General features: G+C 72.8%; 112 protein-coding genes and 1 riboswitch (1 of these 113 only partly in view). Of the genes, 78 read left to right on the forward strand and 34 right to left on the reverse strand.

What is annotated here, in order from left to right:
* The first annotated feature begins 9 nt into the window (after positions 1–9).
* The 22 genes from rplN to truA all read left to right on the forward strand — a co-directional run bounded on the left by rplN (position 10) and on the right by truA (position 12,905).
* Positions 10–378 carry a 50S ribosomal protein L14 gene (gene rplN, locus AB0B20_RS18330; protein ID WP_007073026.1) on the forward strand — a complete coding sequence of 123 codons (369 nt, stop codon included), beginning with the start codon at positions 10–12 and terminating at the stop codon, positions 376–378.
* Positions 375–695 (forward strand): 50S ribosomal protein L24, encoded by a 321-nt coding sequence (rplX, locus tag AB0B20_RS18335; RefSeq protein WP_013288626.1) that lies wholly within the window; start codon positions 375–377, stop codon positions 693–695. Before rplN ends, rplX begins: the two co-directional genes overlap by 4 nt.
* The gene (gene rplE / locus AB0B20_RS18340) at positions 695–1,264 is read left to right on the forward strand and encodes a 50S ribosomal protein L5 (RefSeq protein ID WP_013288625.1); all 570 of its coding nucleotides are present in this window, start codon (positions 695–697) and stop codon (positions 1,262–1,264) included. Before rplX ends, rplE begins: the two co-directional genes overlap by 1 nt.
* A gap of 1 nt (position 1,265) precedes the next feature.
* Positions 1,266–1,451 (forward strand): type Z 30S ribosomal protein S14, encoded by a 186-nt coding sequence (locus AB0B20_RS18345; protein ID WP_007073023.1) that lies wholly within the window; start codon positions 1,266–1,268, stop codon positions 1,449–1,451.
* A gap of 98 nt (positions 1,452–1,549) precedes the next feature.
* Entirely contained in the window at positions 1,550–1,957 is a 408-nt protein-coding gene (rpsH, locus tag AB0B20_RS18350; RefSeq protein ID WP_013288624.1) for a 30S ribosomal protein S8, read from the forward strand.
* Positions 1,958–1,973: 16 nt separating this feature from the next.
* Positions 1,974–2,516, forward strand: a complete 543-nt coding sequence (gene rplF, locus AB0B20_RS18355; protein WP_018784558.1) for a 50S ribosomal protein L6 — start codon at positions 1,974–1,976, stop codon at positions 2,514–2,516.
* The gene (rplR, locus tag AB0B20_RS18360) at positions 2,513–2,902 is read left to right on the forward strand and encodes a 50S ribosomal protein L18 (protein WP_357383547.1); all 390 of its coding nucleotides are present in this window, start codon (positions 2,513–2,515) and stop codon (positions 2,900–2,902) included. The genes rplF and rplR overlap by 4 nt, the downstream gene beginning before the upstream one ends.
* Before the next feature lie 33 nt (positions 2,903–2,935).
* Positions 2,936–3,550 (forward strand): 30S ribosomal protein S5, encoded by a 615-nt coding sequence (gene rpsE, locus AB0B20_RS18365; protein ID WP_013288621.1) that lies wholly within the window; start codon positions 2,936–2,938, stop codon positions 3,548–3,550.
* Positions 3,550–3,732, forward strand: a complete 183-nt coding sequence (gene rpmD / locus AB0B20_RS18370; RefSeq protein WP_013473693.1) for a 50S ribosomal protein L30 — start codon at positions 3,550–3,552, stop codon at positions 3,730–3,732. Before rpsE ends, rpmD begins: the two co-directional genes overlap by 1 nt.
* A complete protein-coding gene (gene rplO / locus AB0B20_RS18375) occupies positions 3,732–4,175 on the forward strand; it encodes a 50S ribosomal protein L15 (RefSeq protein ID WP_018784561.1) in 444 nt (147 codons plus the stop codon). Before rpmD ends, rplO begins: the two co-directional genes overlap by 1 nt.
* 236 nt (positions 4,176–4,411) lie before the next feature.
* Complete coding sequence (gene secY / locus AB0B20_RS18380) at positions 4,412–5,740, forward strand: preprotein translocase subunit SecY (protein ID WP_357383550.1); 1,329 nt, start codon at positions 4,412–4,414, stop codon at positions 5,738–5,740.
* The gene (locus AB0B20_RS18385) at positions 5,741–6,394 is read left to right on the forward strand and encodes an adenylate kinase (protein WP_030501603.1); all 654 of its coding nucleotides are present in this window, start codon (positions 5,741–5,743) and stop codon (positions 6,392–6,394) included.
* A gap of 97 nt (positions 6,395–6,491) precedes the next feature.
* Positions 6,492–7,346, forward strand: a complete 855-nt coding sequence (gene map / locus AB0B20_RS18390) for a type I methionyl aminopeptidase (RefSeq protein WP_357383552.1) — start codon at positions 6,492–6,494, stop codon at positions 7,344–7,346.
* A gap of 91 nt (positions 7,347–7,437) precedes the next feature.
* Positions 7,438–7,971: a DUF1707 domain-containing protein gene (locus AB0B20_RS18395; protein WP_357472040.1), complete on the forward strand. Its 534-nt coding sequence runs from the start codon at positions 7,438–7,440 to the stop codon at positions 7,969–7,971.
* 232 nt (positions 7,972–8,203) lie between these two features.
* Positions 8,204–8,425, forward strand: coding sequence for a translation initiation factor IF-1 (gene infA, locus AB0B20_RS18400; RefSeq protein ID WP_007073013.1), 222 nt, complete (start codon positions 8,204–8,206; stop codon positions 8,423–8,425).
* A gap of 92 nt (positions 8,426–8,517) precedes the next feature.
* Positions 8,518–8,631 carry a 50S ribosomal protein L36 gene (gene rpmJ, locus AB0B20_RS18405; RefSeq protein ID WP_012184307.1) on the forward strand — a complete coding sequence of 38 codons (114 nt, stop codon included), beginning with the start codon at positions 8,518–8,520 and terminating at the stop codon, positions 8,629–8,631.
* Between the two features lie 209 nt (positions 8,632–8,840).
* Positions 8,841–9,221, forward strand: a complete 381-nt coding sequence (gene rpsM, locus AB0B20_RS18410; protein WP_013288614.1) for a 30S ribosomal protein S13 — start codon at positions 8,841–8,843, stop codon at positions 9,219–9,221.
* Between the two features lie 18 nt (positions 9,222–9,239).
* Entirely contained in the window at positions 9,240–9,647 is a 408-nt protein-coding gene (rpsK, locus tag AB0B20_RS18415) for a 30S ribosomal protein S11 (protein ID WP_013288613.1), read from the forward strand.
* Positions 9,648–9,661: 14 nt separating this feature from the next.
* Positions 9,662–10,288, forward strand: coding sequence for a 30S ribosomal protein S4 (gene rpsD, locus AB0B20_RS18420; RefSeq protein ID WP_073828936.1), 627 nt, complete (start codon positions 9,662–9,664; stop codon positions 10,286–10,288).
* Between the two features lie 95 nt (positions 10,289–10,383).
* Positions 10,384–11,406, forward strand: a complete 1,023-nt coding sequence (locus AB0B20_RS18425) for a DNA-directed RNA polymerase subunit alpha (protein WP_007073009.1) — start codon at positions 10,384–10,386, stop codon at positions 11,404–11,406.
* A gap of 34 nt (positions 11,407–11,440) precedes the next feature.
* Positions 11,441–12,001 (forward strand): 50S ribosomal protein L17, encoded by a 561-nt coding sequence (rplQ, locus tag AB0B20_RS18430; RefSeq protein WP_013288611.1) that lies wholly within the window; start codon positions 11,441–11,443, stop codon positions 11,999–12,001.
* Positions 12,002–12,071: 70 nt separating this feature from the next.
* Complete coding sequence (gene truA / locus AB0B20_RS18435) at positions 12,072–12,905, forward strand: tRNA pseudouridine(38-40) synthase TruA (protein WP_357471888.1); 834 nt, start codon at positions 12,072–12,074, stop codon at positions 12,903–12,905.
* Positions 12,906–12,912: 7 nt separating this feature from the next.
* Here truA and AB0B20_RS18440 read toward each other — a convergent pair whose 3' ends face one another.
* Complete coding sequence (locus AB0B20_RS18440) at positions 12,913–14,118, reverse strand: hypothetical protein (protein ID WP_357471891.1); 1,206 nt, start codon at positions 14,116–14,118, stop codon at positions 12,913–12,915.
* A 125-nt stretch (positions 14,119–14,243) separates the two neighbouring features.
* Here AB0B20_RS18440 and AB0B20_RS18445 point away from each other — a divergent pair, with 125 nt between their 5' ends.
* The 10 genes from AB0B20_RS18445 to thiC all read left to right on the forward strand — a co-directional run bounded on the left by AB0B20_RS18445 (position 14,244) and on the right by thiC (position 23,757).
* Positions 14,244–14,849: a methyltransferase gene (locus AB0B20_RS18445; RefSeq protein ID WP_357471894.1), complete on the forward strand. Its 606-nt coding sequence runs from the start codon at positions 14,244–14,246 to the stop codon at positions 14,847–14,849.
* A 41-nt stretch (positions 14,850–14,890) separates the two neighbouring features.
* The gene (locus AB0B20_RS18450; RefSeq protein ID WP_357471897.1) at positions 14,891–16,570 is read left to right on the forward strand and encodes an ATP-binding cassette domain-containing protein; all 1,680 of its coding nucleotides are present in this window, start codon (positions 14,891–14,893) and stop codon (positions 16,568–16,570) included.
* 39 nt (positions 16,571–16,609) lie between these two features.
* Positions 16,610–17,572, forward strand: a complete 963-nt coding sequence (locus tag AB0B20_RS18455) for an aldo/keto reductase (RefSeq protein WP_357471900.1) — start codon at positions 16,610–16,612, stop codon at positions 17,570–17,572.
* Between the two features lie 162 nt (positions 17,573–17,734).
* Positions 17,735–17,846, forward strand: a riboswitch (TPP riboswitch).
* The gene (gene thiE / locus AB0B20_RS18460; RefSeq protein WP_357388983.1) at positions 17,841–18,467 is read left to right on the forward strand and encodes a thiamine phosphate synthase; all 627 of its coding nucleotides are present in this window, start codon (positions 17,841–17,843) and stop codon (positions 18,465–18,467) included. (Overlaps the previous riboswitch by 6 nt.)
* Positions 18,461–19,591: a glycine oxidase ThiO gene (gene thiO, locus AB0B20_RS18465; RefSeq protein WP_357388985.1), complete on the forward strand. Its 1,131-nt coding sequence runs from the start codon at positions 18,461–18,463 to the stop codon at positions 19,589–19,591. Before thiE ends, thiO begins: the two co-directional genes overlap by 7 nt.
* Positions 19,582–19,782 (forward strand): sulfur carrier protein ThiS, encoded by a 201-nt coding sequence (thiS, locus tag AB0B20_RS18470; RefSeq protein ID WP_354870441.1) that lies wholly within the window; start codon positions 19,582–19,584, stop codon positions 19,780–19,782. The genes thiO and thiS overlap by 10 nt, the downstream gene beginning before the upstream one ends.
* Before the next feature lie 4 nt (positions 19,783–19,786).
* The gene (locus tag AB0B20_RS18475; protein WP_357388988.1) at positions 19,787–20,560 is read left to right on the forward strand and encodes a thiazole synthase; all 774 of its coding nucleotides are present in this window, start codon (positions 19,787–19,789) and stop codon (positions 20,558–20,560) included.
* 86 nt (positions 20,561–20,646) lie between these two features.
* A complete protein-coding gene (locus AB0B20_RS18480; protein WP_357472044.1) occupies positions 20,647–21,288 on the forward strand; it encodes a thiamine phosphate synthase in 642 nt (213 codons plus the stop codon).
* Between the two features lie 79 nt (positions 21,289–21,367).
* Positions 21,368–22,156: a bifunctional hydroxymethylpyrimidine kinase/phosphomethylpyrimidine kinase gene (gene thiD, locus AB0B20_RS18485; RefSeq protein ID WP_357388990.1), complete on the forward strand. Its 789-nt coding sequence runs from the start codon at positions 21,368–21,370 to the stop codon at positions 22,154–22,156.
* A gap of 17 nt (positions 22,157–22,173) precedes the next feature.
* Positions 22,174–23,757, forward strand: coding sequence for a phosphomethylpyrimidine synthase ThiC (gene thiC / locus AB0B20_RS18490; RefSeq protein WP_357471903.1), 1,584 nt, complete (start codon positions 22,174–22,176; stop codon positions 23,755–23,757).
* A gap of 47 nt (positions 23,758–23,804) precedes the next feature.
* On the opposite strand, the gene AB0B20_RS18495 is transcribed toward thiC, so the two are convergent.
* The 4 genes from AB0B20_RS18495 to AB0B20_RS18510 form a co-directional block, all read right to left on the reverse strand.
* The gene (locus AB0B20_RS18495; RefSeq protein ID WP_357471906.1) at positions 23,805–26,438 is read right to left on the reverse strand and encodes a hypothetical protein; all 2,634 of its coding nucleotides are present in this window, start codon (positions 26,436–26,438) and stop codon (positions 23,805–23,807) included.
* 74 nt (positions 26,439–26,512) lie between these two features.
* Positions 26,513–26,821 (reverse strand): cupin, encoded by a 309-nt coding sequence (locus tag AB0B20_RS18500; RefSeq protein WP_073828925.1) that lies wholly within the window; start codon positions 26,819–26,821, stop codon positions 26,513–26,515.
* Positions 26,818–27,768, reverse strand: coding sequence for an LLM class F420-dependent oxidoreductase (locus AB0B20_RS18505; protein ID WP_357389075.1), 951 nt, complete (start codon positions 27,766–27,768; stop codon positions 26,818–26,820). The genes AB0B20_RS18500 and AB0B20_RS18505 overlap by 4 nt, the downstream gene beginning before the upstream one ends.
* Before the next feature lie 2 nt (positions 27,769–27,770).
* On the reverse strand, positions 27,771–28,553 hold the full coding sequence (locus AB0B20_RS18510; RefSeq protein ID WP_357471909.1) for an ABC transporter ATP-binding protein: 783 nt from the start codon (positions 28,551–28,553) through the stop codon (positions 27,771–27,773).
* A gap of 301 nt (positions 28,554–28,854) precedes the next feature.
* On the opposite strand from AB0B20_RS18510, the gene AB0B20_RS18515 reads away from it, so the two are divergent.
* Both AB0B20_RS18515 and AB0B20_RS18520 read left to right on the forward strand, forming a co-directional pair.
* On the forward strand, positions 28,855–29,883 hold the full coding sequence (locus AB0B20_RS18515; protein ID WP_135242057.1) for an ABC transporter substrate-binding protein: 1,029 nt from the start codon (positions 28,855–28,857) through the stop codon (positions 29,881–29,883).
* Between the two features lie 103 nt (positions 29,884–29,986).
* A complete protein-coding gene (locus tag AB0B20_RS18520; RefSeq protein ID WP_357388998.1) occupies positions 29,987–30,820 on the forward strand; it encodes an ABC transporter permease in 834 nt (277 codons plus the stop codon).
* Between the two features lie 161 nt (positions 30,821–30,981).
* Here AB0B20_RS18520 and AB0B20_RS18525 read toward each other — a convergent pair whose 3' ends face one another.
* Complete coding sequence (locus AB0B20_RS18525) at positions 30,982–32,163, reverse strand: ABC transporter substrate-binding protein (protein WP_357471912.1); 1,182 nt, start codon at positions 32,161–32,163, stop codon at positions 30,982–30,984.
* Positions 32,164–32,610: 447 nt separating this feature from the next.
* Between AB0B20_RS18525 and AB0B20_RS18530 the strand changes: the two genes are divergently transcribed.
* The 4 genes from AB0B20_RS18530 (at position 32,611) to AB0B20_RS18545 (ending at position 37,085) form a co-directional block, all read left to right on the forward strand.
* The gene (locus AB0B20_RS18530; RefSeq protein ID WP_357389002.1) at positions 32,611–35,658 is read left to right on the forward strand and encodes a sensor histidine kinase; all 3,048 of its coding nucleotides are present in this window, start codon (positions 32,611–32,613) and stop codon (positions 35,656–35,658) included.
* Positions 35,655–36,062, forward strand: coding sequence for a roadblock/LC7 domain-containing protein (locus tag AB0B20_RS18535; protein WP_013288588.1), 408 nt, complete (start codon positions 35,655–35,657; stop codon positions 36,060–36,062). Before AB0B20_RS18530 ends, AB0B20_RS18535 begins: the two co-directional genes overlap by 4 nt.
* Positions 36,063–36,124: 62 nt before the next feature.
* On the forward strand, positions 36,125–36,487 hold the full coding sequence (locus tag AB0B20_RS18540) for a DUF742 domain-containing protein (protein WP_030501578.1): 363 nt from the start codon (positions 36,125–36,127) through the stop codon (positions 36,485–36,487).
* Positions 36,468–37,085: an ATP/GTP-binding protein gene (locus tag AB0B20_RS18545; RefSeq protein WP_354870472.1), complete on the forward strand. Its 618-nt coding sequence runs from the start codon at positions 36,468–36,470 to the stop codon at positions 37,083–37,085. Before AB0B20_RS18540 ends, AB0B20_RS18545 begins: the two co-directional genes overlap by 20 nt.
* Positions 37,086–37,096: 11 nt before the next feature.
* Here AB0B20_RS18545 and AB0B20_RS18550 read toward each other — a convergent pair whose 3' ends face one another.
* Genes AB0B20_RS18550 through AB0B20_RS18570 form a run of 5 tightly spaced genes read right to left on the reverse strand, consistent with a single transcriptional unit; the run spans position 37,097 to position 44,637 of the window.
* Positions 37,097–38,185, reverse strand: coding sequence for a uroporphyrinogen-III synthase (locus AB0B20_RS18550; protein WP_357389005.1), 1,089 nt, complete (start codon positions 38,183–38,185; stop codon positions 37,097–37,099).
* Positions 38,185–38,532 carry a nitrite reductase small subunit NirD gene (nirD, locus tag AB0B20_RS18555; protein ID WP_013288584.1) on the reverse strand — a complete coding sequence of 116 codons (348 nt, stop codon included), beginning with the start codon at positions 38,530–38,532 and terminating at the stop codon, positions 38,185–38,187. The genes AB0B20_RS18550 and nirD overlap by 1 nt, the downstream gene beginning before the upstream one ends.
* Complete coding sequence (nirB, locus tag AB0B20_RS18560) at positions 38,529–41,060, reverse strand: nitrite reductase large subunit NirB (protein WP_357471915.1); 2,532 nt, start codon at positions 41,058–41,060, stop codon at positions 38,529–38,531. Before nirB ends, nirD begins: the two co-directional genes overlap by 4 nt.
* Positions 41,057–42,529, reverse strand: coding sequence for an FAD-dependent oxidoreductase (locus tag AB0B20_RS18565; protein ID WP_357471918.1), 1,473 nt, complete (start codon positions 42,527–42,529; stop codon positions 41,057–41,059). Before AB0B20_RS18565 ends, nirB begins: the two co-directional genes overlap by 4 nt.
* Complete coding sequence (locus AB0B20_RS18570; RefSeq protein ID WP_357471921.1) at positions 42,526–44,637, reverse strand: molybdopterin oxidoreductase family protein; 2,112 nt, start codon at positions 44,635–44,637, stop codon at positions 42,526–42,528. The genes AB0B20_RS18565 and AB0B20_RS18570 overlap by 4 nt, the downstream gene beginning before the upstream one ends.
* A 146-nt stretch (positions 44,638–44,783) precedes the next feature.
* On the opposite strand from AB0B20_RS18570, the gene AB0B20_RS18575 reads away from it, so the two are divergent.
* A complete protein-coding gene (locus tag AB0B20_RS18575; protein ID WP_357471924.1) occupies positions 44,784–45,494 on the forward strand; it encodes a class I SAM-dependent methyltransferase in 711 nt (236 codons plus the stop codon).
* Here the strand turns inward: AB0B20_RS18575 and AB0B20_RS18580 are convergent.
* The 3 genes from AB0B20_RS18580 to AB0B20_RS18590 are packed head-to-tail and all read right to left on the reverse strand — an operon-like array spanning position 45,467 to position 46,580.
* On the reverse strand, positions 45,467–45,922 hold the full coding sequence (locus tag AB0B20_RS18580) for a hypothetical protein (RefSeq protein ID WP_357471927.1): 456 nt from the start codon (positions 45,920–45,922) through the stop codon (positions 45,467–45,469). The genes AB0B20_RS18575 and AB0B20_RS18580 overlap by 28 nt on opposite strands.
* Complete coding sequence (locus tag AB0B20_RS18585; protein WP_357471930.1) at positions 45,923–46,066, reverse strand: hypothetical protein; 144 nt, start codon at positions 46,064–46,066, stop codon at positions 45,923–45,925.
* Positions 46,067–46,106: 40 nt separating this feature from the next.
* Positions 46,107–46,580 carry a helix-turn-helix domain-containing protein gene (locus AB0B20_RS18590; protein ID WP_357471933.1) on the reverse strand — a complete coding sequence of 158 codons (474 nt, stop codon included), beginning with the start codon at positions 46,578–46,580 and terminating at the stop codon, positions 46,107–46,109.
* A gap of 178 nt (positions 46,581–46,758) precedes the next feature.
* On the opposite strand from AB0B20_RS18590, the gene AB0B20_RS18595 reads away from it, so the two are divergent.
* The 6 genes from AB0B20_RS18595 to glmM all read left to right on the forward strand — a co-directional run bounded on the left by AB0B20_RS18595 (position 46,759) and on the right by glmM (position 51,396).
* Positions 46,759–47,016, forward strand: a complete 258-nt coding sequence (locus tag AB0B20_RS18595) for a DUF6364 family protein (protein ID WP_357389019.1) — start codon at positions 46,759–46,761, stop codon at positions 47,014–47,016.
* Positions 47,006–47,299: a type II toxin-antitoxin system PemK/MazF family toxin gene (locus tag AB0B20_RS18600; RefSeq protein ID WP_357389021.1), complete on the forward strand. Its 294-nt coding sequence runs from the start codon at positions 47,006–47,008 to the stop codon at positions 47,297–47,299. Before AB0B20_RS18595 ends, AB0B20_RS18600 begins: the two co-directional genes overlap by 11 nt.
* 122 nt (positions 47,300–47,421) lie before the next feature.
* Complete coding sequence (locus tag AB0B20_RS18605) at positions 47,422–48,789, forward strand: nitrate/nitrite transporter (protein WP_357471936.1); 1,368 nt, start codon at positions 47,422–47,424, stop codon at positions 48,787–48,789.
* Positions 48,790–48,998: 209 nt separating this feature from the next.
* On the forward strand, positions 48,999–49,442 hold the full coding sequence (rplM, locus tag AB0B20_RS18610; protein WP_354870501.1) for a 50S ribosomal protein L13: 444 nt from the start codon (positions 48,999–49,001) through the stop codon (positions 49,440–49,442).
* Positions 49,443–49,462: 20 nt separating this feature from the next.
* The gene (gene rpsI / locus AB0B20_RS18615; RefSeq protein WP_088991922.1) at positions 49,463–49,927 is read left to right on the forward strand and encodes a 30S ribosomal protein S9; all 465 of its coding nucleotides are present in this window, start codon (positions 49,463–49,465) and stop codon (positions 49,925–49,927) included.
* A 113-nt stretch (positions 49,928–50,040) separates the two neighbouring features.
* Positions 50,041–51,396: a phosphoglucosamine mutase gene (gene glmM, locus AB0B20_RS18620; protein ID WP_357471940.1), complete on the forward strand. Its 1,356-nt coding sequence runs from the start codon at positions 50,041–50,043 to the stop codon at positions 51,394–51,396.
* A gap of 36 nt (positions 51,397–51,432) precedes the next feature.
* Here glmM and AB0B20_RS18625 read toward each other — a convergent pair whose 3' ends face one another.
* Both AB0B20_RS18625 and AB0B20_RS18630 read right to left on the reverse strand, forming a co-directional pair.
* The gene (locus tag AB0B20_RS18625) at positions 51,433–52,617 is read right to left on the reverse strand and encodes a pyridoxal phosphate-dependent aminotransferase (RefSeq protein WP_357471943.1); all 1,185 of its coding nucleotides are present in this window, start codon (positions 52,615–52,617) and stop codon (positions 51,433–51,435) included.
* Between the two features lie 31 nt (positions 52,618–52,648).
* Positions 52,649–53,617, reverse strand: coding sequence for an MmpS family transport accessory protein (locus AB0B20_RS18630; protein ID WP_357389029.1), 969 nt, complete (start codon positions 53,615–53,617; stop codon positions 52,649–52,651).
* Between the two features lie 272 nt (positions 53,618–53,889).
* Here AB0B20_RS18630 and glmS point away from each other — a divergent pair, with 272 nt between their 5' ends.
* Complete coding sequence (gene glmS / locus AB0B20_RS18635) at positions 53,890–55,803, forward strand: glutamine--fructose-6-phosphate transaminase (isomerizing) (RefSeq protein WP_357389031.1); 1,914 nt, start codon at positions 53,890–53,892, stop codon at positions 55,801–55,803.
* A gap of 115 nt (positions 55,804–55,918) precedes the next feature.
* On the opposite strand, the gene AB0B20_RS18640 is transcribed toward glmS, so the two are convergent.
* Complete coding sequence (locus AB0B20_RS18640) at positions 55,919–57,532, reverse strand: alpha/beta hydrolase (RefSeq protein ID WP_357471946.1); 1,614 nt, start codon at positions 57,530–57,532, stop codon at positions 55,919–55,921.
* A complete protein-coding gene (locus AB0B20_RS18645) occupies positions 57,529–57,831 on the reverse strand; it encodes a hypothetical protein (protein WP_357389035.1) in 303 nt (100 codons plus the stop codon). The genes AB0B20_RS18640 and AB0B20_RS18645 overlap by 4 nt, the downstream gene beginning before the upstream one ends.
* A gap of 217 nt (positions 57,832–58,048) precedes the next feature.
* On the opposite strand from AB0B20_RS18645, the gene AB0B20_RS18650 reads away from it, so the two are divergent.
* The 4 genes from AB0B20_RS18650 (at position 58,049) to tsaE (ending at position 62,270) form a co-directional block, all read left to right on the forward strand.
* On the forward strand, positions 58,049–59,518 hold the full coding sequence (locus tag AB0B20_RS18650; RefSeq protein ID WP_357389037.1) for an NAD(P)H-hydrate dehydratase: 1,470 nt from the start codon (positions 58,049–58,051) through the stop codon (positions 59,516–59,518).
* A gap of 84 nt (positions 59,519–59,602) precedes the next feature.
* Entirely contained in the window at positions 59,603–60,721 is a 1,119-nt protein-coding gene (gene alr, locus AB0B20_RS18655; protein WP_357389039.1) for an alanine racemase, read from the forward strand.
* Positions 60,718–61,791 carry an alpha/beta hydrolase gene (locus tag AB0B20_RS18660; RefSeq protein ID WP_357389041.1) on the forward strand — a complete coding sequence of 358 codons (1,074 nt, stop codon included), beginning with the start codon at positions 60,718–60,720 and terminating at the stop codon, positions 61,789–61,791. The genes alr and AB0B20_RS18660 overlap by 4 nt, the downstream gene beginning before the upstream one ends.
* The gene (gene tsaE / locus AB0B20_RS18665; RefSeq protein WP_357471950.1) at positions 61,788–62,270 is read left to right on the forward strand and encodes a tRNA (adenosine(37)-N6)-threonylcarbamoyltransferase complex ATPase subunit type 1 TsaE; all 483 of its coding nucleotides are present in this window, start codon (positions 61,788–61,790) and stop codon (positions 62,268–62,270) included. The genes AB0B20_RS18660 and tsaE overlap by 4 nt, the downstream gene beginning before the upstream one ends.
* Here tsaE and AB0B20_RS18670 read toward each other — a convergent pair.
* The gene (locus AB0B20_RS18670) at positions 62,267–63,649 is read right to left on the reverse strand and encodes a lipase family protein (protein WP_357389044.1); all 1,383 of its coding nucleotides are present in this window, start codon (positions 63,647–63,649) and stop codon (positions 62,267–62,269) included. The two genes, tsaE and AB0B20_RS18670, sit on opposite strands and share 4 nt — an antisense overlap.
* A 180-nt stretch (positions 63,650–63,829) precedes the next feature.
* On the opposite strand from AB0B20_RS18670, the gene ung reads away from it, so the two are divergent.
* The 7 genes from ung to AB0B20_RS18705 all read left to right on the forward strand — a co-directional run bounded on the left by ung (position 63,830) and on the right by AB0B20_RS18705 (position 70,623).
* Positions 63,830–64,522, forward strand: a complete 693-nt coding sequence (gene ung / locus AB0B20_RS18675) for a uracil-DNA glycosylase (protein WP_357389045.1) — start codon at positions 63,830–63,832, stop codon at positions 64,520–64,522.
* Positions 64,523–64,638: 116 nt separating this feature from the next.
* The gene (tsaB, locus tag AB0B20_RS18680; protein ID WP_357389047.1) at positions 64,639–65,316 is read left to right on the forward strand and encodes a tRNA (adenosine(37)-N6)-threonylcarbamoyltransferase complex dimerization subunit type 1 TsaB; all 678 of its coding nucleotides are present in this window, start codon (positions 64,639–64,641) and stop codon (positions 65,314–65,316) included.
* On the forward strand, positions 65,313–65,756 hold the full coding sequence (gene rimI / locus AB0B20_RS18685; protein WP_357471953.1) for a ribosomal protein S18-alanine N-acetyltransferase: 444 nt from the start codon (positions 65,313–65,315) through the stop codon (positions 65,754–65,756). The genes tsaB and rimI overlap by 4 nt, the downstream gene beginning before the upstream one ends.
* A gap of 5 nt (positions 65,757–65,761) precedes the next feature.
* On the forward strand, positions 65,762–66,808 hold the full coding sequence (tsaD, locus tag AB0B20_RS18690) for a tRNA (adenosine(37)-N6)-threonylcarbamoyltransferase complex transferase subunit TsaD (RefSeq protein WP_357471956.1): 1,047 nt from the start codon (positions 65,762–65,764) through the stop codon (positions 66,806–66,808).
* Positions 66,809–66,825: 17 nt separating this feature from the next.
* Positions 66,826–67,080 carry a hypothetical protein gene (locus AB0B20_RS18695; protein WP_357389053.1) on the forward strand — a complete coding sequence of 85 codons (255 nt, stop codon included), beginning with the start codon at positions 66,826–66,828 and terminating at the stop codon, positions 67,078–67,080.
* 70 nt (positions 67,081–67,150) lie between these two features.
* Positions 67,151–68,857, forward strand: coding sequence for an ABC transporter ATP-binding protein (locus tag AB0B20_RS18700; RefSeq protein ID WP_357389055.1), 1,707 nt, complete (start codon positions 67,151–67,153; stop codon positions 68,855–68,857).
* Complete coding sequence (locus tag AB0B20_RS18705; protein WP_357389057.1) at positions 68,854–70,623, forward strand: ABC transporter ATP-binding protein; 1,770 nt, start codon at positions 68,854–68,856, stop codon at positions 70,621–70,623. Before AB0B20_RS18700 ends, AB0B20_RS18705 begins: the two co-directional genes overlap by 4 nt.
* Positions 70,624–70,674: 51 nt before the next feature.
* Here the strand turns inward: AB0B20_RS18705 and AB0B20_RS18710 are convergent, their stop codons facing one another.
* From AB0B20_RS18710 to AB0B20_RS18740, 7 genes are all read right to left on the reverse strand, one after another.
* A complete protein-coding gene (locus AB0B20_RS18710) occupies positions 70,675–71,412 on the reverse strand; it encodes a DUF4142 domain-containing protein (protein ID WP_357471960.1) in 738 nt (245 codons plus the stop codon).
* Positions 71,413–71,512: 100 nt separating this feature from the next.
* On the reverse strand, positions 71,513–72,688 hold the full coding sequence (locus AB0B20_RS18715) for an ROK family protein (RefSeq protein ID WP_357471963.1): 1,176 nt from the start codon (positions 72,686–72,688) through the stop codon (positions 71,513–71,515).
* Between the two features lie 28 nt (positions 72,689–72,716).
* A complete protein-coding gene (locus AB0B20_RS18720; RefSeq protein ID WP_357471966.1) occupies positions 72,717–73,976 on the reverse strand; it encodes an ABC transporter permease in 1,260 nt (419 codons plus the stop codon).
* The gene (locus AB0B20_RS18725; RefSeq protein WP_357389065.1) at positions 73,973–74,782 is read right to left on the reverse strand and encodes an ATP-binding cassette domain-containing protein; all 810 of its coding nucleotides are present in this window, start codon (positions 74,780–74,782) and stop codon (positions 73,973–73,975) included. The genes AB0B20_RS18720 and AB0B20_RS18725 overlap by 4 nt, the downstream gene beginning before the upstream one ends.
* A gap of 109 nt (positions 74,783–74,891) precedes the next feature.
* The gene (locus tag AB0B20_RS18730; RefSeq protein ID WP_357389067.1) at positions 74,892–75,995 is read right to left on the reverse strand and encodes a substrate-binding domain-containing protein; all 1,104 of its coding nucleotides are present in this window, start codon (positions 75,993–75,995) and stop codon (positions 74,892–74,894) included.
* 203 nt (positions 75,996–76,198) lie between these two features.
* Entirely contained in the window at positions 76,199–76,678 is a 480-nt protein-coding gene (gene ybaK / locus AB0B20_RS18735; protein ID WP_357389069.1) for a Cys-tRNA(Pro) deacylase, read from the reverse strand.
* Positions 76,679–76,732: 54 nt separating this feature from the next.
* A complete protein-coding gene (locus AB0B20_RS18740) occupies positions 76,733–77,965 on the reverse strand; it encodes a class I SAM-dependent methyltransferase (RefSeq protein ID WP_357471969.1) in 1,233 nt (410 codons plus the stop codon).
* A 254-nt stretch (positions 77,966–78,219) separates the two neighbouring features.
* Here AB0B20_RS18740 and groES point away from each other — a divergent pair, with 254 nt between their 5' ends.
* From groES to AB0B20_RS18755, 3 genes are all read left to right on the forward strand, one after another.
* Positions 78,220–78,534 carry a co-chaperone GroES gene (groES, locus tag AB0B20_RS18745; protein ID WP_357471972.1) on the forward strand — a complete coding sequence of 105 codons (315 nt, stop codon included), beginning with the start codon at positions 78,220–78,222 and terminating at the stop codon, positions 78,532–78,534.
* 70 nt (positions 78,535–78,604) lie between these two features.
* Positions 78,605–80,248 (forward strand): chaperonin GroEL, encoded by a 1,644-nt coding sequence (groL, locus tag AB0B20_RS18750; protein ID WP_318335674.1) that lies wholly within the window; start codon positions 78,605–78,607, stop codon positions 80,246–80,248.
* Between the two features lie 123 nt (positions 80,249–80,371).
* Positions 80,372–82,099 (forward strand): molybdopterin-dependent oxidoreductase, encoded by a 1,728-nt coding sequence (locus AB0B20_RS18755; RefSeq protein WP_357471975.1) that lies wholly within the window; start codon positions 80,372–80,374, stop codon positions 82,097–82,099.
* A 170-nt stretch (positions 82,100–82,269) separates the two neighbouring features.
* On the opposite strand, the gene AB0B20_RS18760 is transcribed toward AB0B20_RS18755, so the two are convergent.
* Complete coding sequence (locus AB0B20_RS18760) at positions 82,270–82,653, reverse strand: WhiB family transcriptional regulator (protein WP_357388882.1); 384 nt, start codon at positions 82,651–82,653, stop codon at positions 82,270–82,272.
* 252 nt (positions 82,654–82,905) lie between these two features.
* Between AB0B20_RS18760 and AB0B20_RS18765 the strand changes: the two genes are divergently transcribed.
* On the forward strand, positions 82,906–83,724 hold the full coding sequence (locus AB0B20_RS18765) for a response regulator transcription factor (RefSeq protein WP_357388880.1): 819 nt from the start codon (positions 82,906–82,908) through the stop codon (positions 83,722–83,724).
* An 18-nt stretch (positions 83,725–83,742) separates the two neighbouring features.
* On the opposite strand, the gene AB0B20_RS18770 is transcribed toward AB0B20_RS18765, so the two are convergent.
* A complete protein-coding gene (locus AB0B20_RS18770) occupies positions 83,743–84,147 on the reverse strand; it encodes a DUF5319 domain-containing protein (protein ID WP_357471978.1) in 405 nt (134 codons plus the stop codon).
* 196 nt (positions 84,148–84,343) lie between these two features.
* Between AB0B20_RS18770 and guaB the strand changes: the two genes are divergently transcribed.
* The 4 genes from guaB (at position 84,344) to AB0B20_RS18790 (ending at position 90,096) form a co-directional block, all read left to right on the forward strand.
* A complete protein-coding gene (guaB, locus tag AB0B20_RS18775) occupies positions 84,344–85,906 on the forward strand; it encodes an IMP dehydrogenase (protein WP_357388876.1) in 1,563 nt (520 codons plus the stop codon).
* Positions 85,907–85,937: 31 nt separating this feature from the next.
* Complete coding sequence (locus AB0B20_RS18780) at positions 85,938–87,056, forward strand: GuaB3 family IMP dehydrogenase-related protein (RefSeq protein ID WP_357388874.1); 1,119 nt, start codon at positions 85,938–85,940, stop codon at positions 87,054–87,056.
* 97 nt (positions 87,057–87,153) lie between these two features.
* On the forward strand, positions 87,154–88,548 hold the full coding sequence (locus tag AB0B20_RS18785) for a M1 family metallopeptidase (protein WP_357471981.1): 1,395 nt from the start codon (positions 87,154–87,156) through the stop codon (positions 88,546–88,548).
* Positions 88,549–88,638: 90 nt separating this feature from the next.
* Positions 88,639–90,096 carry a M1 family metallopeptidase gene (locus AB0B20_RS18790; RefSeq protein ID WP_357388870.1) on the forward strand — a complete coding sequence of 486 codons (1,458 nt, stop codon included), beginning with the start codon at positions 88,639–88,641 and terminating at the stop codon, positions 90,094–90,096.
* Positions 90,097–90,100: 4 nt separating this feature from the next.
* Here the strand turns inward: AB0B20_RS18790 and AB0B20_RS18795 are convergent, their stop codons facing one another.
* Positions 90,101–91,207, reverse strand: a complete 1,107-nt coding sequence (locus tag AB0B20_RS18795) for an LCP family protein (protein ID WP_357471984.1) — start codon at positions 91,205–91,207, stop codon at positions 90,101–90,103.
* A gap of 139 nt (positions 91,208–91,346) precedes the next feature.
* Between AB0B20_RS18795 and AB0B20_RS18800 the strand changes: the two genes are divergently transcribed.
* Both AB0B20_RS18800 and guaA read left to right on the forward strand, forming a co-directional pair.
* Positions 91,347–93,029, forward strand: coding sequence for a GMC family oxidoreductase (locus AB0B20_RS18800; protein WP_357388866.1), 1,683 nt, complete (start codon positions 91,347–91,349; stop codon positions 93,027–93,029).
* 119 nt (positions 93,030–93,148) lie between these two features.
* Entirely contained in the window at positions 93,149–94,705 is a 1,557-nt protein-coding gene (gene guaA, locus AB0B20_RS18805) for a glutamine-hydrolyzing GMP synthase (protein ID WP_357388864.1), read from the forward strand.
* A gap of 6 nt (positions 94,706–94,711) precedes the next feature.
* Here the strand turns inward: guaA and AB0B20_RS18810 are convergent, their stop codons facing one another.
* Positions 94,712–95,083: a PspC domain-containing protein gene (locus AB0B20_RS18810; RefSeq protein ID WP_357388862.1), complete on the reverse strand. Its 372-nt coding sequence runs from the start codon at positions 95,081–95,083 to the stop codon at positions 94,712–94,714.
* A gap of 144 nt (positions 95,084–95,227) precedes the next feature.
* Between AB0B20_RS18810 and AB0B20_RS18815 the strand changes: the two genes are divergently transcribed.
* The 3 genes from AB0B20_RS18815 (at position 95,228) to AB0B20_RS18825 (ending at position 98,463) form a co-directional block, all read left to right on the forward strand.
* Positions 95,228–96,175 carry an NUDIX domain-containing protein gene (locus AB0B20_RS18815; RefSeq protein ID WP_013288532.1) on the forward strand — a complete coding sequence of 316 codons (948 nt, stop codon included), beginning with the start codon at positions 95,228–95,230 and terminating at the stop codon, positions 96,173–96,175.
* A gap of 116 nt (positions 96,176–96,291) precedes the next feature.
* Positions 96,292–97,203 carry an NUDIX domain-containing protein gene (locus tag AB0B20_RS18820; protein WP_357388860.1) on the forward strand — a complete coding sequence of 304 codons (912 nt, stop codon included), beginning with the start codon at positions 96,292–96,294 and terminating at the stop codon, positions 97,201–97,203.
* A 345-nt stretch (positions 97,204–97,548) separates the two neighbouring features.
* On the forward strand, positions 97,549–98,463 hold the full coding sequence (locus AB0B20_RS18825; protein WP_357388858.1) for a CDP-alcohol phosphatidyltransferase family protein: 915 nt from the start codon (positions 97,549–97,551) through the stop codon (positions 98,461–98,463).
* A 57-nt stretch (positions 98,464–98,520) separates the two neighbouring features.
* On the opposite strand, the gene AB0B20_RS18830 is transcribed toward AB0B20_RS18825, so the two are convergent.
* The 3 genes from AB0B20_RS18830 to AB0B20_RS18840 all read right to left on the reverse strand — a co-directional run bounded on the left by AB0B20_RS18830 (position 98,521) and on the right by AB0B20_RS18840 (position 102,264).
* Positions 98,521–99,768 (reverse strand): phosphatidylserine decarboxylase, encoded by a 1,248-nt coding sequence (locus AB0B20_RS18830; protein ID WP_357388856.1) that lies wholly within the window; start codon positions 99,766–99,768, stop codon positions 98,521–98,523.
* Between the two features lie 154 nt (positions 99,769–99,922).
* Positions 99,923–100,342 (reverse strand): hypothetical protein, encoded by a 420-nt coding sequence (locus tag AB0B20_RS18835; protein WP_357388891.1) that lies wholly within the window; start codon positions 100,340–100,342, stop codon positions 99,923–99,925.
* A complete protein-coding gene (locus AB0B20_RS18840) occupies positions 100,339–102,264 on the reverse strand; it encodes a PspC domain-containing protein (protein WP_357388854.1) in 1,926 nt (641 codons plus the stop codon). The genes AB0B20_RS18835 and AB0B20_RS18840 overlap by 4 nt, the downstream gene beginning before the upstream one ends.
* A 176-nt stretch (positions 102,265–102,440) precedes the next feature.
* Between AB0B20_RS18840 and AB0B20_RS18845 the strand changes: the two genes are divergently transcribed.
* The 7 genes from AB0B20_RS18845 to AB0B20_RS18875 all read left to right on the forward strand — a co-directional run bounded on the left by AB0B20_RS18845 (position 102,441) and on the right by AB0B20_RS18875 (position 110,790).
* Positions 102,441–103,691, forward strand: coding sequence for a PspC domain-containing protein (locus AB0B20_RS18845; protein ID WP_357388889.1), 1,251 nt, complete (start codon positions 102,441–102,443; stop codon positions 103,689–103,691).
* Between the two features lies 1 nt (position 103,692).
* A complete protein-coding gene (locus AB0B20_RS18850) occupies positions 103,693–104,370 on the forward strand; it encodes a response regulator transcription factor (protein ID WP_357388852.1) in 678 nt (225 codons plus the stop codon).
* A 583-nt stretch (positions 104,371–104,953) separates the two neighbouring features.
* Entirely contained in the window at positions 104,954–106,597 is a 1,644-nt protein-coding gene (locus tag AB0B20_RS18855) for an ABC transporter substrate-binding protein (protein ID WP_357388850.1), read from the forward strand.
* Positions 106,598–106,741: 144 nt separating this feature from the next.
* Positions 106,742–107,668, forward strand: a complete 927-nt coding sequence (locus AB0B20_RS18860; RefSeq protein WP_357388848.1) for an ABC transporter permease — start codon at positions 106,742–106,744, stop codon at positions 107,666–107,668.
* A 75-nt stretch (positions 107,669–107,743) separates the two neighbouring features.
* Entirely contained in the window at positions 107,744–108,727 is a 984-nt protein-coding gene (locus AB0B20_RS18865) for an ABC transporter permease (RefSeq protein WP_357388846.1), read from the forward strand.
* 25 nt (positions 108,728–108,752) lie between these two features.
* Positions 108,753–109,781, forward strand: a complete 1,029-nt coding sequence (locus AB0B20_RS18870) for an ABC transporter ATP-binding protein (protein ID WP_357388887.1) — start codon at positions 108,753–108,755, stop codon at positions 109,779–109,781.
* Positions 109,774–110,790: a dipeptide ABC transporter ATP-binding protein gene (locus AB0B20_RS18875; RefSeq protein ID WP_357388844.1), complete on the forward strand. Its 1,017-nt coding sequence runs from the start codon at positions 109,774–109,776 to the stop codon at positions 110,788–110,790. Before AB0B20_RS18870 ends, AB0B20_RS18875 begins: the two co-directional genes overlap by 8 nt.
* An 85-nt stretch (positions 110,791–110,875) precedes the next feature.
* Here AB0B20_RS18875 and AB0B20_RS18880 read toward each other — a convergent pair whose 3' ends face one another.
* Positions 110,876–111,229: a chorismate mutase gene (locus tag AB0B20_RS18880; protein ID WP_357388842.1), complete on the reverse strand. Its 354-nt coding sequence runs from the start codon at positions 111,227–111,229 to the stop codon at positions 110,876–110,878.
* Between the two features lie 289 nt (positions 111,230–111,518).
* Here AB0B20_RS18880 and pcrA point away from each other — a divergent pair, with 289 nt between their 5' ends.
* A protein-coding gene (gene pcrA, locus AB0B20_RS18885; protein ID WP_357388840.1) for a DNA helicase PcrA crosses the window boundary here: on the forward strand, positions 111,519–112,863 show its 5' portion. Its footprint extends 1,049 nt past the window's final position; 1,345 of the gene's 2,394 nt are visible here — the first part of the coding sequence; its start codon is at positions 111,519–111,521; the stop codon falls past the right edge of the window.

Consider the following 112,863-nt stretch of genomic DNA (forward strand, 5'->3'; position numbering starts at 1 on the left):
GAGATAGACGTGATTCAGCAGGAGTCGCGACTGCGCGTCGCCGACAACACGGGTGCCCGGGAGATCCTGTGCATCCGGGTGCTCGGCGGCTCCGGTCGGCGCTACGCGAGCATCGGCGACGTCATCGTGGCCACCGTCAAGGACGCGATCCCCGGTGCCGGTGTGAAGAAGGGCGACGTCGTCAAGGCCGTCGTCGTTCGGACCGCCAAGGAGAAGCGGCGGCCGGACGGGTCGTACATCCGCTTCGACGAGAACGCCGCCGTCATCATCAAGGACGGTGGGGACCCGCGCGGTACCCGCATCTTCGGCCCGGTGGGCCGGGAGCTGCGGGACAAGCGGTTCATGAAGATCATCTCTCTCGCGCCGGAGGTGTTGTGACCGTGAAGGTCAAGAAGGGCGACACGGTCGTCGTCATCGCCGGCAAGGACAAGGGTGCCAAGGGCAAGGTCATCGCGGCCTACCCGCGGCAGGACAAGGTCCTGGTCGAGGGCGTGAACCGGGTCAAGAAGCACACCCGCATCAGCACCACCCAGCGTGGCGCCAAGACCGGTGGCATCGTCACCCAGGAGGCCCCGATCCACGTCTCGAACGTGATGGTCCTGGACTCCGACGGCAAGCCGACCCGCGTCGGCTACCGGATCGACGACAACGGCCAGAAGGTCCGCATCGCGCGTAGCACCGGTAAGGACCTCTGATGACCACGGCTACCGAAACCAAGACCCTGCCGCGCCTCAAGGAGCGGTACCGCAACGAGATCGTGGGCGAGCTGCAGAAGCAGTTCGAGTTCGCCAACCCGATGCAGGTGCCGCGGCTGGTCAAGATCGTCGTCAACATGGGTGTCGGCGAGGCCGCTCGCGACGCCAAGCTGATCGACGGGGCCGTCCGCGACCTGGCCACCATCACCGGCCAGAAGCCGCAGGTCCGGCGGGCCACCAAGTCCATCGCGCAGTTCAAGCTCCGCGAGGGCATGCCGATCGGCGCGAAGGTCACCCTCCGCGGCGACCGGATGTGGGAGTTCCTGGACCGGCTGCTCTCGATCGCGCTGCCGCGTATCCGTGACTTCCGCGGCCTGGACGGGCGCAAGCTCGACGGGCACGGCAACTACACGTTCGGTCTGACCGAGCAGTCGGTGTTCCACGAGATCGACCAGGACAAGATCGATCGCCAGCGGGGCATGGACATCACGGTGGTCACGACCGCCACGACCGACGACGAGGGCCGGGCGCTGCTCAAGCTCCTGGGCTTCCCGTTCAAGGAGAACTGAGATGGCCAAGAAGGCGCTGATCCTCAAGGCGGCCGCGAAGCCGAAGTTCTCGGTTCGCGCGTACACCCGCTGCCAGCGGTGCGGGCGTCCGAAGGCGGTCTACCGCAAGTTCGGTCTCTGCCGGGTGTGCATCCGGGAGATGGCCCACCGCGGTGAGCTGCCCGGCGTGTCCAAGGCTTCCTGGTAATAGCCCGGCGCGCTCCGGCGCGTCAGCTGAACTGTCTCTTCGCCGTAGGCCCCGGGCCTGGCCCGGGGAACCCCGGCGAGAAAGGTTGACGAGTTTTCATGACGATGACCGACCCGATCGCAGACATGCTCACGCGTCTGCGTAACGCCAACCAGGCGTACCACGACCGGGTGACGATGCCGTACTCGAAGATCAAGGCGAACATCGCCGAGGTCCTCAAGGCCGAGGGCTACATCGCCACCTGGTCGGTCGAGGAGCCCGAGGAGGGCGCCGTCGGCAAGCGACTGGTCGTCGAGCTGAAGTACGGCCAGAACCGCGAGCGGAGCCTGGCCGGCATCAAGCGCGTGTCCAAGCCCGGCCTCCGGGTGTACGCCAAGTCGGACGGGCTCCCGCGGGTGCTCGGTGGACTGGGCGTGGCGATCATTTCGACGTCCCAGGGGCTGCTCACCGACCGGCAGGCCCGCAAGCGGAGCGTTGGCGGGGAAGTCCTCGCCTTCGTCTGGTAACGGGAGACAGGTAGAAATGTCGCGTATTGGACGTAAGTCGATCCCGGTACCTGCCGGCGTCGACATCACGATCGACGGCCGGACCGTCAAGGTCAAGGGCCCCAAGGGCGAGCTGAGCCACGTGCTGGCCGAGCCGATCACGGCGGAGCGGGGCGAGGACGGCGAGCTGCACGTCAACCGGCCCAACGACGAGCGCAAGGCCAAGGAGCTGCACGGCCTGAGCCGTACGCTGGTGGCCAACATGATCGTCGGGGTCACCGAGGGCTACCGCAAGAGCCTGGAGATCGCCGGCACCGGTTACCGCGTGACCGCCAAGGGCAAGGACCTGGAGTTCGCGCTCGGGTTCTCGCACCCGGTCCTCGTGCCGGCGCCGGACGGCATCACCTTCACCGTCGAGAAGCCGACGCTGTTCCACGTCGCCGGCATCGACAAGCAGCAGGTCGGTGAGGTCGCCGCCAACATCCGGAAGATCCGTCCGCCGGAGCCCTACAAGGGCAAGGGCGTGAAGTACCAGGGCGAGGTCATCCGCCGCAAGGCTGGAAAGGCAGGTAAGAAGTGAGCGCCACGCTGCTCAAGCGCCGCCGCGGCGTCGCCGCCAAGCGTGCCGTCGGGCGTGCGCGTCGGCACTTCCGGGTCCGCAAGAACGTCAGCGGCACCGCCGACCGTCCCCGCCTCGTCGTCACCCGCTCCCTGCGGCACATGGTGGCCCAGGTCGTGGACGACACCAAGGGTCACACCCTGGCGTCGGCCTCGACCATGGACGCCTCGCTGCGCGGCGCCGAGGGCGACAAGAGCGCCCTGGCCGGCAAGGTCGGCGCCCTGCTCGCCGAGCGTGCCAAGGCCGCCGGCGTCTCGAAGGTCGTCTTCGACCGCGGTGGCAACCGGTACGCGGGGCGTGTCGCCGCGCTCGCCGACGCCGCCCGCGAAGCCGGGCTCGAGTTCTAGAAACCCCGTCACGAGAGAGAAGGAAGGCTGCTGATGCCAGGTCAACAGCGCCGTGGCGGCGGGTCCGGTGGCAACGAGGGTGGTCGCCGCGACAACCGCCGTGAGGGCGGCCGCGGAAACGCGCCCGTCGAGAAGACCCCGCACCTCGAGCGGGTCGTCGCGATCAACCGCGTCGCCAAGGTCGTGAAGGGTGGTCGTCGCTTCAGCTTCACCGCCCTCGTGATCGTGGGCGACGGCGACGGCACCGTCGGTGTGGGCTACGGAAAGGCCAAGGAGGTGCCCGCGGCGATCGCCAAGGGTGTCGAGGAGGCCAAGAAGCACTTCTTCAAGGTGCCGCGGATCGGCCAGTCGATCCCGCACCCGGTCACGGGCGAGGACGCCGCCGGTGTGGTGCTGCTCAAGCCGGCCTCCGCCGGTACGGGTGTCATCGCCGGTGGCCCGGTGCGTGCCGTGCTGGAGTGCGCGGGCATCCACGACGTGCTCTCCAAGAGCCTCGGCTCGTCCAACCCGATCAACATCGTGCACGCCACGGTGGCGGCCCTGAAGGGGCTCGAGTCCCCGGAGCAGGTCGCGGCCCGTCGTGGTCTGCCGGTCGAGGACGTCGCGCCGGCCGCCATGCTGGCGTCGCGGGCGGGGGTGGCGTCCTGATGGCACGCCTGAAGGTCACCCAGGTCCGGTCCGAGATCGGGACCAAGAAGAACCAGCGTGACTCGCTGCGTTCGCTCGGTCTCAAGCGGATCAACGACGTGGTGGTCAAGGAGGACCGGCCGGAGATCCGCGGCATGATCTTCACGGTCAACCACCTCGTGAAGGTCGAGGAGGTCGAGTAATGACGATCAAGGTGCACCACCTGCGTCCGGCTCCGGGTGCCAAGACCGACAAGACCCGTGTGGGTCGCGGTGAGGGCTCGAAGGGCAAGACCGCCGGTCGCGGTACCAAGGGTTCCAAGGCCCGGAAGAACATCTCGCCGGCGTTCGAGGGTGGGCAGATGCCCATCCACATGCGCCTGCCGAAGATGAAGGGCTTCAAGAACAAGTTCAAGGTCGTGTTCCAGGTGGTCAACCTGGACCGGCTGGCCGAGCTGTTCCCGAACGGCGGCCAGGTCGGCCCGGTCGAGCTGGTCGAGGCCGGCGCGGTCCGCAAGGGTCACCCGGTCAAGGTGCTCGGCACGGGCGACCTCGGTGGCGTGTCTCTCCAGGTCTCGGCGCACGCGTTCAGCGCGTCGGCCAAGGAGAAGATCACCGCCGCCGGTGGCTCGGTCACGGAGCTGTAAGGCGATGTCCACGGCGCCCGCTCAGTTGTTCGCAACTGGGCGGGCGCCATGGTCTACCGGCCACGTGTGCGCCGGGTAACATCGGATTCGGTTTATGTAGCCGGGCACATCTGCCCGGACCGGGGCCGGGCTGTTAGAGTCCGTTCCCAGCCATGGATACCGGACACTCCGTCCGGCACCACCCCGCCCCGCCAGGGATTCGTCACCGGCGGCCCGCGTCGCGCAGGAGGAAGAAGTTGCTGTCCGCCTTTCTCAGTGCGTTCCGTACGCCTGACCTGCGCAAGAAGCTGCTGTTCACAGTAGGCATCATCGCGGTCTACCGGCTGGGCGCCACGCTGCCCAGCCCGGGCGTCTCGTACGGAAACGTGCAGAAGTGCCTCGACACGATCCAGGGCGGCAGCACTGGCGTGCTGAACCTGCTGGATCTCTTCTCCGGTGGCGCTCTGCTCCAGCTCTCGGTCTTCGCGCTGGGCATCATGCCCTACATCACCGCGTCGATCATCCTGCAGCTGCTGACGGTGGTGATCCCGCGCCTGGAGCAGCTCCGCAAGGAGGGCCAGGCCGGGCAGGCCAAGATCACGCAGTACACCCGCTACCTGACGCTGGGCCTGGGCATCCTCCAGTCCTCGGCGTTCGTGGCGCTGGCCCGCTCCGGGCAGCTGTTCAACAACCAGTGCGACCAGTTCCCGATCGTGCCCAAGGGCACCGGCATCCCGGACTGGCTGACGCTGACCATCCTGGTCATGACCATGACCGCCGGCACCGGCGTGGTGATGTGGCTGGGTGAGCTGATCACCGACCGGGGCGTCGGCAACGGCATGTCCGTGCTGATCTTCACCTCGATCGCGGCCCGGCTCCCCAGCGAGGGCTGGAAGATCAAGACCACGAAGGGCTGGGGGATGTTCCTCCTGGTCATCGCCCTGGTCCTGCTGGTCATCACCGCTGTCACCTTCATCGAGCAGGCACAGCGCCGGATCCCGGTGCAGTACGCCAAGCGCATGATCGGCCGGCGGATGTACGGCGGCACGTCCACCTACATCCCGCTCAAGGTGAACCAGGCCGGCGTCATCCCGGTCATCTTCGCCTCGTCGCTGCTCTACCTGCCTCAGCTCGCGCTGCAGTTCTTCGATCAGAACGACCCGGGCAAGGTCCAGGCGTGGATCCAGAACCACATCGTGAAGGCGAGCGCGCCGGAGCACATCGCGATCTACTTCCTGCTGATCATCTTCTTCACGTACTTCTACGTGTCGATCACGTTCAACCCGACCGAGGTCGCGGACAACATGAAGAAGTACGGCGGCTTCGTGCCGGGCATCCGCCCCGGCAAGCCGACCGCCGAGTACCTCGACTTCATCCTCAGCCGGATCACCCTGCCGGGTGCGCTCTACCTGGGCATCGTCGCTATCCTGCCGAACTTCTTCTTCATCTGGCTGGACAACCAGCAGTTCCAGAACTTCCCGTTCGGCGGCACCGCTGTGCTCATCATGGTCGGCGTCGGTCTGGAGACCGTGAAGCAGATCGAGAGCCAACTCATGCAGCGGAACTACGAAGGGTTCCTGCGGTAGATGCGACTCGTTCTGGTTGGCCCGCCGGGCGCGGGCAAAGGCACACAGGCGGAGTTCATCGCCGCGCACCTCTCGGTGCCGAAGATCTCGACCGGTGACATATTCCGGGCGAACGTCTCCCAGGGCACGCCGCTGGGCGTCGAGGCCAAGCGCTACATGGACGCGGGCAAGCTGGTCCCGGACGAGGTCACCATCAACATGGTGCGGGACCGGCTCGCCGAGCCGGACGCGAGCGAGGGCTTCCTGCTCGACGGCTTCCCGCGGACCACGCCGCAGGCCGCCGCGCTGGACAAGCTCCTCGCCGACCTCGGCACCGCGCTGGACCTGGTGCTGGAGCTCGTCGTCGACGACGACGAGGTGATCCGGCGGCTGTCCGGCCGGCGTACCTGCCGGGGCTGCGGCAAGATCTGGCACGTCGAGTTTGACGCGACCAGCCGGGAGGGCATCTGCGACCGCTGCGGCGCGGAGCTGTTCCAGCGGGACGACGACAAGCCGGAGACCATCGCGGCCCGGCTGCGGGAGTACGCCGAGAAGACCGCGCCGCTGGTCGACTACTACGGCGCCCAGGGCAAGCTGGTCGGCATCGACGCGACCGGCCCGGTGGAGGACGTCACCGTCCGCGCCATCGACGCGCTGCGTTCGTACGGCGGCTGAGGTCCCACCCACCACCCGACGGATAGAGTGCGAGCAGCGGGGTACGTGCGACGTGCCCCGCTGCTCCGCGTACGCGCGACGAAAGGTAATCACCACCATGCGCCGTCCCCAGCTGGACATCCAGCTGAAGACCCCCGAGCAGATCGAGCTGATGCGGGCCGCCGGTCTGGTCGTCGCCCGTGCCCTGCGCCGGATGCGGGAGGCGGTGGCGCCGGGCGTGTCGACGGCTGACCTGGACGCGATCGCCGAGTCGACCATCCGCGAGGCGGGTGCCGTGCCCTCGTTCAAGGGCTACCACGGCTTCCCGGCGTCGATCTGCTCCTCGGTCAACCAGCAGGTGGTGCACGCCATCCCGTCGCCCCAGCAGGTGCTGCGCGAGGGCGACCTGATCTCGATCGACTGCGGGGCGGTGCTGGACGGCTGGCACGGCGACGCGGCGGTCACGGTGCCGGTCGGCGAGGTCGACCCGGCCCTGCTGCGGATGACGGCGGTGGCCGAGGACGCCATGTGGGCCGGGATCGCCGCCGCGGCGCGTGGTGCGGCCTCCGGCAAGGGGCGGCTCACCGACATCTCCCACGCGGTCGAGAGCGCGGTCCGCAAGGGCGGCCGGTACGGCATCGTCGACGGCTACGGCGGCCACGGCATCGGCACCGAGATGCACCAGGACCCGCACGTGCTCAACCACGGGCGTCCCGGCAAGGGCCCGCGCCTCGTGCCGGGCATGGCGCTCGCGATCGAGCCGATGATCACGATGGGTTCGCCGCGTACCGTCGAACTGTCCGACGGCTGGACCGTGGTGACCCGGGACGGGTCGATGGCGGTGCACGTCGAGCACTCGATGGCGTTGCTTGACGACGGCGTGTGGGTGCTGACCGCCGAGGACGGCGGCCGGGCCCGCCTGGGCGACCTGGTGACCGCGCGGCAGACCTCCGTCGACTCCCCGGCCGCCTGACCGGCGGGTTTCGCCCGCCCGCGTGGCGGGGCACGCCGTGCCTGGCTGGCGGTCGGATGCCATGCTTGCTCCCATGGAGGAGCGCAACCGGATGCGAGCGGCCGACGTGGATCGGGAGGCCACCGCGGAGCAACTCCGGGCGGCGCTTAACGAGGGCCGGCTCGACCTGCACGAGTACGACGAGCGGCTGCGCCGGACGTACGCGTCGAAGACCTACGGCGAGCTGGACGAGCTGCTGACCGATCTGCCCGGCACCGGGCCGGCGGGGCGTCCCCTGCCGGTGCCCCGCGCGGCCGGGGAGAGCGCCGTGACGCCCCCGCGGGCCGCCCCGGCCCCGGTGGACCCGGGCGGTGCGCGCGGCGCCTGGCTGCTGGGGCTCTGGGGGCCCTGGCTGAAGGTGGGCCTGATCCTCACCGCGATCTGGTTCGTGTCCCAGCTCGGTGAGGGTGAGTTCGACGACTACTGGCCGCTCTGGGTGCTCGGCCCGTGGGGCGCCGTGGTGCTCTACCAGACCGCGCAGGGGCTCGCCACCGGGGTGCCGGAGCGGGACGCCGAGCGCAGGCGGCGCAAGCGGGTCGAACGGGATGCCCGGCGAGCGGCGAAGCGGGAGCTGCCCGACGCGTGACCTGCGTCATATCTGAGTCGTCCGGGTGACCGTCGCGCCGGTCGGTTTGGCGAGCGCGTGCGGGTCGGCGTACACTTTCAGATCGGCGCACAGCGTCCACTCCGCCATGCCCACCCTGCGCTTCGGTGGGAGTCGGAGCCGCGGCTGGCGCGGGTTTTCTGATCTTGGTCAGTTCACCCGTGTAAGACGTTGTGGGCCGTCCGGAGCAACCGACGTCAGGACAGCGGAGTACATGCCGAAAAAAGACGGAGCCATCGAGATCGAGGGTCGGGTCATCGAGCCCCTGCCGAACGCCATGTTCCGGGTGGAGCTCGCGAACGGCCACAAGGTGCTGGCTCACATCAGCGGCAAGATGCGGCAGCACTACATCCGCATCCTGCCGGAGGACCGGGTCGTCGTCGAACTCTCGCCGTACGACCTGACCCGCGGGCGCATCGTCTACCGCTACAAGTAAGCCTGACGGCGGCCGGGACGTTCCCGTGTCCGTCTTCGACGTCCGGGTCGCGCTGCGTCGCGTCTCCGGGCCAGATGGGAAGTAAGGCAACCGTGAAGGTCAAGCCGAGCGTCAAGAGGATCTGCAACAAGTGCCGGGTGATCCGCCGGCACGGCCGGGTCATGGTCATCTGCACCGACCCGCGCCACAAGCAGCGCCAGGGCTGACGCCCCACACATCACCAACTCGCCCCAGCCGCGGTTGGTACGCAGTGCGTACCCCTCGTGGTTGACCCCCGGTCGGAGGCCGGGGCCCGCTCGGGCAGCGACCGGTCCCGGTCGCCGGCGTCGTCGACGCCGGAAGGACAGGGACGGTCGGTAGCGGGGTGGGGCGGGTCCACACCTCCGCCACAACATCACGAGGAGTACGCCCGCACATGGCACGTCTAGTCGGCGTGGATCTCCCCCGCGAGAAGCGGATGGAGATCGCGCTCACCTACATCTTCGGGGTCGGTCGCACCCGCGCCCTGGAGACGCTCGCCGCGACCGGCATCTCGCCGGACAAGCGCGTTCGGGACCTCACGGACGAGGAGCTCGTCGAGCTCCGGAACCACATCGAGGGCAACTACAAGGTTGAGGGTGACCTGCGCCGCGAGGTCGCCGCTGACATCCGCCGCAAGGTCGAGATCGGCTGCTACGCCGGTATCCGGCACCGCCGTGGTCTGCCCGTGCGTGGCCAGCGCACCAAGACCAACGCGCGGACCCGGAAGGGCCCGAAGCGGACCGTGGCCGGCAAGAAGAAGCCCGGCAAGAAGTAACTAGGAGCGCACAGACTTATGCCACCGAAGGCTCGTGCCGGAGCCGCCGTCAAGAAGGTCCGGCGCAAGGAACGCAAGAACGTCGCCCACGGGCAGGCGCACATCAAGAGCACCTTCAACAACACCATCGTGTCCATCACGGACCCGACCGGTGCGGTCATCTCCTGGGCCTCGTCCGGCCAGGTGGGCTTCAAGGGCTCCCGCAAGTCGACTCCGTTCGCCGCGCAGCTCGCCGCCGAGGCCGCCGCGCGCCGCGCGATGGAGCACGGCATGCGCAAGGTCGACGTGTTCGTCAAGGGTCCCGGCTCCGGCCGGGAGACCGCCATCCGTTCGCTGCAGGCAGTGGGCCTCGAGGTCGGGCAGATCTCCGACGTCACGCCGCAGCCGCACAACGGTTGCCGTCCGCCGAAGCGTCGCCGGGTCTGAGAGGTTAGAGAGAGATGGCTCGTTACACCGGTGCTGACTGCCGCCGTTGCCGGCGGGAGAAGATGAAGCTGTTCCTCAAGGGCAGCAAGTGCGATGGCCCGAAGTGCCCGTTCGAGTCCCGGCCGTTCCCGCCCGGGCAGCACGGCCGCGGCCGCACGAAGGAGACGGAGTACCTGCTCCAGCTCCGTGAGAAGCAGAAGGCCCGTCGTGTCTACGGCGTGCTGGAGAAGCAGTTCCGCGGCTACTACGAAGAGGCCGTGAGCAAGGAAGCTAAGACCGGTGAGGTCCTGCTGCAGATCCTCGAGTCGCGGCTGGACAACGTGGTCTACCGGGCCGGCTACGCCAAGTCCCGGGACATGGCCCGTCAGCTGGTCAAGCACGGTCACTTCACGGTGAACGGCAAGAAGGTCGACATCCCGTCGTACCGCGTCAAGGAGCACGACATCGTCGAGGTGCGTGCGAAGAGCAAGGAGCTCACCCCGTTCCTCGTGGCGCAGGGTGAGGCCGGCTCGCGGACCGTTCCGGCGTGGCTGGAGGCGATCCCGAGCCAGATGAAGATCCTCGTGCACTCGCTCCCGGCCCGCCAGGTGATCGACACCCAGGTCCAGGAGCAGCTGATCGTCGAGCTCTACTCCAAGTAAGGGCTCGTTGCGGTGGCCCGTCCTCCGGGGCGGGCCACCGGAACAGTTGTGTCGTGGGCGTCAAATAGCGGGCGCCCCGGAAGAGAAGAGAAAAGATGCTCATCAGCCAGCGACCGTCTCTCTCCGAAGAGTCGATCAACGAGACCCGCTCCCGGTTCACCATCGAGCCGCTGGAGCCCGGCTTCGGTTACACCCTGGGCAACTCGCTGCGGCGTACGCTGCTGTCGTCCATCCCGGGTGCGGCTGTCACCTCGATCAAGATCGACGGTGTGCTGCACGAGTTCACCACGATCCCCGGGGTCAAGGAGGACGTGGTCGAGCTCGTCATGAACATCAAGGAGCTGTGCGTCAGCTCCGAGCACGACGAGCCGGTCAGCATGTACCTGCGCAAGCAGGGCCCGGGCGACGTGACCGCCGGTGACATCCAGCCCCCGGCCGGTGTCTCGGTGCACAACCCGGACCTGAAGCTCGCCACCCTCAACGGCAAGGGCCGGCTCGACATGGAGCTGACCGTCGAGCGGGGGCGCGGCTACGTCACGGCGGCGCAGAACAAGCAGGCGGGTGCCGAGATCGGCCGGATCCCGGTCGACTCGATCTACTCGCCGGTGCTCAAGGTGACGTACCGGGTCGAGGCGACCCGTGTCGAGCAGCGGACCGACTTCGACCGGCTGATCATCGACGTCGAGACCAAGCCGTCGATGGGCCCGCGTACCGCGCTGGCCTCGGCCGGCTCGACGCTGGTGGAGCTGTTCGGGCTCGCCCGCGAGCTGGACGAGACGGCCGAGGGCATCGACATCGGGCCGTCCCCGCAGGACGCCCAGCTGGCTGCGGACCTGGCCCTGCCGATCGAGGAGCTGGACCTGACCGTCCGCTCCTACAACTGCCTCAAGCGCGAGGGCATCAACTCCGTTGGTGAGCTCATCGGGCGTACCGAGGCCGACCTCCTCGACATCCGCAACTTCGGTCAGAAGTCGATCGACGAGGTCAAGATGAAGCTCGCCGGGATGGGCCTGGGGCTGAAGGACTCGGCTCCGAACTTCGACCCGGCGCACGTCGTGGACGCCTTCGGCGAGGCCGACTACGACACCGACGACTACCGCGAGACCGAGCAGCTCTAGTCCGCGCTGCCGCCACACCTGAGGAGCACCAAGCATGCCCACGCCCACCAAGGGCCCCCGCCTCGGCGGCAGCCCCGCGCACGAGCGGCTGATGCTGGCCAACCTGGCCACCGCGCTGTTCCAGCACGGCAAGATCCAGACCACCGAGACGAAGGCCCGGCGGCTGCGTCCGCTGGCCGAGCAGCTCATCACCAAGGCCAAGCGCGGCGACCTCGCCTCGCGCCGCCGGGTGCTGGGCGTCGTCAAGGACAAGGACGTGGTCTACGCCCTGTTCGACCAGATCGCGCCCCGGTACGCCAACCGCAACGGTGGCTACACCCGGATCGTGAAGACCGGTCCGCGCAAGGGTGACGCCGCTCCGATGGCGATCATCGAGCTGGTGGAGGAGCTTCAGGTCGCCGAGCCGAAGGCGAACAAGAAGACCGCCGCCCGCAAGGCCGCCCAGCAGGACAAGGTCGAGGCCCTGGCCCCGGCCGAGGAGACCCCGCGCTCCAGCGCCGGTGACCAGGACGCCGAGGCGCCGGTCTCCGCGTCCGGTGACACCGCCGCCGCCCGTGAGGACAGCGACGAGGCCACCGAGAACGACAAGGCCTGAGATCAGGCTCGACCGGGCCCGGCATCCCCTCGGGGGTGCCGGGCCCGTCGCCGTCGACAGGAGGTACGAGGTGGACGAGCGGACCCGGCTGCGGCTGGACGTCTCGTACGACGGCACGGACTTCTCCGGCTGGGCGCCCCAGCCGACCCGGCGCACAGTGGCCGGCGTGCTCATGCAGACGCTGGACCTGGTGCTCGGCGTGGGCACGGCCACCGGGCTGACAGTGGCCGGGCGCACCGATGCCGGGGTGCACGCCACCGGGCAGGTCTGCCACCTCGACCTGCCGACTCCCGTGTGGCGGGAGCACGAGGGGCGGCTGCTGCGCCGGCTGGCCCGGCTGCTGCCGCCGGACGTCCGGGTACGCGCGATGACCGAGGTGCCGGTCGACTTCGACGCCCGGTTCTCGGCCACGTTCCGGCGCTACGAGTACCGGGTCACCGATGCCCCGTGGGGTGCCGAGCCGCTGCGCCGCGGCGACACCCTCGCCTGGCCGAAGCCCCTGGACCTGGCGGCGCTGAACGCCTCCGCCGCCGGGCTGGTGGGCGAGCACGACTTCGCCGCGTACTGCCGACGCAAGGAGAACGCGACCACACTGCGCGAGGTGACCCGGCTGGACTGGCGGCGTGACCCGGACGGCATCCTGGTCGCCACCGTGCAGGCCGACGCGTTCTGCCAGAACATGGTGCGCAGCCTGGTCGGGGCGATGCTGGTGGCCGGCGACGGGCGGCGGCCGGTCCAGTGGCCGGCCGGTCTGCTGACCCGCCGCGAACGCTCCAGCGAGGTGACTGTGGCGCCCGCGCACGGTCTCGCCCTGGTCGCTGTGGGCTACCCGGCCGACCCGGCCGAGTACGCCCGCCGCGCCGAGGAGACCCGCCGGTTGCGGGTGCCGGTGGCCGAGGGCTGAGCGCGGCTCAGTCGGTGCCCCGCTGACCGGCGCTGTCGTCGGCCGCGTCCGCGTCGGGCTGCCCGGCCGTTCCGGCTGCCGCGCGGCGATCCAGCACACCCCGGTTCAGGTGCAGCTCGACCAGGTCGTACATGATCTCGCGGGCGGTCGCGTCGTCACTCGGGATGCGCTCGCCGTCGGCGCGGGTGACCAGGCAGTAGGCGACGTAGTGTCCGCGTACCTGCCAGGCGACCCGGGCCGCGGCCTTCTCCACCGCCTCGGTCCCGTCGCCCGCCGCCATGCCACGGAACCGTCCCTGGCGCGCGTCGAGCAGCGGCCGGATGCGGTCGCGTACCCGCTGGGCGGTGGCCACGTCGGTGAGGTTGAACAGACCGGCGGTGATCAGGTGGTCGCCGTCGGGGGAGCGGAGCGTGCCCCGCACGACCTGGTTGCAGCCGAGCCGGACCAGCAGGTCGGCGATCTCGCCGGTGGCCGCGACCTGACACTTCGTGCTGGCCTGGGTCTTCAGCACCCGGTAGGCCGGCTTCTCGTCGGTGACCACCAGGTCCTTGACCGGGAAGACCTCCTTGGCGGTGAGCGACGCCTGGTCGGTGTCCCGGGAGTCCAGGTCGGTGCCGCCGGACGGCGTGCTCGACTCGGTCGGCTGCGGGGTGGGCTGGGCGGCGGGCGGCTCGGCGGTGCGCTCGTCCAGCAGCGCGGCGACGGCGAGCCCGGTGAGCGAGAGCAGCAGCAGCACGGCGGCGCCCCCGACGAGCGTCTGCCAGAACCGGCCGCCGCCACGGCGCTCGGCGCGCCGGGTCCGGGGCGGCTCGAAGGCGGCGGCGCGGGCGCTCGGGCCGGCCGGGATCGGCACTGTCTGCCGGTTCGCCGCGGCCGGTACGGGCGCCGGCATCGGCGGTGCGGGCTGCGGCACCGGGGAGGGCTCCCGTGGTGGCGCGGGCCGTCCGGGTGTGGGTGCCGGGGCGGGTGGCGCCGGCATCGGGGCACGGTCGTCGGCCGCCTGCTCGTCGGGGCTGCCCTGCTCGGCCGCGCCGGCCGGCGGCAGCTCGGGTTGCGCGGTGGGGCGCGGCGGCGGGGGCAGCGACGGCGTGGGGAAGCGGGAGCGTGACGGACCCGCGGGCGGGGGCGGCACGGCTGATGGCCCGTTCGGGGCCGACCCGGGCTTCGGGTACTCCAGGAAGGCGTCCTCATCGGACTCGTACCGGTACACCATGTGGCATAGAGTAGGACTGATTGTCCCTTTCAGGGGTAATATCGGGAAATTCTGGTGGAGTGGCGTCGAACCCTGCCTGTGACACCGTCGCCGGAACCGCTGCGGCCCGGTGCGAGAATGCCCGCGTGACCGGCGACCACTACTTCACCGCTGAGCCCTCGACCCCGGCCCGCCCGCGCGAGGTCGAGTTCACAGTCGCCGGGCGCGACTACACACTCGGCTCGGCCGGCGGCGTCTTCTCCGCCGACCGGCTCGACCCGGGCACCGCCGTGCTGCTGCGCAAGGCCGACCTGCCGGCCGCCGACGTCACCGGCGCGTTGCTCGACATCGGCTGCGGCCTCGGCCCGATCACCTGCGTCCTGGCCACCGTCGCGCCGAAGGCCACCGTCTGGGCCGTGGACGTCAACGAGCGCGCCCGCGCCCTCACCACAGCCAACGCGGCAAGGGTCGGCGCCGCCGACCGGGTACGCGCCGTCGCGCCGGACGACCTGCCGGACGACGTCACGTTCACCCAGATCTGGTCCAACCCGCCGATCCACATCGGCAAGCCGGAACTGCACGGCCTGCTGCGGCGCTGGCTGCCCCGGCTCGCCCCGGACGGCGTGGCCTGGCTCGTCGTCGCCCGTCACCTCGGCGGCGACTCGCTGCACCGCTGGCTGGTCGAGCAGGGCTGGTCGGTCGAACGGCACGCCAGCCAGAAGGGCTACCGGGTGCTACGGGTCACCCGGTAATCCGGTGTCGCCCACCGGTCCGGCTCGGGCAGGATGCCCGCGTGGGATACGTGGACGTGGCAGGGGCCGGGCACATCCTCCCGGACGGGCGTGAGCTGTTCAGCGACGTGTCGTTCCGGGTCGGTGAGGGCGCCAAGGTGGCACTCGTGGGCCCCAACGGCGCCGGCAAGACCACCCTGCTGCGGATGGTCGCCGGTGACCTGCCGGTGAAGACCGGCGCGATCGCCCGCTCCGGCGGGCTGGGCGTGATGCGCCAGTTCATCGGCATGATCGGGGACGAGTCCACGCTCGCCGACCTGGCGCTCTCCCTCGCCCCGCCGGCGCTGCGCGACGCCGGGCGGCGGCTCGCCGAGACCGAGGCGGCCATGCGGGCGGCCGAGGTTCGCGGCAAGTACAGCTCCGCCGCCGCCAAGACCCAGCTCGCGTACGCCGAGGCGCTCGCCGCCTGGGGTGAGACCGGCGGGTACGACGCGGAGGTCCTCTTCGACACCGTCGCCACCATCGTGCTCGACCTGCCGTGGGACAGCGCCCGGGAACGGCCCGTCCGCACGCTCTCCGGCGGCCAGCAGAAGCGCTTCGCGCTGGAGTTGCTGCTGCGCGGCCCCGACGAGGTGCTGCTGCTCGACGAGCCGGACAACTTCCTCGACGTACCCGGCAAACGCTGGCTGGAGGCGCGGCTGCGCGAGTCGGCCAAGTCCGTGCTCTACGTCTCGCACGACCGGGAACTGCTGGCGCAGACCGCCGACCGGGTCGTCGCGGTGGAGGGCGGCAGCGCCTGGGTGCACCCGGGCGGCTTCGCGAGCTGGCACTCCGCGCGGGTGGCCCGGCACGCCCGCCTCGACGAGCTGCGCAAACGCTGGGACGAGGAACACCAGAAGCTGCGCGAGCTGATGCTGATGTACAAGCAGAAGGCCGCGTACAACGACGGGATGGCGTCGCGCTACCAGGCCGCGCAGACCCGGTTGCGCAAGTTCGAGGAGGCCGGGCCGCCGCCCGTACCCCCGAAGGACCAGGACATCCGGATGCGCCTGACCGGCGGGCGGACCGGCAAGCGCGCGGTGATCGCCGAGCAGCTGGAGTTGGACGGCCTGACATACCCGTTCGACCTGGAACTCTGGTACGGCGACCGGGTGGCGGTGCTCGGTGCGAACGGCACCGGCAAGTCGCACTTCCTGCGGCTGCTGGCGCGCGGCGGCACCGACCCGGAGCCGGGCAACACGCCTGTCGACGGCGCGGGCGCGCTCGCGCCGGTCGCGCACGGCGGCGTGGTCCGGCTCGGCGCGCGGGTCCGGCCCGGGCACTTCTCGCAGACCCACGACCGGCCGGAGCTGATGGGCAAGACCCTCGTCGAGGTGCTGTGGCGCGGCGACGACCACCGGGCCGGCATGGACCGGCACGCCGCGATGGCGGCGCTGTCCCGGTACGAGCTGGCCGGTCAGGGCGACCAGCGGTTCGGCACGCTCTCCGGCGGGCAGCAGGCCCGCTTCCTGGTGCTGCTGCTGGAACTGTCCGGGGCGACGCTGCTGCTGCTCGACGAGCCGACGGACAACCTCGACCTGGCCTCGGCCGAGGCGTTGGAGGCCGGGCTGACCGCGTTCGAGGGAACGGTCGTCGCTGTCACCCACGACAGGTGGTTCACCCGTACCTTCGACCGGTTCGTGCTGTTCCGTGGCGACGGCGACGTGGTGGAGACACCGGAGCCGGTCTGGGACGTGGGCTGAGCTGCTACCCGAGGGTGGGCCCCGGGGAGCGGGCATAGGGTGGATCTCGTGAGTGAGATGACCTTCCGCCGGCTGGGCGACTCCGGGCTCGTGGTGTCCGTTGTCGGTATCGGCTGCAACAACTTCGGCCGCAAGCTCGACCTCGACGGCACCCGGGCGGTGGTGGACGCCGCGCTCGACGCCGGGATCAACTTCTTCGACACCGCCGACATCTACGGTGAGCCGCAGGGTGCCTCCGAGGAACTGCTCGGTCAGGCGCTCAAGGGCCGCCGCGACGACGTGGTGGTGGCCACCAAGTTCGGCATGGACATGAACGGCGCGAACGGGCCGGACCACGGCGCCCGGGGCGCTCGCCGCTACATCGCCCGCGCCGTCGAGGCGTCGCTGCGCCGGCTCGGCACCGACCACATCGACCTGTACCAGATGCACGAGCCCGACCCGGGCACCCCGATCGACGAGACGCTGGCCGCGCTGAACGACCTGGTGACCGCCGGCAAGGTGCGCTACCTGGGCAACTCCAACTTCGCCGGGTGGCAGATCGCCGACGCCGACTGGACCGCGTCGTCGCAGGGCCGTACCCGGTTCATCTCCGCGCAGAACCACTACTCGCTGCTGGAACGCGGCGTCGAGGACGAGGTCATCCCGGCCTGCGAGCGGTTCGGCCTGGGCATGCTGCCGTTCTTCCCGCTCGCAAACGGGCTGCTCACCGGCAAGTACAAGCGGGGCGAGGCGCCCCCGGCCGGTAGCCGGCTGGCCGGTGGCGGCCGGTACGCCGAACGGCTGGCCGCCGCGCGCTGGGACGTCATCGAGGCGATCGAGGCGTACGCGGCCGAGCGCGGCATCAGCATGCTCCAGGTGGCCATCGGCGGCCTGGCCGCCCGTCCCGCCGTAACGTCGGTGATCGCCGGCGCGACGACCCCAGAGCAGGTGAAGTCCAACGCCGAGGCGGGAACCTGGCAGCCCTCAGACGAGGACCTGGAGGCCCTGGACGCCATCCTCTGACGCCCGCCCCACCGTCCGCGCGTCGATCTTGCAGTTTCTGCCCCTCGGGTGCCCGTTTCGCGGCTTCTGCGGGGGCGACAACTGCAAGATCGGCGCGCGTTGGCGTGGGAGGAACGTTACGGAGGGCTTCCGTACGGGCGGGAGGCGTCGTACGGTAGGCCGCAAGTGACCCACGGGAGCCCGGTGCGGACCGGGCTGAGAGGGGGGCTGGGAGCCCCCGACCGTCGAACCTGATCCGGGTAATGCCGGCGCAGGGAGGAGCGTTGCCGTGCTGTCCCTGGGACGACTGCATCTCATCACCGACACCCGGCCGGGGCGTGACCCGCTCGCCGTGCTGCGTGCCGCCCTGCCCGTAGCGGGCGCCGACCTCGTCGTACAGGTGCGTGTGGAGGACGACGCCACCGACCGGGAGGCGTACGAGCTGGCCCGGCTGGTGGTCGACGCCTGCCGGCCGTACGGGGCGCGGTGCCTGGTGAACGACCGGCTGCACGTGGCGCTCGCGGTGGACGCCGCCGGGGGCCACGTCGGCGCGGACGACCTGCCGGTCGCAGCCGCGCGCCGGGTGCTCGGCCCGGACGCCGTGCTCGGCGCGACCGCCCGCGAGCCGGCCGGCGCCCGCGTGGCGGTGGACGCGGGCGCGACCTACCTGGGCGTGGGCCCGTGCCACGTCACCACCACCAAGGCCGGCCTGCCGGATCCGATCGGCCCCGAGGGGATACGCGCGGTCGCCGAGGCGGTGAGCGTGCCGGTGATCGCGATCGGTGGGGTCACCGCCGGGACCGTGCCGACGTTGCGGGCCGCCGGGGCGTACGGGGTGGCGGTGGTCGGCGCGCTCAGCCTGGCCGCCGATCCCGCACACGCCACCGCCGAGCTGATGCGGGCGCTGACGTGTTAAAAGGGGGCCCTTCCTCTACCGGAGGCGTTAAAAGGGGGCCCTTCCTTACCGACGTGGCGGTGGTGGGGGGCGGGCCGATCGGGTGGGCGATCGCGTGGCGGTGCGCGCAGCGCGGACTGCGCGTGGTGGTGCACGACGACCGGCCCGGGTCGGGCGCCTCGTCGGTGGCCGCCGGGATGCTGTCGCCGGTCGCCGAGGCGTACTTCGGTGAGCACGAGCTGACCGCGCTGCTCGTCGAGTCCGCCGCCCGCTGGCCCGGTTTCGCAGCCGAGCTGGCCGGGGCGAGCGGCGTCGACATCGGGTACCGCACCGAGGGCACGCTCGTCGTCGGGCTCACCGCCGACGACCTGGCCGAGGCGGGGCGGCTGTGGTCGTACCAACAGGGTCTGGAACTGCCGATCACGCCGCTGCGGCCGTCGGAGCTGCGCGACCGCGAACCGGCGCTGGCGCCGCGCGTGCGCGGCGGCGCGGTGGCCCCCGGCGACCACCAGGTCGACCCGCGGCGGCTGGTCGCCGCGCTGCGCACTGCCGCCGAACGCGCCGGTGCGGAGCTGCGCCCCGCCCGCGTCGGCGCGCTGTCCGACGTGGACGCCCGCGTCACGGTGGTCGCGGCCGGCTGCGGCGCGGCGGCGCTGACCAGCCTGCCGGTCCGCCCGGTGAAGGGCCAGGTGCTGCGGCTGCGCGCGCCGGGCGGCGGCCCGCCGGGCTTCCGGCACGTGATCCGGGGGTACGCGGACAGCGAGTCGGTCTACCTGGTGCCCCGGGACAGCGGTGAGGTCGTCGTCGGGGCGACAGTCGAGGAGCGCGCCGACACCGCTGTCACCGCCGGTGGGGTGCTGACGCTGCTGCGCGCCGCCGCCGAGCTGGTGCCGGAACTCGTCGAGTACGAGCTGGCGGAGGCCGTGGCCGGGTTGCGTCCCGGTACGCCGGACAACGCGCCGATCATCGGGCCGCTGCCCGGGCGGCCGGGCGTGCTCGCGGCCACCGGGCACCACCGGCACGGCATCGTGCTCACCCCGGTCACCGCCGACCTGGTCACCGAACTGATCGTCACCGGCGAGCCGGATCCCGCGCTCGCCCCCTTCACCCCGGATCGCTTCGGGAAGGAGCGCACGTGGAACTGATCGTCAACGGCACCGGCCGGACGCTGCCCGACGGTGTCACAGTCGCGGAGGTGGTCCGCGCGGTCACCGACCGGGAGCGCGGGCTCGCGGTGGCGGTGAACGGTGAGGTGGTGCCGCGCGGCGGCTGGTCGGCGAGCGTGCTGCGCGACGGCGACCGGGTCGAGGTGCTCAGCGCCACCCAGGGCGGGTGAGCGGATGTCCACGCTTGAGATCGGTGGGGTCACGTTCGGCTCCCGGCTCGTCCTCGGCACCGGCGGCGCGGCCAACCTGCACGTGCTGGAGCAGGCGATCCGGGCCTCCGGCACCGAGCTGGTGACGTTGGCGCTGCGCCGGGTGGACACCACGCCCGGTGGGTCGGGCGGCCTGCTCGACCTGGTGGAGCGGTGCGGCGTACGGCTGCTGCCGAACACGGCCGGCTGCCGTACCGCCGTGGAGGCGGTGAAGACGGCGCACCTGGCGCGGGAGGCGTTCGACACCGACTGGGTGAAGCTTGAGGTGATCGGCGACGAGCGCACGCTCCTGCCCGACGGGGTGGAGCTGCTGCGCGCCGCCGAGGAACTGGTGGCGGACGGGTTCACGGTGCTGCCGTACACGTCGGACGATCCGGTGCTCGCGCGGCGGCTGGCCGACGTGGGCTGCGCGGCGGTGATGCCGGCCGGGTCGCCGATCGGTTCCGGACTGGGCATCGGCAACCCGCACCACATCCGGCTGATCCGGCAGTCGGTCGACGTGCCGGTGGTGCTCGACGCGGGCATCGGCACCGCGTCCGACGCGGCGCTCGCGATGGAGCTGGGCTGCGACGCGGTGCTGCTGGCGAGCGCCGTGACCCGGGCCGCCGACCCGGTGGCGATGGCCACGGCGATGCGGTACGCGGTCGAGGCCGGGCGCCTGGCGTACGGCGCGGGCCGCATCGCCCGCCGCTTCCACGCCCAGGCGTCCACCCCCGACGAGGGACGGCCCGACCTGTGACCGCCCTACGCGTCGCGGATCTTGGTACGGACACGCCCCCGCAGGGGCGGCCGCGTACCAAGAACTACACCGGCTCGACCGGGGTCGTGCTGTTGACCGATCGTCGGGTGGCGCGGAGGCGGCTCGTTGACGTGGTGGCGGGGGCCGTGGGTGGGGGAGTGCGGTGGGTGGTGCTGCGGGAGAAGGACCTGCCCCGCGCCGAACGCCTCGCGCTCGCCGTCGACCTGCGCGCGATCCTCGCCGAGGCGGGCGGCACGCTGATCGTCGCCGGACCCGACCCGCTCGACGGGGACGCGGTGCACCTGCCCGCCGCCGGCCCGTACCCGCCGCCCGCCGTCGGACTCGTCGGCCGCTCCTGCCACGACGCCGCCGAGTTGGCCCGGCTCACCACCGAGCACTACGCGACGCTGTCCCCGGTCTACGAGACAAAGACCAAGCCCGGCTACGGCCCGGCGTTGCGACCGGACGGATTGAGCGAGCTGGTGAAAGCCAGCCCGGTCCCGGTGCTCGCCCTCGGCGGCATCGAAACGGCAGCTCAGGTAGCGGCCTGCGTTGAGGCGGGCGCAACAGGAGTAGCAGTCCTGGGAGCCGTCATGCGCGCCAACGACCCCACCGAAACCGCCACCACGCTGGGCAGAGCCTTCCAGGAGGCGACCACCCGTGTGGCGCACACCCACCCCGCGCGATCCGACGAAGGCCCACACGAGAAGGGCTGCGGCCGACCGTGACCACGGAGGGATCAAGCCTGACCGCCCGGAGTGGGCACGGTCGGCCGCAGCCCTGAACCGCAACCACCGGAGAAGACAAGTGACGCCGAAAACAGTTCTCAGCATCGCCGGATCCGACTCCGGAGCAGGAGCGGGCATCCAGGCCGACCTCAAGACGTTCGCCGCGCTCGGGGCGTACGGCACGAGCGTGCTCACCGCCGTCACCGCGCAGAGCACCAGGGGTGTTGACGCCGTCCTGCCGCTGCCACCGCAGACAGTGCGCGACCAGATGGACAGCGTGCTCGGCGACTTCGACGTGCGGGCCGTGAAGACGGGAATGCTCGGCACCCCGGCGGTCGCCGACGCGGTGGCCGAGGCGGCCCGGGCCGGGCGGCTGCCGCACCTGGTCGTCGACCCGGTACTCGTCGCCACGAGCGGGCACCGGCTCGGCGTGGTGGAGGCGGTCGAGCGGCTGCTGCCGTACGCGGAGGTGGCGACACCCAATTGCGCGGAGGCCGCGGCCCTCACCGGAGGCCCGGTGGGCACCGTGGAGGAGATGGTCGCGGCGGCCGAGGCGCTCGCCGCGCGCGGACCGGCCTTCGTGGTGGTGACCGGCGGCGACGTGGACGCCGACGGCGAGTCGGTGGACGTGCTCGCTGGTGGCGGGACCACCCGGCTGCTGCGCGCGCCCCGGGTGGACACCCGGCACAACCACGGCACCGGCTGTTCGTTCTCGGCCGCCGTCGCGGTCCGGCTCGCCGCGGGCGACGCGGTGCCGGTCGCGGTGGAGGCCGCCAAGGAGTACGTCACCCGCGCGCTGACCGGCGCGCGGACCTGGGAGCTGGGCGCGGGACGCGGCCCGCTGGACCACTTCGGCTGGTCCGCATGAGCGACAGGGAGGCTGTCATGCAGGCACGTCGCAAGGTGTACGTGGAAGGGTCACGCCCGGACATCCGGGTGCCGTTCGCCGAGGTGACGCTGACCGGGGACAACCCACCGGTACGGCTCTACGACACCTCCGGTCCCGGCTCCGACCCGGAGGCGGGGCTGCCCGCGCTGCGTGGGGCGTGGATCGCCGAGCGGGGCGACGTCGCCCCGGTACGCGGCGCCGGCACGCCGCTGGCGGGCACCCGTCCGACTCAGCTCGCCTACGCCCGGGCCGGGATCGTCACGCCGGAGATGGAGTTCGTGGCGATCCGGGAGTCGGTGACGCCGGAGTTCGTCCGGGACGAGATCGCGGCCGGCCGGGCGGTGCTGCCGCTGAACGTCAACCACCCGGAGTGCGAGCCGGCAATCATCGGCAAGGCGTTCCTGGTGAAGGTCAACGCCAACATCGGCACCTCGGCTGTCACCTCGTCGGTGGCCGAGGAGGTGGAGAAGCTGACCTGGGCCACCCGGTGGGGCGCGGACACCGTGATGGACCTGTCCACCGGCAGGCGCATCCACGAGACCCGCGAGGCGATCGTGCGGAACGCGCCGGTGCCGATCGGCACGGTGCCGATCTACCAGGCGCTGGAGAAGGTCGGCGGTGACCCGGTGAAGCTGAGCTGGGAGGTGTTCCGCGAGACGGTCATCGAGCAGGCGGAGCAGGGCGTCGACTACATGACTGTGCACGCGGGTGTGCTGCTGCCGTACGTGCCGCTGGCGGTGGACCGGGTCACCGGGATCGTGTCCCGGGGCGGCTCGATCATGGCGGCCTGGTGCCTGGCGCACCACGAGGAGAACTTCCTCTACACCAACTTCCGGGAGCTGTGTTCGCTGCTCGCGAAGTACGACGTGACGTTCTCCCTGGGCGACGGCCTGCGTCCCGGCTCCATCGCGGACGCCAACGACGAGGCGCAGTTCGCCGAGCTGCGCACGCTCGGTGAGCTGACGAAGATCGCCTGGGAGTACGACGTCCAGGTGATGATCGAGGGCCCCGGGCACGTGCCGATGCACAAGATCAAGGAGAACGTGGACCTCCAGCAGGAGTGGTGCCACGAGGCGCCGTTCTACACGCTCGGGCCGCTGACCACCGACGTCGCACCCGCGTACGACCACATCACCTCGGCGATCGGCGCGGCGATGATCGGCATGTTCGGCACCGCGATGCTCTGCTACGTCACCCCGAAGGAGCACCTCGGGCTGCCCGACCGCGACGACGTGAAGGCGGGCGTGATCGCGTACAAGATCGCCGCGCACGCGGCCGACCTGGCCAAGGGGCACCCGGGCGCGCAGGCGTGGGACGACGCGCTGTCGAAGGCCCGGTTCGAGTTCCGGTGGTCCGATCAGTTCAACCTGGCGCTCGACCCGGAGACCGCGAGGGCGTACCACGACGCGACGCTGCCCGCCGAGCCGGCGAAGACCGCGCACTTCTGCTCGATGTGCGGGCCGAAGTTCTGCTCCATGAAGATCACGCAGGAGCTGAAGGACTATGCCGCGCGGGGTATGCGCGGCAAGTCGGAGGAGTTCGTCGCCTCCGGCTCACGGGTGTACCTGCCGCTGGCGTGAGCGAGGCCGGGGCGGGCGTGTCGATCCGGCCCGCCCCGGGTCGCCGTTCAGTCGCGGTGGTGCCGCCCGGTACGCAGCGAGCGGGCGTCGGCGGCGTTGTCGTCCGAGGCGAGACCGGCGACCCAGTCGACGTACTCGTCGTCGGTAGCGGCGTCCGGCTCGGCCGCACGGTCGGGCGGCTCCGGGTCGGCCTTGGGCCGGTTACGCCGGAACAGGCCGCGCCGGGTCTTCGTCTTCCCGGCGGGCGTGTCGGCGTCCGCCGGGCCGGCGTGCCGCCCGCGCCGGAGGTCCGGCTCGCCCGTCTCCGGCGCGGTGGCCTCGGGCAGCGCGGTGCCGGCACCGGCCTCGGCCGGTACGGCGGTCGTCGGCTCCGGTCGGGCGACAGGCAGTGCGGCCTTCTCCTCCGGCCGGGAAACCGGCCCGGCGGGACGGGCGTTCGTGGTGAGCGCGTCCCAGCCGGCGCTCGCGCCCGGCTCGGGCAGACCCCGACGGCGGGGACGCGGTGCCGGCTCGGCCGGGGTGACCGCCTCCACGCTGTCCCCTGCCGGCGCGTCCGGTTCGGCGGTGGCGCGCTGCGGGCGGCTCGCCGGGGTGATCGGCCAGGCCGGGCGTACCTCGCCGGGCGCGCCGGCGACCTCCTCGAACATCGGGAACCGGGGCCGGGGCGACGGGGCCGGCGCCGGGCCGTCGTCGAAGAAGAAACTACGTCGGGTACGACCGGGCGGTGCGTCCTCGCCGGCCGGGGAGCCCGTGCGGGGAGCCGGGCCGTCGAGGGAACCGCCGGGCGTGCCGGGGTCCACACTGCCGGGCGTCGAGGCCGCGCTCGCGTCGTCCCGGGCCGGGTTCGCGGCCGGTGGGATCGGGTCGGCGTTCGCCGCCGGGCCGCCCTGCCCGACCGGCGTCGTCGGCGTGGCGTCGGCCGGGGCGGAGTCGGGTGCGGCCGGGCCGGTGGCGCGTGGTCCGGCCTTCGGGGTGCGGCCACGCCGCGAGCGGGTGGGGCGGCCGGTCCCGGCAGTGGGCTCGGCCGGTGGCGCGGCGGCGCTGTCCGCGTCGGCCCGGTCCGGTCCGGTCAGGTCGCCGCCGTCCGTCCGGGGGCCGGGGACGTGGTTCTCGGGGGTGCCGCCGGTGAGCGGCGAGGCGTCCTCGGCGGCGGTGCCCGGGGAGGTGGCATCCGCGGCGCGGGGTGCGGTGGGACCGTCGGCGGGTGACCCTGGTCCGCCGGTGGACCGGCCGGCGCGGGTACGGCGGGGCCGGGTGACCCGTGGCGTGGCCGCCGTCGTTTCCTGAGCCGGTGCCGCATCGTCCGACCCGGCGGCCGGGGCAGCGGGGGCGGCGCTCTCGCCGCCGGCGGATGCGGAGGCGGCGGCCGGGGTGACGCTCGACTCTGGAACCGTGCCCGGACCCGTGCCCGGACCCGTGCCCGGACCCGTGCCCGGACCCGTGCCCGGACCCGTGCCCGGGGCCGGGATCGGGTCGGGGCGGCCCGCGGCGAGCACGTCGATGGCCGAGGTCCGGCGCCCCGGGGGCAGCAGGCCCGGCATGGGCTGGCCGTGGGTCGTCGTGTCAACGGTGGCCGGACGGTCGCCCGCCGGCTGATCAGCGGTGGGCAGACCGGGGACGGCAGGCGGGTCGGCGGCGGGAAGGTCGGCACCGGTGGGCGCCGACGTCGTGGTCGAGCCGCCGGGCTCGGGCCAGCTCCAGTGAGCGGGTGCGGCGGCGCCGCTCGTCACCGGAGGCGTGGGCGGGACGGTGGCGGCGGCCGGGGCGGACGAGTGCGGCAGCGGCGCGAGGATGTCGGTGGCCTCGACCGCGTCGGGGTCACCGCTGGCGGTGACCGGCCGGGGCAGCATCGTGGTGGCGGTCGAGCCGAGCGCACCGGCGATCACGGCGATCAGCGCGCCGTAGTAGGGCGCGACCTGGTAGCGGTCGGTGGCCGAGCCGGGACCGGCGGTCAGGTAGGCGAACGCGACGAGCACGGGACCGGCCGCCCCGGCCGCCCCGCCGACCAGCGGCGGCCATTCGGCCCGGCGGGCGAGCACGCCGACCGCCCCGCCGGCCAGCAGGGCGAGCACCGGCAGCAGCAGCATGGACAGGCGTTGCGCCGCCTCCGCATCCAGCCAGGAGGGTTCGAGCACGCCGAGCCGTACGGTGGCCAGCGGGCGGCTGGAGAGGATCGTGGGCGCGACGGAGAGCAGCGCGAACAGCCAGACGATCCCGGCGGTGATCGCCACTCCCCAGCCGAACGGCGGCTTGAGCAGCACGGCGATCGCGGCACCCGCCCCGACCACGGCCCCGAGCGCGGCGCAGATGCCGGCGGCCCAGGCCGCGTCGACGGATCCGCCCAGCTCGGCAGCGCGGGCCGGCTGCATGCACAGCGGGGCGACCACCATCGCGCCGAGCGCGCTGACGCCGGCGACGGAGAGCAGTTCGGTGGTGCCGCCGGGACCGTCGTCGCGGCGGGCGATGCGCTCGGTGAGGACGGCTCCGGCGACCGTGGCGACAGCGGCGAACCAGCCCACCCAGACGAGCTGGGCGGGCCACCGGTTGACCGAGACGTCGACGAACGCGCCGTCGAGGCGTACGACTCCGAAGCCGTACGCGATGCCCAACTGGCCGGCCCCGGCCAGCACGCTCACGCCGAGCGCCGTGAGCAGCAGCCTGCCCCACGTCCGAAAGGCCATGTCCGGCACGTTACGGCCCGGTGACCCCGATCGCCACCTTGCCGCCGCGCGGCGCGGCGAACCTCCCGGCGTGGCTACTTCAGCTCGACCAGGCGCGCGAGGTAGGTGGTGTCGCCGACGTTTGTGAGCATGTGCACCGCGCCCGGATCCCGGTAGACCACGCCGCCGGTCGGCTCGTCGGCGTCGATGGTGGCGCCGTCGATGGTCTGCACCACGTTCTTCGCGCCCTGGATCGCCACCACCAGATAGGGGTGGTCGTGGCGGTGCAGCGGCTGCCGCTCACCCGGCTCGAGCCGGATGTGCCAGACGCGTACGCGGTCGTTCTCGTACACGATCTCCTGGCCCACCGGGCCGAGTTCGAGGTCGGCGGAGAGTTCGGTCATCGTGGTCCGTCCAGTCGGGGGAGCACCTCGGCGGCGATGAGCTCCACGTGGTCGAGGTCGTCGAAGTCGATCAGGCGCAGGTGCACCCGGCTGGCCCCGATCGCGGCGAACTCGCCGATCCGGTCGACCAGCTGGGCGGGGGAGCCGACCACCGGGTCCTCCGGCGGCAGCGCGCTGGTGACGTGCAGCGGCGCGGCCCGGCGCTGCGCCTCGGCGTCGGTGCGCCCGATCGCCACCACGATGCCGGCCGAGAGCGTCAGCGGCGCGCGGCCGGAGTCGGCCCGCCCGGCGCGGTCACACGCCTCCCGCACCCGGTCGTACGCGGCGGCGGTCTCGGCGACGCTCTTGAACGGCATGTTGAACTCGTCCGCGTAGCGGGCGGCCAGCTCGGGTGTGCGCTTCGGTCCCCGGCCGCCGACGATCACCGGCGGGCCGGGCCGCTGCACCGGCTTGGGCAGCGCGGGCGCGTCGACCAGCCGGTAGTGCTCACCGGTGAAGCTGTACGTCTCGTCGGACGGGGTGCGCCACAGCCCGGTGACGATCTCCAGCTGCTCGGCGAGCCGGTCGAAGCGTTCGGCGACGGGCGGGAACGGGATGCCGTACGCGGTGTGCTCGCGCTCGTACCAGCCGGCACCGATGCCCAGCTCGACCCGGCCGCCGCTCATCCGGTCGACCTGGGCGACCATGACGGCGAGCGGCCCGGGGAGCCGGAACGTGGCGGACGTGACGAGCGTGCCGAGCCGGATCCGGGAGGTCTCCCGGGCCAGCGCGGCGAGCGTCAGCCAGGCGTCGGTGGGGCCGGGCGGCGCCGGCTCGTCCCCCATGGCCCGGTAGTGGTCGGCCCGGAAGAAGCCCTCGAAGCCGGTCTCCTCGACCAGCCGGGCGAACCGGAGCTGGTCGTCGTAGTCCGCACCGCGGTGGGGTTCGGTGAACACCGAGACCCGCATGGTCACCGGCCTCCGACGGGTACGCCGGGGGCGTCCCGCTCCATCAGCAGTTCGTGCAGCTCGGCGCTGATCCGCGCGACGTCTTCCAGGTGTTCGTGGCGGCCCAGCGTGCGGGGCCGGGGCACGTTCACCTCGACCACCTCGCGGATGCGCCCGGGGCGCGGGCTGAGCACGACGACCCGGTCGGCGAGCAGCACCGCCTCGTCGATCGAGTGGGTGACGAAGACGATCGTCGCACTGGTCTCCATGTGCACCCGCTGGAGTTCGCCGGAGAGCTCCTCGCGGGTGAGCGCGTCGAGCGCGGAGAACGGCTCGTCCATGAGCATCACCCGGGGCGAGCCGATCAGCGACCGGCACAGTGACACGCGCTGCTGCATGCCGCCGGACAGCTCGTGCGGGAGGCGCTTCTCGAAGCCGCCCAGCCCGGCCATCTCCAGCAACTGGCGGGCCCGGTCGCGGTGCTCGGCCCGGCGCCAGCCGAAGATCTCCACCGGCAGCAGCACGTTGTCCAGCACCGAGCGCCAGGGCAGCAGCGCCGGTCGCTGGAACAGCATGGCCACGTCGCGGCGGGGCTTCGTGATCGGCGTACCGGCCACGGTGATCTCGCCGCCGGTGACCGGCAGCAGGCCGGCGATCATGCGCAGCAGCGTGGACTTGCCGCAGCCGGACCGGCCGAGGACGGCGACGAACTCGCCTTCGGCGACGTCGAGGTCGATGCCGCGCAGCGCCTCCACCCGCCCCGAACGGCCGTCGAAGGTGCGGGACACCCCGGACAGTCGGATCATGTCCTGCCGGCTCCCTTCCACGTCGTCTCGGCCACGTCGTCTCCGACGCGAGCCGGGCTAGCGTAGCGGGGGACTGTGCTTATAGCACCGTCCGGGGTGGACGTCAGTCCGCTTTCCGTCACGCAACTTCGTTTCCGTTCCGCAACCGGGACGGCGGCGGCAGGTCATCTGCCTTCTCGTACGCTGTTGCGCGCGAAGAGTCCCCTCACGACGGTCCAGTCGGCCGAACCACCTGCCGACCCCGTCGGACCCACGACCCGACCGGCGAAGAAGTCCTGGTCGGAAAGGACATGGTGCACTGATGAGAAGGCTGACCCGTACGGTCGCCGCCGCGGCTCTGGCCACCGCCCTCGCCCTGGTGGGCGGCTGCAGCAGCGACTCGGACAAGTCCGAGAGCGGCGGCGGCAACGGCGCGGCGCTGGAGAAGGTGACGTACCTCACCTCGTTCGGCAACTTCGGGCGTGACTCCTACGCCTGGGTGGCGAAGGACAAGGGCTTCTTCAAGGAGGCCGGCTTCGACGTCGACATCAAGCCCGGTCAGGGCACCGGCTCCGTCATCCAGACCATCACCGGCGGTCAGGCCGACTTCGGCCCGATCGACCTGACCGGTGGCATCCTCCAGCTCGGCAACGGCCAGGCCAAGGACTTCGTGGCGGTGGCCGCGATCCAGCAGCGCACCATGGCCGCGATCGTCACGGTCGAGGGCAAGAACATCGCCACCCCGAAGGACCTCGAGGGCAAGAAGCTCGCCGACACCCCGACGTCCGTCGTGCGCAACCTCTTCCCGACGTACGCGCGGCTCGCCGGCATCGACGGCAGCAAGGTGACCTGGGTCAACGGTGAGGCGCAGGGCCTGATCGGCATGCTCGGCTCGGGGTCGGTGGACGGCATCGGCCAGTTCGTCGTCGGCCAGCCGACGGTGGAGACGGTGACCAAGAAGAAGCCGGTCGTCCTGCCGTACAGCAACGTGATGCAGGACCTCTACGGCAACGCGCTGATCACCTCCTCGAAGATTGCCAAGGAGAAGCCGGAGATGGTGAAGAAGTTCACCGCCGCGCTGCTCAAGGGCCTGGAGTACTCGCTGGCGAACCCCGACGAGGCGGCCGAGATCCTGAAGAAGAACGTGCCGGCCGCCGTGCCGGCCGCTGCCTCCGCCGAGCTTCAGCTGATGGCCGCGTACGTCCGGTCGAGCAACTCCGGCACCGCGATCGGCACGCTGGACAGCGGCCGGGTGGCCAAGAGCATCGCGCTGCTCCAGGGCGCAGGTGCGCTCAAGCAGAACCTCACCCCGGACCAGATCATCGACTTCAACCTCGCGCCGAAGGCCTGACCGGTCCGCTCGGGCCAACGGGGGTGCGACCCGCCGGACACCCCGGTGGGGCGCACCCCCTTCGCGTGCCGGTCACGCCGACCGGCGCAGAGAGGAGCACACGTTGACACAGTCGACCGAGGCCCGGCCGGAGACGCCGCCGCGCCCGGCGGTCGTCCGGCGCGGGATCGCCGTACGCCCGGCGGCGGTGGGACTGCCGGCGCTCGGCCTGGTGATCGCGGTGGCGGCCTGGTGGCTCGTCACCTCGGGGCTGAACCTGGTGCACCCGGCCGCGCTGCCCCCGCCGCAGGCGGTGGGGAGGTCCCTCGCCGGCACCACCGAGGTGCTGCTGCCCGCGCTGGGCATCACCACCTGGATGACAGTGCTCGGCTTCCTGCTCTCGTCGGTGGCGGGGGTGCTGATCGGGATGGCGCTGGCCGCCTCCCGCCGGGTGGAGCGGATGTTCGCGCCGCTGCTGGTGGCGGTGAACGCGGTCCCGAAGATCGCGTTCGGGCCGCTGCTGGTGGTGGCCGTGGGCTGGGGGCAGAAGCCCATCCTGACCATGGTGTTCCTGCTCTGCTTCTTCCCGATCGTGCTCTCCACCGCGACCGGGCTGACCACCACCCCGGCGGATCTGGCGGAACTGGGCCGGTCGCTGAACGCGTCGTGGTGGCAGTCGTTCCGCAAGGTGCGCTTCCCGGCGGCGCTGCCGCAGATCTTCGTCGGCCTCAAGGTGGCCATGCCGCTGGCCGCGATCGGCGCCGTGATCGGGGAGTTCTACTCGGACCGTCCGGGCCTGGGCTACCAGATCCTGCAGTACAACGGTGTCGGCGACACCGCGACCGCGTGGGCGGCGATCGTGCTGGTGGCCCTGATGAGCATCGTGCTCTACGCCGCCCTCAGCCTCATCGAGCGCCTGGCCCTGCCCTGGGTCCGCGCCACCACCTCAGCCCGCTAGCCACTGACCCGAGAACCCGACGTCGACCGAGCACCCAGAAGGTAAACCTCAACCCACGGATGGCGGCCGACCACGACAGGCGTGGCCCCACCGCAACCGGCGCAGGGATCAAGCCTGACCGCCCGGAGCCGGTTGCGGTGGGGCCACGCCCCCAACAGTGACTAGCCGGCGAGCCGCCAACGCCCACCACGAGCAACGAGCGTCGTCAACGCCTGCGGCATCAGCCCGGAGTGGTTGTCCGGCGTCATCCGGATCGGCCCGGACAGCCCGTCGAGCTGGGCGGTCTCCAGCACGTCGCGCAGCGCGTCCCGGTCGACCTTGCCGGGCTCGCCGCCGGCCCGCTGCTCGGCGTCGGCGATCAGCTGGACCGCGTCCGCGGCGAACGAGGAGAAGCCGTTGTAGCCGCCGAACCGGGCGGTGTAGTCCTGGAACCACTGCCGCCGCGCGGCCTTGGCCGGGGTGGTGGCGATCACGTCGTCGATCACCATGGTCTGGGTGAAGATCAGCGTCGCCTCCTCGGTGGATCGGGCCGACGGGCCCAGGAAGAGGTCACCGGCGGCCGAGGCGTCGAAGAACAGCGACCCGCGGAACTTGCTCTGCCGGGCGGTGGTGGCGGCGAGCGTCGCCTGCTCCGGCGTGGTCCACAGGACCAGCGCCTGCGGCTTGCCCTCGATCAGCTCGTTGATCTGCGTGGTCACCTCGGTGTCGGTGGACCGCACCGACTCGTTGCCGACCAGTTTCACGCTGGTCTTGCTCAGCTCGCGGCGCAGGGCGGTGAGCCCTTCCTGGCCGTAGCCCTCGGCGCTGTGCAGCAGCGCCACCTTGCGGACGTTGCGCCGGTCCAGTTCGGCGGCGAGCGCGGCGGCGCTGTCCGCGGCGTTCGGGGCGAGCTTGAAGACATATCGCCGCTCGGCCACCGGCTCGGTGACGGCGCTCGACGACGCCAGTGCGATCGTCGGAATGCGCTTCTCGCCGATCGTACGGGCCGCACCGACGGCGCATTCGTTGCAGCCGCCCATGATGACGGCGCTCACCCGCGAGTCACCGCTGAAATCATTGATGTTCCGCAAGGATTCCGCGGCGTCCGAGCGGTTGTCCTTGATCCTCAGATCGATCTTCCGGCCGCCCAGTGCGCCGGAGGCGTTCAACTGCTCGACCTTCAGTTCCAGGGCCCGTTGGTAGACCTTGCCGACGGGCGCCGAGGCGCCGGAGAGCTCCAGATCGGCGGCGATCACGATGGGGCTGGTGTCCTGCGGTTCCCCGCCGATCCCGCAGCCGGTGAGCGTGGTGGCCAGCACGGCCGATGCGAGCGCCGCGATGCTCGCGGAGCGGATGGGGCTCAACTCAGTCCTCCAGGTGCGGCGCGGGCCGACGCCCGATCACCGCCGCTAGTCCGTCCTCAGTGGAGGAACGGGATTGGTGTGCCGTACGGTGTGCGCGAAGCCTGCAAAACCTTGCCAATGCCGGGGCCTGTGGTCAAGCCGGGATCCGGAGTCCTGTTTCGGGACGGCTATCCCACATGCTGGGGACACGGAACATTAACCGACAATTACTGCACAGAAGCGTATGACCACTCTGGAGTGACATCCCCTGTTCAGGGGGTTGGAGAAAAGAAGGTATTAGGTGATCGGATCCCGGGTTGCGCCACCCCCGACCGTTTCCTGCCCCACTGCGGCTTCCCAAACACGATCTCGTCTGATGAAATCGCGGCCGTGCCGCGTGCGGCGCTGGCCGCTGCACCAGGCACGGGTCAGTGGGTCGCGCGTGGAAGAAACGACGGAGGCGATGTCGTGAGCACCGGACCTACGACCCTGCCCGGGAGCCCAAACGCCGAACAGCGGAACCGCCGTCGGCGCCTGCCCAGGCTGCGCGACGCGCGGATCCGCTCCAAGCTCGCCCTCATCCTGGTCGTCCCGGTGGCAGCCGTCATCGCACTGGCAACTATCCGACTCATCTCGGTGGGCCAGGGCGCGTACGAGGCGGACCGGATCCGGTCGCTGAGCGCGGTGTCTGTCGACATCTCGGCGCTCACCCAGGACCTGCACAAGGAGCGAATGGCGGCGGCGGTCTTCCTGGCCGACCCGAACCAGAAGCCGGACGCGTACAACCTGCGCGTGCGTCAGACCGACGAGCGCATCGACGCGTACCAGAAGGGGCGCGCCGACCTCGGTGACCTGCCGGCGGCGATCAGCAACCAGCTCAAGGTGATCGACGCCCACCTGGCCACGTTGAACGGCACCCGGCAGGAGGTGCTGGACCGGCTCCAGATGCCGGTGGCCGAGGCCAGCCTGCGCTACGGGATCGTCCTGGGCGACCTGGTCGCGTACAGCGACGCGCTGGCCCAGCAGCCGGGCGCGGAGAGCCTGGCCGACGCCCGCCGCGCGGTGGCCGCGTTCGCCCACGCCAAGGCCGCGGTGGCCGAGGAACAGGCGGTGGCCTTCACCGCCCTCGGTGGCAGCCGGATCGACGGCGAGCAGTTCTCCTCCTTCGTGGCCACGCTCACCGGCCAGCAGGAGGCGCTGCTGACCTTCTCCCGGACCGCGACGCCGAGCCAGCGGGCCCTGGTGGACCGCACGGTCTCCGGTGACGCCGTCCAGCTCGCCGACCGCGTCGCCGGCGACATCTCCCGCTCCGTCGAACGATCCTCGCTGGTCACCCGCGACGAGGCGTCCGCCGCCATCGGTGCGGTCGACGACCTGATGCGGTGGGCCGAGATCCAGCTGCTGGACGAGATGCTGGCCGACGCCGACGAGGTACGCGCCGACGTGATCCGGCAGGCGATCGTGGAGAGCCTGCTCGTGCTGCTCACGCTCGCCATCGCGGTGACGCTCGCCGTGGTGCTCGCCCGCTCGCTCAACGACTCGCTGCGCCGGCTGCGTGAAGGCGCGCTCGCCGTGGCCAACCACGACCTGCCGGACGCGGTGAGCCGGCTGCAGAACGTCAACGCCATCGGCGACGGCGGCGTGGACGAGATCGTCCAGCAGGTACGGGACCCGATCAAGCTCAGCAACCGCGACGAGGTCGGCCAGGTCGCGGTGGCCTTCAACGTGGTCCACCGCGAGGCGGTCCGGGTCGCGGCCGAGCAGGCCGCGCTGCGGACCAGCGTCTCGGCGATGTTCCTCAACCTGGCCCGCCGTTCGCAGAGCCTGGTCGACCGCATGATCGGCGAACTGGACGCGATCGAGCGTTCCGAGGAGGACCCGAAGCGGCTGGCGCAGCTCTTCGAGCTGGACCACCTGGCCACCCGGATGCGCCGTAACGACGAGAACCTGCTGGTGCTGGCCGGTGCCGACTCGGCCGTGCCGCGTCGCGACGACGCGCTCCTTGTCGACGTGCTGCGCGCCGCCCAGTCCGAGGTGGAGCTCTACAACCGGATCGAGTTCGGCACCGTCGACACCGACATCTCGGTCGCCGCGCACGCCGTCAACGACGTCGTCCGGCTGGTCGCCGAGCTGCTCGACAACGCCACCCGGTTCTCGCCGCCGAACACCTCGGTGGTGGCCGACGGCCGCCGGATCCGCGACTACGTGCTGATCCAGATCGAGGACCGCGGCCTGGGGCTCAGCGACGACCAGCTCGACTCGCTCAACCGGCGCCTGGCCGCGCCGCCGACAGTCGACGTGGCCGCGTTCCGGCTGATGGGTCTGGCCGTGGTGAGCCGGCTCGCCTCCCGCTACGGGATCCGCGTCGAACTGCGCCGCAACGTCGAGGGCGGCACCGTCGCCCAGGTCACGCTGCCGAACTCGACTGTGGTGCTGCCGGCCAACCGGGGTCAGGCCCCGCTGACCCGGCCGCGTCAGCCGCTCGCCGTGGAGCAGTCGCCGCTCAGCCAGGTCGGTGCCGCCGACGCGCTGGCCGGCGCCGGGCGGGGCGCGGCCACCGCCACGCTCGCCGACCAGTGGCGCGGGGCGACCACCGCCCCGCCGTCCCGGTGGCAGACGCCCGCCGAGACCCGCGACACCACACCCGCCGTACAACTGGGTGGAGCGACCGGCGCGCTGCCCACCGTGGCGGCGCCCGCCCCGGTGGCGGCGGCGCCCGCCCCCGCCGCGCCGGCACCGGTCTCCGGCGCGGGCTGGTCGGCCGGCCCGACCGTGGCGTATCCCGCGCTCGACCCGCTGCCCAAGCGGACGCCGGGTGTCGATGCGGCGCAACCCGCTACCCAGGCCGCACCTCCGGCCTACCAGCCGCTCGCCGCGGCGCCGGCGGTGGAGAGCACCCCGGCGACGCCCGTGGTGGCCCGGCCCGAGCAGCGGGCCGAGGCGCCGATATTCCGCGAGATGGAGGCGGTCTGGTTCCGTTCGCACGGAGAGGACGAGACCACCATCTTCACCCGTCCCACGTTCGACGAGCCGCCCGCGCCGGCACAGCCGGCCGTGGCGCCCCCCGCGGCGTCGGCACGTCCGAAGCTGCCCACCCGTACCCCGGGCGCCCAGGCGTCGGGGCTGACCACGCCGCCGGCGTACAGCCCGCCGGAGGTCCCGTCCACGCCTCCGGCAGCCGCGACGCCGCCCCCGGCGCCGCCCGCCGCCGAGCCCGCGTCCGCGCCGTCGATCGACCCGGAGGCCTGGCGTACGGCGGCCGACGAGGGCTGGTCGCGGGCCAGCCGTGCCGCGGAGCCCACCACCGGCGGCACCACCCGTTCCGGCCTGCCCAAGCGGGTGCCGCAGGCCCAGCTCGTGCCCGGCGGCATCGAGCCGAAGAGCGGCCGGGACCGCAGCCGGCGCACGCCGGACGAGGTACGCGGCCTGCTCTCCGCCTACCACCGTGGCGTCCAGCGGGGCCGTACGGCCGGCGCCGACCTGAACAGCACCTCGAACAAGGAGACGAACCGATGAACAGGCCGGCGGCCATGCAGGACATGGGGTGGCTTCTCACCAACTTCGCCGACAGCGTCGCGGGCATCGCGCACGTGGTGGCGGTGTCCGCGGACGGACTTCTGCTCGCCTCCTCGCGGGATCTGCCCGGCGACCGGGCCGACCAGCTCGCCGCCATCACCTCCGGCGTGGTGAGCCTTACCGAGGGCGCGGCGCGGATGTTCAGCGCCGGCGGGGTGCTGCAGACCGTGATCGAGATGGACAGCGGCTACCTGTTCCTGATGTCCATCAGCGACGGCTCGTCGATGGCCGTGCTCGCGGCCCGCAGCTGCGACGTCGGCCAGGTGGGCTACGAGATGGCGCTGCTGGTGGAGCGGGTCGGCCAGGCACTGGTCCCGCTGCCGAGGGACGCGGTCCGGTCCTGATCGGCCCGGGGTGCTGACGACCGGAGCCGGTGCGGCTCCGTACGAGGGGAGGTGATCGCGAATTGGAACCGCGACGTGATCCACGTGGCGCGCTGGTAAGGCCGTACGCGGTCACCCGGGGCCGCACCGAGCCGTTGCAGAACATCGCGCTCGAAGCGGTGCTGTCGAGCACGCCGACGCAGTCGGCCGAGGCGCGCTTCGCCGGGCACGACAAGTACCGCATCTCCTCGGTCTGTGAGGGCCGGGCGCAGTCGCTTGCGGAAATCGCCGCTTACACCCGGATGCCGCTGGGCGTCACCCGGGTGCTGGTCGCCGACATGGTGGCCGAGGGCCTGCTGACGCTACACACTGCCGCTCCCGCGACGGGTTTCGCGGCGCGGATGAACCTGCTTGGAAGGGTGCTAAGTGGACTTCGCGAACTATGACCCCGACGGGGTGAACCGCGGCCGGGAGATCATCTCCGCGAAGATCGTGATCGCGGGTGGCTTCGGCGTGGGAAAGACCACGCTCGTCGGGGCGATCTCCGAGATCCAGCCGCTGACCACCGAGGCGTTGATGACCGCGGCCGGCGTGGGCATCGACGACGCGTCGAAGGTGCCGGGCAAGGAGACCACAACGGTCGCCATGGACTTCGGCCGTATCACAATGGCCGAGGACCTGATCCTCTATCTGTTCGGCACGCCCGGCCAGACGCGCTTCTGGTTCATGTGGGACGAGATCATCAGGGGCGCGGTGGGCGCGGCGGTGCTCGTGGACACCCGCCGGATCACCGACGCGTTCGCGCCGCTGGACTACTTCGAGAACCGCAAGCTGCCGTACGTCGTGGCGTTGAACCGCTTCGAAGACGCGCCGCACTACGAGCTGGAGGAGATCCGGGAGGCGCTCGCCATCTCCCCGGACGTGCCGATGGTGCTGTGCGACGCCCGGCGGCGCGACTCGGTCAAGCAGGTGCTGGTGACTGTGGTCGAGCACGCCATGCTCCGCCTCCAGGCCGAGCACGGCTACCCGGCCTCGGTGGGCTGACCGCCTGCGGGTCAGTCGACCCGCAGGCGGTAGCCCCGCTTGACCACCGTCTGCACCACGCGGGGCGCCTTCAGGCCGGCCCGCAGGCGGGCGACAGCCATCTCCACGGCGTGCTCGTCGGCGCCGCGCGGCAGCGTACGCAGCAGCGCGGTGCGGGAGAGCACCTTCCCGGGCGAGGCGGCGAGCGCCCGCAGCACCGCCATCGGGGCCGGCGCCAGCTGGCGCAGTTCCCCGTCCACCACAGCGGCGTGCCCGCGCAGCGTCAGCACGTGCCCGGCCGCCTTCACCGAGACGGTACGCCGGGGCAGCTCCTCGACGATGGTGCGCACGAGCGCGCCCAGCCGGGCCCGGCTGGGCGCGCTCACCGGCACGCCGCGCCGTACCAGCGGCTCGGCGGTGACAGTGCCGACGCATCCGGCCAGCACGTCGCCGCGCAGCGCCTCCAGCACCGTCTCGGTACGGTCCCCGGCCGCCCGCAGCAGCGCCTCGGCCGCCGGGGCCGAGGTGAACGTGACCGCGTCGACGAGCCGCCCGGCCACCAGGTCGATGAGCCGGTGCAGCGGCGCCGGGTCGGCCGGCGGCGCCCACCGGTAGACCGGCACCTCGATCACCGTGGCCCCGGCCGCCACCAGCGCGTCGGCGCACTCGGGCTGCCGCTCGCCGTGCAGTTGCATCGCCACGACCTGGCCGGCCACACCGCGCCGGACCAGATGCTCGATCACCTCGTCGCAGCTCTCCGACTCCGGGGACCAGTGCTCGCGCAGCCCGGCGGCGCGGATCGCCCCGGTCGCCTTCGGACCCCGGGACACCACGTACGCCCCGGCGAGCGTGGTGCGCAGCGGCTCGGCCAGCCCCCAGCCCTCGGCCGCCTCCAGCCAGCCGCGCATGCCGATGCCGGTGTTCGCCATCAGCACGTCCGGCGGGTGTTCCAGGCAGGCCCGGGTGGCCTCACGCAGGTCGCTGTCGTCGGCCAGCGGGACGATCCGCAGCGCCGGGGCGAGCACCACCCGCGCCCCACGCCGCTGGAACAGCGCGGCGAGTTCGTCGCGCCGCCGGTCGGCGGTGACCCCGATGGTGAAGCCGGCCAGCTCGTCCCGCATCATTCCTCCTGCCGTAACCGCACCTCGACCAGGCCGTCCCGGCAGCGCACCGGATGCCGGCGCAGCGTCACTCCCGGAAGGTCCAGGCACCGCCCCGTGGTGAGGTCGTAGACCTGCTTGTGCAGCGGCGAGGCGAGCGTGGGCACCCCGCCCCGGCTGCCGACCAGCCCCCGGGACATGACGTACGCGCCGCCGACCGGGTCGAGGTTGTCCACCGCGTACAGCCCGTTGGCGGTGCGGAAGACGGCCACCTGGACGCCGTCGACGAGCGCGGCCACACCCCGGTCGGGGTCGAGCCGGTCCAGCGGGCAGACCGGTGTCCAGTCCAGCGTGACCACGGGGCTCATCGGCGTACCTCCGGCAGGCCCAGAACGACGGGCTGGCGGCGGTGTCCGCCGTCCGGGGGCGCGCCCCGGGCCGGCACCGGCTGGCCCCGCTCCTGGGTGAACGTGATGGACGGGTCGGGCACGTCTGGCGCGTTGACGAAGGAGGTGAAGCGGCGCAGCCGGTCCGGGTCCTCCAGGACGTCGCGCCACTCGTCGGAGTAGCTCGTGACGTGCCGGGCCATCGCCGCGTCGAGGTCGGCGCAGAGGCCGAGCGAGTCGTCCACGATCACCGACCGGAGGTGGTCCAGGCCGCCGTCCATCGCCTCGATCCAGGCGGCGGTGCGCTGCAACCGGTCGGCGGTGCGGATGTAGTACATGAGGAACCTGTCGATCAGGGTGACCAGCTCGGCTGTGCTCAGGTCGGTGGCGAACAGGTCGGCGTGCCGGGGCCGGAAACCGCCGTTGCCGCCGACGTACAGGTTCCAGCCGGTCTCGGTGGCGATGATCCCGAAGTCCTTGCTCCGGGCCTCGGCGCACTCCCGGGCGCAGCCCGAGACCGCCGACTTGAGCTTGTGCGGCGCGCGCAGCCCTCGGTAGCGCAGCTCCAGCGCCACCGCGAGCCCGACCGAGTCCTGCACCCCGTAGCGGCACCAGGTGTCGCCCACGCACGACTTCACCGTGCGCAGCGCCTTGCCGTACGCGTGGCCCGACTCGAAGCCCGCGTCGACCAGCCGCCGCCAGATCTGCGGCAGCTGGTCGACCCGCGCGCCGAACAGGTCGATCCGCTGCCCGCCGGTGATCTTCGTGTACAGCCGGAAGTCGCGCGCCACCTCACCGATCGCGATCAGCTTCTCCGGGGTGATCTCGCCGCCGGGTATCCGGGGCACCACCGAGTAGCTGCCGTCGCGTTGCAGGTTGGCCAGGAAGTGGTCGTTCGTGTCCTGAAGCGACGCCCGCTCACCGTCGAGCACGTGCCCGGTGCCCAGCGACGCCAGGATCGAGGCCACCACCGGCTTGCAGATGTCGCATCCGCTTCCGCGCCCGTGCTCGGCGACGAGCCGGGAGAACGTGCCGATGCCGCGTACCCGGATCAGGTCGAACAGCTCCTGCCGGCTGTGGTCGAAGTGCTCGCACAACGCCGTGGACTGGCGCACCCCGGCGGCGTCCAGCAACTGCTTCAGCATCGGCACGCAGGAGCCGCAGCTCGTACCGGCCCGGGTGCACGCCTTCAGCGCCGGCACGTCGGTCGCCCCGCCGGCGATCGCCGCGTCCAGGTCGGCGCGGGTCACCGCGTTGCAGGAGCAGACCTGCGCGGTGGCGGGCAACGCGCCCGCACCGGCGCCCGCGCCGCCGGCCGGCGCCAGCAACGCCAGCGGGGGAGCGGGCAGCGGCCCGCCCACACTGGCGCGCAACGCCGGGTACGCGCTCGCGTCCCCGACCAGCACGCCGCCGAGCAGAGTCCGCGCGTCGTCGGAGAGGACCAGCTTCGCGTACGACCGGGTGGCCGGGTCGGTGAACGTCACGTCGAGACAGCCCGGGGTGACGCCGTGCGCGTCACCGAACGAGGCCACGTCCACGCCGAGCAGCTTGAGTTTCGTCGCGGTGTCCGCGCCGGGGAAGGTGGCCGCGCCGCCGAGCAGCCGGTCCGCGACCACCTCGGCGGTGGCGTACCCGGGCGCGACCAGGCCGTGGCAGACCCCGTCGACAGCCGCGCACTCGCCGACCGCCCAGATCCGTTCGTCGGCGGTCCGGCAGGCCGGGTCCACCAGCACGCCGCCGCGCGGGCCGAGCGGCAGCCCGGCCGCGCGGGCCAGCTCGTCCCGGGGCCGGATCCCGGCGGCCACCACCACCAGGTCCGCGTCGACGGTGCGGCCGTCGGCCAGGTCGAGCGCGGTCACCGTGCCGTCCGGCCCGGAACGCAGGGCCGTGGTGGCCACCCCGAGGTACGGCGTGACGCCCAGCTCCTCCACGTACCGCCGGAGCATCGCCCCGCCCGCCTCGTCCACCTGCACCGGCATGAGCCGGGGCGCGAACTCGACAACGCTCGTGGCGAGCCCGAGCAGCCGCAGCGCGTTCGCCGCCTCCAGCCCGAGCAGCCCGCCGCCGATCACCGCGCCGGTGCGGCGGCCCCGGGCGTGCTCCCGGATCGCGGCCAGGTCGTCAAGCGTCCGATAGACGAAGACGCCGGGCAGATCAGTGCCGTCGACCGGCGGCACGAACGCGTACGAGCCGGTGGCCAGCACCAGCGCGTCGTACGGGTACGCACCGGCCGCGGTGGTCACCACCCGCCGCGCCCGGTCGACGCCGGTGGCCGGCTCACCCAGGCGCAGGTCCACACCGGCGTCGGGGGTGTGCAGGTTCAGCTCGTCGGCGTCCACCCCGTCGAAGACGGCGGAGAGCCGCACCCGGTCGTACGCCGGACGCCGTTCCTCGGCCAGGACCGTGACATGCCACCGCCCGTCGGTGTCCCGGGCCCGCAGCGCCTCGACGAAGCGCTGCCCCACCATGCCGTTCCCGACGACGACCAGCTCCCTGATCGGCTCGCTCATGACGCCACCTCCACCGTCTCGCGTTCCTCGTCGGTCGTCAGCGGGTCGGCCTCGGCGAGCCAGGCGGCGATGCCGGCCACCGCCTCCCGGCAACTGCCGCAGCCGGTGGCGGCCCGGGTCGCCGTGGACAGCGCCGCCGCCGTCCGGGCGCCCGCCCGCCAGCACGCCACCAGCGCGCCCTTGCTCACGTCGTTGCACCGGCACACGGTCGCGGCGTCCGGCATCAGCGCCGGCGACGCGGCCGGCTCGGCCGGTGCGTCACCGAACGTCCGGCCGAGCAGCAGCGAACGCCGGTCCGCCGGCACCGGCGCGCCCCTGTCGAACAGCTGCACCACGGTGCCGACCGCCGGGTTGTCGCCGAGCAGGATCGCGCCGGTCAGCCGCTCGTCCCGGATGCGCAGCCGGGCGTACGTGCCCCGGGCCGGGTCGGCGAAGGTCAGCTCCTCGACCGGGCCGCCCGGGTCGCCGGGCCCGGCCACGTCGCCCATCGCGGCCAGGTCGATGCCGGCTGCCTTGAGCCGGGTCACCGCCGGCCGGGGCCGGTAGCGGGCCAGCGGATCGGCGCCGGTCAGCACGTCGGCCACCACCCGGGCCTGAGCCCAGGCCGGCGCGACGAGCCCGGTCAGCGTCCCGTCGTGCTGGGCGCAGTCGCCGATCGCGGAGATGTGTCTGTCGCTGGTACGCATCCGGTCGTCCACCACCACACCCCGGTCGACGGCGAGCCCGGCCGCCGCGGCGAGCGCGGTGTCGGGGCGTACCCCGCAGCAGAGCACCAGCAGGTCGGCGTCGAGCGGTTCGGCGTCGGCCAGGTGCAGGCGGACGCCGTCGGTGCCGGCGCTCACGGCGGTCGCCGGTGCCCCGAGCCGGGACCGGACGCCCAGGCCGGCGAGCGTGCCCGCGAGGACCGCGCCGGCCAGCGGGTCGAGCTGGCGTTCCATCAGGTGCCCGACCGGGTGGACCACAGTCACGTCGAGCCCCCGGGCGGCCAGCCCACGGGCCGCCTCCAGACCCAGCAGCCCGCCGCCGAGCACGATCACGCGCCGCGCGCCCTCGGCGGCGGCGAGGATCCGCCGGCAGTCGCCGAGCGTGCGGAACGGGACGACCCGCTCGGGCAGCGGGGCGAGGCCCGGCAGCGGTGGCACGACGGCCCGGCTGCCGGTGGCGAGCACCAGGTGGTCGTACCCGTGCCGGTCGCCGTCGGCGGTGACCACCTCGCGGGCGGCCCGGTCCACGGCGGTGACGGCCGCGCCGGTGCGGACCTCGACGCCCGGCCCGACGGCTTCGACAAGCTCCACGTCCGGCTCGCCGATGCGCCCGGCGAGCAGCGTGGAGAGCATGATCCGGTTGTACGCGCGGTGCGGCTCCGCCCCGAGCACGGTGATCCGCCGGTCCCCGCCGCGTGCGTGCAGCTCGGCGGCGAGCCGGGCGCCGGCCATGCCGTAGCCGACGACGACTATGCGCTCGTTCATGCCGGCTCCACCCGGACCGCGCAGACCTTGAACTCGGGCATCCCGGAGACCGGGTCGAGCGCGTCGTTCGTGACCGAGTTGGCGCGTTGCGCGCCGGGCCAGTGGAACGGCGCGAAGACGGTGTCCGGCCGGATCGCCGTGCTGAGCCGGGCCGGTGCGCGCAGCTCGCCCCGGCGGGAGACCACCCGTACCGGCGCCCCCTCGGTCACGCCGATCCGGGCCGCCAGGTCCGGGTGCAGCTCGACGAAGCCGCCGGGCGCGGCGCGGCGCAGCGCGGCCACCCGCCGGGTCTGCGCGCCGGACTGGTACTGAGCCAGCACCCGGCCGGTGGTGAAGTGCAGCGGGTAGTCGGCGCAGACCGGCTCGGCGGCCGGCCGGTGGGTCACCGGATGGAACCGGGCCCGGCCGTCGGGGGTGGGGAAGCGGTGGGCGAACAGCCGGGGCGTGTCCGGGCCGTCCCGGTCCGGGCAGGGCCAGAAGACGCCGGTGTCGGCGTCGATCCGGTCCCAGGTGATCCCGGCGTAGTCGGCCGGCCCGCCGGCCGAGGCCCGACCCAGCTCCGCGAAGACCTCGCGGGGGTCGGCCGGCAGCGGCGTACCGCCCTCGGTCAGCCGTCCGGCGAGCGCGGCGAGGATCGCCAGCTCGGTACGGACTCCGGCGGGTGGTTCGCGCAGCGCCCGGCGGCGCAGTACCCGGCCCTCCAGGTTGGTCATCGTCCCGTTTTCCTCGGCCCACTGGGCGACCGGCAGCACCACGTCGGCCAGCTCGGCCGTCTCGGAGCGGACGAAGTCCGCCACCACCAGCAGGTCCAGGGCGCGCAGCCGGGACTCGACCCGGGCGGCGCGGGGCGCTGACACGACCGGGTTGGACCCGAAGACAAGCAGCGCCCGCGCGCCGGACGGCGTGCCGAGCGCGTCCAGGAGCTGGTACGCCGGCACCCCCGGCCCGGGTAGCGCGTCCGGTTCGACGCCCCACACCCCGGCGACGTGCGCACGGGCCGCCGGGTCGTCGATGCGCCGGTAGCCGGGGAGCTGGTCGGACTTCTGCCCGTGTTCCCGGCCGCCCTGCCCGTTGCCCTGCCCGGTCAGGCAGCCGTAGCCGGAGCCGGGGCGGCCGGGCAGGCCCAGGGCGAGCGCCAGGTTGATGAAGGCGGTCACCGTGTCGACGCCCTTGGCGTGCTGCTCGGCGCCCCGCGCGGTGAGAATGACCGCGCGATCCACTGTGGCCAGCGCGCGGGCTGTCGCGTACAGGTCGGCCACCGGCACGCCGGAGAGCCGTTCCACCTCCGCCGGCCAGTAGCCGGCCACCGTCCGCCGTACCTCGTCGAAGCCGGCGGTCCGCTCCGCCACGTATGCCCGGTCCAGCCAGCCCTCGGTGAGCGCGATGTGCAGCAGCGCGTTCGCCACCGCCAGGTCGGTGCCGGGCAGGGGTTGCAGGTGCAGGTCGGCCTGCCGGGCCGTGGCGGTGGCGCGGGGGTCGACCACGATCACCCGGCCGCCGCGTTCCCGCAGGTCGGCGACGTGCCGCATCAGCGGCGGCATGGTCTCGGCCGGGTTCGCGCCGACGAGCAGCAGCGTGTCCGCGTGCCCCAGGTCGGCGAGCGGGAACGGCAGTCCACGGTCGACCCCGAAGGCCCGGTTGCCGGCCGCGGCGGCCGACGACATGCACCAGCGTCCGTTGTAGTCGATGTGCCGGGTCCGCAGTGTCACCCGGGCGAAGCGGCCCAGCGCGTACGCCTTCTCGTTTGTGAGGCCGCCGCCGCCGAAGACGGCGACCGCGTCCGGCCCGTGGCGGTGCTGCACGTCCCGGATCCCGGCGGCGACGCGGTCGAGTGCCTCGTGCCAGGTCGCCGGGCGCAGCTCGCCGCCGGGCCGGTCGCGCAGCAGCGGGGTGGTGAGCCGGTCCGGGTGGTCGAGCAGGTCGGCAGCGGTCCAGCCCTTCTGGCACAGGCCGCCGCGGTTGGTGGGGAAGTCACGGGCGCCTACCTCGACGCCGTCGCCGGTGGCGCGCAGGATCATGCCGCACTGCAGGGCGCAGTACGGGCAGTGCGTGGCAATCTCGACGGAGCGTTGCTCCGCTCGCGTCGCCGTGCGTGCACCGTCTGTCATGTCGGAAAAGCGTGCCGTCGGGCGGTTTCCGGTCCGGGTCTGCTCTGTTTCGGTCCTGTCACGAGCGCTTCACACCGCACGCACGTGACGGGACGGCCCGCAAGGCCTAGAATGTGGGACAACAATCTCATATTTCGGGAGGCATCATGAGCGTGACGGACGCGTTCGACGCGGTGGCCGGCACCTACGACCAGGCTCGACGTCGCCTGGTGCCCTGCTTCGACGCCTTCTACGGCACCGCCGTCGAGGTGGCCGCGCCGCCGCTGCGCGCCGCGCTCGCCGCCGGGCGTACCCCCGAGGTGCTGGACCTGGGCGCGGGCACCGGCCTGCTGTCCCTGCTGCTGGCCGCGGCCGTCCCCGGCGTCCGCCTGACGCTCGTGGACGGCGCCCCCGGCATGCTCGCCGTGGCCGCCGGGCACCTGGGCGAACGCGGCGTGCCCCATCGCACGGTCCACGCCGACCTGGCCGACCCGCTGCCCGCCGGGCGGTACGACGCGGTGGTGTCCGCGCTGGCCATCCACCACCTCGACGACGAGGGCAAGCGGGCGCTGTACCGGCGGGCCGCCGACGCGCTGGTCCCGGGCGGGGTGTTCGTCAACGCCGAGCAGGTGGCCGGGCCGACCCCGGCGCTGGACCGCCGCTACGACGAGGTGTGGACGGCGCGGATCACCGAGCTGGGCTCCGACGCCGAGGAGATCGCCGGCGCCCGGGAGCGGATGCGGCACGACCGGCCGGCCACGGTGGCAGACCAGTGCCGGTGGCTGGCCGAGGCGGGCCTGGCGGACGTGGACTGCTTCTTCAAGGAGTGGCGTTTCGCGGTCTTCGGCGGTCAGCGGCCGGACGGATCGGCGAGGTGATTCTCAAGCCGCTCGGCGAGCCGGGGTGCGCCGGCCTTCCGTAGGTGGGCGAGCAATTCGATCGCATCCTTGTCCTCGGCGACCAGGCTGCGCCGGTAGTAGTCGATCTGCCGCGCCAACGTCCTCATGACCAGAGGCATCGAACGGTCGGCCGCCCAGTTGAGGAACTCGTCGCCGGTGCGGACCGACAGCGATTCCCGTACGCATTCCGGCGGAAAGGCGCGCCGGTCGTCGGTCATCAGGATGTCGGCGCGGCCGTGGACGGCGGCGGCCAGTACGTGCCGGTCGTCCGGGTCCGGTGGGCACGGGACGTCGTGCGGCGAATAGCCGGTGACGAGGCCGTACGGAAACGCCTGGACGAACCTGCGGCGCTGCCCGCCGATTGCCTGTTCGGAATGCTCGGGTCGCTTCCGGCGCAGGCGATACATTCATTCCGACAGGACGTCCTCGCTGTACCGGAGGTCGAAGACGGTGCAGTCGCCTTCGAGCGCGAGAAGACTGATCCAGTCGCGAAGGGTCCTGGAATAGAGAACGTTCGCATCCAGGAACACCAGTGAGGCACTGGGGATCACAGTGGACACCCTACCCAGCGCCTCCTGGCCGGGGCCGGAACTACACGTCGTCGGTGAAACCCAGCGCGTCGGACTCCCACATCAGCGCCTCGTACGACTTCCGTCGCTCGTCCATCTGCCGTTGCCGGAATGCGAGGACGTCGCGGAGGAAGAGACGCCGGTGGCTGCCGACCCGGTGGGACGCGACCGCCCCGTTCTCCAGGAGGCGGACGAGCGTGGGGCGGGACATGCCGAGCAGCTTCGCCGCCTCGGTCGTCGTCAGTTCGCGGGAGACCGCGCTGATCGCGACGCCGTCGCCGCGGGCGAGCATCGCCGAGATCTGACGGAGAACGTCGAACATCTGCGCGGGAACCTCGACCTCGTCACCGTTCGCGGAGACGAGGCGGGCGGCGCCCGCGTCCGCGCCTGCGGCGAGGGGGTGCCGCACGAGGAACTCCTCCATGGCGGCCGCCTTCTGGCGCTCCACTCCCTCGGTGGGCATGACCGAGGCGGCCATGCCGGTGCTGAGGCTCATGACGGCTCCTTGTGGCAGATGCGGCTTGCGTCGTCCCAACCGTTCGGACCTGGTCCATCGTCGCCCTCAAGTGCAATATCCGCAACTGGCTTCGTTTGTTTCACCTGCTGGTGTCCGATTCAGCGATCGGCGGGCACGAGGATGACTGGCGGTCATACCGCTGGGTAGTCTTCCTGGCATGACCGCCAAGGTGACCCTGTCGTTCTCCGACGAGACGATCGAGGAGGCGCGCCGGTTCGCCAAGCGGGAAGGGCTCTCCCTCTCCGCCTGGATGGACCAGGCTGCCCGGGAGAAGGCGTTGCGCGAGGTCTTCACCGCGCACGCCGACGCGGTCGGCCGTGCCGGCTTCGACCTGGAGGCCGCCGCCCTGGCCGACGCCCAGGAGGCCGCGCTCGTCGACGACGCCCTCTTCGGCGGGCGCCCGCGTGCTGCGTAGGGGTGAGGTCTGGCGCATCTCCGGCGCCCGGGAACGCTTCGGTCTGGTGATCAGCTCGGACGTCTACAACGCCACGGCGGTGCCCATCGTGATCGTGGCCGAGGTGGTCGAGGAGACGCTGCTGCGCGACTCGCCGCTCGCCGTGCGGATGGGCGCGTACGTGGTGATGCCCGATCGGATCTCCTCACCGATGAAGAAGTGGTTCGCCGAGTGCGTGGACGTGGCCGACACCGAGACCATGCAGCGGGTCGGCCGGGCGCTGCGGATCCTCCAGGAGCTGTGACCGTCTCACCGGCGCTGTCCGGCGGACGTGCGGTCTCCGTTGCCGGGCCGACGCGCGCGGGGCACGCCGGGGAAATCAGCGGCTGAGAGCGTCGCCTCGTCGTCGACGAGGAGGAGTCGCCCGTGAGCACGCTCGTTTCCGCACCCACCACGCCGCCGGCCACCGACGCCGGCCGGCTCACCGAATGGCGGCCGGAGGACCGGGCGTTCTGGGCCGCCGGTGGCGCCCGGGTGGCGCGGCGCAACCTGTACGTCTCGATCTTCGCCGAGCACGTCGGCTTCTCGGTGTGGAGCCTCTGGTCGGTCATGGTGCTGTTCCTCGGCCCCGGGTACGGCATCGATCCGGCCGGGAAGTTCCTGCTCACCGCCGTGCCGGCCGCGTTGGGGGCGGTGCTGCGGCTGCCGTACACGCTGGCCGTGGCGCGCTTCGGCGGCCGGAACTGGACCATCGTGAGCGCCCTGCTGCTGCTGGTGCCGGCGGTGCCGATGGCACTGCTGATCGAGCCCGGGGTGTCGTACACCACGCTGATGGTGCTCGCCTGCCTGTCCGGCGTCGGCGGCGGCAACTTCGCCTCGTCGATGGCGAACATCAACCTCTTCTTCCCGGAGCGGCTCAAGGGCCGGGCGCTGGGGCTCAACGCCGGTGGCGGCAACCTGGGCGTACCGGCGGTGCAACTGGTGGGGCTGGCGGTGCTGGCGACCGCCGGCGCCGCGTACCCCCGGCTCGTGCCGGCGGTCTACCTGCCGCTGATCGTGCTCGCCGCGCTGGCCGCGGCCCGGTGGCTGGACAACGTGCCGGGGGCGCGCAACGAGCCGGGCGCGCTGCGCGCGGCGGCCCGCGAGCCGCACACCTGGGTGATGTCGCTGCTCTACGTCGGCACGTTCGGCTCGTTCATCGGCTTCGGGTTCGCCTTCGGCCAGGTGCTCCAGCTCCAGTTCCACGACCGGTTCCCGACGCCGGTGGACGCGGCCTGGCTGACCTTCCTCGGGCCGCTGATCGGCTCGCTGATCCGGCCGGTGGGCGGCCAGCTCGCCGACCGGCTGGGCGGGGCCCGCGTCACGTTCTGGAACTTCGTGGCGATGGCCGCCGGTGCCGGACTGGTGCTGTACGCCGCCCGGGACCGGTCGTTCCCGCTCTACCTGGCCGGGTTCCTGGCGCTGTTCGTGTTCTCCGGGATCGGCAACGGCTCGACGTACAAGATGATCCCGGCGATCTTCCGGGCCCGGGCCGTCGCGGAGGGTGAGCTGACCGGCGACCCGGAGGCGGCGCAGCGGCGGGCCCGGCGGCTGGCCGGCGCGGTGATCGGCATCGCCGGTGCGGTCGGCGCCTCCGGCGGGGTGCTGGTGAACGTGGCGTTCCGGCAGTCGTTCCTGACCTCCGGCACCGCCGACGCCGCCTACCTGGCGTTCATCGGCTGGTACGCGCTCTGCTTCCTGGTGACCTGGGTGGTCTACCTGCGTCCCGGGTCGCGTACGCTGGCCGGCGTGTGACCTGTGCCATGACGGACCCGCAGGCCACGCACGGCGCGACCCCGTTTTGACCTGCCGCCGGGCGGCCGGGTATCGTTGCCTGCTGTTGTACGACATTCTTAGGCGTGCCGCATCAGGTACGCTTGGTCGTTCGTGCGCGCTGGTCCGGCTGGGAACTCCTGGTCACCTCGGCGCGCGACCCCAGACCGACGACGAGACAAGGTAGACCTGTGCGTACGTACAGCCCGAAGCCGGGTGAGATCGAGCGTCAGTGGCACGTCATCGACGCCTCTGATGTCGTGCTGGGCCGCCTGGCGACCCACGCCGCCACGCTCCTGCGTGGCAAGCACAAGCCGACTTTCGCGCCGCACGTCGACACGGGCGACTTCGTCGTCATCGTGAACGCGGGCAAGGTCGCGCTGACCGGCAACAAGCGCCAGACCAAGGTCGCTTACCGCCACTCCGGTTACCCGGGTGGCCTGAAGCGGGTCGGCTACGACGAGCTGCTGACCAAGCGGCCCGAGCGGGCCATCGAGCTGGCCGTGAAGGGCATGCTTCCGCACAACAAGCTGGGCCGTCAGCTCATCAAGAAGCTGAAGGTCTACGCCGGTGCCGAGCACCCGCACACCGCGCAGCAGCCGGTGCCGTTCGAGATCAAGCAGATCGCGCAGTGAGCGCGGGCGAAGGAAGCAGCATGACCGACATCACCGCCACCGAGGTCGCCCCCGAGGCCACCGAGGCGCCGGCGCCCGTCGCGCGCGCGCCCCGTGGTGACCGCCCGATCCAGACCGTGGGTCGGCGCAAGGAAGCCATCGTCCGGGTCCGGATCGTCCCGGGCAGCGGCAAGATCACCTGCAACGGCCGCGACCTCGAGGCCTACTTCCCGAGCAAGGTGCACCAGCAGCTCATCAAGGACCCGCTGGTCACCGCCGAGAAGCCCGAGGCGTTCGACGTGATCGCCAACCTGCGTGGCGGCGGCACCACCGGCCAGGCCGGCGCGCTGCGGCTCGCCATCGCCCGGGCGCTGATCGTCAGCGAGCCCGACGACCGCCCGGCCCTGAAGAAGGCCGGCTTCCTGACCCGTGACGCCCGGGTCAAGGAGAGCAAGAAGTACGGCCTCAAGAAGGCCCGTAAGGCTCCTCAGTACTCGAAGCGCTGATCACAAGCGTCTTGTACTTCTGACGGACGGCCGGTTCGCCTCCCCTTCCCGGGAGGCGGACCGGCCGTTCCGCGTTTCTCCTCTCATCGGCAGTTCCACGGAGGTTGGCGGGTATGGGCCGGTTGTTCGGCACGGACGGCGTACGCGGGCGGGCGAACGCGGATCTCACCCCGGAGTTGGCGCTGGCGGTCGCGGTCGCCGCGGCCCACACGCTGGCCGAGACCGACAAGAGCCATCCGCCACTCGCGGTGGTCGGCCGGGACACCCGGGCCAGCGGCGAGATGCTGGAGGCGGCGGTGGTCGCCGGGCTCACCAGCGCCGGCGCCAACGTGGTCCGGGTCGGCGTGCTGCCCACCCCGGCGGTGGCGTTCCTCACCGCCGAGATCAAGGCCGACCTGGGCGTGATGCTCTCCGCATCGCACAACCCGATGCCGGACAACGGCATCAAGCTCTTCGCCGCCGGCGGCCACAAGCTGCCCGACGAGATCGAGATGCGGATCGAGGAGGCGGTGAAGGCGAACGCCACCACCGCCTGGAAGCGCCCGATCGGCGCCGGCGTGGGCCGGGTCAACGACCTGCTCGACGGCGCCGACCACTACGTGCAGCACCTGGTCGGCACCGTGCCGCACCGCCTCGACGGGATCAAGGTCGTGGTGGACTGCGCCAACGGCGCGGCGGCCGACGTCGCCCCGGTCGCCTACCAGGAGGCCGGCGCCGAGGTGATCGCCATCCACGCCGAGCCGGACGGGCTCAACATCAACGACGAGTGCGGTTCCAACCACATCGACGCGCTGCGCGCCGCCGTGGTCGAGCACGGCGCGCACCTCGGCATCGCCCACGACGGCGACGCCGACCGTTGCGTCGCGGTCACCGCCGACGGGGACGAGGTCGACGGCGACCAGGTCATGGCGATCCTCGCGCTGGCCATGCGGGACGCCGGCGAACTGACCCAGGACACCCTGGTCGCCACCGTGATGAGCAACCTCGGCCTGCGGCTCGCCATGTCCGAGCACGGCATCCGGCTGGTCGAGACGAAGGTCGGCGACCGGTACGTGCTGGAGGAGCTGCGCGCCTCCGGCCTGGCGCTCGGCGGCGAGCAGAGCGGCCACATCGTGCTGCCCGCGTACGCCACCACCGGCGACGGCGTGCTGACCGGCCTGCACCTGATGGCGCGGATGGCCGCCACCGGCACCTCGCTGGCCGAGCTGGCCTCGGTGGTCACCAAGCTGCCCCAGGTGCTGATCAACGTGCCGGTCGGCGACCGTACCGTCGGTGCCGCCGCGCCCGCCGTCCGGGCCGAGGTGGAGCGCGCCGAGGCGGAGCTGGGCGAGACCGGCCGGGTGCTGCTGCGCCCCTCCGGCACCGAACCGCTGGTGCGGGTCATGGTCGAGGCGGCCACCGAGGACACCGCGCGCGAGGTCGCCGAGCGCATCGCCGAGCAGGTCCGCACCGCCAGCCCGGTCGCCTGAACCACGCCGCCCGCCGAGGCTCCCTCGGCGGGCGGTTCAGTCCGTGCGCAGGCGGCGCAGGCGGGTCACCGCCTCGGCCAGCACCTCAGGTCGCTTGCAGAACGCGAACCGGATCAGCCGGCGGCCGGCCTCCACGTCGTCGTAGAACACCTGCGTCGGCACCGCCACCACGCCGCAGCGCTCCGGCAGCGCCCGGCAGAACTCCACCCCGTCCCGGCCGCGCAGCGGCGTGACGTCGGCGGTGACGAAATAGGTGCCCTCCGGCGCGAGCACGCCGAACCCGGCGTCGGCCAGCCCCGCGGCGAGCTGGTCCCGGCGGCGTTGCATGTCGTCCCGGAACCCGGAGAAGTAGGCGTCCGGCAGCCCGAGCGCCACCGCCACCGCGGGTTGCAGCGGCCCGGCGTTGACGAACGTCAGGAACTGCTTCACCCGCAGTACGGCTGCCACCAGCGGCGCGGGCCCGCTGACCCAGCCGACCTTCCAGCCGGTGCAGGAGAACGTCTTGCCGGCCGACGAGATGCGCAGCGTCCGCTCCCGCATGCCCGGCAGCGTGGCCAGCGGTACGTGCGGCGCGGCGGCGTCGGTGAACACCAGGTGTTCGTAGACCTCGTCGGTGACCGCGTACACGTCGTGTTCCCGGCACAGCTCGGCCACAGTGGCCAGCTCGTCGGCGGTGAAGACCTTGCCGGTCGGGTTGTGCGGCGAGTTCAGCAGCACCAGCCGGGTACGCGGCCCGAACGCGGCCCGCAGTTCGTCCGGGTCGAACGCGTACCTGCCGTCGGGGCCGGGCCGCAGCGTCACCGGGCGGCGGACCGCGCCGGCGAGCGCGATCGAGGCGGCGTACGAGTCGTAGTACGGCTCGAAGCAGACCACCTCGTCGCCCGGCTCGCAGAGCGCGAGGATGCTCGCCGCGATCGCCTCGGTCGCCCCGGCGGTCACCACGATCTCGCCGTCCGGGTCGTACTCCAGGCCCCAGAACCGGCGCTGGTGCTCGGCGACGGCGGCGCGCAGCGCGGGGATCCCCGGGCCGGGCGGGTACTGGTTGTGGCCGGTACGCAGCGCCTCGGCGGCGGCGGCGAGCATCTCCGGCGGGCCGTCGGTGTCCGGGAAGCCCTGCCCGAGGTTGACCGCGCCGGTACGCACGGCGAGAGCGGACATCTCGGCGAAGACGGTGGTGCCGAACGGCCGCATCCGGGCCACCAGGGGATCGGTCGTCGTCACGGCGGCCAGCCTACGGCCCGCCGCCGAGTGCTCACCAGCCGAAGCAGGTCGCGCCGTACTCGCCCGAGTCCTTGGAGACGACCTTGCCGTTGACGGTGATCCGGCAGGTCACGTCGCCGGACTCGACCGGGCTGGCGATGATCTGCACCCGCTCGCGGTCGTTCGCCGTGAAGCTCAGCCGCCAGGGCGTGTCCACGGCACCGGGCTGGTGGAAGTTCGCGTCCGCGTCGTAGAACTGCACCTCGGCCTCGCCGTCGGTGGCGGTCACCTCGTACAGCACGGTGAACTTGCCGGGCCCGCCGGACGGGGTGGTGGCCGGCCGGGCCGGGGCGCGGCTGGGCTCGTCGGCCCACCCGGGCGGCCCGTCGGGCTCGCCGTACAGCGGCCCGTCGTACCGCTCGCCGGAGGCTCCCGTGCTGTCCATCCCCCGGCCGAGGAAGGACAGCCCGACACAGCAGCACACGATGAGTGCCAGAACGGTGACGATGCCGACCACCAGACCGGCCACCCAGCCGCCGGCGCTGCGGCGGGGAAGCCCGCCGGGGTGCGCGTACGGCGGCGGGTAGGGCGCGGGCGGATAGGGGCCCGGCGGGTAGGAGCCGGGCGGGTAGGCGCCCGGTGTCCAGCCCGGCTGCGCCGACGAGCCGGGTACGCCCGGCTGGGCCGGCCACCCGGGCCCGCCCGGCACGCCTGACGACTGGGGATCGCCGGGGGCCGGCGGGGCTGCCGGGTCGGCCGGAGCCGCCCACCCCGGTCCGCCCACCGGCCGGCCCGCGCCGCTCGGGGACGTGGCCGGGTCGGTCCCGGACGCGCTCTCCGGGCCGGGGGCCGCCCAGGGGCTGGGTGCCGGGGACGGCGACCAGGGCTCGGGTGGCGTCCACGGCTGCGGGGCGGCCAGCGGGTCCGGTGGCGTCCAGGAGGAGGGCTGCGGCGTGGCCGGCGCGGCGGTCGGGTCGGCCGGTCCGGGGGCCGGTTCGGGGGAGGGGGTCGTCTCGGACATGGGCTCAGCTCACAGGGGTACGGCGCGGACGACCGCGGAACGACGGGGCCGGGGGACGGCGCCCGGCCTCAATGTAGGCGGTGACGGCCAGCCACGCGGTCCCGGCCGGCGGTCCGCGTGCCGCGTCCCGAACCGGTCCGGGCGGTCCGAACGACCCCTATGGTGCTTTGTCCGGCAATGGCCACCTCGGCGTTCGGTTCGCTCAAAGTCAGTGATCGTTAACCGGCTTTCCGAGCACGCGCGATGAGCGAAACTCGGTTAGGCTGCGGACCATGTGTGGAATCGTGGGTTACGCCGGTGCCCGCCCGGCGCTCGGCATCGTGCTCGACGGACTGCGGCGTCTCGAATACCGCGGCTACGACTCGGCCGGTGTCGCAGTGGTCTGCGAGGACGAGCTGCTGACCGAGAAGAAGGCCGGCAAGCTCGCCAACCTGGAGAAGGTCCTCTCCGAGCGGGCGGCGGACAATCCCGAGGACTGCGCCGCCAGCCCGATCGGCATCGGCGACGGCACCACCGGCATCGGCCACACCCGCTGGGCCACGCACGGCGGCCCGACCGACCGCAACGCCCACCCGCACCTCTCCCCGGACGGCCGCGTCGCGGTGATCCACAACGGCATCATCGAGAACTTCGCGAAGCTCCGCGCCGAGCTGGAGGACGAGGGCGTCGAGTTCACCAGCGACACCGACACCGAGTGCGCCGCGCACCTGATCGCCCGTGCGCTGGCCGACCTGCGCTCGGCCGGCGAGCCCGACAGCCCGCAGCTTCTCGCCGCCGCCATGCGCGTGGTCTGCGGGCGCCTGGAGGGCGCGTTCACGCTGCTCGCCGTCGACGCCGGCATCCCCGGCGCGGTGGTCGGCGCCCGGCGCAACTCGCCGCTGGTGGTCGGCCGGGGCGACGGCGAGAACTACCTGGCAAGCGACGTCGCCGCGTTCATCGAGCACACCCGGGACGCGGTCGAGCTGGGGCAGGACCAGATCGTCCTGATCACCCCGGACAGCATCGACATCACCGACTTCCACGGTCAGCCGGCGAGCGGCACTGACTTCCACATCGACTGGGACTCGTCGGCCGCCGAGAAGGGCGGCTACGACTGGTTCATGCTCAAGGAGATCGAGGAGCAGCCGCAGGCCATCGCCGACACGCTGCTGGGCCGGCTCACCGAGACCGGCGAGATCGCCCTCGACGAGGTCCGCCTCAGCGAGCAGGACCTGCGCGACGTCGACAAGATCTTCATCGTCGCCTGCGGCACCTCCTACCATGCCGGCCTGGTCGCCAAGTACGCCATCGAGCACTGGACCCGCATCCCCTGCGAGGTGGAGCTGGCCAGCGAGTTCCGCTACCGCGACCCGGTGCTGGACCGGTCCACCCTGATCGTGGTGATCTCGCAGTCCGGCGAGACCATGGACACGCTGATGGCGCTGCGCCACGCCAAGGAGCAGAAGGCCCGCGTGCTGGCGATCTGCAACACCAACGGCTCGACCATCCCGCGCGAGTCCGACGCCGTGCTCTACACCCACGGCGGGCCGGAGATCGCCGTCGCCTCCACCAAGGCGTTCCTCACCCAGGTCGTCGCCTGCTACCTGATCGGCCTGCACCTGGCCCAGGTGCGCGGCATCAAGTTCGCCGACGAGGTGGGCGCCGTGGTGGCCCAGCTCCAGGAGATGCCGGGCAAGCTGCGGGAGCTGCTGGACCGCATCGAGCCGGTCCGCGAGCTGGGCCGCGAGCTGAAGTCCGAGCCGACGGTGTTGTTCATCGGCCGGCACGTGGGCTACCCGGTGGCGCTGGAGGGCGCGCTGAAGCTCAAGGAGCTGGCGTACATGCACGCCGAGGGCTTCGCCGCCGGCGAGCTGAAGCACGGCCCGATCTCGCTGATCGACAAGGGCACCCCGGTGATCTGCATCGTGCCCTCCCCGGTCGGCCGGGGCATGCTGCACGACAAGGTCGTCTCCAACATCCAGGAGGTACGCGCCCGCGGCGCCCGCACCATCGTGATCGCCGAGGAGGGCGACCAGGCCGTGGTCCGCTACGCCGACCACCTGATCTACGTGCCGCGTACGCCGACGCTGCTGGCGCCGCTGGTGACCACGGTGCCGTTGCAGGTGCTGGCCGCCGAGATCGCCGCCGCCCGCGGGCACGACGTCGACCAGCCCCGGAACCTGGCCAAGTCGGTCACCGTCGAGTAGTTCCGGCTCGTCCACGGTCCCTCCGCCCGTCCACCGGGTGGAGGGACCGCGCCGTTTCCGGCCTGCCTCGCGGGCGGTCGTGGGGCGGTTCCGGGCCGCCGCCGGAGGGCGCTGGTCACCGGCCCAGCACGATCCGGGCCATGCCGTCCAGCGCCGGGTTGTCCGGATCCCAGTAGCCGGTGTGGCCGTGCGGGGCGCTCGGAAAGCGCCGGCCGCCGAAGCCCGGCGCGCTCGGGTCGGCGCCGAACCAGAGGCGTTCGCCGTGCCCGTCCAGCGCGGCGAGCGCCGGACCGAGCGGCGTACCCGCCAGCAGCGCGCGGCGGGCCAGCTCGTCCGGCGGGCGGGTCAGCCGGATCACGTCGTCCGGCGCTGTCGACGACCAGACCTGCCCGGCGGGCATGCGCAGGTCGGCGGCGTGGTCCACGCCGACTCCCGGGGAGCCCACGAAGACCAGCGCGTCGGCGCTCAACCCGTGGTCGCGGGCGGCCGCGCCGACCACCAGCGAGCCGTAACTGTGCCCGAGCACCGTCTGCCGGGCCGGCGGGCCCTCGTGCGCGGCCCGCAACCCCTCCTGAAACCGGTGCAGCGCCGGGCCGGCGTCCTCGGCCTGCCGGGTGCCGGCCGCCTCGGTGAGGAAGTCCGGCGCGTCGTAGTCCAGCCAGAGCACCGCCGCCGTCTCGTCGCCGGGCCCGAGCGCCGCGCACCGCCGCAACACCCGGGCCGCCCGGTCCAGCTCGGCCGGGGCGTCGGCGAGATCCGAGGTCATGCCCGGGACGTAGGTGAGCACCGAGGCGGCGCGGTCCGGGTTGCCGAGCGCCACCACCGCGCGGCCGTCGCCGGCCGGGTCGAGCCCCAGCAGGTACGCCCGCGGCGCCCCGCCCGACGCCAGCCGCTCACCGAGCCCGTCCAGCCCGCGTAACGCCGCCTCGACACCTGCCAGCCGGACCCGCCGGGACACCTCCGACGGGCCGGCCGGAAGCGGGCGCAGCAGGGCGAGCCGCCGGACGAGCAGCTGTTCCCGCCGCCGGCCGAGCAACAGCCGGTTGGCCTGGTCCCGCGCGGCGGCCGGCAGCCCGTCGAGACGGCCGATCCGGCCCGGTTCCCGCCCCACCAGCCAGCGCCGCTCGGCCGGGCTCAGCGCCGCCCACCAGCGGCTCACCTCGGCCGGTCCGGCGCCGGGGCCGGGCCGCCACGCGGGCGGGACACTGACCCAGCCGCGTACCGCCGCGGTGGTCAGCTCCGCCAGCCGGGCGGCGGCCTCCCGGTCGGCGGCTCCGGCGAGCGTGAGCGCACGCCGGATCCCGGCCCGCGCGTCGGCCACCGCCGGCCCCGCCTGCGCCACCGGCCGGGCCGGATCGGGCCGGACCGCTCCGGTGCGGTCCACGAGCAGGCCGCCGGACTCGGCGCGGGCCACCTCGGCGCCGAGCCGGGCCTTCGCCGCGCCCAGCCGCGCGCCGAACTCGGCGAGCACCTGGTCGACCTCGAACAACGCCGGCAGCACGTCGGTGAGCTCGGTGCGCAGGCCCTCGATCCGCCGCTGCGCCGCCGTCGAGGCCGTACCCGACCACCCGGGGCGGAGCGCGCCGATCCGGGCGGTCAGCGCGTCGGCGCGCTGCCGTACCGGCCCGGCGAGACCACGCCACGCCGTCGCGGCGGTGCACCAGGAGCCCGGGTCGGCCCGCCAGAGCTGCGCGTAGCCGGCCGGCACGTCGGTGGTGCCGCCGTTCACCGGAGCACCCCGGCGAGGCGGCGGGCGGCTCGCTCGTCCACCGCCTCGTAGCCGTCCGCCCCGCGACGTATCGCCTCGGCGGTGTCGGCCACCCGGGCACCGAGCGCGCCGGACCAGCGGCAAACCGCCGACTCCAGGTCGGCCAGCGCCGTACCGGTGCGCCAGCCGTCCGGTGCCGCCACCAGCAACGACTCCGGCGCCGCGCCCGGCCCGCGAGCCAGTCGGTAGGCGTCGTCGGCCAGCTCGCGCGCCACAGTGCGCAGCAGCCCCGGGTCGACGTCGAACGGTTTCTCCACCACGTGCCCTCCCTCGCCCGGCGCCACCGGCCGGCTCCGGACACCGGGACGCTAGGCGGCACTCGACAGCGTCCGCCGACCCCTGTGGACAACGTCCGGGGTTATCCACAGGGGCGCTCCGTCAGCCGGTCCGCGCCGCGTACCGCCGGTAGGGTGAGGCCGTGGTCGGGGGAGCCGCGGGCGGAAGCTGAGCCGGCGCGACCGGACGGGGTGGGGTGGCATGAGACGGGTGTGGCGGGTCGCTGACGTTCGCGCGGCGGAAGCGGGCCTGATGGCCGCCCTCCCGCCCGGCACGCTGATGCAGCGGGCCGCGGCCGGGCTGGCCCGCCGCTGCGCGTTGCTGCTCGGCGGCCGGGGCGGCGTCTACGGCGCCCGGGTGCTGCTGCTCGTCGGCTCCGGCGACAACGGTGGTGACGCCCTCTTCGCGGGCGCGCACCTGGCCCGCCGGGGTGCGGCGGTGACAGCGCTGCTCCTCACGCCGGGCCGGGCGCACGCCGAGGGCCTGGCCGCCCTGCGCGCCGCCGGTGGCCGGGTGGCCGACCGGCCGCCCGAGGTGGTCGACCTGGTGCTCGACGGCATCGTCGGCATCGGCGGCACCGGCGGGCTGCGGGAGACGGCCGAGCAGTTGGCCGCGAGCCTGACCGGGCAGCGTGGACGCGACGGCACGCCCGCCACAGTGGTCGCTGTCGACGTGCCGAGCGGCGTCGCTGTCGACACCGGCCACGTCCCGCTCACCGACGCGGGTCGGCCCCGCGCGGTCCGGGCCGACGTGACTGTCGCCTTCGGCGCGCTCAAGCCCGCACTGGTCGTCGGCCCGGCCGCCGAGCTGGCCGGAGAGGTCGAGCTGGTCGACATCGGGCTGACGCCCTGGCTGCGCGGCACTCCGGCGCTCCAGGTGATCGAGCGGGCGGACGTGGCCGACTGGTGGCCGGCGCTCGGCGCGTCGTCGGAGAAATACTCCCGGGGCGTGGTCGGCGTGGCCACGGGCTCGGCCACCTACCCGGGCGCGGCGGTGCTCTCGGTCGCCGGGGCGCTCGCCGGCCCCACCGGCCTGGTCCGCTACGCCGGGGGCGCCAAGGGCGAGGTGCTGCACCAGCACCCGTCGGTGATCGCCACCGGCAGGGTCGCCGACGCGGGCCGGGTGCAGGCGTGGGTCTGCGGCTCCGGGCTCGGCACCGGCGAGGAGTCCGCCGCCGAACTGCGCGCGGTGCTGGCCGCGCCGGTGCCGGTGGTGCTCGACGCGGACGCGCTGACGCTCCTGGTGGACGGCAAGCTGGCTGACCGGCTGCGCGGGCGGGACGCGCCGATAGTGGTGACGCCGCACGACCGGGAGTTCGCCCGGCTCTGCGGCGAGATGCCGGGGGAGGACCGGGTCGCCGCCGCGCTGCGGCTGGCCGCCTGGATGAACGCGGTGGTGCTGCTCAAGGGCGACCGCACGGTCATCGGTACGCCCGACGGTCGCGCGTACGTGAATCCGACCGGCACCCCGGCACTGGCCACCGGCGGCACCGGCGACGTGCTGGCCGGGTTGCTCGGCTCGCTGCTCGCCGCCGGGCTGGCGCCGGAGCGGGCCGCCGCCGCGGCGGCGTACCTGCACGGGCTGGCCGGGCGGGAGGCGGCGCGTGGCGGTCCGGTGACCGCGCCCGACGTGGCCGCCGCGTTGCGTCCGGTACTGGCCCGGCTGGGCTGATCCGGGCGGCGACGCCAGGTAGCGAGGGGCACCGCCCACCCGGCTCACCGCTCTGATGATCACTGACGGAAGTAGGCTGAGGACATGTGGCAGTCGGAGGTGCGCGTCGACCTGGACGCGATCCGGGAGAACGTGACCCGGCTCAAGGCCGGCACCAGCGCCGAGCTGATGGCGGTGGTCAAGGGCGACGGGTACGGCCACGGCATGGTGCCGGCCGCCCGCGCGGCGCTCGACGCGGGCGCGGACCAGCTCGGCGTCTGCACGCTGGACGAGGCGCTGCGCCTGCGCGAGGCGGGCATCACCGCGCCGGTGCTGGCCTGGCTGCTCGACCCGGGCCTGCCGTTGCACGACGGGATCACCGTCGGCGTCGACCTCGGCTGCGCCAGCCTCACCCAGCTCGACGAGATGGTCGAGGCGAGCCGCCGGGCGGGCCGCGCGGCCCGGCTGCACCTCAAGATCGACACTGGGCTGGCCCGGGGCGGCGCCACCGTCGCCGACTGGCCGGCGCTGCTGGAGGCCGCCGCGAAGGCCCAGGCCGAGGGCGTGGTCGAGGTGGTCGGCGTGTGGAGCCACTTCGTGTACGCGGACTCGCCCGGTCACCCCACCACCAACCGTCAGCTCGCCGTCTTCCAGGAAGGGCTGGAGATGGTGGCCCGCGCCGGTCTGCGTCCGCGCTACCGGCACCTGGCCAACTCGGCCGCCACGCTCACCCGGCCCGACACCCATTTCGACCTGGTCCGTCCCGGTATCGCCGTCTACGGCCTGTCGCCGGTGGCGGGCGAGCAGTTCGGTCTGCGTCCCGCCATGACCGCCCGCGCCCGGGTGATGCTCACCAAACGCGTGTCGGCCGGCACCGGTGTCTCCTACGGGCACACCTACCTCACCGAGCAGGAGACCAACCTCGCCGTGGTGCCCCTCGGCTACGCCGACGGGGTGCCCCGGCACGCCTCCAACACCGGCCCGGTGCAGCTCGCCGGCAAGCGCCGGACCATCTCCGGCCGGGTCTGCATGGACCAGTTCGTGATCGACTGCGGCGACGACGAGGTGGCCGCCGGAGACGTGGCGACGCTGTTCGGCAGCGGCGCGGACGGCGAGCCCACCGCCGACGACTGGGCCGAGGCGGTCGGCACCATCAACTACGAGATCGTGACCCGCTTCGGCGGCGTGCGGGTGCCCCGCGTCTACGACGGCGAGCGCGCGTGAACGTCCGGTTGCCGCGTCCGCGTACCGCCGCCGGGAAGGTCGCCGGGCTGGTCGGCGTGGCCGCCGCCGGGCTCGCGGCGGGCGTGGTCGGCGAGCGGGTGCTGGTCCGCCGGCTCAAGAACGACCCGACCGACAGGTACGCCGGCGAGGTCTTCGGCGAGCAGCGCTACGACGAGGCGTACCGGCTGGAGATGCCGGACGGCACCGACATCCACGTGGAGGTGGTCGAGCCGACCCGACCGGTCGCCGGGCACCCGACGGTGGTGCTGGTGCACGGGTTCTGCCTGGACATGGGCACGTTCCACTTCCAGCGCAAGCGGCTCACCGAGCGCGGCGACTACCGGGTGGTCGCGTACGACCAGCCGGGGCACGGCCGCTCCGGCCGGCTGGAGAGCGGCGAGTACGACCTGACCGCGCTGGGTCACACGCTGCGCCGGGTGCTCGACGAGGTGGCCCCGGACGGCCCGCTGGTGCTGGTCGGGCACTCGATGGGCGGCATGACGATCATGGCGCTGGCCGAGCTGTACCCGGAGCTGTTCGGTGACCGCGTGGTCGGCACCGTGCTGATGGCCACCTCGGGCGGCCTGGCGGCGGAGACCAAGCTGGTGGCGCCCGCGCTGCTCGGGCGCGTCGGTTCGCCGGTGCTCTACATGATGAGCAACGCCACCCGGTACGGCGGCACCGTGATCGACCGGGCCCGCCGGTCGACGGCGAACGTGGCCTGGCTGCTCACCCGCAAGTACGGCTTCGGCACCTCGAAGCCGAGCCCGGCCCTGGTGTCGTACGTCGAGATGATGAACTCGCGCACATCGGCCGACACGGTCACCCGCTACCTGCGCACGATCGCCACCCACTCCCGGTTCCCGGCGCTGGCCGCTCTGGCCGGCACGCCGGTGCTGGTGATAGTGGGTGACAAGGACATGATCACGCCGGTGACGCACTCCGAGGAGATCGTCCGCCGGCTGCCGGACGCCGAGTTCGTGAAGATCCACGACAGCGGGCACGTGGTGATGCTGGAGCACGCCGACGAGGTCAACGCGGCGCTGGAGAGGTTCCTGGATTCGCTATGACGGCGCTCGTGGAGCTGAAGACGGTCGACGACACCCACGGGTTCGGGCGGCGGCTTGCAGGAGTGCTGCGCGCCGGCGACCTGCTGCTGCTCAGCGGGCCGCTCGGGGCCGGCAAGACCGCGCTGACCCAGGGCATCGGCGCCGGTCTGGGCGTACGCGGGGACATCACCTCGCCCACCTTCGTCATCGCCCGGGTGCACCGGCCCGACCCGGCCCGGGGCGGCCGGGTGACGCTCGTGCACGCCGACGCGTACCGCCTGGGCGAGGCCGCCGACCCGCGAGCGGAGATCGACGACCTCGACCTGGACGCCTCGGTGGACGAGGCGGTCACCGTGGTGGAGTGGGGCGAGGGCATGGTCGAGCAGTTGACCGACGCGCACCTGCGGGTACGCATCGACCGCCGGGACGACGACACCCGGGCGGTCACGCTGGAGCCGGTCGGCGGCGACTGGGCCGCCCGGGTCGCCGGACTGTCCTAGGGCTGGAGCGGCATCGTCCAGCAGTTGGAGTAGGCCGTGCGACCGGCGAGCCGGTCGGTCAGCCAGGCCACCGCGTCACCCTGGTCGGTGATGAGCGGCGCCAGGTGATTGGTGAGGAGCTTGTCCCCGAGGTTGGGCAGGCTGACGGCCTGGTAGGTCACGTCGGCGCCCTTGCGGCACCAGTCGACAGCCAGTTGGCGGGCCTGCCGGTGCGGCACGATGTCGTCCTGGACGCCGGTGGCCACGCGTACCGGTCCGGCCGGCTTGAGGGTGCCGATGCGCTGGCGGTCGAGCACGGCGCTCGCCTCGGGGGAGGCGGCGATGACGGCGGTGAGGGACCGGCCGCCGGTGATCCATCTGCTGCTCCTGGTGAACGCGTAGCGCAGGATCGCGTCCCCGACGCACATTGTCGAGGTGTCCTTCAGCGCCGCCCGGCCGGCCTCGTTGACGTTCGCCTCGATGACGTCCCGCACCGCCGGGTCGGACTGGGCGAAGCCGTTCAGTGACCAGCCCAGCGCTCCCGCCAGCGCGCTGCCGTCGATGCCGCCGATGACGGCGGTCAGATCGGCCGGCGGCGCACCGACGTAGGTGCCGGCCAGCGGCACGTCGGGTGCGTAGGTGGGCTGGAGTTCGGCGGCCGCGGCGCTGGCGCCGCCGCCCTGGCTGTAGCCGTACAGGCCGACCCGGGACCGGTCGGTGACCGACGCGCCCGGCACGGCCCGGGCGGCGCGGGCCGCGTCGAGCAGGGCGCGTCCCTCGTCGAGCCGGTTGACGTAGGTGTGCAGCCGGTCGGTCGCGCCCAGACCGACGTAGTCGGTGACCACGACGGCGGCGCCGGTGGCGAGCAGGCGGTAGACGGCCAGCGCCTCGTAGCCGACGGACAGGGTGTCGCCGGTGAGCGTGAGCGGGTGTTGCAGGGCGAACGAGGGCGCGCACTGGTCGCCCTGCCCCATGGTGCCGGAGGCGAGGGCCACCAACGGACGCGGCCCGGTGCCCCGCCACTGCGCCCACGGTTCGATGTAGGCGCCGGTCACGCCGACGGCCTGGCCGTTGGAGTCGGTGGACCGGTACATCAGCCGGGTGGCCGTGCCGGGCATCGGGCGGCCGTCGAGCCCGGGGATGCTCAGGCCGAGCGGCAGCGGCTCGGTGCGGATCAGCGTGCCGTTCGTGGTGGGCAGGTCGGCGGGCGGTTGGTAGAAGGCCGGGATCGTCACGCCTCGGGAGACCACCGGCGTGGCGCCGTCGGCCGCCGCGGGGACGCCGGATCCGGCCAGGTAGGTGGCTGCCGCCGCGGCGACGGCCAGCATCCGGAGGCCGACGGTGCGGCGAGGGGAGAGGGCTGCGGAGGGCGTGCGGGGACGGGTGTTTCTGCTGCTCACGGGCACTCCTAGCGAGCATCGATGGTGGTGGATGCAAGCTAGCAGTGGTGGTGTGGCGTAAGTAACTTGCCGGTAGGTTACGCTCCGGTAACTTTTCCCGCCAGTGCCCGGCCCCGCCGCCGCCGGGGAGTGTCGGTCGAGGCTGGTATGAAGAGGGCGACCGACTAGGAGAGGTTGCCGATGCCCGACGCCCCCACCCTGGACCTGCCGGCCCTGCTGCCGGAGGACTGGCGTGCCGTGCTCACCCCCCACCTCGACCCGGCCCGCACCGCGGCGCTGGCCGAGTTCGTCGCCCGGGAGTACGCGACAGCCACGGTCTTCCCGCCGCTGGAGGACCTGTTCTCCGCCTACCGGCTGTGCGGGCCGGCCGACACCCGGGTGCTGATCCTCGGGCAGGACCCGTACCACAAGGCGGGCCAGGCGCACGGGCTGAGCTTCAGCGTGCGCGAGGGGGTGGCGGTGCCGCCGTCGCTGCGCAACGTCTTCAAGGAACTGGGCGAGGACCTGGGCGTACCGAAGCCGCGCAGCGGCAACCTCGACGGCTGGGCCGCGCAGGGCGTCCTGCTTCTCAACTCGGTCCTGACCGTTCGGCAGGCCACGCCCGGCTCGCACGCCAACCGGGGCTGGGAGGAGTTCACCGACGCCACCATCCGGGCGCTCGACGGGCTCGACCAGCGCGTGGTCTTCCTGCTCTGGGGCGGCTACGCCCGCAAGAAGGCGGCGCTGGTGACCAACCCGCGGCACGTGGTGCTGGAGGCCGGGCACCCGAGCCCGATGAACCCGCGCGGCTTCCTCGGCAGCCGCCCGTTCAGCGCGGCGAACAAGGCGCTGGCCGACGCGGGGCTGCCCACCATCGACTGGGAGCGCTCATGACCCAGAGGCATAAGGCTCTCACCTCTCTCTTTGATGCGGGGCGCTACGCACCGTGACCGGGCGCGCGGCGAGGGCGTGCCGGAGGCGGGCGGGGCGGACGGCTAGGCTGGCTTACCGTGCTCGTACTCGTGGTGGACTCCTCGACGCCCGCGGTGACCGCGGCGCTGGCCGAGGTCTCGGCGGACGGCGTCGCGGTCCGCGCGTCCCGGTGCACTGTCGACGCCCGCGCCCACGGCGAGCTGCTCGCGCCGCAGGTCGACGCCGTCCTGGCGGACGTCGGCGCGCGTCCCGCCGACCTGGCCGCGATCGTCGCCGGCCTCGGCCCCGGCCCGTTCACCGGACTGCGGGTCGGGCTGGTCACCGCCGCCACCATGGGCCAGGTGCTCGGCGTACCCACGTACGGTGTCTGCTCGCTGGACGGAATCGGCCACCCTGCGGCCGCCGGCGAACCGGTGCTGGCGGCGAGCGACGCGCGGCGCCGGGAGATCTACTGGGCCGTCTACGACGGCACCGGCCGGCGCCTGGCCGGGCCGGAGGTGGCGGCCCCGGCGGTGGTCGCGGAGCGGGCGCGCGACCTGGCCGTCACCGTCGCGGTCGGCGACGGCGCGCACCGGTACGCCGAGGTGCTCGGACTGCCGGTACGAGACGAGCCGCGCTACCCGGACCCGCTGGCGCTGGCCCGTCTCGCCGCGCCGCGGATCCGCGCGGGCGCGCCCGGCGAGACGCTCACCCCGCTCTACCTGCGCCGGCCGGACGCGGTCGCGGCCACCGGCCACAAGCCGGTCCTGCCATGAGGCTGGGCCGGTTCCGCTGGTGGCACATCGACCAGGTGCTGCCCATCGAGGCGGACCTCTTCGGCGCCGAGCAGTGGTCGGCGGCGATGTTCTGGAACGAGCTCGCCAACGGGCACTTCTACCTGGTCGCCACCGACGACGACGGTGCCGTGCTCGGCTACGCCGGGCTGGCCGTGGCGCCGCCCGACGAGGCGTGGGTGCAGAACGTCGCGGTCCGCCGGGACGCGCACCGCCGGGGAATCGGCCGGCTGCTATTGGAGGCGCTGCTCGCCGAGGCGGCCCGGCGCGGCGTCCGCAGCACGCTGCTGGAGGTCGCCGCCGACAACGCGCCCGCCCAACGGCTCTACGCCACCTACGGGTTCGAGCCGATCGGCGTACGGCGCGGCTACTACCAACCGAGCAACACCGACGCGCTGGTCATGCAGCGCAACGAGGACTGACGCGCATGGCTGACGAACCCCTGATCCTCGGCATCGAGACCTCCTGCGACGAGACCGGCGTGGGTATCGTGCGCGGGCACACGCTGCTCGCCGACGCGCTGGCCTCCAGCGTCGAGGAGCACGCCCGGTTCGGCGGCGTGGTGCCCGAGGTGGCAAGCCGCGCCCACCTGGAGGCCATCGTGCCGACAATGGACCGGGCGCTGCGCGAAGCCGGCGTCACCATCGCCGACATCGACGCCATCGCGGTGACCTCCGGGCCGGGCCTGGCCGGCGCGCTGCTCGTCGGGGTCGCCGCCGCCAAGGGGTACGCGGTGGCGGCGGAGAAGCCGGTGTACGGCGTGAACCACCTCGCCGCGCACGTGGCTGTGGACACGCTCGAACACGGCCCGCTGCCCGAGCCCGCGATCGCGCTGCTGGTCTCCGGCGGGCACTCCTCGCTGCTGCGTGTCGACGACCTGGCCCGTGACGTCGTACCGCTGGGCGCCACCATCGACGACGCGGCGGGGGAGGCGTTCGACAAGGTGGCCCGGCTGCTCGGGCTGCCGTTCCCCGGCGGGCCGTACATCGACCGCGAGGCGCGGGCCGGCGACCCGGCGGCGATCGCCTTCCCGCGCGGGCTGACCGCCGCGAAGGACCTGGCCGGGCACCGGTTCGACTTCTCCTTCTCCGGCCTGAAGACGGCTGTGGCCCGCTGGGTGGAGGCGCGGCAGCGGGCCGGTGAGCCGGTGCCGGTCGCCGACGTGGCCGCGTCCTTCCAGGAGGCGGTCTGCGACGTGCTGGTCGGCAAGGCGATCGACGCCTGCCGCAGCAGCGGCATCGACACGCTGGTGATCGGCGGTGGCGTGGCGGCCAACTCCCGGCTGCGGGCGATGGCCGAACAGCGGGCCGGCCGGCACGGCATCCGGGTGCGTACGCCCCGGCCGAAGCTCTGCACGGACAACGGCGCGATGGTGGCCGCGCTCGGCTCCCACCTGGTCGCCGCGGGCGTCGCGCCGAGCCGGCTGGACCTGCCGGCCGACTCGGCGATGCCGCTGACAGTGGTCAGTGTGTGAGCGGGGAGGGGACCGACATGATCGTCCGGATGTGGGAGGCGAAGGCCGAGTCGTACGGCTTCGCCGAGTTGATCACCTGGGTCTGCGAGACCGCGCTGCCTGATTTCGAGCACGACCCCATGCACGTCTCCAGCGAGGTGTTCTCCTCTACGGACCACCGGCTTGTGGTCATCTCCAAGTGGCGGAACAACCCCCGTGAGCTGCCCGAGCCGCCGGCCCGGCTGATCGCGCGCCCGCCGCACAGCTGGGACTTCACCCAGGTGGACCGCTGACGCGAGGGTCGTCACGGCGGCCGGAATTGGTTGGCGCCCGGGTCGTCCCGGCACCTAGCGTCGGTGGGTCATGCGCTTCTCACCGGCCGGTGATCCCGGCACCCCCGACGCGCGGTCGGCCACCCGGTATCTCGTGTGGCTCGCCGGGCGGCACCCCGTCTTCTTCGGCGCCGGTCTCGCGCTCGGCGTGATCTGGATGCTGGCCCAGGCGCTGGTGCCGGCCGTGCTCGGCCGCGCCGTGGAGGCCGGCCTGGCCCAACGCGATCCGGACGCGCTGGTGCGCTGGAGCCTGGTCCTGCTCGGGCTGGGCCTGGTGCAGGCCGTCGCCGGGATCCTGCGCCACCGCTGCGCTGTGCACAACTGGCTCGGCGCCGCCTACCGCACGGTGCAGGTCACAGTGGACGCCACCAACCGGCTCGGCGCCGCGCTGCCCCGACGGGTCGCGGCCGGCGAGGTGGTGAGCATCGGCACCGCCGACATCGAGCACATCGGCAGCGCCATCGACATCACCGCCCGGGGCGTCGGCTCGGTGGTCGGCATCGTCACCGTCGCGGTGATCCTGCTCAGCGCCTCCCCGGCGCTCGGTCTCGTGGTGGTGCTCGGCGTGCCACTGCTGATGGCGCTCGTGGCGTTGCTGATCCGCCCGCTGCACAGGCAGCAGGCCGCGTACCGGGACTCCACCGGCCGGCTCACCGCCCGGGCCGCGGACATCGTCTCCGGCCTGCGCGTGCTGCGCGGTGTCGGCGGCGAGCCGGTGCTCTCCGAGCGCTACCGGCAACGGTCGCAGGCGTTGCGCGCGGACGGGCTGCGGGTCGCCCGCGTCGAGTCGCTGTTGCAGGCCGCGCAGATCCTGCTGCCCGGCGTCTTCGTGGTGCTGGTGACCTGGCTGGGCGCCCGGTTCGCGCTGCGCGGCGAGATCAGCGCCGGCGAGCTCGTCTCGTTCTACGGCTACACCGCGTTCCTGGTCAGCCCGCTGCGCAACCTGACCGAGGCGGCCGACAAGCTGACCCGCGGGCACGTGGCGGCCCGCCGGGTGGTCCGGTTGTTGCGGCTCGCGCCGGAGTTCACCGACCCGGCCACCCCGGTGCCGGTGCCGGCCGGGCCGGGCGAGCTGGCGGACGTTCGGTCCGGGCTGGTGCTGCGACCGGGCCGGCTCACCGCGCTGGCCGCCGCCACCCCGCAGGACGCCACCGAGATCGCCGACCGCCTCGGCCGGTACGCCGACGGGGACGTCACGCTGCACGGCGTACCGCTGCGGGAGGTGGCGCTGGCGACGGTGCGCGAGCGGATCCTGGTGGCCGACAACGACGCGCAGCTGTTCAGCGGCGTGCTGCGCACGGAGCTGGACCCGCACGACCGGGCCGGGCCCGGGGTGGTGGAGGCGGCGCTTGCCGCGGCGAGCGCCACCGACATCGTCGAGGCGCTGCCCGGCGGCCTGGACAGCGAGGTGGCCGAACGCGGCCGGGAGTTCTCCGGCGGGCAGCGGCAACGCCTGCGGCTGGCCCGCGCGCTCGTCGCCGACCCGGAGACGTTGATCCTGGTCGAGCCGACCAGCGCGGTGGACGCGCACACCGAGGCGCGCGTCGCCGAACGGCTCGGCCCGGCCCGTCGCGGCCGCACCACGCTCGTCTGCACCACGAGCCCACTGGTGCTCGGTCACGCCGACCACGTCGTCTTCGTGGAGGACGGCAAGGTCGTCGCCGAGGGCCGGCACGAGGAACTGCTCGCCACCGAGCCGCGCTACGCCGCCACGGTGAGCCGGGAGGAAGACCGATGAGCAACGCGCTGCCCGTCGCCGACGGCGCCCAGGTCCGCCGGTACGCGCGGGAGCTGATCCGCCGTCACCCGCGCGGCCTGGCCGCCGTGCTCGGCCTGCACGCGCTCGCCGCCGGGGCCGGGCTCGTCGCCCCGCGCCTGCTCGGTGACCTGGTGCAGGGGATCTCCCAGGGCATCGCCGCGACGACCGTGGACCGGGTCGTGGCGGCCATCGCCGCGTTCGTGGTGGTGCAGGCGGTGCTGGTCCGCTTCGCGCACCTGGCCTCCGCCCGGCTCGGTGAGCGGGTGCTCGCCGAGCTGCGCGAGGAGTTCGTCGACCGGGTGCTCGCGCTGCCGCTCGCCACAGTGGAGCGGGCCGGCACCGGGGACCTGCTCACCCGCACCTCGCGGGACGTCGCCGCGCTGTCCCGCACGGTCCGGTTCGCCGGGCCGGAGACGCTCATCGCGGCGCTCACAGTGCTGCTGATCCTCGGCGCGCTGGTGCTGACCGGCCCGCTGCTGGCGCTGCCCAGCCTGCTGTCGGTGCCGGTGCTGTGGGCCGGCACGCGCTGGTACCTGCGCCGCGCGCCGCAGGGCTACCTGCGGGAGAACGCCGCCTACTCGGACATCACCGACGGGATCAGCGAGACGGTCGAGGGGGCGCGGACCACCGAGGCGCTGCGGCAGGCGGCCCGCCGCCGGGCTCGCGGCGACGCGGACATCCGCCGGTCGTACGCGGCCGAGCGTTACACGCTCTACCTGCGGACCGTGTTCTGGCCGGTGGCCGAGTTCGGCTACCTGGTGCCGATGGTGGCGACCCTGCTCATCGGCGGCTGGTTCCACCTGAAGGGCTGGGCCACCCTCGGCCAGGTCACCGCCGCCACGCTCTACGCCCAGCAGCTCACCGACCCGATCGAGCGGCTGCTCGGCTGGCTGGACGAGTTCCAGGTCGGCGGCGCGTCGCTGGCCCGGCTGCTGGGGGTGGCCGCCGAGCCGGACGAGCGCGCCAAGGCATTCGCCACGCCGGACGAGCGCGCCGCCGCTCCGGGCAGTGCGGGCGGCGCGGGCCGGCTCGCCGCGCACGACGTCCGGTACGCGTACCGCCCGGGGCACGACGTGCTGCACGGCGTGACGCTGGAACCCCGGCCGGGGGAGCGGCTGGCGATGGTCGGCCCGTCCGGTGCGGGCAAGTCGACGCTGGGCCGGCTGCTGGCGGGCGTGCACGCGCCGAGCGCCGGCGCGGTGACGGTGGACGGCCGGCCGCTCGCCGGCATGCCCCTGGCCGAACTGCGTACCCACGTCGCGCTGGTCAGTCAGGAGCACCACGTGTTCATCGGCACGCTCGCCGACAACGTGGCGATGGTCCGGCCGGACGCCGACCCGGCGCGGGTACGCGCGGCGCTGGCCGCCGTCGACGCGCTGGACTGGGCGCTGGCTCTGCCGGACGGGCTGGACACGCCGGTCGGCGCGGACGGCCACCCGCTCACCCCCGCGCAGGCGCAGCAGCTCGCGCTGGCCCGGCTGGTGCTCGCCGACCCGCACACGCTGGTGCTGGACGAGGCCACCTCGCTGATCGACCCGCGGGCGGCCCGGGCCCTGGAACGGTCGCTGTCGGCGGTGCTGCACGGCCGTACCGTCATCGCCATCGCGCACCGGCTCTTCTCCGCGCACGACGCGGACCGCGTGGCGGTTGTCGCCGACGGCCGGATCACCGAGCTGGGCTCACACGACGAACTGGTCGCGGCCGGTGGCTCGTACGCCGCGCTGTGGCGGTCCTGGCACGGCTGAGGACGCGCGACGGGCCCCGGCGGACGTGCCGGGGCCCGTTCGGCGGCCGGTTCAGGAGCGGCGGGCCAGCCGCCAGGTCGCGTACCCGCCGGTGCCGAGCGCGACCAGGAACACCGCCCACACCACCCCGGTGCCGACCTGGAGCCCACCGCCGCTGCCCACGTTGGCCTGGGCGGCGGCGACGAGCGAGTCGCTCTGCGCGGGCGGCAGCGCGGCCGGCGGCAACTGCTGCCAGCGCACCAGCCCGGTGCTCTCCAGCATGGTCATGTGGTCGTTGACGAACGTGTTGGCGTCCTCGGCCAGCTTGCGCACGATCGGGTCGCGGGTGCTGGCCCGGACCGCGCCGATCACCGGGAAGATCTTGCCGTGGGCGACCCGCAGCCGGGTGACGAAGATCTGGTCGAACCGGGCGCCGGTGGCGTTCTGCATCTCGGTCAGCCACCCCTTCTGCTCGGCCGTCGGATCCGTCGGCAGGGTGGCGCCGAGCTTGTTGGCCGCCTCGACCACCAGCTGGTCCAGCTGCGCGTGCTGCTTGGCGATCTCCGCGCCGACCTCGCGTACCCGGGCGGACTGGCCCTTCTCGGCCGCCATCTGCCCGGCCGGCATCTCCCACAACCCGGCCAGCCGTACGCCGTTGAGCAGCGTCATGTCGGCGGCGTTCATCTGCACGCCGGGGTTGGGCGCGGCCTGCGCCGTCCCGGGAACGACGCCGATCCCCGCGCCCAGCGCGGCGAGCAGCAGTACCACCCGGTGCGCCAGCTTGCGGCGTGCGGATTCCAGCGATGCCATGGTTGCGGTGCCTCCTCGGTCCGGACCGGTACGCGGGGTGTGGTGGACGGCCGCGCAAGCCGGCCGCCCGTCCGCACACTGGTACGGATCGGCGGGCCGATCAGTTCAGCGGGTCGGCGAGGAGTCGTTCGAACGCCAGCTCGGCGGCGCCGATCAGCGCCGCGTCGTCACCGAGCTTCGGGGTACGCAGCCGCACGTGTTCCAGGCACGCGGGCAGCCCGTTGGAGTTGAGCCGGCTGCGCACCTGCGCGGCGGAGGCCAGGTAGAGGTCGCGCATGGTGCCGCCGAAGATCACCATCTCCGGGTTGAAGATGTTCACCAGGTTCGCCACGCCGAAGCCGAGCCAGTCGCCGGCCTGCCGTACCGCGGTCTGGGCGCGGGCGTCGCCACGGTCGGCCGCGTCGAAGAGGGCGAGCAGGGCGTCCCGGCCGCGCGCCTCGGACCGGCCGGCGGCGCGCAGCAGCCCGTGCTCGCCGATCGCGGTCTCCCAGCAGCCGCGCCGGCCGCAGTCGCAGCGCACCCCGTCGCGGACCACCACCATGTGGCCGACCTCGCCGCCGTAGCCGCCGTGCCCGGTCAGCCGCCGGCCCCCGGCGATGATGCCCGCGCCCACGCCGACGTCGCCGTAGATGTAGATGACGTTGTCGCAGCCGACCGCCGCGCCTCGGGCGTGCTCGGCGTACGCGGCCACGTCGGCCACGTTCCCGACCGTGATCGGTACGTCTATCCCCAGCTCGACGGCGAGCGCCGCGCCGATCGGCTCGTCCACCCAGCCGGTGGTCGGGCTGAGCCGGACCAGCCCGTCCTCGCGGCGGACCATGCCGCACACCGCCACCCCGGCGCCCACGCAGACCGCGTCCGGCGGCACCGACTGGTGCATCTCCTTGACCGCGCCGGCCAGCAGCGGGGCGGCCTCCCCGGCGACCAGGCTGCGCGGCCGGTCCATCTCCCGGCGGTCGAGCACCTCACCGCCGAGCCCGACCCGGGCGGCCCGCAGCCGGTCCACCTCGACGCTGTACGCGTACGCGTAGACCCGCTCCGACTCGGGCCGGACGACGAGTGACGGTCGTCCGGCCCGGCCGGTCTCCTTCGGCGTCCCCTCGCTGACCAGACCGGCGCCGGCCAGGTCGGCGGTCAGCGCGCCGATGGTGCTGCGGTTGAGTCCGAGCGCGGTGGTCAGCTCGGCCCGGGTGGTGGCCCCGTGTACGTGCACGTAGCGGAGCAACGCGCCCAGGTTCTGCCGACGGATCTCGTCCTGACTGGGTCCTGCGCGCATTGCCACTGCCATGGTGTCGATGACCGGATCAGCGGGTACCGGTCGCGGCCGAACGTCGCCGGGACAGCGCGTCGACGCCGGCGGCGAGGAGCAGCACCAGGCCGGTGAAGATGAACTTCAGCCCGGAGCTGAGGTCGAGCAGTCCCATACCGTTGATGATGACAGCCACCACCGCGCCACCCAGCACCGCGTTGATCATGCGACCTTTGCCTCCGAAGAGGCTGGTTCCGCCGATGACCGCCGCGCCGACGGCGTAGAGGAGCACGTTGCTGCCACCGGTGTTGGGGTCGACCGAACGGTCTCGGCTGGCGGCGATGATGCCGCCGACCGCGGCCATGCCCGAGCAGATCACGAACGCCGAGATCTTGAGCCGGTCCACGTTGATGCCGGCCCGCCGCGCCGCCTCGGCGTTGCCGCCGACCGCGTAGAGGTGCCGGCCGTAGGCCGTCCGGTTGAGTACGAACGTCCAGAACACCAGCAGGAGCGCGACGATCGGCACGACCACCGGCATGCCCTTGTTCGACGTGATCAGCGGGTTGATGCTGCGCTCCTGGTTGAGCACGTAGACCGCGAGCACGATCAGCAGCGCCAGCCCGCCGATCCGGGCGCCGATCACGGCCGTCGGCTCGGTCACCAGGCCCCGGGAGACCCGGTTGCGGTGGCGCAGCAGCTGGGCGACGGCGTAGCCGACGATCGCGACGGCGGCCAGCAGCCAGCCGACGGCCGGCGAGATGCGGCCGTTCTCGATGCCGACGATCACGTCGTCGCTGATCGAGATGTTGCTGCCCTCCTTCATCAGCAGCAGCACCACGCCCTGGAAGGCGAGGAAGCCGGCCAGTGTCACCACGAAGGACGGGATTCCCACTTTCGCGACCAGGAACCCGAGGATCAGGCCGATCAGCACGCCGGTGAGCAGGGCCGCGAGGACGGCGACGTACCACGGGTAACCGAGCACGCTGACCACGTTCGCCAGGATTCCGGCGCAGACGCCGCTGGCGAAGCCGGCGGAGAGGTCGATCTCGCCGAGCAGGAGCACGAAGATCAGCCCCATGGCGATCACGGTGACCGCCGCGCCCTGGGTGAAGAGGTTGGCGAAGTTCCCCGCGGAGAAGAACACCGGGCGCACGATGGTGAACACCACACAGAGCACGACGAGGCCGCTGACCGCGGGCAGGGCGCCCAGGTCGCCGCCGCGTACCCGGGCGAGGTAGTTGCGGACGTGGTCGCCGACGGAGGGTGCGGGCGTGACGGCGGCCGGCCCCTCCTTCTTCACGGCGGTGGCGGTCATCGGAGGGCTCCCGAGGTTGCGTCGGCGGATTCGGTGCCGTTGCCCGGCTCGGTGGTGAGACCGAGGTTGCCGGACCGGCCCGCGGTGATCAGCTCGACCACCTGCGAGTGGGTGATGTCGGTGGTCTTGACCTGGGCGACCATCTGGCCGAGGTAGAGCGCGGCGATCCGGTCGGAGACGGCGAAGACGTCGTTCATGTTGTGCGAGATGAGCACCACGGCCAGGCCGTTGTCGGCCAGCCGGCGGACCAGTTCCAGCACCTGGGCGGTCTGCGCGACGCCGAGCGCGGCGGTCGGCTCGTCCAGGATGACGAGCCGGCTGTTCCAGAGCACGGCCTTGGCGATGGCGACGGTCTGCCGCTGGCCGCCGGAGAGGCTGGCCACGTGCTGGCGCAGCGACTTCACGGTGCGCACGCTCAGTCCGGCGAGCGTCTCGGCGGCCATCTGCTCCATGGTCGGCTCGTCGAGCACGATGCCGCTGCGCTTCTCCCGGCCGAGGAACATGTTCTGCACGATGTCGAGGTTGTCGCAGAGCGCGAGGTCCTGGTAGACCACCTCGATCCCGAGGTCGGCGGCGTCGCGGGGGCTGTTGATGGTCACCGGCCGGCCGTCGAAGAGGAACTCGCCGGCGTCGGTGGGGTGGATACCGCTGATGCACTTGACCAGGGTCGACTTGCCGGCGCCGTTGTCGCCGACGAGGGCGGTCACCTCGCCCGGGTGCGCGGCGAAGGCGACGTCGCGCAGCACCTGGACGGGACCGAAGCTCTTGTCGATCCCGCGTAGCTCCAGCAGGGGGGTTGCGGACACGGGGTTCTCCTTTGGGCGGAGGGAGGTCTCGGATCCCGTCCGGCGCGGGCGCCGCCCGGCACGGGTTCCCCCGTACCGGGCGTCGCTTGAGCCGGGTGGGTCAGCTGGGTCAGCTCACGCCGGCGTCGGTGCAGAGCTTGGCGAAGGCGCCGGTGCAGAGCTCTTCCTTGGTGACGTAGCCGTCGGCCACCACGTCCTTGACGTTGTCCTTGTAGATGGCCTTGGGCTCCAGCAGCACGGACGGGACGTCCCGCTTGCCCTCCGGGTCCTTGACCGTCTGGCCGGTGTCCTTGCGCTCGCCCTTGGCGAGTGCGATGGCCAGGTCGGCGGCGGCGTCCGCCTCCTTCTTGACCGCCTTGTAGACGGTCATGCACTGGTCACCGGCGAGGATGTTCTGCAGGCCCTGGACCGTGGCGTCCTGGCCGGTCACCGGCACCTTGCCGTTGAGCTGGTTCTTCTTCAGTACGGAGATGGCCGCGTTGCCCAGGCCGTCGTTGGCGGCCAGGACGCCGTCGATCTTGCCCTTCTCCTGGGTGAGCATCTGCTCGAAGATCACGCCGGCCTGCGCGTTGTCCCAGTCCGGGACGTTCTGGTCCGGGCCCTTCGTGTACTCACCCGCGTCGAACTTCGGCTTGAGGATCGAGTCGTAGCCGTTCTTGAACAGGGTGGCGTTGTTGTCGGTCTGGGAGCCGTTCAGGTAGGCGATCTTCGGCTTCTGCGCGCCCTTGTCGGTGAGGCACTTGCTCAATCCCTCGCCCTGGAGCTTGCCGACCGCCTCGTTGTCGAAGCTGACGTAGTACTGGGCCGAGCCGCCCAGCGTCAGCCGGTCGTAGTCGATAGTGGCCACGCCCTGCGACTTGGCCTTCTCCAGCACGGCCTTGCCGGTGCCGGAGTCCAGGTTGACGATCATGAGCGCGGTGACGCCGCTGGTCAGCATGCCGTCGGCGATGGTGGAGAAGGCGGACTTGTCGCCCTGGGCGTTCTGGATCGTGTAGTCGACGCCGGCGGCCTTGAACGCCGCCTCCAGGTACTTGCGGTCCGCGCCCTCCCAGCGGGCGGAGGACTTGCTGTCCGGCAGGATCACGCCGATCTTCGGCTTCTTGGCGTTGGAGCCGCCGGCCTCGTTCGAGGAGCCGCCGTCGTCGCCGCAGGCGGCCATGCTGCCGGTCGCGAGGAGACCGACGGCCGCGAAGGTGAGGAAGCCCTTGCGCATGTGCAGGGTCCTTTCGGAGGTGGGGGAGTGGTGATGTTTTGTTGTGCCCGGCAACGTATTCCCCGTCACCCATGCGCCGCAAGACTGCCGAGGTCAGAAGTTTGTTGGCGGCGGTAACAATTCAGCAACGCGGTTGTCACCCGCGAGACACCGCCGGGAGGGGTGCACCGGGAACGCTCCCACACGCACCGTCACGCGCCCGCTCAGACGGCGGCGATCGATGCCGTCGCCGCCCCGGTGAGCGCCACCAGATCCGTCGGCGCGAGCTGCACCTGGAGGCCGCGCCGCCCCGCCGAGACGTACACCGTCGGGTGCGCCAGCGCGGAGGCGTCGATGACCGTCGGTAGCCGCTTGCGCTGCGCGAGCGGGCTGATCCCGCCGCGCACGTATCCGGTCGCCCGCTCGGCCACGGCCCGGTCCGCCATCGTCGCCCGCTTGCCGCCGGCCGCGGCGGCGAGCGCCTTCAGGTCCAGCTCACCGGTCACCGGCACCACCGCCACGGTCAGCCCGCCGTCGACCTCGGTGACGAGCGACTTGAACACCCGCTCCGGCGCCACCCCGAGCGCGGCGGCGACGAGCGCGCCGTAGTTCGGCGCGTCCGGCGAGACGTCGTAGGTGTGGGTGCTGTGCGCGATCTTCCGCTTGCTCAGCAACGCGATCGCCGGAGTGCCAGGGCCAGCCACCGGCTCAAGCTAGCCCGGCCGGGGACCGGGCGCGAGCCGAAACCGCGTGCCGGGTCAGCCGCCGGCCGGAACCGGCCGGCAGACGAGCACTGTGGGGTTGCCCGCGACCCGGGTCAGCGTCAGGCCGGCCGCCTCGTCGCCGGACAGCCGCAGGTCACGGCGCAGCTTCTCCGGCTCCAGCGCCGACCCGCGCTTGCGGATCTCCACCCGGCCGACCCGCCGCTCCCGCAGCAGGGCGCGCAGCCGCTTCAACGAGAACGGCAGCACGTCGGTGATCTCCATACAGCGGGCGAACGGGGTGGGCCGGGCCTCGTCGGCGTACAGGTAGGCGATCGACGGGTCGGCGAGCGTGGCGTCCAGGTCGGTGGCCAGCTCGGCGACCAGGTGGGCGCGGACCACCGCCGGGTCCGGGTCGTACAGGAAGCGCCGGACCGGCCCCACCTCCGCCTCGGCCGCGCCGGTGCCGGTGAGGTGATAGGAAGGGACCCTTTTACTACCGGAGGCGTTAAGAAGGGGCCCTTCCTTCTCGCGCAGCAGGGTGGCTCGGCGGGGGACGCCGGCCAGCTCGCCGCACCACAGCGCCGCCTCGACCAGGTCGCCGTCCACGCTCACCCACTCCGCCTCGGCGCCGGCCGGGATCAGCGCGTGGTCCAGCCCGGGCGCCACCTTGACCACTGTGCGCGGCACCCGCGCGGCCAGGCCGGTGACGAAGTCCCACGGTGGCGAGTAGGCGTTCGGGTCGAACACGCGCCGCCCGGTGCCGGCCCGCCGCCGCGCCGGATCGCAGAACACGGCGTCGACACCCGTCACGTCGAAGGCCGTGGCGTCGCCGCACTCGACAGTCACCAGGCCGGCGAGCCCGGCCGCCTCGGCGTTCGCGGCGGCCATCGCGGCAGTCAGCGGATCGGCCTCCACCGCGTACACCCGGATGCCGGCGCGGCCCGCGGCGAGCGCGTCGGCGCCCAGGCCGCACCCCAGGTCGGCGAGCGTGGTCACGCCCGCGGCCCGCAGCCGCGCGGCCCGCCGGTCGGCGACCGCGCGGCGGGTGGCCTGCTCCAGTCCCGCCCGGGTGAGGAACATCCCGGCGGCGGCCGGGCCGAACTTGCCCGCCGCCCGGCGGCGCAGCTCCGCCTGGGTGAGCGCGGCGGCGGCGAGGTCGCCCGGGATCCCGGCCGAGCGCAGCGCGGCCGCCGCCGCCAGCGGGTCGCCGCCGGCCACCCGCCCGGCCGCGGCGAGCGCCGCCGACCCCTCGGGGGTACGCAGCACGGCGAGCTGGTCGAGATCCACGCGCCCATTCTCCCGGGCCGGTTCCGGCGCGACACGGAGGGCGACGCGTTGGCACTCTCCTTGACGGAGTGCTAGCCGAGGAATAACCTGCGATTAGCACTCTCACCCTGAGGGTGCCAACGCCCGAGCCTCGTGCCCGGGGGTTGAGCGCCAGGCGGACCGGCACCCGCGACGACGGCCCCGCCCGGTGGCATGTGGCAGATTGACGCTGGTCGGCATGCCGGCCGGCAACGACACCAAGTACCCGGGAGGGTATGCCCGTGACTACCGCGACCAAGGTTGCGATCAAGCCGCTCGAGGACCGCATCGTGGTCCAGGCGAACGAGGCCGAGACCACCACCGCCTCGGGCATCGTGATCCCCGACACCGCCAAGGAGAAGCCGCAGGAGGGCACCGTCCGCGCTGTCGGCCCGGGCCGGATCGACGACAAGGGCAACCGCGTGCCGATCGACGTGAAGGTCGGCGACACCGTCCTCTACTCGAAGTACGGCGGCACCGAGGTCAAGTACGCCGGCGAGGAGTACCTGGTGCTCTCCGCCCGCGACGTCCTCGCGGTCATCGAGAAGTAAGCAACCGATCAGTGTCGTTGCCCCGGTCCGGCTCGCCGGGCCGGGGCAACGTCGCTTCGAAGGGATACTGATGGCGAAGATCCTCAGCTTCTCGGACGATGCCCGGCACCTGCTCGAGCACGGTGTCAACGCCCTCGCGGACGCGGTGAAGGTCACCCTCGGCCCGCGCGGGCGCAACGTCGTCCTGGACAAGAAGTTCGGTGCGCCCACGATCACCAACGACGGCGTGACCATCGCCAAGGAGATCGAGCTCACCAACCCGTACGAGAACCTCGGCGCGCAGCTGGTCAAGGAGGTGGCGACCAAGACCAACGACGTCGCCGGCGACGGGACCACCACCGCCACCGTGCTGGCCCAGGCCATGGTCCGCGAGGGCCTGCGCAACGTGGCCGCCGGCACCAACCCGACCGGTCTGAAGCGGGGCATCGACGCGGCGGCCGCCAAGGTCTCCGAGGCGCTGCTCGGCAAGGCCGTCGAGGTCTCCAGCAAGGAGTCGATCGCGCACGTCGCCACCGTCTCCGCGCAGGACGCCGCGATCGGCGAGCTGATCGCCGAGGCGATGGAGAAGGTCGGCCGCGACGGCGTCATCACCGTCGAGGAGGGCTCCGCGCTCACCACCGAGCTGGAGGTGACCGAGGGTCTCCAGTTCGACAAGGGCTTCATCTCCCCGAACTTCGTCACCGACCTGGAGGCGCAGGAGGCGGTCCTGGAGGACCCGTACATCCTGATCACCACCCAGAAGATCTCGGCGATCGAGGAGCTGCTGCCGCTGCTGGAGAAGGTCCTCCAGAACAACAAGCCGCTGCTCATCGTCGCCGAGGACGTCGAGGGCCAGGCCCTGTCGACGCTCGTGGTCAACGCGCTGCGCAAGACCGTCAAGGTCTGCGCGGTCAAGGCCCCCGGCTTCGGTGACCGCCGCAAGGCGATGCTCCAGGACATGGCGATCCTGACCGGCGCCGAGCTGGTCGCCCCGGAGCTGGGCTACAAGCTCGACCAGGTCGGCCTGGAGGTGCTCGGCACCGCCCGGCGCGTCGTGGTCGACAAGGAGAACACCACAGTCGTCGACGGTGGCGGCCAGGCCGCCGAGGTCGCCGACCGGGTCGCGCAGATCCGCAAGGAGATCGAGGCCTCCGACTCCGAGTGGGACCGGGAGAAGCTGGCCGAGCGGCTGGCGAAGCTCTCCGGCGGCATCGCCGTGATCAAGGTCGGCGCGGCCACCGAGGTCGAGATGAAGGAGCGCAAGCACCGCATCGAGGACGCCATCGCCGCGACCAAGGCCGCGGTCGAGGAGGGCACGGTCCCGGGTGGCGGCGCCGCCCTGGCCCAGATCCTGCCGGCGCTCGACGACGACCTGGGCTTCACCGGTGACGAGAAGGTCGGCGTCTCGATCGTGCGCAAGTCGCTGGTCGAGCCGCTGCGCTGGATCGCCCAGAACGCCGGCCACGACGGCTACGTCGTGGTGCAGAAGGTCGTCGGCCAGGACTGGGGCCACGGCCTCGACGCCGCCACCGGCGAGTACGTCGACCTGGCCAAGTCCGGCATCATCGACCCGGTGAAGGTGACCCGCAACGCGGTCAGCAACGCCGCCTCGATCGCCGGCCTGCTGCTCACCACCGAGAGCCTCGTGGTGGAGAAGCCGGCCGAGCCGGAGCCGGCCGCCGGTGGGCACGGCCACTCGCACGGCCACGGCCACCAGCACGGCCCGGGCTTCTGACCCGAGCAGTACGCCCCGACGTCAGGGCACACCACCGACAGGTGGTGTGCCCTGACGCGTATGTCCTTACGGAACGCTGACGGAATTGGCAGCCGCACCGGCGGGTCGATCAGACTGGGTGCCGTGAGCACCCTCTCCCGCCGCCGGGCGGCGTCGGCCGGTGTCGTCGCCGCAGTGGTGGCACTCGGCGCCGCCGAACCCGTGGCGGTCCTGACCGGCCCCCGGTCCGCTCCGCTCGTCGCCGTCGGCGGACTCGTCGTCGACCTGGTGCCCGAGCCGCTCAAGCAGTTCGCCATCGACGTCTTCGGCACGTACGACAAGATCGCCCTGCTGGTCGGGACGGCGCTGCTGCTCGCCGCGTTCGGGGCGCTGCTCGGCCTGGCGGCGGCCCGGCGGCTGGTGACCGGCCTGGCCGGCATCGCCGCGTTCGCCGTGCTCGGCGCCGCCGCCGCGCTGACCCGGGCCGGCGCGGACGCGTTCGACGCGCTGCCCTCCCTGGTCGGCGGCGGCCTGGGCGCGCTGACCCTCTGGGCGTTCGTGGCCGGTCCGCTGGGCGCCGAACCGGCGGATCGGAAGCGACCGGGACGCGACCGGTCCGACGCCGCGCGTCGCGACCGGGCCGGGACCGGACCGGCGGAACGCGACGGGGGCGAGCCGGCGGAGGGCGACCGGGTGCCTGTACCTCGCGCCACGCCGCCGTCCGCGCCGCCTCCGGCGGTCGCCGCGCTCGCCCGCGAAGCGGGGACCCCGGGTGGCTGGGAGCCGGTGCGGCACGACGACGACGCGGAGTCGCGGCGGCGGTTCCTGCGCGGTGCCGGGCTGCTCACCGGCGCGGCTGCGGTGGCCGGGCTGGGCGGGCACTGGCTGGCCGGCCGGCGCGGCGTGTCGGCGGCCCGGGAGGCGGTGACGCTGCCCGCCCCTGCCGCGCCCGCCCCGCAGGTGCCGGCCGGAGCCGACCTGTCGCTGCCCCGGCTCGCGCCGTACGTCACGCCGAACCGCGAGTTCTACCGGATCGACACGGCGCTCGTGGTGCCGCAGGTCGACCCGGTCACCTGGCGGCTGCGCGTCCACGGGCGGGTGCGCAACCCGATCGAGCTGAGCTTCGACGACCTGCTGGCCCGCCCGATGGTGGAGCGGTACGTGACGCTCGCCTGCGTCTCCAACGAGGTGGGCGGCGACCTGATCGGCAACGCGCGCTGGCTCGGCGTACCGATCAGGGAACTGCTCGACGAGGCCGGCCCGGAGGACGGCGCGGACCAGGTGGTGGGCCGCTCGGTGGACGGCTGGACCTGCGGCACGCCCACCTCGGTGCTGCGCGACGGGCGGGACGCGCTGCTCGCGGTCGGCATGAACGGCGAGCCGCTGCCGATCCAGCACGGCTTCCCGGTGCGGATGGTGGTGCCCGGCCTCTACGGGTACGTCTCGGCCTGTAAGTGGGTGACCGAGCTGGAGCTGACCAGCTTCGCCGACTTCGACGCGTACTGGGTGCCGCGCGGCTGGTCCGCGCAGGGCCCGGTCAAGACGCAGTCCCGGATCGACACGCCCCGGCCCCGCAGCCGCCCGGCGGTCGGCCCGGTGACAGTTGCCGGTGTGGCGTGGGCGCAGCACCGCGGCATCGGCCGCGTCGAGGTACGCGTGGACGGCGGCCCCTGGCAGGAGGCGACGCTGGCGCCGGCGGTGTCTGCGGACACCTGGGTGCAGTGGTCCTGGCGGTGGAACGCGACGCCGGGGGAGCACACGCTCCAGGTGCGGGCGACGGACACGACGGGCGAGACCCAGACGGAGCAGCGCGCCCCGGTCGCCCCGGACGGCGCGACCGGCTGGCACACCGTCAAGGTCACCGTCACCTGACCACCACCGCCACCCCCGAAGGAGATCTTGGAAGCAATTGGCCCTCATAGGGGCCCGAATCCTCCAAGATCTACGGGTGTCTTGATATGTGAGACGCGTTTGAGGCGGGCGGGACGAGACGACGCCGCGCCCCGGGGTCCGGGGCGCGGCGTCGGGGATCGTGATCCGGGTCAGGCGACCTTGCGCTGGTCCGGCACGGCGGTGTTGTGCGGCCGGCCGAGGCGAGCCTCCAGCCGGGGGATGTCCACCTTGGTCTGGCGGCGGTCGGCCAGGTCCTCCCAGCCGAGCGCGAGCAGCCGCAGCCGCTCCGACTCGCTGAACCCGCCCCAGACGCCGTACGGCTCGCGGACGGAGAGCGCGTGGGCGGCGCACTCGGCGCGTACCGGGCAGGCGCGGCAGACGGACTTCGCGCCCATCTCGCGGCGCATCCGGGAGGAGCCGCGCTCGCCGTCCGGGTGGAAGAACTGCGCGCTGTCGCGGCCACGGCAGGCCCCGAGCCGCTGCCAGTCCCAGAGCTCGTCGATCGGTCCAGGCAGCCTACGTACGTTCGACATCAGCACCCCTCCTCCCGCGCGGCACCGCGGAGAATGTTCGTGGCCAGCTACCGGGCGGCGGTCCGCGCGGGATGCCGGTTCCGGATGAACCCCTCGGTACCCGAGCGGTCCGCGCCTCACACATCTGTGATCGAAAAGCTCGGACAGTCGGCGTCATATGCCCCATCTGTCGGAAAAGTTCGGATGATTGCCCGGAACCCCCTCCCGAGCCCACCTCCGCATGGTCTGCTCTGAGTCGGAGAGGAGACCACTGTGCGTAGTGTTCTTGTGTGCGTTCGGACACCATTGGCGGCCCAGCATCTGACCTCCGCGGCGGCGCGGCTCGGGCTGTCCGGCGTCGTCCGGACGGCCGTCTCCGACCCGGAGGTGATGTTGCGGCTCGCCGAGCGTCCGGTGGACGTGGTGCTCGCCGACACCGCGCTGACCCGCCCGGACAGCGCCGGCTTCGTCAGGCGGGTGCTCGCTCGCGCCCCGCAGGCGGCGGTGCTGCTGCTCGGCGCCGAGGAGTCGGAGGCGGCGGCGGCCACCATCAGCGCCGGAGCGCGGGGTCTGATCCAGAACGCCGACCACGACCTGACCAGCGCGGTGGCAAAGGCGCTGCTGCTGCTCTCCGCCCCCGGCCGGAGCAACAGGCACCGGGTGGCGGACACCGCCCGGGACGCGGCGGCGGTGGGCGGCCCGACCCGGTCGGCGGCGCCGGGGCGTACCCCGGGTGGGCCCGGCTGGCCGGCGACGGCGCCGGTGGACGCGGCGGGCCTGCCCACCGTGGTGCCCGTGCAACGGGGTGAGGACCCGGACGACCCCGCGGCGGCCGACGGCGCGGACGCGTCCCGGCCGGGTGCGGCCCAGCGGCCGGCGCGGACGCCGCGCAGCGCGATCGGGCTCACCGAGCGGGAGCTTCAGGTGCTGCTCGGCATGGCCGAGGGCAAGAGCAACGCGGAGATCGGGCGGGAGCTGTTCGTCTCCGAGGACACGGTCAAGACGCACGCCCGGCGGCTGTTCCGCAAGCTCGGCGCGCGCGACCGGGCGCACGCCGTGGCCGCCGGCTTCCGGGCCGGCCTGGTGGCCTGACCGCCCGGACGGCGGCGCTCAGCCCTCGGTGGACTCGTCGGTGCCCTCGGTGAGCGTGTCGTGCACGCCGTCGGCGTAGCCACGGGCGTAGTCCCAGCTCACGTAGTGATCCGGATCCGGGTCGTAGGCCGGCTCGTGCACCCGGGGACGCCCCGAGTTGAGCAGGTGGCGCAGGTTGCCGCGGAGCAGGTCCCAGTCGAAGTAGTGCGGCTCGCGGCAGTCCTCGCACTCGATCACCAGGCCGCGCACGCCGATCGGCTGGAGCAACGCCTGGTAGATCTCCAGATCGGCGAGATCCTCCAGCACGTCCTGGCGCTCGACCTCGGTCAGCGGGTCGAGCGCGTCGTCGTCGCCGGGATCGTGCAGGCCGGCAGCCGGATCGGCCGGGTCGCCGTTGAACGGGTCGATGGGCTCGTCGTGCACCCCCTCACCGTAGACCCCGAGCCGCCGGAAAGCCCCCCCAGCCCGTGCTGTGGCCCGGCCTACCCTGGGGCCCGCCGCTGCCCGGGCCGGGACGGGTAGGTGGGTACGATGAGGCGACGCGCCGTCACCAGGCGCCTGCCGGTGCCCCCGCGCGCCGCCTCGCTGCAGCCCGTTCGACCAGCTCAGGGGAGCAATCGTGGAGAATTCGCCCAGCACCGAGATCCCGGCCGGCACCGACGGCGGGGAGCTGGGTGGCCATCTGCCCGAGCTGCCGGCCGGTTCGGCCCGGGTGGTGCCGCTCGGGCTGACCTTCGACGACGTGCTGCTCCAGCCGGGCGAGTCGGACGTCGTGCCCAGCCGCGTCAACACCCGCACCCGCCTCACCCGCAACATCGAGCTGACCGTGCCGCTGCTGTCCAGCGCGATGGACACGGTCACCGAGGCGCGGATGGCCATCGCCATGGCCCGCCAGGGCGGCATCGGCGTGCTGCACCGCAACCTCTCGGTCGACGACCAGGCGCTCCAGGTCGACCTGGTGAAGCGTTCCGAGTCCGGCATGATCACCAACCCGGTGACCGCCAGCCCGGACGACACGCTGCGCGAGGTCGACGCGCTCTGCGGGCGCTACCGCATCTCCGGCGTCCCGGTGGTGGACGGGGAGGGCCAGCTCGTCGGCATCGTCACCAACCGCGACATGCGGTTCGTCTCCGACCCGGCCACGCCGGTGCGCGAGATCATGACCCGTACGCCGCTGATCACCGCCCCGGTCGGCGTGAGCAAGGACGACGCGCTCGGCCTGCTGCGCCAGCACAAGATCGAGAAGCTGCCGATCGTGGACGCGGGCGGCAAGCTGCGCGGCCTGATCACGGTGAAGGACTTCACCAAGAGCGAGCAGTACCCGAACGCCACCAAGGACGACGCGGGCCGGCTGCGGGTCGCCGCCGCGGTCGGCGTGGGCGAGGACGGCTACAAGCGGGCCCGCGCGCTCGTCGACGCCGGCGTGGACGTCGTCATCGTGGACACCGCGCACGGCCACCAGCGGGCCGTGCTGGAGATGGTGGCCCGGCTCAAGCGGGACGTGAGCATCGACATCGTGGGCGGCAACATCGCCACGTACGCGGGCGCGAAGGCGCTCGTCGAGGCCGGCGCCGACGGTGTGAAGGTGGGCGTCGGCCCGGGCGCCATCTGCACCACCCGGATCGTGGCCGGTGTGGGCGTACCGCAGATCACCGCGATCATGGAGGCGGCCCGCGCCGCCCGCCCGGCCGGCGTGCCGGTGATCGGCGACGGCGGCATCCAATACTCCGGCGACATCGCCAAGGCGCTCGTGGCCGGCGCCGACACGGTGATGCTCGGCAGCCTGCTCGCGGGCTGCGAGGAGAGCCCCGGCGAGCTGATCTTCATCAACGGCAAGCAGTACAAGGCGTACCGGGGGATGGGCTCGCTCGGCGCGATGCAGTCGCGCGGCCAGGCCAAGTCCTACTCCAAGGACCGCTACTTCCAGCAGGACGTGCTCGCCGAGGACAAGCTGGTCCCGGAGGGCGTCGAGGGCCAGGTGCCCTACCGGGGGCCGCTGTCCGCCGTCGCCCACCAGCTCACCGGCGGGCTGCGCGCCGCGATGGGCTACGTCGGCGCGGAGAGCATCCCGGAGCTGCACCGGCGTGGCCAGCTCATCCGGATCACCGCGGCCGGGCTCAAGGAGAGCCACCCGCACGACATCCAGATGACCGTCGAGGCGCCCAACTACCACTCCCGCTGACCCACCACCCCCAAACCACCTGGAGTCCCCCATGCGTGACGTGGTCGAGATCGGGCTGGGCAAGACCGCGCAGCGCGGTTACCACCTGGACGACATCGCCATCGTGCCGAGCCGCCGCACCCGGGACGTCGACGACGTCTCCACCGGGTGGCAGCTCGACGCGTACCAGTTCGGCATCCCGTGCGTCGCGCACCCCTCGGACGCGACCATGAGCCCCGCCTCGGCGGTCCGGCTCGGCCAGCTCGGCGGCCTCGGCGTCCTGAACGTCGAGGGCCTCTGGACCCGGTACGAGAACCCGGCGAAGATCCTGGAGGAGCTGGCCGGTCTCGGCGAGGACGCGCGGGCGACCAAGCGCCTCCAGGAGGTCTACGCCGAGCCGATCCGCCCCGACCTGATCGCCGAGCGGGTGCGTGAGCTGCGTGAGGGCGGCAGCACGGTGGCGGTGCGGGTCTCCCCGCAGCACACCCTGGCGCTGGCCCCGGTGATCCTCGACGCCGGGGTGGACATCCTGGTCATCCAGGGCACGCTCGTCTCGGCCGAGCACGTCTCCACCACCGACGAGCCGCTGAACCTCAAGGAGTTCATCGCCGACCTGGACCTGCCTGTCGTCGTCGGCGGCTGCACCGACTACAAGACCGCGCTGCACCTGATGCGTACCGGCGCGGCCGGCGTGATCGTGGGCATCGGCGGCGACGACTGGTCGACCACCGAGTCGGTGCTCGGCATCCGGGTACCGATGGCCACCGCCATCGCCGACGCCGCGGCGGCCCGCCGCGACTACCTGGACGAGACCGGCGGCCGGTACGTGCACCTGATTGCCGACGGCGACATGCAGACGTCCGGCGACATCGCCAAGGCGCTCGGCTGCGGCGCGGACGCGGTGATGCTCGGCGAGCCGCTGTCGCTCTGCGAGGAGGCCCCGGCCGGCGGTGCCTGGTGGCACTCCGCGGCCAGCCACCCGTCGCTGCCCCGTGGCGCGTTCGAGGTGGCCGGCGAGCCGCTCGGCTCGATGGAGAAGCTGCTGTTCGGCCCGGCCGACGAGCCGGACGGCCAGCTCAACCTCTTCGGCGGCCTGCGCCGCGCGATGGCCAAGTGCGGCTACCGCGACCTGAAGGAGTTCCAGAAGGTCGGGCTGGTCCTCGACCGCTGAGCACCACCGAGCACCACTGAGCACCGCGCGGCGGCGCGGGCGGCGGCGCGGACGTGTTCCGGCCCTGCCCGCGCCGTCGCGCGTCTAGGCTCGCCGGGTGAGACGCGGGCGGGTCTGGGCGGCGGGGCTGGCGGCGGCGCTCGCGCTGAGCGGGTGCACCGGGGGCGGCGACGAGGGCGGGTTCCGGCCGGGCGCGGCGGACGCCGGTGACCCGTACGTGCCGGGGGCCGGCAACGGTGGCTACGACGTCGGCCACTACGCGCTTGACGTGCGCTACGACCCGGCCGGCGACAAGCTCACCGGCACGGCCACGCTGACCGTCACCACCACCCGTGCGCTGTCCCGGTTCCAGCTCGACCTGGCCGGGCTGGACGTCGAGCGGGTCCGGGTGGACGGGGAGGCGGCGAAGCATCGCCACGACGGCGCCGAGCTGATCGTCACCCCGCCGCGCGGGCTGCCGTCGGGGAAGCGGCTCACTGTCGAGGTGACGTACGGCGGTGTGCCGGAACCGCTGCCGAACGCCGAACTCGGCGACGGCGGCTTCCACGCCACAGCGGACGGCGCGATAGCGCTCGGCCAGCCGGAGTCGGCGAGCACCTGGTACCCGGTCAACGACCACCCGTCGGACAAGGCCACCTACGACTTCGCGGTCACCGTGCCGGACGGGCTCGCCGCGCTCGCGAACGGCGTGCCGCAGGGCCGCACCAGCGCCGGCGGCTGGACCACCTGGCGCTGGTCGGAGCGCGCGCCGATGGCCAGCTACCTGAGCACGCTGGTGATCGGCGACTACCGGGTCAGCACCGGCACGCACGCGGGCAAGCCGCTGGTCACCGCCGTCGCCGAGGCGCTGCCCGCGGACGGGCCGGCCGCCGCGTCGGTGGCCCGCACCGGCGAGATCGCCGACTTCCTGGCCGAGCGCTTCGGTCCGTACCCGTTCGAGGCGTACGGCGGGATCGTGGTGGCCGACGAGCGCATCCGGTACGCGCTGGAGACGCAGAGCCGGCCGGTCTACGGGCCGGGCTTCTTCCGGGGCGACCGCCCGAACACCGAAGTGGTCGCGCACGAGCTGGCCCACCAGTGGTTCGGCGACAGCGTCTCGGTGGCCCGGTGGAGCGACATCTGGCTCAACGAGGGCTTCGCCACGTACGCCGAATGGCTCTGGGCCGAGCACGACGGCGGCCGGACGGTGGCGCAGACCGTCGCCGAACGGTACGCGGACACCGACTGGTCGAAGCCCACAGTCGACCCGGGCCGGTCCGGGATGTTCGGCGACGCGGTCTACCAGCGGGGCGCGCTCGCGGTGCACGCGCTGCGCCGCGCGGTCGGTGACGAGACGTTCTACCGCGTCCTGCGCGGCTGGCTGGCGCAGCACCGCGACGGCAACGTCACCACCGCCGACTTCGTCGGGTACGCCGAACGCACGTCCGGGCGGCCGTTGCGGGCGCTGCTCGACGCCTGGCTGGTCGGTGGCACGCCGCCGGGACTGCCGTGACGAACGCGTGACCGCCGCTGGGTAGGCTGCCGCGGTCGGAGCGGCCCGTGGGCGGGGGCCGCCGAACGGGCCCCGGGAGGGATCGAGGCGATGACGCGGCGCGGCGCACGACGACGGCTCGGGTTGCTGGTCTGCGGCACGGTGCTGGTGGCCGGCTGCGGTTCGGCCGAGCCGGACCCGGGTCCCGCGACCCCGGCCGGCCCCGCGCCGGCGACCTCGCGCAGCTTCGCGCCGGGCGGGGCCGGCGCCGGCGATCCGTACTTCCCGAGCTACGGCAACGGCGGGTACGACGTCGCGCACTACACGGTGAAGGTGCGTTACGACCCGGAGACGGACAAGCTGAGCGGCACCACCACGCTTCGGGCCACCGCGACCGCCGACCTGTCCGCGTTCAACCTGGACCTGGCCGGGCTGACCGTCCGGTCGGTGACAGTGGACGGCGCCGCCGCCCGGCACAGCCGTACCGCCGACGAACTGGTGGTCACCCCGGCCGTCGGGCTGACCTCCGGCAACGGGTTCACCGCCGAGATCCGGTACGACGGGCGGCCGGAGGCGCTGCGCACCGAGTCGCTGGGCGAGGGCGGCTGGCTGCACACCGCCGACGGGGCGATCGCGCTCGGGCAGCCGGAGTCGGCGAGCACCTGGTTCCCGGTCAACGACCACCCGTCGGACAAGGCCACCTACGACATGGAGATCACCGTCCCGAAGGGACTGACGGCGATCTCCAACGGCGTGCCGAAGGGGAGGACGACAAGCGGCGACTGGACCACCTGGAAGTGGTCGGAGACCGCGCCGACGGCCAGTTACCTGACCATGGTGGCGATCGGGAAGTTCCGGATCACCACCGCGCGGCACAAGGGACGGCCGGTCTACAGCGCGGTCACCACCCAGGTGGCGCAGGGCGCGCCGGACCGGTCCATCGCGCGCACCGTCGAGGTCGCCGACTACCTGGAGAGCGTCTTCGGGCCGTACCCGTTCGAGGCGTACGGCGGCGTGGTGATCGCCGACGAGCGCATCCGGTACGCGCTGGAGACGCAGAGCCGGCCGGTCTACTCGGCGAGCTTCTTCCAGCGGGGCGACAACACCGGCGTGGTCGCGCACGAGCTGGCCCACCAGTGGTACGGCAACAGCGTGTCGATCCAGCGCTGGCAGGACATCTGGCTCAACGAGGGGCTGGCCACGTACGCCGAGTGGCTGTGGGCCGAGCACGTCGGCTCGACCACCGTGCAGCGCACGTTCGAGCAGAAGTACGCGAACGCCGGCGGGCCGGTGTGGCGTACGCCGCCGGGCAAGCCGGGAGTGGCCGGCCTGTTCAGCAGCTCGGTCTACGACCGGGGCGGGATGACAGTGCACGCGCTGCGGGTGGCGGTGGGCGACGTCGCTTTCTTCGCCGTCCTGCGCACCTGGGCGGCGGAGCGGAAGAACGGCAACGCCACCACCGCCGACTTCGTGGCGCTGGCCGAGCGGATCTCCGGCAAGAAGCTGGCCAAGGTCTTCGACCCGTGGCTGTACGGCACCGAGCGTCCGCCCGCCCCGAAGCCGCTGTAGGGCGTCAGTTCCGCACGCGCAGCGACGGGTGGGCGGCCAGGAACGCGTCGGCCCGCCCGCCGCGCAGCGCGGTGAGGAAGTCGCGGCCGAGCGGCCTGAGCTGCTCGCCCCGGTACGCGCCGCCGCTGCCCACCCCGGCGCCGGGCAGCACGACGAGCGTGAGCCGGTCCGTCGGCAGGCCACCCAGGGCGTACGCGAAGTCGATCAGTTTCCGGCCGTCCCCGGCGTACACCAGGGTCCTGCCCAGCGCGGCCACCACCTGCTCGACCCGCTGCGGATCGCGGGCCGTGCCCTGGTCGAGGATCTTGCGGGCCAGCGCCCGGAGCAGTTGCTGCTGGTGCCGCTGGCGGGTGTAGTCGCCGCCCGCGGTGTAGCGCTGCCGCGCGTAGTCGAGCGCCTGCCAGCCGGTCAGGTGCCGGGTGCCCTTCTCGTAGACCATCTGCGGCCCGGTGTAGCCGCCGCCGCTCAGGGTCCGCATGGTGCCGTCCGGGCGGCGGTGCCGGGACTCGACCCGCTGGTCGACGTAGAGGTCCACGCCGCCGAGCGTGTCCACCAGCTTGTCGAAGCCGCCGAACGTGATCACCGCGCCGGCGTCGATGCGCAGGCCGGTGTAGCGGGAGACGGTGGTGCGCAGCAGCTCGTACCCCTGGGCGGTGCTGGGGTTGCCCTTGTCGCCCGGCACCCGGCTGCCGTAGCTCATCGCGTGGGTGAGCTTGGTCCGGCCGCCCGGGTAGCGGGCCTTCGGGTAGGCGGGGATGTCCACCACCAGGTCCCGGGGGAGCGAGAACAGGTACGCCCGGTCCAGCCCGGCCGGTACGTGCAGCAGCAGCACGGCGTCGGCGTGCGGTTCCCAGCCGGGGATGCTGACCCGGGTGTCGACGCCGACGAGCAGCAGGTTGAGCGGGCCCTTCAGGTCGGCGCCGGGCGGCGGCGTCGGGCTGGCGGTCGTCGGGACGGGCGTGGGTGAGGCCGGGGTCGGGGGTGGGGTGGTCGGGCCGGCGACCGGTGCGGCGGGACGGTTCGCGACGAGCCGGGTGGTCACCACCGCTCCGGTGGCCACCAGCAGCGCCGCCACCAGTACGGCCAGGCCCAGCAGGCGTCGTCTCGTCACGTTCGTTCCTCCCCGTGGATTCGACGCGCCAGGTGGGCCCACGGGTTGCAACGGCGGGAATCCCGGCGATCGAGCGCTCTGCATGATGTGCGAAAAAGCCTCGTTGGCGCTATAGCTACCGGTCGGTAATGATGCGTCCATGCGCTACGACGTGGTCGTCATCGGTTCCGGGTTCGGCGGCAGCGTCACCGCGCTGCGGCTGGCCGAGAAGGGTTACTCGGTAGGGGTCCTGGAGGCCGGGCGGCGTTTCGCCGACGACGAGTTCCCCCGTACCTCCTGGCGGGCGCGGCGGTTCCTCTGGGCGCCCCGGCTCGGCTGCTTCGGGCTCCAGCGGATCACGCTGCTGCGCTCGGCCGACCGCAAGGCCGGGGGCGGCGTGCTGGTGCTCTCCGGCGCCGGGGTCGGCGGTGGGTCACTCGTCTACGCGAACACGCTCTACGAGCCGCTGGACGCGTTCTACACCGACCCGCAGTGGCGGGACATCACCGACTGGCGCGACGAGCTGGCCCGCCACTACGACCAGGCGAAGCGGATGCTCGGCGTCACCACGTATCCGATCGACACCCGCGCGGACCAGGCCGTCCGCGCGGTGGCCGAGCGGATGGGGGTGGCGCACACCTACCACCCGACGCCGGTCGGCGTGCACATCGGGCGTCCCGGCGAGCGGGTGGCCGACCCGTACTTCGGCGGGGCCGGGCCGGAGCGCACCGGCTGCAACCACTGCGGGTCGTGCATGACCGGCTGCCGGCACGGCGCCAAGAACACGCTGGTGAAGAACTACCTCTGGCTGGCCGAACGGCTCGGCGTGCGGGTGCACCCGCTGACCACCGTGACCGCCGTCCGCCCGGACCCGGCCGGCGGCTACGCGGTGCACACCGAGCGCACCGGCGCGTGGCTGCGCAAGCGGCGCGAGGTGATCCACGCCGACCAGGTGGTCTTCGCGGCCGGCGCGCTCGGCACCCAGCGGCTGCTGCACGAGATGAAGGCGACCGGCGCGCTGCCGGCGCTCTCGCCCCGGCTGGGCGAGCTGACCCGGACCAACTCCGAGGCCATCCTCGGCGCCTCGGTGGCGCCCGGCTCGGCCCGCCGGCGCGGCCTCGACTTCACCGAGGGCGTGGCGATCACCAGCTCGTTCCACCCCGACCCGCAGACCCACATCGAGCCGGTCCGCTACGGCAAGGGCTCCAACGCGATGGGCCTGCTCCAGTCGCTGCTCGTCGACGGCGGTCCCCACCGGGTCCGGCGCTGGCTGGGCAGCATCGTCCGGCAGCCCGTGCTGGCGGCACGGATGCTGTCGGTACGCCGCTGGTCCGAGCGCACCGTCATCGCGCTCGTCATGCAGTCGGTCGACAACTCGCTGACCACCCGCTACCGCAGGGGCCGGCTGGTCTCCGGCCCCGGCCACGGCGAGCCCAACCCGACCTGGATCCCGGCCGGCAACACGGCGGCCCGGCTGCTCGCCGAGGAGATCGGCGGCACCCCCGGCGGTGCGGTCACCGAGCCGTTCAACATCCCGGTGACCGCGCACATCCTCGGCGGCGCGGTGATCGGCGCCACCCCGGACGAGGGGGTCGTCGACCCGTGGCACCGGGTGTACGGCCACCCGGGGCTGCACGTGGTGGACGGCGCGGCGGTCTCGGCGAACCTGGGCGTCAACCCGTCGCTGACGATCACCGCGCAGGCCGAGCGGGCCATGTCGTACTGGCCCAACAAGGGCGAGGCGGACCCGCGCCCGGCGCCCGGGTCGGCGTACACCCGGGTGGCACCGGTCGCGCCGCGGCGCCCCGCCGTCCCCGACCACGCCCCCGCCGCCCTGCGGTGAAAGGAAGGGCCCCTTCTTAACGCCTCCTGTAGAGGAAGGGCCCCCTGTTAACACATGCATCCCGCCACATCGCCGGGGCGCGTCCGGCGGTCCCGTGACTGTCGGTAGGCTTTGCGCACATGAGCACGCCTCGCCCCGTCCTCGTGGTGGACTTCGGAGCCCAGTACGCCCAGCTCATCGCGCGCCGTGTCCGCGAGGCGAAGGTCTACTCGGAGATCGTCCCGCATTCCATGCCGGTGTCCGAGATGCTGGCGAAGAACCCGGCCGCGATCATCCTGTCCGGCGGCCCGGCCAGCGTCTACGCTCCGGACGCGCCGCAGATCGACGCCGGGATGTTCGACGCCGGGGTTCCGGTCTTCGGCATCTGCTACGGCTTCCAGGCCATGGCCCAGGCGCTCGGCGGCACCGTCGCGCGCACCGGCAACCGCGAGTACGGCGGCACCCCGCTGCGCCCGCGCCTGACCGAGCCCGGCGTGCTGCTGCGTGACCTGCCCGCCGACCTGCCGGTCTGGATGAGCCACGGCGACTGCGTCACCGAGGCCCCGGAGGGCTTCACCGTCACCGCCGAGTCGGCGGGCGCGCCGGTCGCCGCGTTCGAGGACGTGGCCGGCCGCCGGGCCGGCGTGCAGTTCCACCCCGAGGTCGGGCACACCGCGCACGGCCAGGAGATGCTCACCCGCTTCCTGTACGACATCGCCGGCATCGAACCGACGTGGACGCCGTCGAACATCATCGACGAGCAGGTCGCCCGGATCCGCGAGCAGATCGGCGACAAGGAGGTCATCTGCGGTCTCTCCGGCGGCGTCGACTCGGCGGTCGCCGCCGCGCTCGTGCACCGCGCCGTGGGCGACCAGCTCACCTGCGTGTTCGTGGACCACGGCCTGCTGCGCGCCGGTGAGGCCGAGCAGGTCGAGAAGGACTACGTCGCCGCCACCGGCATCAAGCTCAAGGTGGTCGACGCCCGGGAAAGGTTCCTCGGCGCGCTCGCCGGGGTCACCGACCCGGAGCAGAAGCGCAAGATCATCGGTCGGGAGTTCATCCGGGTCTTCGAGGCCGCCGCCCGGGAGATCGCCGCGCACGGCGACGTGGAATACCTGGTGCAGGGCACGCTCTACCCGGACGTGGTGGAGTCCGGCGGCGGCACCGGCACCGCCAACATCAAGAGCCACCACAACGTCGGCGGCCTGCCCGAGGACCTGAAGTTCTCGCTGGTCGAGCCGCTGCGCACGCTGTTCAAGGACGAGGTCCGCACGATCGGCCTGGAGCTGGGACTGCCCGAGGCGATGGTGTGGCGGCACCCGTTCCCGGGCCCGGGCCTGGCCATCCGGATCATCGGCGCGGTCGACGAGGAGCGTCTCGCCGTGCTCCGCAAGGCCGACCTGATCGCCCGGCAGGAGCTGACCTCGGCCGGCCTGGACCGGGGCGTCTGGCAGTTCCCGGTGGTGCTGCTGGCCGACGTGCGCAGCGTCGGGGTGCAGGGCGACGGGCGCACCTACGGTCACCCGGTGGTGCTGCGCCCGGTCTCCAGCGAGGACGCGATGACCGCCGACTGGTCGCGGCTGCCCTACGACGTGGTGGCCCGGATCTCCACCCGGATCACAAACGAGGTCGCCGAGGTCAACCGCGTGGTCCTGGACGTGACGAGCAAGCCGCCGGGCACCATCGAGTGGGAGTGACGGGGCTCAGGCCGCCGGCGGTGTCTGCGGTCCGGCGTCCGGCCGCGCCTGCGGTCCGGCCTCGGGCCGTGGCACCTGCGGCGTAGTCGGCGCCTGCGTAGTCGGCGGGACCGGCGGCCAGCCCGGCGCGGTGCCCGGCGGGTGCGGCCAGGCGGGGGCGCCGGCCGGCTCCTCGGGCATCAGGAACCACATGATCGGGTACGCGAGCGCGGCGAGCCCGCCGGTGAGCACCGTGGCGGCTGCGAAGATCACCCGGATCAGCGTGGGGTCGGCGGCGAAGTAGCGGCCGAGGCCGCTCGCCACCCCGGCGATCATGCGGTCGCTGACCGGTCGGCGGAGCTGCTTGTACGGGGCCTGGGAGGGGTTCGGGAAGGTCATGTGTCAACGGTCCCGCGCGCTGTGGCGGGCGACCTCGGTGACCGCCCGGACGCCTACCCTGAACCGTCCCTGAGACGCCAGCCGAGAGTCAGGAATCTGACTCTTTTCGATCCCGGTAACCCGCTCCGGGGAGAATTTGCTCCCGTGACCACCTCGCTGGAGCCGCTCCGCAGGATCGCGGCATACGCAGTTTGTGCTGATTCAAACGGCCGAGTGTTGCTGGTCCGCGCATCGGAGCGCTCCGGCACCCCCGGCACCTGGTCGCTCCCCGGAGGCGCGGTCGACCACGGTGAGGACCCCAAACACACAGTCGTACGGGAGACCGCTGCCGAGACCGGGCTCTCGGTGGCTGTGGCCGGTCTCCAGGACGTGCTCGCCGACATGCGGGCGCTGCCCGAGCGGCACATCACGATCCACACCGACCGGCTGCTCTACACCGTCTCGGTACGCGGCGGGACGCTCACCGAGCGGGTCGACCGCCCGACCGACCTGGCCCGCTGGTTCACCCTCGACGAGGCCCGGGAGCTGCCCCTGCGGTCGTTCACCGCACGTGCCCTGGGCCTGCCCACCTCCACCGACGACATCGTGCCGGAGGAGGTGCCCGAGTTCCCCTCCTTCTACGCCGTACCCGGCCCGGACGGGTTGCACCGGGCGCAGCGCTTCGCCGCGTACGCGGTGGTGACCGACCCGGAGGAGCGCGTGCTGCTGACCCGGGTCTCCGACGGCTACCCGGGCGCCGGCTGCTGGCACCTGCCCGGTGGCGGCACCGACTACGGCGAGCAGCCGGGCGCGGCGCTGATCCGGGAACTCGTCGAGGAGACCGGCCAGACCGGCCGCCTGGTCGAGCTGCTCGGCGTGGCCAGCCACCGGGACGCCGCCTCGCTCGGCCCGGAGGGCTACCCGATCGACTGGCACGGCGTACGCGCGTTCTACCGGGTGGTCGTCGACCAGCCCGCGCCACCCACGGTGGCCGACATCGGCGGCTCCACCTGCGAGGCCCGCTGGTTCCGCCGCGAGGAACTGGGCGCCCTCCCCACCGACCGCCTCACCGAGGTGACGGCCGAAGCGGTCCAGGCCGCCCACCTCCTCTGACCCCCGGCCCCTCCGGGCCCCCACCCCGGCGATCATGAGGTTGACGGGGCGAGATGTCCGCCTCGGTACCGCTAACCTCATGATCGACGGGGTGGGGCGCGGGGGAGGGGTGGGCTGTGGAGCAGCGGCGGCGGATCGGGGCCTACGGGGTGCTGCGGGACTCCGAGGGGCGGGTGTTGCTGGCGCGCGGCTCGGCGCGGTGCCCGTACCCGGGGGTGTGGCAGTTGCCCGGCGGCGGCGTCGAGCACGCGGAACACCCGGCCGACACCGTGGTACGCGAGTTCGCCGAGGAGACCGGCCTGACCGTGGCGCCCGGTGCGATCCGGGCCGCGGTGGCCGACGTGACCCCGTTCCGCACCGAGACCGTCGCGATGCACACCGACCGGCTGATCTTCGAGGTCGAGGCGCGGGGCGGGCGGCTGCGGCCCGAGCCGGCCGGTGGCACCGACGAGGTGGGCTGGTTCACGCCCGAGGAGGCCGCCGCCCGGCTGCTGATGCCGTTCACCGCCGAGCTGCTCGGCCTGCCGGTGACGCCACTGCCGGCCGGCATGCCCCGGGGGCTGCCCGTCGACCCGGCCGGGCCGGCCGCCGACCGACGGCAGCGCTTCGCCGCGTACGGGCTGGTCACCGACCCCGCCGGCCGGGTGCTGCTCACCATGATCGCCGACGGCTACCCGGGCGCGGGTCAGTGGCACCTGCCCGGCGGCGGCACCGACCACGGTGAGCAGCCGGCCGCCGGTCTGCTGCGCGAGCTGGTCGAGGAGGCCGGGCAGCTGGGCCGGGTGGTCGACCTGATCGCCGTGGACAACCTGCACAACCCGGGCGCGCTCGGTCCGGAGCGGCGCCCGCTGGACTGGCACGGCGTCCGGGTGATCTACCGGGTACGCGTGGACGCGCCGACCGAGGCGGTGGTGACCGAGCTGGCCGGTGGCTCGACCGCGCGGGCGGCCTGGTTCGCCCCGGAGCAGGTCACGGCCCTGCGGATGACCGACGTGGCGGCCCGCGCCACCGGCCGGAGGGTGAGCTGAATCGCTCGCCGAGCCGCCCTTGGTGACCTCCGGTACAGTCAGGAGCAAGGGTTGACACCGAAAACGGGCGATGAAGCCCGAGATGGGAATGATTGAGCGGTTCGCGCGGTTACGCCAGATATAACTACCGCCGGCAGCTATCGCCAAGCCCCTGTCCCCTGTGCAATGGTGTACTCCGCAAAAGGGCTGCCGGATCCGAAAGGTCCGGCACGAGACAGCCGGACACCCGCCCCGCCAAGGGCGGCCAGCCGATCCGGTGATGGAGGAAACGTGCCGAGAGCCCCATGGCGCCGGCGTCGTACGACTGACAGTCCGCGCCCCGCAGGGCGTCGCTGGGCGGGCCGGTTGCGCCGCAGCAGCACGTTCGCCCGCCAGGTGCTGCTGGTCCGAGTGGGCCGCCGGGACGGCATGGCCGTCTCGGGGACCGACCGGGTCACCCCCGACCACCGCTACGCCGATCGCCAGCGCCTGCGCTACGGCCGGCTCGACACCGAGATCGAGGCGGTACGCCCGGTCAGCCCGGCGCTCGCCCCGGCCGCCCCGGTCGACGACGAGGCCTCGGCGATGTCGATCCCGCTCCTGCCGGGTGAGCGCACCGCCGCCCGCCGGGCCAAGTTCGCGCTCGTCAACGCGTGCACGCTGAGCAGCCTCATGCTCGGCATGCTGGCCATCTTCCTGGCCATGCGCGGTGACGTGCAGATCGCCGCGATCTGCCTGATCGCCTGCGTCGCGTTCGACGGCCTCGACGGTGCGCTGGCCCGCAAGCTCGGCGTGGCCAGCCCGTTCGGCGCGCAGATGGACTCGCTCGCCGACATGTGCTCGTTCGGCCTCGCCGCGCCGGTAGTGGTCTACGCCTCGCTGGCCGGTTCGGCGCCCCCGGCGGCCGCCGCGGTCTCCTGTGCGCTCGTCGCCGCCTGCGCGGCGATCCGGCTCGCCCGGTTCAACGTCTCGCCGAAGGACGGCCGCTTCTTCTGCGGCGTGCCGACCACCATGGCGGCAGCAGTGCTGGCCCTGACCGTGGCCATCGGCGTGCCGGTCCCCGGCCTGGTCATGGTGGCCGGCGTGGCGCTGCTCGCCTTCGCCATGGTGTCCAGCTTCCCGTACGCCAAGCTCGCCCGGCTGCTGAGGCTGCCGCCGTGGCTCTGGCTGGCCCCGGTGGTGGGTGCGCTCGTCGACATCCGGCTCACGTTCGCCCTCGTGGTGGTGGGCTACCTGGTCAGCGGCCCGCTGCTCTGGCTGCACCAGCGCCGTACCGCCTGACCCGAGAACGACAGAAGGGGCGCCGCGAGAGCGGCGCCCCTTCTTCGTGTGCGGCGCTCAGCGCCAGCGGGCGATCACCGTGGCGCCGCCGACCACCTTGTCACCCGGGCCGACGAGCGGGTCCGCGGCGTCGGCCGGCAGGTAGACGTCGGTACGCGAGCCGAACCGGATCAGGCCGAAGCGCTCCCCCCGGGCCAGCAGCGAGCCGACCGGCGCCCGCTGCACGATCCGGCGGGCGATCAGCCCGGTGCGCTGCGCGACCACCACCGTGCCGTGGTCGGTGTCCAGCACCGTGTACGCGGCCACGTTGTGCTCGGCGTCCGGCTTCATGGCGTTGACGAACCCGCCGTCGGCGACGAAGTAGTCGACCACCTTGCCGGCCACCGGGGCGCGGTTGACGTGCACGTCCAGCACCGACAGGAAGACCGCGATCCGCAGCCACTCGCCGTCACCGAAGCGCTCGTCCTGAAGGCGCTGCACGGACAGCACCTGACCGTCCGCCGAGGCCACCACCGCCGACGGGTCCTCCGGCACGTCCCGCTCCGGGTCCCGGAAGAACGCGGCCACCGGCGCGGCGGCCAGCGCCGGCAGCAGCCAGAGCTTCGACTTCGGCCGCGCGGCCCGGGCCAGGGCGGCCAGGCCGAGCGTGATGCCCGCGGCGGCCACGCCGTTCGAGTCGATGTGCATGCCCCGGGTCAGCGGCACGCTCGACGGCCGGTACGCCGGGGACAGCGAGGCCGCGAGCGCGACCGGCGCCGGGCTGAAGCGCAGGTGGTGCACGCGTACCGGCGGGGTGTTGCGCAGCACCAGGTCGGTGCGTACGCCGTGCAGCACGCCCTGCCGGTCCAGCTCGCCGTCGGCGCCCTCGGTGCGGAACAGCGGCGCGGCGACGCTCAGCACCGCGCCCTCGGCGAGGTACTTCACCAGCCCGTCGACGGCGGCGCGCGCCTCGTCCGCGGTGCCGGTGAACGGCTCGGCGACGATCACCACCGCGGCGGCGTCCGCCTCGGCGAGCGTGTCGGCCACGCGTACCCGGTCGGCGACCCAGCGGCCCTGCGCCGTGACGTGTTCGCGCAGCGCCGCCACGGCGGCGCCCTCCGCCGGCACCACAGTCAGCCGGTCGCCGGGGAGCAGCGCCTCGATCGCGGCGGCCAGCACCGCGGACTCCGGGGTCGCACCGACCAGCAGGCCGGCCTTCGGGTCGTTACGCCGGGCGAACTCGCTGACGAGCGTGCGGGCGGCGCGCTCGCCGATGCGGACCGCACCGGAGGGACCGGTGACGCGCACGGCGGGGGACTGGGTCATGTCGGACGGGCTCCTGACGAGATAGCGAACGGACGGGGCGGCTCCGGCGACCCGACCGGCGGCTCCGGCGAGTCGGGGGCGCGGGCCGGCCGGCGGAGGCGAGATCTCCGCCGACCAGCATAGGCCGCGTCCGAAGGGCGCCGCAGTGGCGCGGTCAGGCCGGATCCTCCGGCGTACGGCGCTGCCGAACCGGTTCGTCGGCCGGTTCGTCGAGCGGCGGCAGTTCGCGGGTGGCCGGCTCGGCGGGGTCGGTGGTCGCCTCGGTGGCCCATTCGTCGGCGCCGTCGGTCGTCGCCGTGCCACCGGCCGTCGCCGTGCCACCGGCCGGGGAACCGTACGGCGCGGCGACGGTGACCTCCGGTGCGGGCGGCGGGGCGGGCTGCTCCGGGGCGCGGCCCGAGCGCAGCGCGCCGATCAGCCCGAGCAGTCCGATCACCACCAGCCCGCCGGCCAGGAACCAGCCGACCGGCGGTACGGCGAGGCCGAGGATCCGGGCCAGCAGCCACCAGACGGACAGGCCGAGGAAGAGGAGTCCGAAAGCGAGCGACACGAGGTCGGTACGGTGCGCCTTCACCGGGTCACCTCCAGCTTGCCGGCGTTCACGTGGACGAAGAGGCGTAGCTTGCCGCCACCGGGACCGTCGGGGCCGGCGTCGGTGGTCTCCCACTGACGACCGCCGAGCCCGCCGCTGCGCCGGCCGAAGACGGTGGCGTCACCGGCGTTCACGTCGGCCACCGTGGTCACGTCGACGTTCGGCGGTACGACCACCGTCGCGTTGCCGAGGTTCACGTCGACTGTCACCTGGACGTCCTGCTTGTCGAAGTCGATACCGCGCAGGTCGAGCGTCGCGTCACCGAGGTTGTTCTCGTACCGGCTCGCCAGGTCGCGCAGGTCGGTCGGGGCCCAGGTGACGTTGCCGTCGATGCCGCGTACCCGGTCGTAGGACTCGGCGACGGTGGCGATGCCGAGCGCCGCCGCGGTCACCAGGCCCAGCGCGATCAGCCAGCGGGCCCGGCCGAACCAGGTGCCGACGAGCAGGCCGAGGCCGATGGTCGCGAGCACGGCGGCGAAGTAGCCGGCGGCGCCGACCGGGAAGACGTCGAGCAGGTCGAGCATGGCCACCACGCCGAGCGCCAGGAAGATCAGCGAGAACGTGACCGCGCCGAGCGCCGAGCGCTCTTTGGGCCGCTTCGGCGGCCGCGGCGGCCGGACCGGTGGCGGGACGGGCGGGCCGGGCGGTGATCCGGCGTAGGGGCCGTGCGGGGCGAACGGCGGCCGGTAGCCGCCGGGCGGCAGCGGCGCGCCCACCGGCGCGGGCGGCGGCACGGCGGCCGGCTCGTCCAGCCGGGAGCCCGCGTCCCGCGCGCCCGGCCAGGCCGGGTTCCCGCCGTATGTGGGCCAGGAGGCGGTGTCGGCGACCGCGCCGGTCACGTGCCGCATCGAGACGGTCGTCGGCTCGGCCGGGGCCGGCCGGGTGCCCGCAGCGGCGGGCCAGCCCGGCGCGGGCAGCGTCGGGTAGCCGGTCGCGGGCCCGGAGAAGCTCGCCGGGTTGCCCGGCTCGTGCTCCGCGCCGGACGTCACGGGGTTGTCCGGCTCAGAGGCGCCCGGCGTCGGGTAGCCGGGCTCGGCGGCGGGCACCGGCGGGTGGCCGGGCTCGGGCGCGGGCGGGTACCCCGGCTCGGGGCGGCGGGCCGGCGGGTAGCCGGGCTCCGGTTGGGTGGCGGGCAGGACAGCGCCGGGCAGGCCGGTGGCGGGCGCCACGCCGGGGCGTGCCGGCGGCACGGCCGGCCCGGCGGGCGCGCCGGTCCACGGCGCCGCGGGGGGAGCCGCGGGCCATGTACCCGGCGCCGGGGCCTGCGGTGCGGGCCAGGCCACCGGCGGCACCGGACCCGGCGGGGGACCGTGCGGCGGCGCCGGCTGAGCCGGGCGCTGCGCCGGGCCGCGCTGGTCGCGGTTGAGCAGGAGCGCGCCGCCGATCAGGATCACCGCGCCGAGGAGGATCGCCCGGAACCCGTCGGTCACGACGTAGGCGAAGCCGAGCGCCACCACGATGCTGAGCACGATCACCGTGATCGGCGACATGCTGGACCGGCCCCGGCCGAGCATGGCCTCCAGCGGCGAGGCGGTGTCGCCCTCGCCGGGGACGATGAGCCAGCCGGCGATGTACACGATGATGCCGATGCCGCCGAAGAAGCCGAGCACGGCCAGCAGCACGCGCCACAGCACCGGGTCGGTGTTCGTGGCCCGGCCGATGGCGGCGCACACCCCGGCCAGGTAGCGGCCCTGGCGAGGGCGTACCAGGCCGTACCGGGTGGTGAAGCCGGCGGCGCCGGGCGGTGGGGCGTACCCACCGGGTGGCGGACCGGCGAACGGCGTGCCGCCGCCGGGCGGTGGTGCCGCCTGGTCGGTGGTGGGCGCCGCTCCCGGCGGGGGCGGCGGCGGGGCGTCCTGTGCTGCCGCCCAGGGGCGGGGCGGACGGGCAGCGTCCTCGTTCATGGCTTCGATACTGCTGCCCCGGCCGCCCGAACAGCCTCCGGACCCGACCCTGACCCCACCCTGAGATCCGCGGCCGGTGAAACTCCGGGGCGTCCCCGTGGTCCGGGGCGTCGCCGCCGTGTGACGATCTGAGCGTCGGCGCTGCCGCCACATCCGCCTCGACCTGGGAGTCTCCGATCAGCAGCACCCCCGCACCGCACGCCCCGCGCCTCTACCGGGCCACCGAGCACCGGCTGGCCGCCGGGGTGGCCGCGGGCATCGCCGAGCACCTGGGCATCCCGGTGCTGCGGGTCCGCGTGGCGTTCATGGTGCTGCTCGGGTTGAGTGGTCTCGGACTGCTGCTCTACGCCGCCTTCTGGGCGGTGGTCCCGCCCCGCCCCGGCGACACCGCCGCCCCGCCCCGCCGCGACCTCGCCCAGCTGCTGCCGTTCGTGGTGATCGGCCTCGGCGTGCTGCTGCTCCAGGTGGTCGCGTTCAACTCGGTGGGCGCGGCCGGCACCGCCGGCTGGCTGGTGGCGATCATCGCGGTCGGCGCGGGCGTCATCTGGCACCAGGCCGCCCCGGAGCGCCGCCGGCAGTGGGGCGACTCCGCGGTGCCCTGGCTGGGCGCGGTGGTGGAGGAGAGCGACAGGCGTGCGTTCGTGCTGCGCTTCATCGGCGGCGGCGTGCTCGTCGCGGTCGGCATCATCGGCGTGGCGGCCGTCTACTCGCCGTCGCAGAACTTCGACGCGGTGCTCAACGGCGTGATCTTCGCGTTGGTCGGGCTGGCCGGCGTGGGCGTGGTCACCGGTCCGGTGCTCTGGCGCACCTGGAACCAGCTGCGATCCGAGCGGGAGGGCCGCATCCGGGAGCAGGAGCGCGCCGAACTGGCCGCGATGGTGCACGACCAGGTGCTGCACACGCTGGCCCTGATCCAGCGCAACGCCAGCGACGTCAAGACGGTGCAGCGGCTGGCCCGGGGTCAGGAGCGCTCGCTGCGCAACTGGCTCTACAAGCCGACCGCGTCGCCCACCGAGCGCTTCGCGGCCGCGCTGGAGCAGGCCGCCGCCGAGGTGGAGGACACCTTCGCCATCACCGTCGAGGTGGTGGTGGTCGGCGACCGGGAGACCGACGAGCGGGTGGGCGCGATAGTGGCCGCCGCCCGGGAGGCTCTGGTCAACGCGGCCCGGCACGCCGGTGTGCAGACCGTGTCGCTGTACGCCGAGGTGGAGCCGGAGCAGGTGAGCGTGTTCGTCCGGGACCGGGGCAAGGGCTTCGACCCGGATACCGTGGAGAATCACCGGCACGGCGTCCGGGGCTCGATCATCGGACGGATGAAGCGGCACGGCGGCCGGGCGGAGATCCGGTCCGAGCCGGGGGAAGGGACCGAGGTCCGGCTGATCCTGCCGATCAGCGGCTCCGGCCCCACGGCGGAAAGGGACAGGTGACATGTCCGAGCAGGAACCGGTCGAGGGTACGACGCCGCGCGGGCCGCTGCGGGTGTTCCTCGTCGACGACCACGCGATGTTCCGGGCCGGCGTCCGCGCCGAGCTGGGCGCACGGGTGGATGTGGTCGGCGAGGCCAGCTCGGTGGCCGAGGCGGTGACCCGGATCGCGGCCACCGCGCCGGACGTGGTGCTGCTCGACGTGCACATGCCCGACGGCGGTGGCCGCGCGGTGCTGGAGGCGATGCGGCGTACCCACCCGCAGGTGCGGTTCCTGGCGTTGAGCGTCTCCGACGCCGCCGAGGACGTGATCGGCCTGATCCGCGCCGGCGCGCGGGGGTACGTCACGAAGACGATCTCGCCGGAGGAGCTGACCGACGCGATCCGCCGGGTGGCCGACGGCGACGCGGTTTTCAGTCCGCGGCTGGCCGGGTTCGTGCTGGACGCGTTCGCCTCCCGGCCGGACGCGCCGGTGGCCGACCCCGAGCTGGACCAGCTCACCAACCGCGAGCGCGAGGTGCTGCGGCTGCTCGCCCGGGGGTACGCGTACAAGGAGATCGCCAAGGAGCTGTACATCTCGATCAAGACGGTCGAGACGCACGTCTCCAACGTGTTGCGCAAGCTCCAGATGTCGAACCGGTACGAGTTGTCCCGCTGGGCCGCCGACCGCCGGCTGGTCTAGGACCGGCTGCCGCCCGGGGGCGGGGCCTCGGCGGCCTCGTACCCCGGGGTGGTCGTGTCGACCGCTCAGTCGGCATGACATCATCCGGACGGACAGAAAACGCGACAGTCGTACGCCCACCAGGAACGTCCGCGCCGGCGCGGCGAACGTCACAGCTCCCCTGCCGTAGGGACACCCGTCGACCTCTTGCTGCCCGTTCTGCCTGTTCAGGGCCCTATCGTCCGCACACTTTGTGATCTTTTCTCAAGTATCGGCAACGTGGCGACCAACTAACGGCTTGATAACGGCACCTTCACGGAAAGGGCCGGTTGGTGTCACAGTGGCAGCACCTCACCCCCCGGTGTGAGGCACTTCGTCGGGCCCGTCGAACACGTGACGCCGTCTTTCGCGCCGCCGCGTGGTCGCCGACCCTGCGCGGTGCCTCGTCCAGGGTGTGGCGCCCGGCGGATCGGTACCCCTGGGGTGTCCCGAATTCCTCTGCGGTAAACCGGTGTCCTGCGGTTCGGGCCGCCGGTGGTGTCACCCCCCAAGACGTGCGTGAAACTCACGACGGAACCAGGTTAGAAAGAGGAGGCCCCTCGGAATGAGAGTCTCGAAGCGGGCGAGCGGCGCGCTCGCGGTGGGCGCGGCATTCGCGCTCGTCGCGTCCGGCTGCTCCAGCGGGAACAACGACGGTGGCGACGCCGGCGCCAGCAAGGACGGCGCGATCGTCATCGACGGCACCCAGCCGGAGAACCCCCTGGTTCCGGCGAACACCACCGAGACCGGTGGTGGCAAGGTCATCGACTGGGTGTGGAGCGGCCTGGTCGAGTACCCCAACAACGGTGGGGCGCCGCAGAACCTGCTCGCCGAGTCGATCGACACGACCGACTCGAAGGTCTTCAAGATCAAGATCAAGCAGAACACCAAGTTCCACGACGGCACCACCGTCAAGGCCGAGAGCTTCGTCAAGGCCTGGAACTGGGCGGCGTACGGCCCGAACGGCGCGCAGAACGCCTCCTTCTTCTCCGACATCCAGGGCTTCGACGACGTCTACACCGAGGACCCGGACGGCCCGGAGGGCCCGCAGAAGGCTCCGGAGCCCAAGGCCAAGGACATGTCCGGCCTGAAGGTCGTCGACGACTGGAACTTCGAGGTCACGCTCTCCGCGCCGACCTCTGTGTTCCCGACCAAGCTCGGCTACAGCGCCTTCATGCCGCTGCCGGACGCGTTCTTCTCGTCCACCCCGGCTGACTTCGGCAAGAAGCCGATCGGTAACGGCCCGGTCAAGCTCGTCTCCTGGCAGGACGACGTCGAGATCAAGCTGACCCGCTTCGACGACTACAGCCTGCGCGACAAGATGAAGATCAAGGACGTCACCGTCAAGATCTACCAGGACGACACGGCGGCGTACAACGACCTGCTCGCCGGCAACCTGGACTTCCAGCAGCAGGTTCCGGTCTCCGCGCTGGCCGGTGAGAAGTGGAAGACCGACCTGGGCGAGCGGGCCATGCCGACGACCACCCCGTCGACCGGCATCATCGCCTTCCCGATCTACGACAAGCGCTTCCAGAACCCGAAGCTGCGCAAGGCGATCTCGCTGTCCATCGACCGGCAGTCGATCACCGACAAGATCTTCTTCGGTAACCGCAAGCCGGCCGACAGCTGGGCCAACCCGCTGACCCCGGGTGCCGAGCCGAAGAACTGCACCGCCTGCAAGTTCGACGTGGCCCAGGCCAAGCAGCTCCTCACCGAGGCCGGTGGCTTCCAGGGCAAGCTGACCCTGTCGTACAACGCGGACGCTAGCCACAAGGAGTGGATGGAGGCCGTCGCCCAGCAGATCAAGACCAACCTGGGCATCGACGCGGTCGCGGTCGGCGTGCCGACCTTCGCGGTCTTCCGCGCCAACATCAACGCCTACAAGATGACCGGCGCCTACCGGGCCGGCTGGCAGCAGGACTACCCGGACGTCGAGAACTGGATCAACCCGCTCTACGTCACCGGTGGTTCCTCCAACGACGGCAAGTACAGCAACCCCGAGGTGGACCGTCTCGCCAAGGAGGCCTCCGCGGCCCCCAGCATCGAGGAGGCCCACAAGAAGTTCGCTGAGGCCGTCAAGCTGATCGACCAGGACGTCCCCTCCATGCCGATCTACTTCGGTGGCCAGCAGTCCGGCTACTCGGAGAAGATCAAGAAGCTGGAGCTGTCCAACGTCGGTGAGCTCGACATCACCTCGGTCGAGCTCTGATCCGAACGGTCTGACCCCGGGTCGGGCTCGCCTACCGGTGAGCCCGACCCGGGGCCGTTCCGCGAGGGGGTGTACAACGAACCCCTCGCACGTTGTCGCCGCCGCGCCGGCCTACCCGGCGCTCCCTGTCTGGAGGACCACCCCATGGGCCGTTATCTCTTGAGACGGCTGCTGCAACTCGTACCGGTGTTCATCGGCACGACGTTCCTGATCTACTGGCTCGTCTGGTCAGTGCCCGGTGACCCCTTCGCCGGCAAGTGCGGCGACCGCGGTTGCCCGCCGAACTACCGGGCCATGATGGTCGAGAAGTACCATCTCGACGACTCGATCTGGGTGCAGTACGCCAGCTACATGAAGAACCTTCTGCAGGGTGACTTCGGTATCACGTTCAGCGGTCGCGAGATCAGCGACATCATCGCCACGTCGTACCCGAACACCCTGAAGCTGGCGGTGGTCGCCCTCACCATCGAGGCCGTGATCGGTCTCGGTGCGGGCATCCTGACCGGTCTGCGGCGCAACGGCTTCCTGGACAACCTGGTCCTGGTCTCCACGCTCTTCCTGATCGCCCTGCCGGTCTTCGTCATCGGCTTCGTGCTTCAGTGGCTGCTCGGCGTCAAGTGGGGCATCATCAACCCGACCGTCTCCAACGAGATGCGGTTCAGCGAACTGATCGTGCCCGGGTTCGTGCTCGGCAGCGCGTCGATGGCGTACGTGGCGCGGGTGGCCCGGACGAGCATCGCCGAGAACCGGCGTGCCGACTACGTCCGTACCGCGATCGCCAAGGGCCTGCCCATGCGCCGCGTGGTCGGCGTGCACCTGCTGCGCAACTCGCTCATCCCGGTGGTCACCCTGCTCGGCACCGACCTCGGTGCGCTGATGGGTGGCGCGATCGTGACCGAGGGCATCTTCGGCATCAACGGCATCGGCCGGCAGGTGCTCCGCTCGATCGTCACGAAGGAGAGCGCTACCGTTGTGGGGATCGTGGTGGTGTTGGTGCTTGTCTATCTCGTCATGAACCTGGTGGTCGACCTGCTCTACGCCGCCCTCGACCCGAGGATCCGCTATGAGTGACCGCCGCAGCGAACGAATCGTCCCAGCAGTCTGCGCGGGTAACCACGCCCGCGCCGAGCGCAACGAGGTGCGGGCATGAGTGACCCGAGTTCCGCGTCGATCGTGACGACGCCGCCCGCGACCATGCCCACCGAGGCCGGGTCGGGCGCACCCACCGACGCCGGTCTGCCCGAGAGCGCCAAGCAGCAGAAGCCCCGTGGCCTGCTCGGCGACGCCTGGATCGACCTGCGTCGCAAGCCGCTGTTCTGGATCTCGGCGACGTTCATCCTGCTGTTCATCCTGATGGCCGCCGTCCCGTCGCTGTTCACCTCCGGCGACGCGGTGAACGGCGCGCTGGAGCGCAGCCGGGTCGAGCCGTCCTCCTCCGCCTGGTTCGGCTACGACGTGCAGGGCCGCGACGTCTACGCCCGGGTCATCTACGGCGCCCGCGCCTCGATCGTGGTCGCTGTGGTCTCCACCCTCCTGACGCTGTTCGTCGGTGGCGCCATGGGCATCATCGCCGGCTACCGCGGCGGCTGGGTGGACGCGGTGCTGTCCCGGATCGCGGACATCTTCTTCGGCCTGCCGTTCGTGCTCGGCTCGATCGTCATCCTGACCACGTTCAACGGGTCCGGCACCGACAACGGCGAGTGGACGATCATGGGCCTGGTGATCCTGTCCCTGAGCGTGCTGACCTGGCCGGTGGTGATGCGGCTGATGCGCTCCTCGGTGCTCTCCACCAAGGAGGCCGACTACATCGTCGCGGCCCGTGCCCTGGGCGCGAGCACCGGCCGGATCATCCTCAAGCACCTGCTGCCGAACTGCCTGGCGCCGCTGCTGGTCTACGGCACGATCCTGGTGGGCTCGTTCATCGGCGCGGAGGCCACGCTCTCGTTCCTCGGCATCGGCCTGAAGAACCCGGTGGTTTCCTGGGGCATCATGATCAGCGAGGCGCAGAACTACATCCGGGTCTCGCCGTTCCTGCTGTTCTTCCCCGCCGCGTTCCTCGTCACCGCCGTGCTGAGCTTCGTCATGCTCGGCGAGGCGGTCCGCGAGGCCCTCGACCCGAAGCTCCGATAGGGGAACTGAGTTGTCCGACATTCTCGTGTCCGAGCAGTCCGCGCCGGGCGCCGACGGATCCGGCCGCCCCTCGGGCCGCCTGCTCGAGGTCGACGACCTTCGGGTGGAGTTCCGCACCCGGGACGGCGTCGCCAAGGTCATCAACGGAGTCACGTACCACGTCGACGCGGGGGAGACCCTCGCCGTGCTCGGCGAGTCCGGCTCCGGCAAGAGCGTCACCGCGCAGACCATCATGGGCATCCTGGACACCCCGCCCGGGTTCGTCACCGGCGGCGAGGTCCGCTTCCACGGCAAGGACATGCTCAAGCAGTCCGCCGAGCAGCGGCGACGGATCCGTGGCGAGGGCATCGCCATGATCTTCCAGGACTCGCTCTCCGCCCTCAACCCGGTTTTCACGGTCGGCTTCCAGATCGCCGAGCAGTTCCGCGTCCGGCGCGGCATGAGCCGCTCGGACGCCAAGAAGCGCGCGATCGAGATGCTCGACCAGGTGAAGATCCCCAACGCCAAGGGCCGGTTCAGCAACTACCCGCACCAGTTCTCCGGCGGTATGCGGCAGCGCGCCATGATCGCCATGTCGCTGGCGCTGGACCCCGAGGTGCTGATCGCCGACGAGCCGACCACCGCGCTGGACGTGACGGTGCAGGCCCAGATCATGGACCTGCTCGGCGAACTGCAGCGCGAGCGGCAGATGGGCATGATCCTGATCACCCACGACCTCGGCGTGGTCGCCGACGTCGCGGACCGGATCGCGGTCATGTACGCCGGCCGGATCGTCGAGGAAGCCGACGTCTACGAGCTGTACCGCAAGCCGGCGCACCCGTACACGCTGGGCCTGCTCAACTCGATCCCCCGGATGGACGAGAAGGGCCAGGAGCTCCGCACCATCAAGGGCCTCCCGCCGAACCTGATGAACATTCCGCCGGGCTGCGCGTTCAACCCGCGTTGCCCGATGGCGCAGCCGGTGTGCCGGGAGAAGGTCCCGCCGCTGCTGCAACTGGGCAACGGCCGGGCCAGCGCCTGCCACTTCGCCGAGGAGCTGGTGAACCGTGACTGAGAACATCATCGAGGTTCGTGACCTGGTCAAGCACTACCCGGTGACCCGGGGCGTGGTGTTCAAGAAGACCATCGGCCAGGTCAAGGCCGTCGACGGCGTCTCCTTCGAACTCAAGGCCGGCGAGACGCTCGGCGTGGTCGGCGAGTCCGGCTGCGGCAAGTCGACGCTCGCCCGGGTGCTGATGAACCTGGAGAAGCCGACCTCCGGTCAGGTCCTCTACAAGGGCCAGGACATCTCGAAGCTCTCCGGCGGCGCGCTGCGGCGACTGCGCCGGCAGATCCAGCTCGTGATGCAGGACCCGTACACCTCGCTGAATCCCCGGATGACAGTGGGTGACCTGATCGGCGAGCCGTTCGAGATCCACCCCGAGGTGGCCCCGCGCGGCAGCCGGCGCAGCAAGGTCAAGGAGCTGCTCGACCTGGTCGGCCTCAACCCGGAGCACATCAACAGGTACCCGCACCAGTTCTCCGGCGGTCAGCGGCAGCGCATCGGCATCGCCCGGGCGCTGGCGCTGCGGCCCGAGGTGATCGTCTGCGACGAGCCGGTGTCGGCCCTGGACGTCTCGATCCAGGCCCAGGTGATGAACCTGCTGGAGAAGCTCCAGGCCGAGTTCGGGTTGTCGTACGTCTTCATCGCCCACGACCTGTCCGTGGTGCGGCACCTGTCCGACCGGGTCGCCGTGATGTACCTGGGCAAGATGGTGGAGATCGGCACCGAGGACGAGATCTACGAGCGGCCGACCCACCCGTACACCCAGGCTCTGCTGTCGGCGGTGCCGGTGCCGGACCCGACCGTGCGGGAGAGCAAGGCGATCATCCGGCTCCAGGGCGACGTGCCGTCGCCGGTCAGCCCGCCCTCGGGCTGCCGGTTCCGCACGCGGTGCTGGAAGGCGCAGGACGTCTGCGCCCAGGAGGTGCCGCTGCTGGAGATCCGGCCGGGCTCGGACCACCCGAGCGCCTGCCACTTCGCGGAGAAGCGGGAGATCGTCGTCACCCACGAGGTGGCCTGATCCGTTCCGGACCGCCTGCCGGCGTCAACTCGACGCCGGCAGGCGGTTCGTCGTCTCCACGGCCGTCACGGCGTCCGCGCGGCCGTCACAGCGGGCCGCGGCCGGCGCGCAGCAGCAGGAGCGCGAGCTGCGTGCCGTCGGCGCCGAGCTCGGCCCGGAACCGCTCCAGGATCTCCCGCTCGCGGGAGAGCACCAGCCGGGTGCCGCCGGACGCCATCCGGGTCGCGCCGACCTCCTGGGAGAGCGCGGCCCGCTCCTGCCAGAGCGCGATGAGCGTACGGTCGATCTCGTCGATCCGCCGCCGGATCTCGCCGATCCGTTCCGCCGCCGCCGTGTCGTCGGTGCCGGTCCGGGCCGCGGCGGCCCCGGTCGGGTCGCCGCCGGCCGGCCGGTCGTGCCGCGCCAGGCTGCCGCTGGGCTCCACCACGTCAGTCATCATCGTCGTCCCTCTCGGGGCTCGGGCCCGGTACCCGGATCCCGGAACGAAAAACGCCCCGGGCTCTGGGGAGCCCGGGGCGTTTCGTAGGTCAGTGATCAGGCGCGACCCACGGCTGCCGGACTCCCGGTGCCGTAGTAAAAGGAGAAGCGCTGATCGAACACGCGTCGAGTATGCCGACCACCCGGGCGGGCGCGCAAGAAGACGCACCAACAGGTGAGACGTGCCGGTGTGCGCCGACCGGCGGCGCGGGCGGGGAAGTGTCCGCCGGGCGGCATAGACTCGGGCTGCGATGCATCCTCTCTTCGACATTCCCGCGTCCCCACCCGCGCCGGAGTCCCGGCCGACCCCGTCGCGCCGTCCCGGGGGCCCCGGGCCGGACCCGGGCGCCCTCCTCGACGGCCTGAACGGCCCTCAGCGGGACGCCGTGACCCACGCCGGCTCTCCGCTGCTGATCGTGGCCGGTGCCGGCTCCGGCAAGACCCGGGTGCTCACCAACCGGATCGCCTACCTGCTCGCCGCCCGCGACGCGCATCCCGGCGAGATCATCGCGATCACGTTCACGAACAAGGCCGCCGGTGAGATGAAGGAGCGGGTGGCCGCGCTGGTCGGCCCGCGTGCCCGGCTCATGTGGGTCTCGACGTTCCACTCGGCCTGCGTACGCATCCTGCGGGCCGAGCACGAGCACGCCGGCCTGAAGTCGACGTTCTCGATCTACGACGCGGACGACTCGCGCCGGTTGATGCAGATGGTCGCCCGCGAGCTGGATCTGGACCCGAAGCGCTACCCGGCCCGGGGTCTGGCCGCACAGGTGTCGAACCTGAAGAACGAGCTGGTCGACCCGGAGGAGTTCGCCGGCCGGGCCAAGGGGCCCAACGAGCGGGCGCTGGCCGAGGCGTACACGCTCTACCAGCGGCGGCTGCGCGAGGCACACGCGCTGGACTTCGACGACCTGATCATGACGACGGTGCACCTGCTCCAGTCGCACCCGCACGTGGCGGAGAGCTACCGGCGCCGGTTCCGGCACGTGCTCGTCGACGAATACCAGGACACCAACCACGCCCAGTACGTGCTGATCAAGGAGCTGGTCTCCGGGACCGAGGGGATCCCGCCGGCCGAGCTGTGCGTGGTCGGCGACGCCGACCAGTCAATCTACGCGTTCCGGGGCGCGACCATCCGCAACATCCTGGAGTTCGAGCGGGACTTCACCGACGCCCGCACGATCCTGCTGGAGCAGAACTACCGCTCCACCCAGACCATTCTCAACGCCGCGAACGCGGTGATCGACCGCAACACCTCCCGCAAGCCGAAGCGGCTGTGGAGCGACGCCGGGTCCGGCGAGCAGATCGTCGGGTACGTCGCCGACACCGAGCACGCCGAGGCCGACTGGGTGGCGCGGGAGATCGACCGGCTGGTCGACGACGGCGAGACCCGCCCGGGCGACGTGGCGGTCTTCTACCGCACGAACGCCATGTCCCGGGTGTTCGAGGAGGTGTTCATCCGGGTCGGCCTGCCCTACAAAGTGGTCGGCGGGGTGCGCTTCTACGAGCGCAAGGAGGTCCGCGACGCGCTCGCCTACCTGCGTGCCGTGGTGAACGACGACGACACGGTCAGCCTGCGCCGGATCCTCAACACCC

Source organism: Micromonospora sp. NPDC049151, from assembly GCF_040648395.1.
In the GTDB taxonomy this organism is placed as follows: Bacteria; Actinomycetota; Actinomycetes; order Mycobacteriales; family Micromonosporaceae; genus Micromonospora.

Excerpts from the sequence above, each read along its gene's own strand:
- rplE (WP_013288625.1), top strand. The coding sequence starts at position 695 with ATGACCACGGCTACCGAAACCAAGACCCTGCCGCGCCTCAAGGAGCGG.
- AB0B20_RS18345 (WP_007073023.1), top strand. The coding sequence starts at position 1,266 with ATGGCCAAGAAGGCGCTGATCCTCAAGGCGGCCGCGAAGCCGAAGTTC.
- rpsH (WP_013288624.1), top strand. The coding sequence starts at position 1,550 with ATGACGATGACCGACCCGATCGCAGACATGCTCACGCGTCTGCGTAAC.
- rplF (WP_018784558.1), top strand. The coding sequence starts at position 1,974 with ATGTCGCGTATTGGACGTAAGTCGATCCCGGTACCTGCCGGCGTCGAC.
- rpsE (WP_013288621.1), top strand. The coding sequence starts at position 2,936 with ATGCCAGGTCAACAGCGCCGTGGCGGCGGGTCCGGTGGCAACGAGGGT.
- rpmD (WP_013473693.1), top strand. The coding sequence starts at position 3,550 with ATGGCACGCCTGAAGGTCACCCAGGTCCGGTCCGAGATCGGGACCAAG.
- rplO (WP_018784561.1), top strand. The coding sequence starts at position 3,732 with ATGACGATCAAGGTGCACCACCTGCGTCCGGCTCCGGGTGCCAAGACC.
- AB0B20_RS18385 (WP_030501603.1), top strand. The coding sequence starts at position 5,741 with ATGCGACTCGTTCTGGTTGGCCCGCCGGGCGCGGGCAAAGGCACACAG.
- map (WP_357383552.1), top strand. The coding sequence starts at position 6,492 with ATGCGCCGTCCCCAGCTGGACATCCAGCTGAAGACCCCCGAGCAGATC.
- AB0B20_RS18395 (WP_357472040.1), top strand. The coding sequence starts at position 7,438 with ATGCGAGCGGCCGACGTGGATCGGGAGGCCACCGCGGAGCAACTCCGG.
- infA (WP_007073013.1), top strand. The coding sequence starts at position 8,204 with ATGCCGAAAAAAGACGGAGCCATCGAGATCGAGGGTCGGGTCATCGAG.
- rpsM (WP_013288614.1), top strand. The coding sequence starts at position 8,841 with ATGGCACGTCTAGTCGGCGTGGATCTCCCCCGCGAGAAGCGGATGGAG.
- rpsK (WP_013288613.1), top strand. The coding sequence starts at position 9,240 with ATGCCACCGAAGGCTCGTGCCGGAGCCGCCGTCAAGAAGGTCCGGCGC.
- rpsD (WP_073828936.1), top strand. The coding sequence starts at position 9,662 with ATGGCTCGTTACACCGGTGCTGACTGCCGCCGTTGCCGGCGGGAGAAG.
- AB0B20_RS18425 (WP_007073009.1), top strand. The coding sequence starts at position 10,384 with ATGCTCATCAGCCAGCGACCGTCTCTCTCCGAAGAGTCGATCAACGAG.
- rplQ (WP_013288611.1), top strand. The coding sequence starts at position 11,441 with ATGCCCACGCCCACCAAGGGCCCCCGCCTCGGCGGCAGCCCCGCGCAC.
- AB0B20_RS18440 (WP_357471891.1), bottom strand. The coding sequence starts at position 14,118 with ATGGTGTACCGGTACGAGTCCGATGAGGACGCCTTCCTGGAGTACCCG.
- AB0B20_RS18475 (WP_357388988.1), top strand. The coding sequence starts at position 19,787 with ATGTCCACGCTTGAGATCGGTGGGGTCACGTTCGGCTCCCGGCTCGTC.
- thiC (WP_357471903.1), top strand. The coding sequence starts at position 22,174 with ATGCAGGCACGTCGCAAGGTGTACGTGGAAGGGTCACGCCCGGACATC.
- AB0B20_RS18495 (WP_357471906.1), bottom strand. The coding sequence starts at position 26,438 with ATGGCCTTTCGGACGTGGGGCAGGCTGCTGCTCACGGCGCTCGGCGTG.
- AB0B20_RS18500 (WP_073828925.1), bottom strand. The coding sequence starts at position 26,821 with ATGACCGAACTCTCCGCCGACCTCGAACTCGGCCCGGTGGGCCAGGAG.
- AB0B20_RS18505 (WP_357389075.1), bottom strand. The coding sequence starts at position 27,768 with ATGCGGGTCTCGGTGTTCACCGAACCCCACCGCGGTGCGGACTACGAC.
- AB0B20_RS18510 (WP_357471909.1), bottom strand. The coding sequence starts at position 28,553 with ATGATCCGACTGTCCGGGGTGTCCCGCACCTTCGACGGCCGTTCGGGG.
- AB0B20_RS18515 (WP_135242057.1), top strand. The coding sequence starts at position 28,855 with ATGAGAAGGCTGACCCGTACGGTCGCCGCCGCGGCTCTGGCCACCGCC.
- AB0B20_RS18535 (WP_013288588.1), top strand. The coding sequence starts at position 35,655 with ATGAACAGGCCGGCGGCCATGCAGGACATGGGGTGGCTTCTCACCAAC.
- AB0B20_RS18550 (WP_357389005.1), bottom strand. The coding sequence starts at position 38,185 with ATGCGGGACGAGCTGGCCGGCTTCACCATCGGGGTCACCGCCGACCGG.
- nirD (WP_013288584.1), bottom strand. The coding sequence starts at position 38,532 with ATGAGCCCCGTGGTCACGCTGGACTGGACACCGGTCTGCCCGCTGGAC.
- nirB (WP_357471915.1), bottom strand. The coding sequence starts at position 41,060 with ATGAGCGAGCCGATCAGGGAGCTGGTCGTCGTCGGGAACGGCATGGTG.
- AB0B20_RS18565 (WP_357471918.1), bottom strand. The coding sequence starts at position 42,529 with ATGAACGAGCGCATAGTCGTCGTCGGCTACGGCATGGCCGGCGCCCGG.
- AB0B20_RS18570 (WP_357471921.1), bottom strand. The coding sequence starts at position 44,637 with ATGACAGACGGTGCACGCACGGCGACGCGAGCGGAGCAACGCTCCGTC.
- AB0B20_RS18575 (WP_357471924.1), top strand. The coding sequence starts at position 44,784 with ATGAGCGTGACGGACGCGTTCGACGCGGTGGCCGGCACCTACGACCAG.
- AB0B20_RS18580 (WP_357471927.1), bottom strand. The coding sequence starts at position 45,922 with ATGTATCGCCTGCGCCGGAAGCGACCCGAGCATTCCGAACAGGCAATC.
- AB0B20_RS18590 (WP_357471933.1), bottom strand. The coding sequence starts at position 46,580 with ATGAGCCTCAGCACCGGCATGGCCGCCTCGGTCATGCCCACCGAGGGA.
- AB0B20_RS18595 (WP_357389019.1), top strand. The coding sequence starts at position 46,759 with ATGACCGCCAAGGTGACCCTGTCGTTCTCCGACGAGACGATCGAGGAG.
- rpsI (WP_088991922.1), top strand. The coding sequence starts at position 49,463 with ATGACCGACATCACCGCCACCGAGGTCGCCCCCGAGGCCACCGAGGCG.
- glmM (WP_357471940.1), top strand. The coding sequence starts at position 50,041 with ATGGGCCGGTTGTTCGGCACGGACGGCGTACGCGGGCGGGCGAACGCG.
- AB0B20_RS18630 (WP_357389029.1), bottom strand. The coding sequence starts at position 53,617 with ATGTCCGAGACGACCCCCTCCCCCGAACCGGCCCCCGGACCGGCCGAC.
- glmS (WP_357389031.1), top strand. The coding sequence starts at position 53,890 with ATGTGTGGAATCGTGGGTTACGCCGGTGCCCGCCCGGCGCTCGGCATC.
- AB0B20_RS18650 (WP_357389037.1), top strand. The coding sequence starts at position 58,049 with ATGAGACGGGTGTGGCGGGTCGCTGACGTTCGCGCGGCGGAAGCGGGC.
- alr (WP_357389039.1), top strand. The coding sequence starts at position 59,603 with ATGTGGCAGTCGGAGGTGCGCGTCGACCTGGACGCGATCCGGGAGAAC.
- tsaE (WP_357471950.1), top strand. The coding sequence starts at position 61,788 with ATGACGGCGCTCGTGGAGCTGAAGACGGTCGACGACACCCACGGGTTC.
- ung (WP_357389045.1), top strand. The coding sequence starts at position 63,830 with ATGCCCGACGCCCCCACCCTGGACCTGCCGGCCCTGCTGCCGGAGGAC.
- rimI (WP_357471953.1), top strand. The coding sequence starts at position 65,313 with ATGAGGCTGGGCCGGTTCCGCTGGTGGCACATCGACCAGGTGCTGCCC.
- tsaD (WP_357471956.1), top strand. The coding sequence starts at position 65,762 with ATGGCTGACGAACCCCTGATCCTCGGCATCGAGACCTCCTGCGACGAG.
- AB0B20_RS18695 (WP_357389053.1), top strand. The coding sequence starts at position 66,826 with ATGATCGTCCGGATGTGGGAGGCGAAGGCCGAGTCGTACGGCTTCGCC.
- AB0B20_RS18700 (WP_357389055.1), top strand. The coding sequence starts at position 67,151 with ATGCGCTTCTCACCGGCCGGTGATCCCGGCACCCCCGACGCGCGGTCG.
- AB0B20_RS18705 (WP_357389057.1), top strand. The coding sequence starts at position 68,854 with ATGAGCAACGCGCTGCCCGTCGCCGACGGCGCCCAGGTCCGCCGGTAC.
- AB0B20_RS18710 (WP_357471960.1), bottom strand. The coding sequence starts at position 71,412 with ATGGCATCGCTGGAATCCGCACGCCGCAAGCTGGCGCACCGGGTGGTA.
- AB0B20_RS18715 (WP_357471963.1), bottom strand. The coding sequence starts at position 72,688 with ATGCGCGCAGGACCCAGTCAGGACGAGATCCGTCGGCAGAACCTGGGC.
- AB0B20_RS18720 (WP_357471966.1), bottom strand. The coding sequence starts at position 73,976 with ATGACCGCCACCGCCGTGAAGAAGGAGGGGCCGGCCGCCGTCACGCCC.
- AB0B20_RS18730 (WP_357389067.1), bottom strand. The coding sequence starts at position 75,995 with ATGCGCAAGGGCTTCCTCACCTTCGCGGCCGTCGGTCTCCTCGCGACC.
- groES (WP_357471972.1), top strand. The coding sequence starts at position 78,220 with ATGCCCGTGACTACCGCGACCAAGGTTGCGATCAAGCCGCTCGAGGAC.
- groL (WP_318335674.1), top strand. The coding sequence starts at position 78,605 with ATGGCGAAGATCCTCAGCTTCTCGGACGATGCCCGGCACCTGCTCGAG.
- AB0B20_RS18760 (WP_357388882.1), bottom strand. The coding sequence starts at position 82,653 with ATGTCGAACGTACGTAGGCTGCCTGGACCGATCGACGAGCTCTGGGAC.
- AB0B20_RS18780 (WP_357388874.1), top strand. The coding sequence starts at position 85,938 with ATGCGTGACGTGGTCGAGATCGGGCTGGGCAAGACCGCGCAGCGCGGT.
- AB0B20_RS18790 (WP_357388870.1), top strand. The coding sequence starts at position 88,639 with ATGACGCGGCGCGGCGCACGACGACGGCTCGGGTTGCTGGTCTGCGGC.
- AB0B20_RS18800 (WP_357388866.1), top strand. The coding sequence starts at position 91,347 with ATGCGCTACGACGTGGTCGTCATCGGTTCCGGGTTCGGCGGCAGCGTC.
- guaA (WP_357388864.1), top strand. The coding sequence starts at position 93,149 with ATGAGCACGCCTCGCCCCGTCCTCGTGGTGGACTTCGGAGCCCAGTAC.
- AB0B20_RS18810 (WP_357388862.1), bottom strand. The coding sequence starts at position 95,083 with ATGACCTTCCCGAACCCCTCCCAGGCCCCGTACAAGCAGCTCCGCCGA.
- AB0B20_RS18830 (WP_357388856.1), bottom strand. The coding sequence starts at position 99,768 with ATGACCCAGTCCCCCGCCGTGCGCGTCACCGGTCCCTCCGGTGCGGTC.
- AB0B20_RS18840 (WP_357388854.1), bottom strand. The coding sequence starts at position 102,264 with ATGAACGAGGACGCTGCCCGTCCGCCCCGCCCCTGGGCGGCAGCACAG.
- AB0B20_RS18850 (WP_357388852.1), top strand. The coding sequence starts at position 103,693 with ATGTCCGAGCAGGAACCGGTCGAGGGTACGACGCCGCGCGGGCCGCTG.
- AB0B20_RS18855 (WP_357388850.1), top strand. The coding sequence starts at position 104,954 with ATGAGAGTCTCGAAGCGGGCGAGCGGCGCGCTCGCGGTGGGCGCGGCA.
- AB0B20_RS18860 (WP_357388848.1), top strand. The coding sequence starts at position 106,742 with ATGGGCCGTTATCTCTTGAGACGGCTGCTGCAACTCGTACCGGTGTTC.
- AB0B20_RS18865 (WP_357388846.1), top strand. The coding sequence starts at position 107,744 with ATGAGTGACCCGAGTTCCGCGTCGATCGTGACGACGCCGCCCGCGACC.
- AB0B20_RS18880 (WP_357388842.1), bottom strand. The coding sequence starts at position 111,229 with ATGATGACTGACGTGGTGGAGCCCAGCGGCAGCCTGGCGCGGCACGAC.